Source organism: Caulobacter sp. DWP3-1-3b2, assembly GCF_049896325.1.
GTDB lineage: Bacteria > Pseudomonadota > Alphaproteobacteria > Caulobacterales > Caulobacteraceae > Caulobacter.
Window position 1 is genome coordinate 1 of sequence record NZ_JAFCUB010000009.1, and the last position, 113872, is coordinate 113872.

A 113872-nucleotide genomic window follows, 5' to 3' on the forward strand; every position below is an offset into this window, starting at 1 on the left:
TCGCCAAACCGCCCCAGCAGCAGATCCATCGCCATCTCCCGTCAGATGAACCCAATGAATCAGAGCTCGTCCACTCGCTCAATCGAGATGTGTGAACCTGCTAGCCCACAGGGGGAGGCTTTTGGTCTCCGCTGTGCTACACGCACCCGCAATGACTGAAAACACCCCCCAAAACACCCGCGCCGGTTTTGCCGCCATCATCGGCGCCCCGAACGCCGGCAAGTCCACCCTGGTCAACCGCATGGTCGGCGCCAAGGTCTCGATCGTCACCCAGAAGGTCCAGACGACGCGCTTTCCCGTGCGCGGCGTGGCCATGACTGGCCAGACCCAGATCGTGCTGGTCGACACCCCCGGCATCTTCACCCCGCGCCGCCGGCTGGACCGCGCCATGGTCCGTTCCGCCTGGAGCGGCGCCGAGGACAGCGAAGTCGTCGTCCACCTGGTCGACGTCCAGGCCGAGCTGGCCTCGCGCGAGCGCCGCGCCTCGGCCGGCGAGCACCGCTCGGTGCAGGACGTCCAGACCATTATCGAGGGCTTGAAGGCCAGCAACCGCCAGGTGATCCTGGCGCTGAACAAGATCGACGGCGTCAAGCGCGAGACCCTGCTGGCCGTCGCCCACGATCTGTTCGAGACCGGCGTCTATTCCGAGGTCTTCATGATCAGCGCCGGCACGGGCGCGGGCGTCGATGACCTGATGGCCAAGCTGGCCTCGATGATGCCGGAGGGCCCGTGGCTGTATCCGGAAGACCAGACCGCCGACCTGCCCGCCCGCCTGCTGGCCGCCGAGATCACCCGCGAGAAGATCTATCTGCGCGTTCACGAGGAGCTGCCCTACGCCGCCTCGGTGGAAACCACCGCCTTCGAGGAACGCCCGGACGGCAGCGCCCGCATCGAGCAGACCATCTACGTCGAACGCGACGGCCAGCGCGCCATCGTGCTGGGCAAGGGCGGCGAGGTGATCAAGTGGATCGGCAAGAGCTCGCGCGAGGAGCTGGAAGACATCCTGGACCGCAAGATCCACCTGTTCCTGCACGTCAAGGTCAAGGAAAACTGGGCCGAGGAACGCGGGCTGTTCAACGACATGGGGTTGGATTTCGACGTTTAAGGGGTGCTGAGTTCCCTCTCGCTTCCACTCATGATGAGTGGAGGTTGGGGGGCTCTGACCGCCCTACCCGCACCCCCTACCCCCGCGTCCGGTCCACCGTCTCCACCGTCGGACACGTTCGCAAGGCGGCCGAGATGTTGGTCAGGTGCTTGGCGTCGCGCACCTCGACGTCGATATCCACGTCGAAGAAGTCGCTTTGCCGGTGGTGCATGCGCAAGTTGACGATATTGCCGCCCGCCTCGCCAATGATCGTGCAGACCTGGCCCAGCACACCAGGAGCGTTGCCGATCGTGGCGTGCAGGCGGGTCAGGGACACCGTCTCGCGCTCGGCCTCGGGGGTCCAGTTCAGGTCGCGCCAGAGATCCTCGCGGTCCTCGTACTCCGCCAGTTTTGGGCAATCGATGGTGTGGACGTCGAGCGCCGCCCCGTCCTCGCGCAGGATGCCGACGATGCGGTCGCCCGGCACCGGGCTGCAGCAGTGGGCGAAATGCAGCGACACGCCCGGCGTCAGGCCGCCGCCGCGCACATAGAGTCGGGCTTCCACGCCACCCTCGATCTTACGGCGGGCGGTGGCCTCGGCGACGTCGGAGCCCTTCATGCCAGGGAAGGCGGTCTCCAGCACCTGGCTGGGCGACACCCGGCCACGGCCGACCGCGTCGAACAGGGCCTCCTCGGTGTCCAGCGCGTAACGCTCGAGGATCGGCCGCAGCGACACGTCCTTCAGCTTCTTGCCGGTCCGTTCAAACACCTGGTCCACCGAGGCCCGGCCCAGGCGCAGGAACTCTTCCTTCTCGGTTTGGCGGATATGGCGGCGGATGGCCGAGCGCGCGCGGCCGGTGACGGTGAGCGACCGCCAGTCCGGCGGGACCACGGGCTTAGAGCCGCGAATGACCTCAACCACATCGCCGTTGTTGAGGCCGGTGCGCAGAGGCTTGAGCTCGCCATTGATCTTCACGCCGATACAGGTGTCGCCGACGCTGGTGTGGACGGCATAGGCGAAGTCCAACGGCATGGCGCCCCTGGGCAGGCTGACCAGCTTGCCCTTGGGCGTAAAGACGAAGACCTGGTCGAGGAACATCTCCAGCTTGGCGTGCTCGACCAGCTCCTCGGCGTCGCCGCCATGTTCCAGCACCTGGACAAGCTGGCGCAGGTTGGCCAGGGGATCGCGGCTACCGGCTGCCTCCATGCCTTCCAAGTCCAGGCCGTAGGACGCATCCTTGTAGCGGAAGTGGGCCGCCACGCCCTCTTCGTTGACCCGGTCCATGGCCTCGGTGCGGATCTGCATCTCGATGCGCATGCCGCGCGGCCCCACCACGGTGGTGTGCAGCGAGCGGTAGTTGTTGCGCTTGGGCGTCGAGATGAAGTCCTTGAAGCGATCAGGCACGCTGGACCAGGCGCGGTGCACCACGCCCAGAGCGCGGTAGCAGTCTTCCTCGGAGTCGACGATGACCCGGAAGGCATAGATGTCGGACATCTGCGAGAAGCCGATCGATTTCCGCTGCAGCTTGCGCCAGATCGAATAGGGCGACTTCTCGCGGCCGAACACCCGAGCGGGAATGCCGTCGCCGTCCAGCCGCGCGGCGATCTCCTGGCTGACCAGCTCCACCGCCCCGCCCTGCTGGGCCCGCAGAGTATCGAGCCGGCGGATGATCGCCGTGCGCGCCACGGGATTGGTGTGCTCGAAGCTGAGTTCCTCCAGCTCGGTGCAGATCCGGTGACAACCGATGTTGCGGGCCAGGGGCGCATAGATGTCGCGCGTCTCGCGGGCGATGCGCTCGCGCTTGGCCTGGTTCTTGATGAAGTGCAGCGTCCGCATGTTGTGCAGACGGTCGGCCAGCTTGACCAGCAGGACGCGAACGTCCTTGGAGATGGCCAGGATGAACTTGCGCAGGTTCTCGGCCTGGCGCGAATGCTCGGCCTGCAGCTCCAGCTTGGACAGCTTGGTGACGCCGTCGACCAGCTCGGCGATCTCCTCGCCAAACAGCCTGGAGATCTCTTCCTTGGTGACCGGGGTGTCCTCGATCACGTCGTGCAGCAGGGCTGTGACGATGGTCGCGGTATCGAGCCGGTATTCAGTGAGAATGCCGGCCACCTCGATCGGGTGGGCGTAGTAGGGGTCGCCGCTAGCCCTCGTCTGCGAACCGTGCATGCGCATGGCGTAGACATAGGCGCGGTTCAGCAAGGCCTCGTCGGCGGTCGGGTCGTAGGCGTGGACGCGCTCGATCAGTTCATACTGGCGGAGGATTTTCTGGCGAGGCTTGGGAGCGGGCGTCGGCGCCGGGACGGGCTCGGCGGCGTTCACAGACGAAGACGCGCCCGCCTCCGTCCCAGGAGAGGGAGCGGCTTCGGGCGCGCGTTCGGAAGGAGCGGCGGCGGGCGCCGCTTCGAGGATAAGAGGGTCTGCGCCGTCGGGGCTCAGTACCGCTCCTCCTGACCGCCATCGCGGTCGCTCTGCAGGGCGCGAACGAGCTCGAGCTCGCTCATCTGCATGTGGGTGGGATCAGCCAGGAGGGCGAGGGTTTCGGCCTCTTCCTCGGCTTCGGTGTGCTCATCGACGCGTTGCAGTGTGCTGATCAGCTGTTCTTTGAGGCCTTCGTGATCGACCACGTCATCGGCGATCTCGCGCAGGGCGACGACAGGGTTCTTGTCGTTGTCGCGTTCGACCAGCAGCGAGGCGCCGGCCGATATGCCGCGCGCCCGATGGGCGGACAGCAGGACCAGGGCAAAGCGGTTGGGAACCTTCTCGACGCAATCTTCGACGGTGACGCGGGCCATGAATTCCTCGGGCTGAGAGCCGTAGTGATCACGAAATAGGGTGTCCAGCAACGTTGTACAACGCCGCCTGGGTAGAGTCCCAGCTTTCGCGAGGGGGCGCTTATGCCGCGTTCGCGGGGAGAAGTCCAGCGCGCGGCGATCGAGAAACCGGTCTCTAGCACTTGGTCTGCGGATAAACGGTCTCGCCGCGCTTGAGCATGCCATGAAGGTTTCGATCTTCTTGCGACGGGCTCCATCTTCATGGAGTGGGTGCGGAAGCTCGGGCGAAACGGGTTGGGCGGACTCTTGAGCCGGCGGCAGCGCGCCGGAAACTAAGTTTTGGCAATGTCGGGCGCGGCGTCGCTTCCGACGGTCGCCGCCGCCGCCAGGTCCGCCGCCGTCCGACCGCTGACCGGATGACGCCACTCCGGCGAGATTTCCGCCAGCGGCCCCATCACGAACAGGCGCTCGTGGGCGCGCGGATGGGGCAGGACGAGGCCGACCTCGGTCACCGTTCGACCCTGGGCGATCAGGTCGAGGTCCAGGGTGCGCGGCGCGTTGGAGTCTATCCGGACGCGGCCGAAATGAGTCTCGATCCGGTGTAGCCGCGCCAGGATTTCGCTCGCAGGTAGCGGCGTCTCGACCAGGACGACGCCGTTGCGATAGGCTGGCGCCGTAGGGTCAGGCCACGCCGCCGACGCCCACCAGGAGGAGCGGCCCACGACTTTCAGATCCCCGGCCTCGATGGCCCCTATCGCGGCGTCCAGCAAGGCTTCCCGACTCGGATAGGAACCGGGCAGGCTGCAGCCCAACGCCACCACCGCAACCTCATCCAGCCATTTTTGATCAAACTGATTTTTCAAGGATTTCCTACTCAGTGACCTTTTACCCGACCGAGCGCCTGGCGCTGTTCATCGACGGGGCCAACTTCTTCTCCGCCGCCAAGGCCCTCAGCCTCGACATCGACTACCGCAAGCTGTTGGACGAGTTCCGCAAGCGCGGCATCCTGGTGCGGGCCTATTATTACACCGCCATCGCCGAGAACGAGGAATATTCCCCGATCCGGCCGTTGGTCGACTGGCTCGACTACAACGGCTTTACCCTGGTGACCAAGCCGGCCCGCGAATATACCGACAGTACGGGCCGCAAGCGCTGGCGCGGCGACATGGACGTCGAGATCGCCGTCGACATGCTGGAAATGGCCGCCACGGTCGATCACCTGGTGCTGTTTTCGGGCGACGGTGACTTCCGCGCCGTGGTCGAGGCCGTGCAGCGCAGGGGCCGCCGCGTCACCGTGGTCTCGACGATGAAGAGCCAGCCGCCGATGACCAGCGACGACCTGCGCCGCCAGGCCGACAACTTCGTGGACCTGGCCGACCTGGGGAACATCATCGGCCGGCCACAACGCGGCAATCCCCTGCCCCGCTTCGTCACAGAGCCGGCTCGCGGCGGGGCCCCAAGCCAAGACGACCGAGCCCTCGACGATGAGGACTGACCCGCCAATGGGGCAGCGCTCCAACATCGTCGGCGAGGTCGTGCCCTCGCCTGCAGAGCCGCCACGCGACTGCCCGCTGTGTCCGCGCCTTGTGGCCTATCGCCGCGAGAACCAGGCGCTCTATCCCGACTGGTTCAACGGGCCAGCCCCGTCGTTCGGCGACCATGAGGCTCAGCTGCTCGTCGTGGGCCTGGCCCCCGGTCGCAAGGGGGCCAACCGCACGGGTCGCCCGTTCACCGGCGATTTCGCCGGGGCCCTGCTCTACGAGACCATGATCAAGTACGGCTTCGCCACCGGCAAGTTCGAGGCGCGGCCTGACGACTCGCTGCGGCTGATCGGCAGCGCGGTGACCAACGCCGTCCGCTGCGCCCCGCCGGGCAACAAGCCCGAGACGTCGGAGGAGAACAACTGCCGGCCGTTCCTGGCGGCGCGGCTGGAGAAGTTTCCCCAACTGAAGGCCATCGTCACCCTGGGCGACGTCTCGCGGCGCAATCTGCTGAAGGCGCTTGGGCTGAAGGCGTCGGCGGGCATCCCGGGCCACGGCTCGGAGTTCCAGGCCGGACCCTACCGGGTGTTCAACAGCTACCACTGCTCGCGGCTGAACACGAACACCGGGCGGCTGACGACGCCGATGTTCGAAGAGTTGTTCAGGCGGGTGAAGGCGTATCTGGACGCCAATCCGTAGCGTCGCGCCAGCGGATGGGGACAGGCGCATGCGCCTGTCCCTAATCACAGCCTAGGATCGCACCCTGGGCAGCGCATCAAGCCACCGCGCATAGGCTTCTTCCCGCGCATTGACGCTCAGCGCCGGCTGCAGCAGCTCCGCCTCCGGCCGCGCCTTCACCGCCTCCTCTACAGAGCTGTAGACCCCCGAGCCGACCCCGGCGAACAAAGCCGCGCCCAGAGCCGTGGTCTCCTGGTAATTGGCCCGGTGCACGGGAATGCCGGTCAGGTCAGCCAGGCGCTGGCTGAACCAGGCGCTGCGCGCCATGCCGCCGTCGATGCGCAGCTCGGCGCCGTCGAAGGCCGAGGGGGCGTCGGCCCGCATGGCCTCGATCAGGTCGCGGCCCTGGAAGACGCAGGAATCGTAGGTCGCGGCGGCGATCTCGGCGAGGCCCGCGTCGCGGGTCAGGCCGAAGATCGCGCCCCGCGCCTCGGCGTCCCACCAGGGCGCGCCCAGGCCCGTGAAGGCCGGCACCACGACCACTGCATGATCCTGACGGGCGGTGCGCGCCAGGGCCTCAGCCCCGCGCGGGCCGTTGCGAATCCCTAGCCCTTCGTTCAGCCACTGGATCGCCGCCCCGGCCACGAAGATCGAGCCCTCCAGGGCGTAGGTCGTGCGTCCGCCTACCCGCGCGGCCACCGTGGTCAGCAGACGCGAGCCGGAGCGCGGGCGCTCCTCGCCCGTATTGACCAGCATGAAGCCGCCAGTGCCGTAGGTGACCTTCATTTCGCCGGGCCGGATGCAGCCCTGGCCCATCAGCGCCGCCTGCTGGTCGCCGGCCACGCCGCGGATGGGGATGGCTCGGCCCAGGATATCGGGCGTTACTTCGCCAAAGTCGGCCGCGCAGTCGAGCACCGTCGGCAGCATGGCGCGCGGCACCTCGAACAGGGCCAGCATCGCGTCCGACCACGCCTGTTTCTCGATGTCGAACAGCAGGGTGCGCGAGGCGTTGGTGGCGTCGGTGACGTGGGACGCCTTGCCCGTCAGCCGCCAGACGACCCAGCAATCGATCGTGCCGCACAGCAGCTCGCCCGCCTCGGCCCGCCGCCGCGCGCCAGCCACGTTGTCGAGGATCCAGGCGATCTTGGTTCCCGAGAAATAGGGATCGAGCAGCAGGCCCGTTGTCGCGGTCACCGCTGGTTCGTGGCCGGCTTCCAGCAGGCGGTCGCAGACGGCGGACGTACGCCGGTCCTGCCAGACGATGGCCGGATGGATCGGCCGGCCCGTGGCCTTGTCCCAGACCACCACCGTCTCGCGCTGGTTGGTGATGCCCAGGGCGGCGATATCGACGCTGTCACGGTCGCATTTTTCGACGGTGTCGCGCAGCACGCCCACGCAGGCGGCGTAGATCTCGTCGGCGTCGTGCTCGACCCAGCCATCGCGCGGATAGGACTGCCGCAGCGGCCGGCTGGCGTCGCAGACCGGCTTGCCGTCGGTGGTGAACAGGATGGCCCGGGTGCTGGTCGTGCCCTGATCGAGCGCGAGGATCAGAGGTTGGCCCATGCGTACTGGTCTCCCTTGGATTACCATTCCTGCGGCATCGCGCCGCTATTCTTGTCGTTCCGTGGCTTCGCCTGTTTAAGCATGTTTTCATTCGCAGCCGCCAAGGTCGTCTTGGTCAAGCTTTGAAATCGAGGATGCTGGTTGGTCCAGTCCGCCCAGACCGCACAACTCCTGTCCCTGGCCCGCAGCCGCGAGCCGGCTGATCGCGAACGCCTGCTCGCCGGCATCATCGACCTGTGCGACTCCAGTCAGGCCCAGGGAAGGCCGGCCGCGCCCGACGTCCAGGTCCTGCTTGACTCCATCTTCATGACATTGGTGGTCGAGGCAGAGCGCGACATCCGCCAGCGCCTGGCCGAACGCCTGGCAGACGCCACCTGGGCGCCCTCCGCCCTGATCAACATCTTGGCCCTGGACGAGATCGAGATCGCTCGTCCGATCATCGCTCGCAGCCCGATTCTGCAGGACCGCGACCTGATCCGCCTTTTGGTCCAGGCCACCCTGGAACACCAGCTCGAGATCGCCCGACGGCCGGCCCTGTCGCCCGCCGTGGTCGAAGCGATCCTGGCCCGCGACGAATCGGCCGTGCTGACGGCGCTCGCCAACAACACTAACGCCCAGATCTCGCCCGACGGCGTCCGCCGCCTCGTCGAGCGGGCGCGCGAGGTTGTCGCCCTGCGCTCGCCCCTGGCGCGCCACCCCGGCCTGTCCAGCGATCTGGCCGAACAGTTGTATCTTTGGGTCGGCCGCGCCCTGCGCGAGGCCTTGACCACCCGATTCCAGCTTGATCCCGACAAGATGGCCCAGGCCGTCGAAACCGCGTTGCGCGCCGCCCACGCCGGGGACCAGATCGAAGACGCGCCCAGCCTGGAACAGGCCGAGGATCGCGAGGCGATGGAGGCCGCCCTCATCGAAAAGCTCGACGCCGCTGGTCAGCTGCGCCCGGGCTATCTGCTGCGGGTACTGCGCGAGCGGCGCCTGCCGCTATTCCTATTCGCCCTGGCTCGTCTGGGTCAGTTCGACATTCGCCAGGTGCGGCGCGCCGTTGACAGCGACCGTCCCGAACTGCTGGCCCTGGCCTGCTCAGCCGTCGGCATCGATCGCAGCGTCTTCCCGACCATCCTCGACCACGTGCGCCAACTGAATGGCGGTCGGCCCGGCGGTGGGGCGGAAGCCGCCCGCAAGGCCAGCGGCGCCTTTGGCCCCTTCGCGCCCGACATCGCGGCCATGGCGTTCCGGCAGGCCGTCAGCGCGGCCTGAGTCGGCATCAAACCCAGGTTTGACAACACCTCGGCGATCTAGCCACTTGGCGCGATGTTCCAGCCCCTGCCCTTCGTGACTCGCCTAACCTTCAAAGGCAGTGATCGCCCCGAGGCCCAGGAAGCCATTGAGCGGCTGCGCGCCCGGTATGGCGACGTCGGGGACGACAGCGCCCAGGTGATCGTCGCCCTGGGCGGCGACGGCTTCATGCTGGAGACCCTGCACGACACCATGAAGGGCCAGACCCCGATCTACGGCATGAACCGCGGCTCGGTCGGCTTCCTGATGAACGAATACAGCGAGGACGCCTTGCTGGAACGGATCAACGCGGCCGAGCGGGCCGTGATCCATCCGCTGGCCATGGTCGCCATCGACTCCAATCGCAAACAGCACCGGGCCTTGGCCATCAACGAGGTGTCGCTGCTGCGCCAGACCCGCCAGACCGCCAAGCTGCGCATCAGTATCGACGGCAAGGTGCGGATGGGCGAGTTGGTCTGCGACGGCGTGCTGCTGGCCACACCCGCGGGCTCGACGGCCTACAACCTTTCCGCCCACGGTCCGATCATCCCGATCGGCGCCCAGGTGCTGGCCCTGACCCCGATCAGCGCATTCCGCCCCCGCCGCTGGCGTGGCGCGCTTTTGCCGCAGACGGCGCGGGTGACGTTCGAAGTGCTGGAATGCGATAAGCGGCCGGTAAGCGCCGTGGCCGACAATTTTGAGGTTCGCGACGTGGTCGAGGTCCATATCACCGAGGACAGCAGCGCCAGCCTTTCCATGCTCTTCGACGCCGGTCGAAGCCTCGAGGAAAGGGTCCTGACGGAGCAGTTCTCGGCCTAGTCCGGAGAGAACCGTTGGTCAGGGCGATTTGCGAGACTGGCTCGAATTGGCCAGGGCGAAATGGGCGTCTCATCTAATGTTAACGCCTGCGATGGTAGCTTTGCCATCTACGCTATTGGGGAGGCGCCCGTGACGAACAAGCCCGCCGCAGAAGTAATTCAAGTGCCAAACATGCTCAAGCTGAAGGTGGGTGGACGCGGTGGTATCGACGTGGCGGCGATCGCCAAGGCCGAGGCGGCGCTGAAGAGCCTGTCAGGCAACTTTGCCCAATGGCTGAACGACGAGATCGTCAAGCTGGAGGCCGCGCGCCAGGATGTGCGCGCCAAGGGCCTGACCGCCGAGACCGTCGAGACCCTCTATCTTCGCGCCCATGACCTGAAGGGCCTGGGAGCCACCTACGACTTCCCGCTGATCACGCGATTGGCCGCTTCGCTGTGCAAATTGATCGACGAACCCGCCACCCGCCTTACGGCGCCGCTATTTTTGGTGGACGGCCACATCGACGCAATCAAGGCCTGCGTCCGCGGCGACATCAAGGTCGACACCCACCCAGTGGGCAAGGTCTTGGCTACGGAACTGGAAGGCCGCGTGGCCGAATACCTGGCGATCTAAAGCCATCCAGGCGTACGACCTGAAAGCCTCGGCCCATAGCCGGGGCTTTTTTCTTTTCGGGCTCGGCTCTCGATGTTCTGCGCGCCCTCGCGCCCAAGGGCGTCATGTCGAAGGTGATCGCAGGGCCGCGAAGAGTTTTCAAAGGCTCGAATGCGATGCCATGGTCAAGGTTCTCTAGAGGTCAAACAGGCCCTTCAGGTACGGATTGAGCATCCGCATCTCGGGGTCCAGCGCGGCGCGCAGCTTCAGGAAATCCTTCCAGCGGGGATACAGTCCGGCCAATTGATCGCCCGACACGCTGTGCAACTTTCCCCAATGCGGCCGTCCACCATAGCGACGGAAGATCGGCTCGATCAGGGTGTAGAGGAAGGCGAATTCGTCCTTGTAGTAGGCGTGGACTGCGATTGAGCCTCGGGCCTCGCCCTGAAAGGGCGACAGCCAGGCGTCATCGGGGGCGATCCGCCGCGCCTCGATCGGGAAGAAGACGTCGGGCCGATGTTTCTCGATCGTCGCCACCACCTCAGCCAGAGCCTTGATTTGAACCTCGGCCGGCAGGTGGAACTCCATCTCGTTGAAGCGCACGGGGCGATCGGTCGACAGCAGCTTCCAACCCTCGTCGATCGCCGCCTCCGGCTTGACGCCCGCCAGCAGCGCGCGGGCGGCGGCCTTGCGCAACGGGGTGGAGAAGCCAAGCAGATTACGCAGGCCCTTGAGGGCGTCAAGAAAGGCGGTGTCCTGGTCGGGTCCGCGCGCCAGGGCGGGTTTGTCCGTCTCGTCATGGCTGATATTGGCGGCCAACCCCGTGAAGGGTACGGCGTAGAACTCGAAGTTGCGGTGCGTGGCCCAGCGTTCCTCGGCCTTGGCCAGGGCCTCCTCCAACGGCTCCAGCCAGACATGGCGCTCGATGCGGCGGTTGGCGATAGTCCGGATGCGCGCCTGGGTGATCACGCCCAGGCAGCCGAGCGAGACCTTGGCGGCTTGGAAGACCTCGGGGCGATGGGTCGCGTCGCAATCGATCACCTTGCCGTTCGGCGTGATGAGCCGCAGGGCCGTGACGTCGCCGTGCAGGGCCTTCAGGCGCATCCCCGTGCCATGGGTGCCGGTGGCCAGGGCGCCGGCCAGGGACTGCTTGTTGATGTCGGGCAGGTTGGCCATCGCCCGACCGTTCTTGGCCAAAGCCGAGCCCAGGGCGCCCAGGCGCGTGCCGGCCGCGACGGTCGCCTCGTCGCCCTCCCAGGCCAGGATCCCCGACAGGGCGTCCAGCGACAGCAGTGTCCCGTCCGTCGGGGCCAGGGCGCTAAAGGAGTGACCCGCCCCCACCGGCCGGATTGGCGCCGTGGCGGTCTTCAGGGCCGCAGCGACCTCGGCCTCGCTCTGGGGCGCGACGCGGGCCGACGGATAGGCGTGCTGCACGCCTGACCAATTGCGCCAGAGCAGGCGGCCTTGGGCGTCAGCGGTGGCCGGAGCGGCCGGCTCAGGTTTTTCGTGCGTGGCGACCGCGTGGCCGCCGCCGACCGCCGCCGCGCCCAGGCCAAAACCCCCGGCCAGCAGCGCCCCCCGTCTTGATACCTTCATGTCGCCCGCCCCCTAGAGCATTTCCCGACCTGACTGCGTCAGGCCGCGAGCTCTAATCTTCTGTTTTGACGCATTTTTCTTCACGCGAAGCGGAACCACTTCGCTCGAAAAAATGCTCTAGCGCGCGGAGTCTTCGCGCCCCGCCATGAAGCGTATGAGAGCGTTGAAATCATTCGCGTTGCAAGCCGCGCATTGTCCTCCGGCCGGCATCGCCTGGAAACCCTGGACGGCATGATCCAGCAGCACGGCCTGTCCCTGCTTCCACCGCGGATCCCAGGCCTTGCGATCATGAACCAGCGGCGCGCCCGTACCCGGCACGGCGTGGCAGGTCTTGCAGCACTGCTCATAGAGACCCGCCAAGCGCGGATCAGTCGGCCTCAGGCGTAACGTCTGTTCGGCGGTGGGCGCTTGCGGGGTCGGCCCGGAACAGGCGGCTAGGTTCGCAGCCAGGACCAGAACGACCGCGAGCCGCACTATTCCGCGATCCCATTGATCCGCTTGGCCGCGCTGACGGTGTTGGCCAGCAGCATGGCGATGGTCATCGGTCCCACCCCGCCCGGCACCGGGGTGATGGCGCCGGCCACGCCCTTGGCTTCCTCGAAGGCCACGTCGCCCACCAGCCGGGTTTTGCCGGCGGCTGCGGCGACAGGGTCGCGCGACGGGAAGCGGCTGATCCCGACATCGATCACCGTGGCCCCGGGCTTGATCCAGTCACCTCGGACCATCTCGGCCCGGCCCACGGCTGCGACCAGAATGTCGGCCTCGCGGCAGATGGTCGGCAGATCCAGAGAGCGCGAGTGGGCGATGGTCACCGTGCAGTCGGCCGCTAGCAGCAGTTGAGCCATCGGCTTGCCCATCAGGTTGGAGCGGCCGATCACCACCGCCCGCTTGCCAGTCAAGTCGCCTAGCACGTCCTTGAGCAGCGCCATGCAGCCGGCCGGGGTGCAGGAGGTCAAGGCTGGCAGGCCACTCGCCAGGCGCCCAGCATTGGTGACGGTTAGGCCGTCGACGTCCTTGTCGGGAGAGATCGCCGCGACGATCGTGGCCTGGCTCAGATGGTCCGGCACCGGGAACTGCACCAGAACGCCGTGGATCGCCGGGTCGTCATTCAGGCGCTCGACCAGCGACAGTAGCTCGCTCTGACTGGTGTCGGCCGGCAGGCGGTGGGTTTCGGAATGCATGCCAGCGGCCAGGGTCTGTTCGCCCTTGCTGCGCACATAGACCTGGCTGGCGGGATCCTCGCCGACCAGCACCACGGCCAAGCCAGGGGTCAATCCGTGCTCGGCCTTCAGCACGGCGACCTCGGCCGCGATCGTCTCGCGCAGCTTCGCCGCGAAGGCCTTGCCGTCGATGATTTTGGCTTGCGACATCGCTGTCTCCCGTTTGGCCGTCCCTAGCCTCTCGTCCGACCTGGCGCAATATGCGCGAACCGTCGCAGGAAGTCGCTTGCCCGTCCGCCAATCATGCTAGAGCCCAGCCATGGAGTCCGCGTCCGCTTCGCAGCGCGCCGACGTCGTCCTGGTGGGCGGCGGCTTGGCCAACAGCCTGATCGCCCTGCGGCTGAAAAGCCTGCGGCCCAGGCTACGCGTAGTGATGCTGGAGCAAGGCCAGACGATCGGCGGCGAGCACACCTGGTGCCACTTCGCAACCGACGTCGACGCCGCGATCGCCGGTTGGCTGCGGCCGCTGATCGTCCATCGCTGGTCGGGCTATGAGGTGCGGTTTCCTGACCATCGGCGTGACCTGACGACCCCCTACCTGGCCATCACCTCGCAGCGTCTGCACCAGGTGGTCACCGCCGCGATGGACGGCGACGCCTGGCTGGGCGCGACGGTGACCGACGTAAACGCCCATCAGGTGACCCTGGCGGACGGCCGGAGGATCGCCGCCACCGCGGTGATCGACGGCAGAGGCCCGCGCAAGAGCCGCAGTTTGGCCCTGGGCTTCCAGAAGTTCGTCGGACAAGGGGTGTTGCTCACCAAGCCCCACGGACTGACCCGGCCCATCATCATGGACGCCACCGTTTCGCAGGAGGACGGCTACCGCTTCGTCTATGTCCTGCCGCTGGACGAAACGCGCCTGCTGATCGAGGACACCCGCTACAGCGACGGCCCGGCTCTGGATCGCGCCTCCCTGCGCCGCGCCATCGGGACCTACGCCAAGAGCCAGGGCTGGACGATCGCCAAGGTCGAGCGCGAGGAGGACGGCGTCCTCCCGATCGCCCTGGGGGGAAATATCGACGCCTATTGGAAGGAAGCCCGCTCGCAGGTGGCGGAGGTGGGCATGCGCGCAGCCCTCTTCCAGCCGACCACCGGCTACTCCCTGCCCGACGCCGCGCGCATGGCCGACGCCATCGCCGGCTTGCCGCGCATCACCAGCGCGACGGTGCGCGATTGCGTCGAGACCCAGTCTAAAACGACCTGGCGGCGGCGGCGCTTCCTGCGGCTTCTGAACCGCATGTTGTTCAGGGCCTGCGCGCCCGAGGAACGCTACAAGGTGCTGGAGCGGTTCTATCGCCTGGCGCCGGACCTAATCCAACGCTTCTATGCCGCCCGCCTGACCCGCTGGGACAAGGCGCGGATCCTGATCGGCAAGCCGCCCGTGCCGATCTCGGCGGCAATTAAGTGCATCGGCGAGAATTCCGTATTCGGAGGACAAGACGCATGACCACCACCGTGACCAGACCCCCCAGCAAGCCTAAAGCCGCCGTGATCGGCGCCGGGTTCGGCGGCCTGGCCCTAGCCATCCGCCTGCAGTCGTCGGGCTTCGACGTCACCGTCTTCGAGGGCCGCGAAAAGCCGGGCGGCCGCGCCTATGTCTGGCACGATGAGGGCTTCACCTTCGACGCCGGCCCGACGGTGATCACCGATCCCGACTGTCTGAAGGCGCTGTTCGAACTCAGTGGCCGCCGGATCGAGGACTATGTCGAGCTGCTGCCGGTCGATCCGTTCTATCGGCTGGTCTGGGAGGACGGCGACGTCTTTGACTATGTCAACGACCAGGCGCAACTCGACGCTCAGATCGCCGCCCGCAATCCGGCCGACGTCGAGGGCTACCGCCGGTTCCACGCCTATTCCGAGGCGCTCTACCAGAAGGGCTATCTTGATCTCGGCGCCGTGCCGTTCCTCGACTTCTCCAGCATGATCGCCAACGCCCCCGCCCTGATGAAGCTGCAAGCCTGGCGCAGTGTCTATGACAAGGTCGCGTCCTTCGTGAAGGACGAGCACATCCGCCAGGCGCTGTCGTTCCACAGCCTTCTGGTCGGCGGCAGCCCGTTCGCCACGTCGTCGATCTATGCCCTGATCCACGCCCTGGAGCGGCGCGGCGGCGTGTGGTTCCCGCGCGGCGGCACCCACGCCCTGATCCGGGCGCTGGTCAAGCTGCTGCAGGACCTAGGCGGCACGCTTCACCTAGCCGCGCCGATCCAGAAGATCACCACCAAGGCCGGCCGCGTCACCGGCGTGATCCGCGCCGATGGCCAGTTCGAGGCCTTCGACACCGTAGCCTCCAACGCCGACGTCATGCACACCTATCGCCACCTGCTGGCCGACGATCCGCGCGGCAAGAAAGTTGGCAAGGCGCTGGAAGCCAAGCGCTGGAGCCCGTCGCTGTTCGTGGTCTATTTCGGGCTGAAGACCGCACATCCCGAGATTCGTCATCACACCATCTGCTTCGGCAATCGCTATCGCGAGCTGATCGGCGAAATCTACGGCAAGGACGGCCTGGCCGACGACTTCTCGCTGTACCTGCACCACCCCACTGCCAGCGACCCCGGCATGGCCCCGGAGGGCTGCTCCAGCTTCTACGCCCTGTCGCCGGTGCCTAACCTGAAGACCGCCAACATCGACTGGTCGGTCGAGGGGCCGAAATACCGCGACAAGATCCTGGCCTATCTGGAGAAGCACTACATTCCTGGCCTGACCGCCGACATGGTCACCTGTCGCTTCATCACCCCTGACGACTTCGTCACCGACCTCAACGCCTGGAAGGGCGCGGCCTTCTCGCTTGAGCCGCTGCTGACTCAGAGCGCCTTCTTCCGCACCCACAACCGCGACGACGTGATCCCCAACCTCTATTTCGTCGGGGCCGGCACTCATCCAGGCGCGGGCATCCCAGGTGTGGTCGGCTCGGCCAAGGCGACGGCGGGCCTGATGATCGACGACTACCTCGTCGCGGGCGAGACCGCCGACGCATGAGCGCACTGGAAGCCCAGAGCCGCGAGGCGATCCAGAAGGGCAGCAAGAGCTTCGCCGCGGCGGCCGCGCTTTTCAAAGCGGAAACCCGGGCCGACGCCGAGATGCTCTACGCCTGGTGCCGCCACTGCGACGACGTAATCGACGGCCAGACCCTGGGCCACGGCATGAGCCCGGTGGCCGACGGCCCGGCGCGGCTGGAAGCCCTCTACGCCCAGACCCGCGCGGCCATGGCCGGTGAAACGCCCACCGACCCGGTGTTCGCCGCCTTCCAGACCGTGGCCCTACGGCGCGGCATCCCCGAGCGCTACGCCCTGGACATGGTCGACGGCTTCGCCATGGACGTAGCCGGGCGGCGCTACGCGACGCTCGACGAACTGCTGGACTATTGCTGGGGCGTGGCCGGCGTCGTGGGCACGATGATGGCCCTGGTGATGGGCGTCAAACCCGACGACCTGCCCACCCTCCGCCGCGCTCAGGATCTGGGCCTGGGTTTTCAGCTGACCAACATCGCCCGCGACATCGTCGAGGATGCGCGCAACGACCGGGTCTATGTTCCTGGCGACTGGCTGGCCGCGCTGGGCGTGCCGGAAACCGCAGTCGCCGACCGGGCTCATCGCGCGGCCGTGGCGGTGCTGGCGCAACGCCTGGTCGAGGCTGCGGAGCCCTACTACGCTTCCGCTCGCTGGGGCCTGCGCGACCTGCCCGTCCGCTCGGCCTGGGCGATCGCCGCAGCGCGCGGGGTCTATCGGCAGATCGGGCTGGACGTCGTCAAGGCCGGCGACAAGGCCTGGGACGAGCGCGTGGTGGTCAGTGGGCGGATGAAGGCTTGGCGGGCGCTGGAAGGGGGCGCGATGGCGCTAAGGTCGGCGACGCTGGATCGCTGGGGCAAGGCGCCGGCACGGCCGGGGATGTGGTCGAAGATCTAAAGTCCTCCCCCGGTGGGGGAGGCGATCGCGAAGTGATCGGTGGGGGGAGTTTTAGGATCGCCGGTCCGGTCTGTGGACACGCCCAATCACTCCCCCCTCCGTCGGCTTCGCCGACACCTCCCCCAAAGGGGGAGGAATTTAAACCCCTACACCCCTATCCCGCAGCCGCGCCTTCAGCTCCCTGACCGGTCGCGCCAGCAGGAAGCCAAACGAGACCGCCCCGTCCTTGGTGTGAACAGCGTGGTGGATCCGGTGCGCCTGGATCAACTGCTTCCAATATCGCGACTTGCCGAGCGGCACCTTGAACCGCTGGTGGACCATGCCGTCGTGAAACACGAAATAGATCACCCCATAGGCGGTGATCCCCAGGCCGATCGGCAGCAGCCACGGTACGCCGTGCACGCCGAAATAGATCCCCACGATGGCCGGGGCCGCGAAGACCACCGCGAATAGGTCGTTGAGCTCGAAGGCGCCGGTGCGTGGCTCGTGGTGGGATCTGTGCCAAGCCCAGCCGACGCCGTGCATCACGTAGCGATGGGTGACCCAGGCGAAGCCTTCCATGAAAGCCAGCGCGCCAAGGAAAAGCGCCAGATAGAGACCTAGAATTTCCATCGTCGTCCAGATTACCGCCGCAACCGGCTTGCCATCACCTGGGACAGGCCCAGGCCGGCCAAACCGGCCGCGACGAGCACGCCCCAGGCCTTATACACCGCCTCGATCCCGGCGTCCCGCCAGAGGATGGCCTGATAGGCCTCGATGACCCAGGCGTGCGGCGTGAACCACCCCACCTGCTGCAGCCAGGGCGGCATCAGGAAGCGTGGCACCATGCTACCGCCGATCGCCGCGAGCACCAGGATCACGAAGGTCGAAAGCATCTGCGCCTGGTCGCGCGTGCGGCACAGCGAGACGAGACCCAGGGCCACCCCCGCCGCGCAGGCCGAGGCCGCCAGGGTCGTGGGCAACCAGAGCATGGCGTGCTGGACCACCGCCACGCCATAGACGAGCTGAGCTGTGGCGAAGATCGTCAGCGCTTGCACTAGGCCTTGAGCGACGAGGAACAGGAACTTGCCGGTCACCACCGGCCCCATGCCCGCCACCCCGGCCAGCAGCCGGTCGGCGACACCCGTGCGCCGCTCCTCCATCAAGCCCAGCGCGCCCTGCATGGCCGAAAACAGGGCGAACAGGATCATCACCGCCCCGGCGTAGTAGGCGATCACCCCGCCGCCGGTCTTGACGTCCTTGACGTCCTCGCGGTCGAAATAGCCGACGTCGTCGGGCTTGGGCGTGTCGCGCAGCAGGATCGCGGCGGTGTCGGCGTTCTCGGCCTGATCATCGCTGAGCCCGCCGAGGGCCGGGGTCAGCTGCACCACTGTGCGGCGCAAGGCGACATCAGGCAGGGCCTCGGACAGGGTCTGCTGCACGCGGGCCTGGGTCAGCGGGGCGGCGACGGCGCGGCTCGGATCGGCGATGATCACGAAGGGCTTGCCGATGGATGCCGGGTCGGCGCGGATCACGAGGCCGGCGTCGGCCTGGCCCGACTTGACCCGTCGCCGGACTTCGTTGTCGGTCGCCGGCGACACCAACTCGGCGCGAATGTCAGCCGACTTGACCAGCGCCGCCGTCAGGCGCGTCGAGTCTGTTGTCCTGACCAGATCGGCTACCGCCAGCTTCAACTGGATATTGTCACCGGTCGTGCCGGCGAACACCGACGAAAAGATCAGGAACACCAACGGCGGCAGCAGGAAGGTCATGATCAAAGCGCCGCGATCACGCCATAGCTCCAACGCCATCACCCGCACCATGGCGGCGATCATCCAGACGCGCCCGATCCCAGAACCGGCCATCACGCCGCCAGCTTCCGCTCAGCAACCAGGGTGAAGAGGTTGGCCAAGGAGGGCTCGCGCACCCGGATCTCGCGGGGCGTCAGACCCACCTTGCGCAAGCGCTTGTCCAGCCGGCCGGCGGCTGCGTAGCCGTCGGCGTCGAGACGCGTCCAGATATGAGCCCGCCGGGTGCGCTCCAGCCCCTCGCCGGCCAGGCGGATTTCGCCGGCGGTGTCGACCTCCTCGGCCAGGTGGACCATGATCTCCATCTGATTGCCGAACGCCTGGGCGACGAGGGTTCTGGGCTCGCCCTCGAGCACCATCTGGCCTTCACGCAGGAAGCCGACGCGGTCGGCCAGGGTTCCAGCCTGGTCCAGGTCGTGGGTGGTCATCAAGACCGCCACACCCAGGTCGCGCAGGCCCCGGATCACAGCGTCCACGGCCTCTCGGGCGTCGATGTCCACCCCCACCGTGGGCTCGTCGAGGATCAGCAAGGACGGCTCATGGACGATGGCGGCGGCGATGTTGGCCCGGCGCTGGTAGCCGCCTGACAGATGCTTGACCGGCACATGGGCTCGGTCGACGGTGCGGGTCAGCTCCAGAGCCCGGCGCACGGCGGCGGCCATGGCGGCGCGCGGCGTACCGGCCAAGGCAGCGAAGGTTTCGATGTTCTCGGCCACCGTCAAATTCTGATAGAGGGCGATTTCCTGTGGGACCAGCCCCAGGCCCGCGCGCGCTGAGGGGACCCGAGCCGGATCGTGGCCATTCAGCGACACCTCGCCACCGTCGGGGCGGATCCGGCCGCAGATGGCGCGGATCAACGTGGTCTTGCCCGCACCATTGGGGCCCAGCAGGGCGTAGATCTCGCCCGGACGCAGCGTCAGGTCGACGCCGCGCAGCACCGGCTTGCCGCCATAGGCGTGCACAGCGGCGCCGACCGTCAGGATCGGCGCCTTAGAAGGAGGCTCGGGGGTCACGCCGCGACCTTGCGCCCAGCGAACAGCCCACCGACATAGGCGTTCAGCAGATGACCGCAGCCGGCCGAGGCCAGGGCGGCGGAGGCTTTGGCCAGATGGCCCTCCATGGCCAGTCGCGCGCCAATGACGCCTAGGGCCGAGACCACGGTGGTCATGGCCGCGTCCTTGCCGACATCCTTGCCGGCCGCCTCGGGGGACGCCTGGGCGTCTATGATGTCGTCGCGGATCTGGAAGGCCAGACCGACATGGCGCGCCCACTGGCCCACTCCCTCGACTGCCGCCGACGAGGCGCCAGCGATGGCCGCCCCCCCCTGGGCCGCAGCGATGATCAGCACGCCGGTCTTCTCGTGATTGAGCCGCTCCAGAACCGCCGGATCGCGTAGCTTCTCACGATCGAAGAGGTCGCGGGCCTGGCCGGCGATCAGGCCCGAAAAACCGACGGCCTCGGCGGCGCGCGCCGTCAGGTCGGCGCGGAGCGGGCCGGGCAAGGCGTGGTCGGCGGCGATCACGGCATAGGCCTGATTCAGCAGACCCACACCCGCCAGGATCGCCGTAGCCTCGTCATAGGTGCGATGGATAGTCGGCAGGCCGCGCCGCAGGCCAGCGTCGTCCATGGCCGGCAGGTCGTCGAGGATCAGGGACGCCGTATGGATCATCTCAAAGGCACAGGCCGCGTCCAGCGCCGCGCCGTCAGGCGCCCCGAATTCGGCCGCGGCGAGCAGGGTCACCATGGGGCGAAAGCGCTTGCCGGGCGCCAGCAGGGCATAGCGCACGGCCTCGACCAGCCGGTTGGGCGCGACGCCCACGGCCGGCGCCAGTTCGGCCAAGCGTCGATCGACCCCAGTGCGAAGGGCCTCGAATCTTTGCAAGAAGGCGGCTTGGTCGTCCATCTCGCGAGTCGCGACCGTATTGACCTGCCCCGACGCGGGCCAGTTCATTTGACGGCGCCCTCGGCGGGCGTCAACTCAAAGAAGCTCTCCCCCTGGACGAGGTCACGCCCCAGCTCCCAGCCCGGCTCGGCAAGCAGGCCTTCGTTCCTGTGGCGACCGGACCATCCTGCCGCGACCTTCCGGCCTGCCAGCGCAGGCGCTCAGCAGCAGCGCGGCGACCATGATACGGAAGCGGCGCTTGAAAGGTCATAGCGGGATGTTGTCGTGCTTCTTCCAGGGGTTGGTAAGTTGTTTCCCCTTAAGGCTCTTGAGCGCCCGGACGATCCGCTTGCGGGTGCCATGAGGCATGATGACGTCGTCGATATAGCCACGCGAGGCGGCGACGAACGGGTTGGCGAAGGCGGCCTTGTATTCGGCCTCGCGGGCTGCCAGCGCGACCGGGTCGCCCGCCTCGGCGCGGAAGATGATCTCTACGGCCCCCTTGGCGCCCATCACCGCGATCTCGGCGGTGGGCCAGGCATAGTTGAAGTCGCCGCGCAGGTGCTTGGAGCTCATGACGTCATAGGCCCCGCCATAGGCCTTGCGGGTAATCAGGGTGATCTTGGGAACCGTCGCCTCGGCATAGGCGAACAGCAGCTTGGCGCCGTGCTTAATCAGGCCGCCGTACTCCTGCTTGGTGCCCGGCATGAAGCCCGGCACGTCGACCAGGGTGATGATCGGGATGTTGAAGGCGTCGCAGAAGCGCACGAAGCGGGCGGCCTTGCGGCTGCTGTCGATGTCCAGCACCCCGGCCAGCACCTGGGGCTGGTTGGCGACGATGCCGACGCTGGTCCCGTCCATGCGGGCAAAGCCGCAGACGATGTTCTTGGCCCATTCGGAGCTGATCTCGAAGAAGTCGGCCTCATCGACGATCTTCAGGATCAACTCCTTCATGTCGTAGGGCTTGCCCGCGTCGCTTGGGATCAGGCTGTCGAGACTGGCCTCCTCGCGATAGGCCTCGTCGAAGCTGTCGCGCTCCGGCGCGGCTTCGCGGTTGGACGAGGGCAGGAAGTCGATCAAACGGCGCACCTGGGTCAGGGCTTCCAGGTCGTTCTCGAACGCCCCCTCGGCCACGCCCGACTTGGAGGCGTGCACGCGAGCTCCCCCCAGCTCCTCGGCTGTGACAATCTCGTTGGTGACGGTCTTGACCACATCGGGGCCGGTGACGAACATGTAGCTGGTATCCTTCACCATGAAGATGAAGTCGGTCATGGCCGGCGAATAGACGTCGCCGCCGGCGCAGGGGCCCATGATCACGCTGATCTGCGGGATGACACCGCTGGCCATGACGTTCTCGAGGAAGATGTCGGCATAGCCGGCCAGGCTGTCGACGCCTTCCTGAATGCGGGCCCCGCCGGCGTCGAACAGGCCGATGATCGGCGCGCCGACCTTCATGGCCTGGCGCTGGACCTTGACGATCTTGGCCGCGTGGGCGCCCGACAGCGAGCCGCCGAACACCGTGAAATCCTTGGAAAAAACGTAGACGACCTTGCCGTTGATCGTGCCCCAGCCGGTGACCACCCCATCGCCGGGCACCTTCTGGTCCGCCATGCCGAACTCGGTGCCGCGGTGCTCGACGAACATGTCGAACTCCTCGAAGGAGCCTTCGTCCAGCAGCAGGTCGATCCGCTCGCGCGCGGTCAGCTTGCCCTTGGCGTGCTGGGCCGCAACGCGCTTCTCGCCGCCGCCGGCCCGGGCCTGGTCGCGACGACGATCGAGTTCCTCGAGAATGGACTGCACGCGCACGCTCCCCTGCTCTTCAGACTGGTAGATTTCCCACCTTTATGGACCGACGCCTAATGGCGCGAGCCTTCCGTGGCAAGGCATCCGTTGCGGCAGTGCAGCAAAGGCGGCCGCCGGTCTAGGCGGCGCGCGGCGCCCACAGAATGATCCCGGCGCCGACCAGGCAGACCGTGGCTCCCGTCAGGTCCCAACGATCCGGCCGCAGACCTTCGACCACCCGCATCCAGATCAGTGACGCGGCGATGTAGAGCCCCCCATAGGCCGCGAAGGTACGCCCCGCCGCCAGGCGTCCACCCGGGTCAGCAGCCCGGCGAACACGACTAGGGCCACGACTCCCAGCACCGCCCACAGCATCGACTGACCCTGCTTCAGCCACCGTCAAAAGGCATAGCAGCCGCCGATCTCGCAAACGGCCGCCAGGCCGTAAAGCAGGATGGTTCTCACCGACGCAGCGCGGCGAACCAGCGCTCCAGAACCTTGGCCTCGACCGCAAGGGCTTGGGCGCGCGCGATGGCCTCGGCGTCGCGGCCCCAAATCTCGGCCTGGAAGGCCTCTTCCAGGTGCGACAGGTCCAGCGCCCGCTGGCCGGTCACCGCCCCGGCGCGCAGCGCCAGGGACAGCACGGTCGAACCCAGCAGGCCAGCGCCATAGGCGACGCCAGCCAGGGTGAAGTCGTCCATGGTCAGGGCCAGCGCTTCCACCGAAGCCAAGGCAGCCGGGGATTGCGCGGTATGGATGACGCCGCTGACGGGCTGCAGGTTCAAGCCCAGCTCGGCCCGCGCCCAGTCCAGCATGCCGCCCCAGTCGCGCTTCTGACGCTCGACCAGCGGCGTGGGGTGCTCCGCCCAATAGCAGAGCAGGTCCGAGCCGGCATAGGCCGCCACCTCGGCGGCCACCTCGGCGCGGGTCTCGCGGATGCGGTCGATGGCGGTAAAGGCCAGGCGGGTGGCGGGCATGACGGTGGTGTCGATGATCTCGACCTGGGCTTCCCACTCGTCGGCCACCAACTGCGCCAGGGCCAGGGTCGGCAAGACTAGGGGCGACTTGGCCGGCGACTTGGGCGTGCGACCATCCAGCAGCACGGCATATCCGCCTTCGTGCGGCGCGGCGGTCGCCGCCTTGTAGAACCGGCGGGGGCGTTGCAGCAGGTCGGGCTTGTCGGCCAAGGCGGTCTTCTTTTCAGTTCGGACATCAAAACGTCGGGTCCAGCGCGTTGAATGGGCAAACAACGCGCCCAAGGCAAGAGCGGGCGACGCGAGGGAGAGACACGGCTTGAGCCTGCCCCAAAAGAGATGATGGCCGCGATCGCCGCCACCCGCTTTGGCCTGGGCGCTCGCCCCGGCGAGATCGCGGCGGCGCAATCGGACCCGCGCGGTTTCCTGATCGACCAGATCCGCGCGGAGGGCGCGCACCAGCCGCAGGCCAATCCCGAAAGCTCCGCCCAGCGCCTGGATGAGTATCGCGACTACCCGATGAACAAGCGCGAGGCCAAGGCGGACGGTGAACCCAAGTCCGATCCGGTCAAGGACGCCCGAAAAATGCTGCGCGACCAGACCGAGGGCGACTTCCTCGCCCGCGCCCAACTGGGCGCGGCCACCGACGCGGCGTTCCGCGAGCGCTGGACGCTGTTCTGGGCCAACCACTTCACGGTCTCGGCCACCAAGCAGATCACCGCCGCCGTGGTAGGGCCGTTCGAGCAGGAGGCCATCCGCCCGCACGTGTTTGGGCGTTTCGAGGACCTGCTGGTCGCCTCCTCCACCCATCCAGCCATGCTGCTCTATCTGGATCAGGCCCTGTCGATGGGTCCCGGCAGCCGGGCTGCGCTCTTGTTGGCGCCACCGCCCCGCTGATCCTGCACGGAAAGGTCCAGGCCGCCAGCTGGTCGCCGGGCGCGGGCGTCGATGAGACCGCCCGCCTGCCGAGCTTGCTGCAGGACCTGTACAAGGCCGACCCCTTGATGGGGCCAGCCTTCGCGCGTGGCCAGGAGACCGAGGCCATGGCCCAAGCGGCGGTGACCCGGCTCAATCCCGCGCCGACCCCGATCTCGACCGACGCCCGCGCCCCGAACATGATGTCGCCGGCCGTCATGACCCCGCCACCGCCGGCCATTGCCAACCAGCAGCAGGGCCGCGACGCCGCCCGCAAGCTCGGCTCCACCTTGGCCGGCTTCATGAAGCAGGAGAGGGGCCGCGCATCGCCGCTCTCTCGCTGAACGGCTGGGACACCCACGCCGGCCAGGTCGGACAACTTAACACCCGCCTCTCCTATCTGGACGCGGTACTGGATGGCCTGAACATTGGCCTCGGCGCGGAATGGAGCAACACCGTTGTCGTCGTGGCCACCGAGTTTGGCCGCACCGCTCGGATCAACGGCACCGGCGGCACCGACCACGGCACCGGCTCCACCGCCCTGGTGCTGGGCGGCCGGCTGAAGCCCGGCGGCATCATCGGCAACTGGCCCACCTTGAAACAGACGGCGCTGTTCGAGAACCGCGACGTGGCGCCCAGCCTCGACCTGCGCGGCCTGTTCAAGGGCGTGCTGGGCGAACACATGGGCGTTGATCGGGGGGCGCTGGAGACGACGGTGTTTCCCGACAGCGCCACAGCGAAGATGGTGACGGGGCTGGTCTGAGTTACCGCCGCTTTACCTGACGCCGCGCGAACGGATCGTATTCGGCCTCGTCCTCCGAGAACCCGAACTTGGCGAACCCGGCCTTCATCTCGGGGCTAAGCGGGGCCTGGATGGCCAGGGTGCCGACCGTGGGGTGCGGCAGCAGGATCGAACGCGCGTGAAGTTGTAGCTTCAGGCCTTCCGAAAGCTGCAGGGCCTTGTCGTCGCTGTACTTGGGGTCGCCCAGGATGGGGTGGCCGATGGCCTTCATGTGGGCGCGCAACTGGTGCGTTCGGCCAGTGTGCGGGCGCAGGGCCATCCACGTAACGCGCGGACCGGCGCGGCTGATCGAGACGAATTCAGTCTCGGCCGGCTGGGCGTCTGGATCCTTCGGCTCGGCGGGCACCACCAGTTCGCGGTCGCCAACCCCACGCTTGGCCAGATGCAGCTCGATGACGCCCTCGACCGGGTGCGGATTGCCGGCGACGATGGCCCAATAGGTCTTCTGGGCGCGGCGGCGCGCGAACGATCCCGACAGCTTGGCGGCGGCGGCCGGGGTCTTGCCCAGCAGCAGCACGCCGGAGGTGTCACGGTCCAGTCGGTGCACCAGGCGCGGACGGTTGACGCCCTCGCCCCAGGCGCTGAGCAGCTTGTCGATGTGGTGGGTGGTCTTGGTCCCGCCCTGCACGGCCAAGCCGGCGGGCTTGTTCAGCGCCAGGACTTCCTCGTCCTCATACAGCACCAGCGACTTGGCAAAGGCGATGTCGCGCTTGGACAGGGCCTGCTTCTCGTCCGGATCGGGCGCGTCGGGCAGTGGCGGCACGCGCACCTGAGCGCCGGCCGTCAGCTTGGTGTCGCCCTTGACCCGCGAGCCATCGACCCGAACCTGGCCCGAGCGGAACAGCTTGTTGAGCGCGATGTGGTTCAGGTGCGGCCAGCGGCGCTTGAACCAGCGGTCCACGCGGACGCCGTCTTCGCCAGCGTCCACATAAAGCGTGCGAACTTCTTTCATACCGAAAAGATCCTGCGGGAGATCAAGAGCCCCGCGAAAATGGCCGCCACGGACAGAAGCACGCTGGCGGTCGTATAGGTAAAGGCCTGGGCGTAGGCGCGCTTCTCGATCATCAGCGCGGTCTCCAGCGAAAAGGCCGAAAAGGTGGTGAAGCCGCCCATCACCCCGACACCGAGCAAGACTCGCCAGTGTTCTTGTTGCGCGCCGCCCCGAAGGGCGAGAAAGGCGGCCAGAAGGCCCATCAGCAGTCCGCCCGTCAGATTGACGATGAAGGTGCCGTAGGGCCAGTTCGACCCGAACAGGCGCAGGGCCTGAACACCGACCAGATAGCGGGCGACGGAGCCCAAGGCGCCTCCGACGGCTACGAGGAAAAGTTTGGTCATCGGGCTCCTTATGCGCCGAGCGCGCCCGAACGCCAAGTCGGGTGGCGCCCCGCTCTGCGCGAGTACGCCGCACAGGTGATCGGCCAACGTCCTTTCATCCCCCGCCGTCCGCCGTTAAGCTGTTTTGGAAACTGTGTTCTTGCACTGCCCGTTAAGCGTGTGGAAGGTATCTTGGGGGCTCCTCCCGCTCCAAGGCGAACATGCCCTTCGATTCGAGCCCAATGGACGACCGAAACGAGCATCTCGCGCTAAGCGCCCCCGTGCTCCAAAGACTGGCGGGTTCGGACCTGATCGCACGCGGTTCGGTCAACATCATCAGCGTCAAGGCGATCCGCCGCTGGGCCGGCGACTGGTGGGACAAGAAGCGCGTCGACGTCTGGACCTATGTCGAGCGCAAGCTGGCCGAACATCTTGACCGCGCCGACCTGCGCGCGCGGATCGGCGAGGACGATTTCCTGATCGCCATGCAGAACGACCAAGGCTTGGCCGCTCAGGCAACCAGCGTGCGAATCCTTGAGGACGTGTTGACCCACCTGCTGGGCGCGGCCGAGGTGTCGGACCTGGGCGTGCGCGCGGTGATCGGGGTAGAAGCCGGTGGCGTTGTTTGCCGTCCAGTCGACGCGGCCGTCGTGCTGGCCGCACGGGCCCGTCGTGACAGCGCCCTCTCTCCGGTGCGTTTCGAAGTCGACCCGCTGGAGGAGACCCGTCGCACGCCGGTGGCCTTCACCACCGGCAGCGGAGCGGCCTTGCGTGTCGATTTCACCCTCGAGCACATGATCAGCGTGCGCCGCAACGTGGCGACCGCCGTTCGCATAGAGCCGGTGGTCACGCACCTGGGCTCGGGCAAGCAGATCAGCGCTCGCGCAGTCTCGCGCCTGCCCGACCGCGACGCCGCCTTCATCGACGAGGCGGCCCTGAAATACGCCGCCGTCTTCGCCCGCGCCACCCAGGGTCATGACCGTCCCGACCTGATCATACCGGCCTCGTTCCGCACCCTGGGAACCCAGCGCGGCCGCGACATGCTGACCGGCACCAGTGGGCTCTCGCTCGCCCTGCTGCGTGGCGGCGTGATGATGGAGTTGGTGGACGTCACCCGCGGCACGCCCGCCGGGCGTCTGCTGGAGGTTGTGGGCCTGCTCAAGGCCCTGACGCGCGGCGTCGTCGCTCGTGTGCCGCCCGAGAAGGAAGCGCTGAGGTCGCTGCGTGACGCGCGCCTGTATGGCTTAACCTTGGACGCCAGCGACCTGGTCGGCCCCGCCGAAAAGATCGCCGCCGAGATCATGGCCTTCGGTCGCGACGCCAAGGGCCTGGCGCCGATGCTCGCCCTGCAGGGCCTACCGGCCGAGGGCTATTTCGCCGCCGCCGAGACGGCTGGCCTGACCCACGCCTCGCTGCGGGCTTCCCATCCGATTTCCGCGAGCAGCGCCGCCAGGAAGATCACGGGATAGGCGTTAAGCAGCCGCCCGCCCCTGCCCGACGGTCCGCACGATGTCGCGGGCGTCATAGGTGTCGGCGTCGCGCGGGCGCTGGCCCTTGCCAAACACCACTTCCATCGAGCTGCTGACCGCCGGCCCAGGGCCGAGGTTGAAGCTCGTACCCAGGCCGACGCCAACGCCGCTCCTGCGCCCGTAGCTACCCGAGCCGCCGCCGATCGAGATCGCCGAATTGCCGCCCGAGCCGGTTTGCTGCGTCATGCGGTCGGCGACCCGGAACCAGTCATAGCCGTCGCGCAGGGCCAGTTCGGCAGCGCGCAGCAGGGCGTAATCCGAGACCTGGTTGACCGGCGCGCCGGGATTGCCCTTGAAGGTAACGCGGTAGCGGCCGGCCTCGAGCCGGTATTCGGAATAGCCCGCCGCCTGCGGCGCGGTCTGCGGCCCGTACAGCGTGGGCGACGAGGCGCACCCTGTAAGGACTGCGGCGGAAAAGGCGAGCGCGATCAGGCGTTTCATGGCGAATGTCTCCTGGCAGGCTTAACGAGCGTCCGGCCGTCCCTGTTCCAGGCCGGCGCGTTCCGGAACCGCGAGGCCCAGCCTATCCAGAACCGCGCGCATGTCGTCAGGGATCGGCGCTGAAATCCGCCGCTCACCCCCCTCGGGATGTGGGAAGACCAGGCTGACCGCGTGCAGCATCAGCCGCGGCACGGGCGCACCGCCCAGCATCAGCGCCCCGCCATAGCGGCTGTCGCCCGCGATCGGCCGACCGATCGAGGCCATATGGACCCGCAGTTGGTGCATTCGGCCGGTGTCGGGAGACAGCTCGACCAAGGCCGCGCCTGTTGTGGCCGCCAGGGTCTTGTAGCGACTGCGGGCGGTCTCGGCGTCGGGATGGCCTTCATCGCAGACGCGCATATAGGCCTCGCGACCGATCGACTCGCGGCGCAGGGGCGCGTCGATCTGCCCGCCGCGCGGCTCGGGCGCGGCGGGCGTGACGATGGCCAGGTAGGTCTTGCGGAACCGCTTACCCATCAGGGCCTTGCCCAGAAAGCTCGCGGCCGGCTTGGTGCGGGCGGTGAGGATCACGCCCGAGGTGTCGCGGTCCAGCCGGTGGACCAGCCGAGGCCGAGCCCGGTCGCGCCGCGCCAGGGCCCACAGCAGGTCGTCCAGCGTATGGGCCTGGATGCGTCCGCCTTGGCTGGAGAGACCGGCCGGCTTGTTGAGCACGAAGACGCTGTCGTCCTCGTGGATGACCAAGGACTTTGTGTACTCGATCTCGGCGGGCGTCAGAACGACGGGGGTGTCGGAGGCCTTGGGCTTGGGGGCCAAGGGCGGGCGACGCGACGGACGGTTCATGCCGCCTCCTCCTTCGGGGCGATCCACAGCGCGCGCGCGTTCAGGAACAGCCACAGCAGTATCAGACCCGCCGGGACCAGCGCCCAGCCGCCGCGCGAGCCGAAGCTGCTCAGCAGGAATATCGCGAAGGCGAGCGGCAGGGCGTAGACGAGGTTAGCCACCGTGGCCTGCCAGTGCGGCGGCCGGCTGAGCACCAGCAAGGGCCCCCGTGCCCTGCGCCGCACGAAAATCGGCGTCATGATCAGGACCAGCGTCATCAAGGCGATCGGGATCATCGCCACCACCGCGCCCGCCAGCGGAATGGCGATGGCGTCGGACCATTCCGGCAGTTGCTCGCGATACATCCGGTGCAGCGGATCGGCCGCCAGGCCCGCCAGGGTCGCGACCAGGGCCAGCAAGGTCACGCCGATGACGATGAAGACGTTGCGCTGGGTGACTAGCAGCCGGCCGCCGAACCGCGCCGCCAGGGCCGCGACGATGGCGGTCAAGGCCCCGACCGTGACGCAGGCATAGGCCAAGTCGGCATAGAGCCATTTGTGCGTCGCGTACTTGGCCTGCAGCCTGTCGAACTGGATCGTCGCCCGCTTGAAGGCCTCGGGCGCGGGGTCGCCGAAATAGAACGTGCCGCGCAGGGCTTGAAGCTCGGCGAAATAGGCGTTGGAATTGCTGTGCCACGGCGTGACGAGCGCCAGCCACAGCAAGACGCCGCCCGCCAGCAGCAGAACCACAGACAGCAGAGCGATCACCTGGACCGCAGGCGTGAGCTTCACTTGCCGTCTCTCCGCAGGCGGTTCCAGGCGTCCAGCCGCTCCTTGACCTTGGCCTCGGCGCCGACAGGCTTGGGCTCGTAGAGGGTCGGCCGCGCCATGCCGTCCGGAAAGTAGTTCTGACCCGACACCCCGCCCTCGACGTCGTGGTCATAGGCGTAGCCGTCGCCATAGCCCAGGGTCTTCATCAGCTTGGTCGGGGCGTTGAGGATGTGGGCGGGCGGCGGCAGGCTGCCGGTCTCCTTGGCCGCGCGGCGGGCGGCCTTGTAGGCCATGTAGACGGCGTTGGACTTGGGCGCGCTGGCCATGTGGACCACGGCCTGGGCCAGGGCCAATTCGCCCTCGGGACTGCCGAGGAAGTCATAGGCGTCCTTGGCCGCCGTGGTCAGCAGCAGGCTCAGAGGATCGGCCGCGCCGATGTCCTCAGACGCCATGCGCACCAGGCGGCGGGCGATGAACAGCGGGTCCTCGCCGCCCTCCAGCATCCGCGCCAGCCAGTAGAGCGCCGCGTCCGGATCGCTGCCGCGCACCGACTTATGGAGCGCGGAGACCAGATTGTAGTGCTCCTCGCGGTTCTTGTCATAGGCCGGCCGGCGCTTCTGCAGGAACTGGCCCAGTTGAGTGGGGTTCAGCGGCGTGTCCGTGCCGACCGCTAGCAGGGTCTCGGTCAGGGTCAGCAGGTAACGCCCGTCGCCGTCGGCCATGGCCACAAGCGTGGCGCGGGCGTCGTCGTTCAGGGGCAGCTTGCGGCCCTCAGCATGCTCGGCCTTGACCAGCAGCGCCTCCAGCGCCTCCTCGTCCAGCCGCTTGAGCACAAAGACCTGGCAGCGCGACAGCAGAGCGCCGTTCAGCTCGAACGACGGGTTCTCGGTGGTGGCGCCCACCAGGGTAACGATCCCTTCTTCCACGAACGGCAGGAAACCGTCCTGCTGGGCGCGGTTGAAGCGGTGGATTTCATCGACGAACAGCAGGGTGCTCTGGCCGGCATGGCGACGCACGCGAGCCTGCTCGAAAGCCTTCTTCAGGTCGGCGACGCCGGAAAATACCGCCGAGATCTGCTGGAACTCGTAGCCGCCGGCCTTGGCCAGCAGGCGGGCGATTGTGGTCTTGCCCGTGCCGGGCGGGCCCCACAGGATCATCGAGGCCAGGCGGTGGGCCGCGGCCATCCGGCCGATCGGGCCATCGGGACCCAGCAGGTGTTCCTGCCCCACCACCTCGTCGAGAGTCTGGGGACGCAAGCGGTCGGCCAGCGGGCTAGGCGCGTGAGGCGTCAGGCCGGCGGCTTGGAAAAGATCGGACATTCTCTCTTCTAGCAGGGTGAACGGAACGGGGACACACACTCACAACACGGCCTGTACGATCTTGGCGAAAGATCTTGCCCTAAGTGGGTGTCCCCAGATCGCGCTCTACGCCCTCAGCCGCGCCGTGATCCGCTGGCCACCGCGTTCGATCGTCACCGCCCACACCGAGGCCCCTGCCTTGTTGACGGCGTCAAGCTCGGCGGTGGTGTTGATGGCCTTGCCGTTGACCTCACGGATGAAGTCGCCGGGACGCAGGCCGGCGTTCAGGGCAAAGCCCTGGCCGATCTTGGTGACCAGAACCCCGCGTCCAGCGAAGGGATCGACGCTCAGTTCCTGGGCCACGGCGGGCGACAGGTTGACGACGGTGGCGCCGTCGAACGGGCTGCGGCCCTTCAGCACGCGCTCGTCGCGGGCCGGAGTTTCCGGCGCGGCCTCGGCGCGAAGGGTCAGGGTCTGTTCCTTGCCGCCGCGGTTGATTATCACCGAGACCCGGTCGCCGACCTTGTGGGTGCCGATGGCGAAGGCGCCGCCGCCCTCGTCGTTCACGGCTTGGCCGTCGATGGAGAGGATCACGTCACCCTCGCGCAGACCCGCCCGCTGGGCCGAGCCGCCGGGATAGACGTCGGACAGCACAACGCCGCGCGGCGTGGCCAGGCCCAGGCTCTTGGCGATCTCGCCGGTCACGGGCTGGCCCTTCACGCCTAGCCAGGGCCGGACCACGCTGTGGCCGCCGCCCAGGGCTGTGCTCACCACCTGGCGCACCACGGCGGCCGGAATGGCGAAGCCGACGCCGCTGGACGAGCCCGAGCGCGAGATGATGAAGGTGTTCACGCCGATCAGGTCGCCGTCCATATCGACCAACGGCCCCCCGGAATTGCCGGGATTGATCGCGGCGTCGGTCTGGATGTAGCTCCCGAACTCGGCCGCGCCCACATCGGTGCGGGCCAGGGCCGAGACGATGCCGTTGGTCACGGTCTGGCCGACGCCGAACGGATTGCCCAGGGCCAGGACCAGGTCGCCGACCTCCAGCTGTTCCTGGTCGTCGATAGCGATCACCGGCAGGCGCTCGCCCTTGGTGTCGATCTTCAGAACGGCGAGGTCGGCGCGCGGGTCGTCCAGCAGCACCGTGGCTGAAAACTCTCGGCGGTCGGCGAGTTGGACGGTGACGTCGCTCATACCCTCGATATTGTGGTGATTGGTGATGATCACCCCGTCGGCGCGGACGATGGCGCCCGAGCCGAGCGAGCCCTGCACCTGTTCGCGCGGCGCACCGCCGCCGCCGCCCATGAAGAAGTCCCAGAACGGATCGGCCTGTTGACGCACGACGCGCCGGCTGGCGACATTGACGATGGCCGGGGCGGTCTTCTTCACCACAGGCGAGAACGAAGCCTTCATCGACATCGGGTCGGTGGGAACCCGACGGGTGGGCTGGGCCAAGTCGGGGATCGACTGGGCCTTCGACGCCCCCTGTGGCGAGCAGGCGGCCAGCACGGCCAGGGCGGGAAGCAGGACGCGATAGGATCGCATGGGGGTTTGGCGACTCCGTGAAACTCAGCCTGCCAAATCAGCTGAGCTTTCGGGCGCATTGATGGCCGCCAGCGGTCGCGCATAGCGATAGGCCAGAACAACCGCCCCCAGCATCAGGGCCGCGGCGATCAGCACCGGCAGGCCGGGCATGTGCAAGGTGGCGTCATGGCGCACCGCCCAGGCGAACGGGAACAGGTAGAGCGACGGCCCCACGATGGCCGTGATGCCCATCATGGCGGAGTTCGCCCCCTGCAGTTGGCCCTGCTCCCACGGCTCGACACGGCGGGTCATCAGGCCCTGAAGCCCCGGTTGGATCAAGCCGCTGAAGGCGAAGATCGGCAGGCCGCAGAGATAGAGCCAACCCGTCGGCGCCAGGCCGTAGATCATGAAGCCCACCGCGCCCAAGAACAGGCCCATCAGCAGCGCGCCGCGCTCTCCGACCGCCTTGACGACGGGGCCAACCACGACGGTCTGCATGAAGATGCCGGCGATGCCGCTGCCCATCAGGGTCAGGCCGATGACATTGACCGGCCAATGATAGCGATAGCCCATATAGAGCACAAAGACGCTGGGCAGCACGTTGTGCGACAGCTGGAACAGGAAGCCGACACCGGCCAGGCCCAGCAGGTTGGGCTTGCTCCTCAAGAGGTTCAGCGAGCCGATTGGGTTGGCCTTCTTCCAGTCAAACCGCTTGACCCGCTTCTCGACCGGCAGAGACTCCGGCAGCACGAAGAAGCCGTACAGCCAGTTGCACAGGGCCAGGGCCGCGCAGACCAGGAACGGAAGGCGATGGTCGAAATGCCATAGCCAGCCGCCCAGGGCCGGGCCGAAGGTGAAGCCCACCCCGAACGCCGCCCCCATCAGGCCAAAGCCCTTGGCCCGATCCTCGGGCTTGGTGACGTCGGCGACATAGGCGCCTGCGGTCGAGAAGCTGGCGGCGGTCATGCCGTTGAACACCCGGCCGACGAACAGCCACCAGATGGTCGGGGCAAAGGCCATGAACAGGAAGTCGACCCCCAGGCCGAAGATCGAGGTCAGGATCACCGGCCGGCGGCCGAAACGGTCGGACATCAAGCCCAGGATCGGCGCGCAGAAGAACTGCATCACGCCCCAGGTCGTGGCGAACAGCACGATCCATAGCGCGGTCGAGGCGGTGTCGCCGCCGTTGAAGCGCTTCATCAGCTCGGGCAGCACCGGGATCATCACCCCCAGCGACAGCACGTCGAGGCTGGCGGTGACGAAAATGAAGCCCAGCGCCGCCTGACGGTGGGTCTTGCTGATGGTCTTGGTCATGCGTCGCCCTCCCCCGGCGTCTTCCTTTGAACCCATAGCAGCGCGAATGGCCAGACCTGTCAGCAGCGCCTGCCACCACTCGCCGTGCCGGCGCAGGAACACGCCGTCGGGGAAGCGGCGCGCGCCACGTGCTCGATCGGCACAGTGTCCAAGCCGCGATGCTCGACGGTCACGCGGGTTTCCTCCGCCAGCCCCACCTGGCGAAGGGCGCGCAGATGGCGGATGATGGCCGGCGCGGTCAGGCTGGCGGCCTGGGCCAGTTCGCCTGCTCGACGCGGGCCCTGGATGTGCGCGCTCTCGATCGCCCCGCGTAAGGTGAGGGCCAAACGGCGGAAATCGCCGGGCGTCATGGTCGCGGTCACACCCAGCCTTGGATGACTTTCAGTCCCGAGTCCGCCTCGGCCTCCTGCTGGGTGACGGTCCTGACCGGCGCGCCCACGGCCCAGAAATGGGCCTCCGGGTCGGGGCAACGATAGGTGCGGTCGCCATAGAACTGATCGGCCGGCTCCATCAGGATCTCGGGCCCCGCAGCCCGCGCCCGTTCGCAATGGGCGTCGATACCGCCTGCCTCGACTGATCGACCGCGCGCTGAAGGGCGAGGAGGTCATCATCCCACGGCGCGGTAAGCCTGTCGCCGAGCTGCGGGCGATCGCGGCGCGTGCTCCTGGGACCCCGCAGGCGACCTATGCCTGGCTGCGTGCCCGCCGTCAGGCGCGAAAGCCAGCCGGGATCAGCTCCGCTGATCTGCTCAACGAGCTTTACGAGCTTTACGAGAACCCCGAGGCTTGAGCGTCTATTTGGACGCCGGCGTCATCGTACCCACCCACGATCGAAGAGGTCAGCAGCGCGCTTCACGCCGCCACGTGCCGCCGGGAAGACCTTTTGCGTAACCCTGGACAATCGCCTGGCGCTGGCGGCGGCGGAATTGGGCGTTCGGGTCCAGCTTCTCGATTAGGGCAAGCCGCAGGAGCGGACGGTCGCGGCTTGCTCTAGGCCCGCTCATCACTCAAACCTCCATGCTGTGGACGCAGCGGGTGATTGAGCAAAAGACGCAGAGATTCGCCGCCCTTGACGGCCTGCGCGCCGTGGCGGCGGCGGGGGTGCTCCTCTACCACGTCACCGACTGGTCGGGACGCAAGGGCGTGGTGGCCCACGGCTATCTGTCGGTGGATTTCTTCTTCTGCCTCAGCGGCTTCGTGCTGGCCCACGCGTTCCAACGGCGCGACATCGGCTGGCTGTCTTATCTCTAGACCCGCGTCGTGCGGATCTGGCCAATGCTGGTGCTGGCGACCTTCATGGGCGCGATCCTTACTGCCCGGCACAGCCCGCCGTTCTGGCTGAACCTGACACGCGGCCTGTTGCTGATCCCGCGCCTGGACCCCACGCCCTACGGGACCTTTCCCAGCCTGTTCCCGTTCAATCCGCCGGCCTGGTCGCTATTTTTCGAGGTGCTGATCAGCGCCCTGTGGTTCCCGGTCCGGCGCATGCCGAGCGCCGGGCTGGCGACCATCCTGATCGTCTGTTTCGCGGTCATGCTGTGGGGCGCCCTGGGCATGCATGGGATCGAGACCGGCTGGGATCGCGCGACCTTCTGGATCGGACTGGCGCGGTCGACCTTCAGCTTCACCCTGGGCTGGCTGGCCTGGCGCTATCGCCATAGGGCCCCAGGGTCGGGTCTTGTGATCCCGGTGGTTTTGCTCGCCGCCGCCCTGTTCGCGCCGCTCACGCCGCGCAACGAGTTCTACGACCTAGCCTGCGTGGCGCTGCTGTTCCCGGTGCTGGTGTGCATGGGCGCCCACGACCCCAACGGCCGGCTCGGCGCATTGTGTCGTGGCGCGGGTGATCTCTCCTATCCGCTCTACGCCCTGCACTGGGCGGCTTGGGCGATGATGATGCGGGTCTATGCGCAAGGCGAACCGGCGTGGTTCCCCCTGTGGTTCTGCGGCGCGGCGCTGGTCTTCATTCCGCTGATCGCCTGGATCGCCTCGCGGTTCTACGACGCGCCCCTGCGGAGGTGGCTGAGCGGATTGGGGCGCTAGAGCATTTCCCGACCTGACTGCGTCAGGCCGTGAGCTCTAATCTTTTGTTTTGACGCATTTTTCTTCACGCGAACCGGAACCACTTCGCTCGAAAACTTCTCTAGCCGCAGCCGCGCTTGCCCGCCCAGGGTTGGCCGCCGTTAAGCCAATCGACCAGGGCAACGACATAGTCGCCCTGAGCGTCGAGGATCGAGGTATGGCTCGACCAGGCGTCGACCACCACCGAACGGCAGGCGCGATCGGCGATCGCCACCTGGGCGGCTCTCCAGTCGCGATCCAGCGGCGCGGTCGGACGACGGCTCGCGACGATCACCGCCACCGGGATGGTCAGACGCAGCGGCGGCAAGGTGTCCACTGCCTTGAGACCCGCGACGATAGCCTGCACCTCTTCGGAAGCCGCGTGAGTGCTGGAGCGGCGGGTCCAGGTCAGCTCACGGCGCGCTGCGGCCTCGGCCGGCGGATGGATCTCGCTCAGCCAAGGGCCCAGGCGCGACAGGCCCGTCGCGCGGGCGAACGGCGCCAGGCCGGTGAGCTGTCGCTCCTTTTCAAGGTCAGCCAAGGCCAGTGGATGGTTCTGTACGTCGGTTCCGACCGCATCGACCAGCAGCAGGCCAGCCGTTCGTTGGGGCCACAGCCGGGCGAAGGCCTCGACATAGAGTCCGCCGTTGGAGTGACCCGCCAGGATTACCGGCCTGTCGCCTTCCTCCTGGGAGACCAAGGCCTCCAGACGCCGGGCGATCGCCACCGGCGAGCGGTCGATGGCTTCGACCTCCAGCGGCGCGAGGCCAAGGCCAACGCGGTCATAGGCGCAAACCCGGCCGCGCTTTGCGAGGTCGCGCTCGACCAAGGTCCAGTCGGCGACGCCGCCGAACGCTCCGGCTTCAAGGATCACCGTCGGCCGCGCGGTGCGCTGGCCTTGGCACTCCAGCACGGCGGCCCTCTCACGCGCCAGCTCCTGTCGGGCCGCCGTGGCGCACCCGGAAAGCGCCGCGGCCAATGCCACGGGCAGGAAAATGCGAAGCCTGTGAATCACACGTCCTCCCGGACGAGGATCAAACGCCCCATCGCGATGCAGGGCAAATGCCGCGCGCCTCAAGAGGCGTTCTTGCGCGCCGGAGCCTTTTTGGTGGGCGCCTTGGCGGCGGGCTCCTTCTTGGCCGCCAGCTTGACCGCCGCCATGCCGGGCTTCTGGCCCAGGCTCTTGCGCAGGGCCTCCATCAGATCGACGACATTGGTGTTGTCTGGCTCCTCGACCGTGACCTTGGACTTGCCGCCCTTTTCCTTCTGCGCGATCAGGGCGCGCAGGGCGTCCTCGTAGCGGTCCTTGAATTGGCTGGGGTCGAAGGGACCTTCCTGCTGTTCGATGATCTTCTCGGCGATGGCCACCATCTGGGGATCGGCCTTGCGGTCAGGGATGTCGTCGAACAGTTCGCGGGAGTCGCGCACCTCGTCATGGCTGCGCAGGGTGTAGGCGATGAGACCGTTATCGCGCGGCTCGATGGCCATCAGGCGCTCGCGAGTGTGCATCACCACCCGGCCCAGGGCGATCTTGCCCGCGCCGGCCATGGCGTCACGGATCACCGTGTAGGCGTCCAGCGCCAGCTTGCCGTCTGGCACCAGGAAATAGGGATTGTCCCAATAGAGCCGGTCGATGTCGCCGGCGTCGACGAAGCGCTCGATGTCGATGACGCGCGTGCTTTCCAGGCGGACGCTCTCGATCTCCTCGGGCGTCAGGATCACATAGTGGTCCTTCTCGTATTCGTAGCCCTTGACAAGGTCGGCGCGATCAACCGGGCCCAACTCGGGGTCGGTGGCGATCATCTTGATCCGGTTGTGGGTCTTGGGATTCAGCAGATTGAAGCGCACCTCGCCGCCGGGGCTGGTCGCCGTGTACATCGCTACCGGGCAGGTGACCAATGAGAGGCGCAGATGGCCTTGCCAAGTGGGTCTCGCGGCCATGTCATGCTCTCCCTCCGGCCCGGACAGCCAGGGCTGGTGTTTCGTTGGCGGCCTTGGGCAAGGCGGCCTCCCTTGTCGTCATGTGGGGCGGCTCGCGCAGCGCCGAGACGAAGTCGTCGCGCCAGGCGGTGACGTCGTGGCGGGTGACATTGTCGATCAACGCTTCCCAGCGGCGCTTGCGGTCGGCCAGATCCATGCTCAGAGCTCGGCTCAAGGCGTCGGATATCTCTTCGGGGCTGTTGGGGTTTATGATCAACGCCTCCTTCAGCTGCCGGGCCGCGCCGGCGAAGCGCGAGAGGATCAGCACGCCCGGATCGTCAGCGTTTTGCGAGGCGACATATTCCTTGGCCACCAGATTCATGCCGTCACGCAGGGGGGTAACCAGGGCAGCCTTGGCGGCGCGATAGACCCCGGCCAGCTCGTCGCGGCGATAGCTGCGATTGAGGTAGCGGATCGGATTGAAGTCCATGTCGGCATAGGCGCCGTTGATCCGCCCGATCAGCCCGTCTAGCCGCCCGCGCAGGTCCTGGTAGGCCCCGACCTCGTCGCGCGAGATCGGGGCGATCTGCAGCAGCATGACCTCGCGACGGGCCTCGTCATTGTCGTGCAGGAACCGCTCGAAACCGATCAACCGTTCTTCCAGTCCCTTGGAATAATCTAGGCGATCAACGCCAACGATCATCTTGCGAAACACGCTGTGGGCCATGAGCCGGTCATAGACCCGGTTGGCGCGGTAGCTGTCCTTGATGCGGTCGAAGTCGGCCGCGTCGATGCCAATCGGGAAGGCGCCAGCCTGGGTGGTCTGGCCGAAGGCCGTCAGCCGCCCATCATCGGTGCGCTCGCCGCCCACCTCGTTGAACACATAGCCCTCGAAGGCCTGGACGCTCTCCTCGGTCTGGAAGCCGATCAGGTCGTAATGGAACATCGCCTCGACCAGCGGCCTATGGCGCGGAAGGGTCACCACCAGCTGGTGAGCGGGCCACGGGATGTGCAGGAAAAAGCCGATCCGGTTGGTCACGCCAAGCCGGCGCAGCTCCCGCGCCATCGGGATCAGGTGGTAGTCGTGCACCCAGATGATGTCGTCGGGCTCGATCAGCGGCAGCAAGGTCTCGGCGAAGCGCTTGTTGACCCGGTCATAGCCCTCGCCGAACGAGCGGTCATAAGCGGTCAGATCGACGCGATAGTGGAACAGCGGCCACAGGGTCTTGTTGGCATAGCCGTTGTAATATTCCTGGTAGTCGTTCTCCTCGAGATCCACGGTGGCCACCGTCACCCCGTCAGCCTTCTGCATGTTCAGCTGGCCGGTGAACGTCTCGGTGGTCTTGCCGCTCCAGCCAAACCAGATGCCGGAATATTCGCGCAAGGCCGCGCCTAGGGCCATGGCTAGGCCGCCGACGCTTTCGTCGCCCTTGCCGGTGGGCGGATTGACGCGGTTGGAGACGACGATCAGGCGGCTCATGCGACGCTCCTCCCGCCCCCAGCGCCCCCGGCTCCAAGGGCGACGCTCAGCCAGTCGAGCACGGCTCCGCAGTCTTCCAGACGATAGACTGCCTGGGTCGGACGCTCCGGCCCGACTAGCACGCCATAGCCGCCTAGGCGGGCGGCGGCGGCGAAGCCGTCCTCGTCGGTCAGATCGTCGCCCACGAAGACCGGGCAGGCCCCGTCGAACGGCGCCTCGCGCAGGAAAGCCGACACCGACTTGCCCTTGTCCTGGCCGGGGGTTCGCAGCTCGGCGACCATGTCACCCAGTTGCAGGACCAGTTCGGAGGACTGGGCCAAGCGTTCGGCGGCCTCGATCACGGCCTCGGCGGCGGAGGGCGCATTACGATAGTGCAGGCCTACGCTGAGACCCTTGTCTTCGAACAACAGGCCCTTATCGCCGCGGGCCAGATCGCGCAGCACGCCGCGCGCATAGTCGAGGTCGGCGTGCGGTTTAGCGCACTCCACGCCGTGGGCGCCCCGGCGGACAAGGCCGTGGACGGCGGCGATGGCCGGAACGCGGCCTTCCAGAATGCGATCAAGGTCCTTCAGCGCGCGGCCGCTGACCACCGCCACGCGGCCGTCCAAGGCGCGGGTCAGGTCGTCGAGCAGCGCCGCGCGGCGCGCGTCAGGGCCAACCTGTTCAGGCCGGGGCATGATCGGGGCTAGCGTGCCATCAAGGTCGAGAAAAAGGGCCGCGTGGGGCGGCAAGGCGACAGGGGGTGGTGGCAAATCATCCGACGCATGCCGAACGGCTGACCCAAACGCGGTCATGGCGATAAGGCCCTCTCCGAAGACTACAGGCCTGAGAAACGCACTGGACAGCCGTTTCGATCCGTTGCGCTGCGGCGAAGCTCGGTCACGATGCGCTCACGTCGCTGTGCGAGACCGAAGGTGCGACAGCTCTCGAAATCGCAAAGACTACGGCCGCATGGTCGTCATCGCCGCCGTTTTGCGCAGCTGTCACTTCCATGACCCAGAGCGCCCGCGCCCCACCCCCTACTCCAGCCGCTTGATCGCCGCCTTCAGCGGTTTGGCGGCGTCAAAATAGTCCTCCCAGGCCGTGCTCTTGGCGAGCAAGCCGGGAACGCTGCGGATCGTGTACTTCGTGGGATCGAGGCCCGCCTTCACCTGAGTCCAGTTGAGAGGCATCGACACTGTCCCGCCCGGCCTGGCTCTCGCCGAAAGCGGTGCGACGGCGGTGCTGGTGCGGTCGTTACGCAGGTAGTCGAGGAAGATCCGCCCCTCCCGCGCTTTCTTGCTCATGGCAATCAGGTACTTGTCCGGCGCATCGGCGGCCATGCGAGCGCAGACCTCGCGGGCGAAGGTCTTGGCCAAGTCCCACGGCACCTTGTCGGATAGGGGCGTGACGATGTGCAGGCCCTTGCCGCCGGTGGTCTTGCAGAAGCTGACCAGCCCCACCTCCTCCAGCCGGTCGCGGACCTCGCGGGCTCCGTCGATGACATCCTGGAAGGTGACGCCCGGCGCGGGGTCGAGGTCGAAGACCAGCCGGCCGGCCACTTCGGGGTCGCCCGGCTGGCAATTCCAGGGATGGATCTCGACGGCGGCGATCTGGGCGGCGGCGATCAGGGCCTCGAGCCGGTCGAACTGGATGTAGGGCTGCTTGTCGCCCTTCACGGTGGTCAGCTCGATCAGCGAGGACATCCCGCGCATGGCATGGCGCTGGAAGAAGGCCTCGCCGCCGATGCCGTCGGGCACGCGGATGATCGAGGCCGGCCGGCCCTTGAGGTGCGGCAACATCCAGGGCCCGACCGCTTCCATATAGCGGGCAAGGTCGATCTTGGTCCCCGGCGTTCCATCGACATCGGGCCAGAGGGCCTTGTCGGGCTTGGAGATGGTCACGCCCATCACGATGCTGTCGGTCTTGGTGGTCGAGATCGTGGTCGGAGCGGTCTTGCTTGTGGCCTGGGGCACGGCCTTGGGGACCGGCGTCGCCAGCTCGGCGGTCTCGGCGGAGGCCGGGACCTCGGCCTCGACTTCGGCGGCCGGCTTGTCCTCGCGCAGACCCTTGAACGAGGCCTGGCGGATCGAACCATCGCCAGTGAAGCCGGCATATTCGATCTCGGCCACCAGTTCGGGCTTCACCCAATGGACGTTGTCGGCCTTGCGCGGCGCGCCCTTGCCTTCGAACGGCGACTTGTCAGTCTCCAGCGCCTTCAGGCGCGGCAGCAGCTTGCCGACCTTGTCGCGGCGAAAGCCAGTGCCGATCCGGCCCACATGGGCCAGCTTGCCCTCGCGATAGACGCCGGCGATCAGCGACCGGAAGGCGCTGCCGGTGGTGGTGTAGCCGCCGATCACCACCTCATGGCCCGCGCGGCACTTGGCCTTCATCCAGCTGTCGCTGCGGCCGGAGCGATAGGGTGCGTCCAGCCGCTTGGAAATGATGCCCTCCAAGTCGAGCTTGCAGGCCGACAGCAGCACCGCGTCGCCGGCCGTCTCAAAGTGATCGACGAAGCGCAGGCGTGGCTCGTCCGGCTCCATCATCGCTTTCAGTCGCGCCTTGCGCTCGCGTAGCGGCAGGTCGCGAAGGTCCCCGCCTTTGTCGGTCAGCAGGTCGAAGGCGAAGAAGATCAGGTCACTGGTATTCCCGTCCGACAGCGCCGCCTGCAGGCCAGCGAAGTCAGGCTGGCCAGCGGCGTCCAAGGCCACCACCTCGCCATCGAGGATGCTATCGGGCAGATCCGCGGCGGCCTTGGCGATGGAGGTAAACTTGGCGGTCCAGTCCAGGCCCTTGCGCGTGCGCAGGGTGGCCCGGCCGCCCTCGACGCGCAGTTGGACGCGGTAGCCGTCGAACTTGATCTCATGCGCCCAGCCGGGGCCGGCCGGCGGGCGGTCCAGGGCCTTGCAGAGCTGCGGCTCGATGAAGTCGGGCAGGATCTGGAGCTTGGCCTTTGGTTTGCTGACCTTGGATTTGGCCTTGGGCTCGGATTTGGGTTCAACGGGTTTGGCGAACGTCGGCGTCTCTTCCGCATCGGCCTGCAGGGTCTCCCGCTCGGCCTTGGTCCGCGAGGTCCACACCGCGTCCTTCGTGCCCTTGGACTTCAGGATGAACGGCTTGGGCCCCTTGCCCTTACCGGCGGCGATGTCGGCCATGGTCCGGCCCGAGGCGATCGAGGCGTCGTCCTCCAGTAGGGCCCCGCCCTTCCCCGGCTGGGCGGCGTCGTCCTTATGCTTGATCAGCAGCCAGTTGGGCCGCTTGCTCTTGCCGTCCTTGGCGTTGCGGTCCCGGTTCATCCGCACGAGCACCCAGGAGCCGTGCAGCCGCTCGCCCTCGAGCACGAACTTCAGCTCGCCCTTCTTCAGCGCCTTGCCGATGTCTTCGAAACCCGCCTCGGGCGTCCAGTAGCCTCGGTCCCACAGCTGCACCGTTCCTCCGCCATACTGGCCCTGCGGAATGGTGCCTTCGAAGTCCCCGTAGTCGAGCGGATGGTCCTCAACCTCGACCGCCAGCCGCCTGTCGGCGGGGTCCAGAGACGGGCCACGAGTCACGGCCCAGGATTTCAGCACCCCGTCGATCTCCAGCCGGAAATCATAGTGTAGACGCGTGGCCTCGTGCTTCTGGATCACGAACCGGGCATGGGGCGCGGCGGCCACCGCCTGCTCGCCGCTGGGCTCCGCAGTCTTCTGGAAGTCACGTTTGCGGCGATACTCTGCGAGTTGGCCCTCGGCCATGGCGACGCTCCTTGTCTGCGAGGAGAAATCGCCGCCCGGTCCGCCGGTTCCGGAGCGCGCGACCTCGATCCGCTTGACTAGCGCCTTGGGCGCCTGAATGCGCCAGGCGCGGGCCAGCAAATCCGCCAATTCATCCTCGTCCACCCTGTCGAGCTGCACCAGCACAGCGGGAAAGCCGCGATAGTGGTCATCGTCGAAGAACCGGTCGGGCGCGACCTCGATCAGCATCTCCTTCTCGGGGAGCGGACAGCGCACCGCGATCACGCCGACGACCAGCTCGCGCCGGGCCTTGGGAGCGGCGCGAGCGAAATAGGACCAAGCGATGCTCTTGCCGTGGACCTCGAACGCCCGGCGCTGGCGCTCGCGGCTCGCCACGACTTCGGGCAGCGCGAGCGCCAGGCGGCGGAGGGTGACGTGATCAACCATGGAGGCATGGCAACCCCGGCAAAAGGAGCCTGACAATCCACTGCCACCGGTGTCGCTTGCCCGATTGTCAATGACACCGGTTTCCATTATGCAGTTTCTAAGCCCGTTAAACGGGACAGTAGAGTAGTGCGAGGGAGGATTCGCGGCGTGACCGTTTCCGAGGCCGAGAGCGAAGTGTTCGCGCCGGCGTCCATCGCTCAACAATTCGTGGAGGCGCGCCTGAAGGGCGTGTCGGTCCCCGGCTATCCGGGCGGCGTGCTTCCCCGGACCATGGCCGACGGCTATGCCGTGCAGGACATCGCGATCGATTCCTGGCCCGATGAACTCGTCGGCTGGAAGGTAGGCCTGGTGCCGCCGCAGCACCGCGAACGCCTGGGCGCCGAACGCCTGGCCGGCTGCATCTTCAAGAAGAACGTCTGGGACGCCACGTCGGCTCCCACCCCGTTCCGCGCTATCGCCGGTGGCTTCACCGCCGTAGAGGCCGAATTCATCGTCCGGCTAGGCAAGGACGCACCAGTCGACAAGACCGAGTGGACCGCCGATGAAGCCGCGGAATACGTCGGTGACCTGCTGGTCGGCGTCGAGATCGCCGGCAGCCCGCTGGCTACCATCAATCAACTCGGCCCGCCCATCGTCGCCTCGGATTTCGGCAATAATGACGGCCAGATCCTCAGCACGGTCATAGAAAACTGGCGCGAGATCGCCTGGGAAGACATGCCGTCCGAGACCTTCATCAATGGCGTGTCGGTCGGCAAGGGCGGCGCGTTCTCGATCCCCGGCTCGCCGCTAGCCGCTCTGGCCTTCCTGCTGGGACACGTCGCCTCGCGCGGCAGACCCCTCAAGAAGGGCATGCTGGTGACCACAGGCGCCAGCACCGGCATTCATGACGTTGCGGCAGGCGACCAGGCGCGCGTAGACTTCGTTCCATTCGGGACTGTCGCCTGCGTCGCCATCCCGGCCTAAAAAACCGACGGGGGCGTCGGAAAAACAACAAGACCGAGGGTAAGGAAGTCCATGGACGCTCCAACGATGCCCGCTCCATCCGCGAGGATCGGGCGGTACAGATGGGTGATTGTCGGCCTGCTATTCCTGGCGATGGTGATCAACTATGTCGATCGCCAAACCATTGGCTTGCTGAAGGCTGACCTGAGCAAGGAATTTGGTTGGGACGAGACCCACTACGCTGACCTCGTCTTCTACTTCCAACTTGCCTATGCCGTGGCCTACCTGGCCTGGGGCAAGATCATGGACAGGATCGGGGCGCGCTGGGGCTTCGGTATTGCGTTCTTCATCTGGCAGGTCGCCCATATCGGCCACGCCCTGGCGCGTGGGTTCGGGGGCTTCGCTATCGCCCGCATGGGCCTGGGCATAGGTGAGGCCGGCGGCTTTCCCGGCGGCATCAAGGCCGTGGCCGAGTGGTTCCCCAAGAACGAGCGCGCCCTGGCCACCGGCATCTTCAACGCCGGCACCAATATCGGCGCCATCGTCACCCCGCTGGTGGTGCCGGGCATCGTTCTGGCCTTTGGCTGGCAGATGGCTTTCATCGTCACCGGGATCGCCGGCCTGGTCTGGCTGCCGCTGTGGCTGATCGTCTATCGCCGGCCGCGTGAGCAGAAGCGCCTGTCGGCCGCCGAACTGGCCCACATCGAGCAGGACCCAGCCGACCCCGTCGAGAAGATCGGCTGGGCCAAGCTGCTCACCAAGCGCGAAACCTGGGCCTTCGCCCTGGGCAAGTTCCTGATCGACCCGATCTGGTGGATGTTTCTGTTCTGGCTGCCCGACTTTTTGGGCAAGCGCTACGGCCTGGATCTGAAGACCTTCGGCCCACCGCTGATCGCCATCTATCTGCTCAGCGACGTTGGCAGCGTCGGCGGCGGCTGGCTTTCGTCCCGCCTAATGAAAGCCGGATGGAGTATCAACAAGGCGCGCAAGACGACCATGCTGGTCTGCGCCCTGCTGGCCACGCCCGTGGTTTTCGCCGCCAATGTGGACAGTCTTTGGGTCGCCGTGCTGATCATCGGTGTCGCCACCGCTGCTCACCAGGGCTTCTCGGCCAATCTCTACACCCTGCCGTCGGACGTCTTTCCGCGCGGCGCCGTGGGCTCGGTCGTCGGCATCGGCGGTATGCTGGGCGCGGTGGGGGGCATGGTGTTCTCCAAGTACATCGGCCGCGTACTGGACCAGATCGGCACCTACACCCCAATCTTCATCGTCGCCGGCAGCGCCTATCTGGTGGCCCTGCTGGTCATCCATCTGCTGACCCCGAAGATGGAGCCGGTGAAGGTCTAGGCCTTCATCAGCATCCGAAGAACGAGCCCCTGACCGTAAGGTCGGGGGCTTTTTCTTGCGCCCTATCCCGCAGAGGATTGGGTATAAGACGCCATGTCCTCACGCCTCCCCTTCAAGGTCGCCCTGGTCGGCTACGGCTTCGTCAGCAAGATCTTCCACGCGCCACTGATCGCCGTCACGCCGGGCCTTGCCCTGCACACCGTGGTTTCCAGCGACCCGGTCAAGGTCTTGGCCGACCATCCGGCCGTGAAGGTCGCGCCCGACCTGGACGCCGCCTTGCGCGACCCCACCATCGACCTGGTGGTGATCGCCACCCCCGACCCGCTGCACGCCCGGCAGGCCCATGCGGCGCTGGACGCCGGCAAGGCCGTGATCATCGACAAGCCGTTCGCCGTGACGCTTGAGGACGCCCGCGCCGTCGCCGACCACGCCCGTCGCGCCGGCAAGCTGTTGAGCATCTTCCACAACCGTCGCTGGGACAGCGACTTCCTCACGTTGAAGGCCCTGATCGCCGACGGGTCACTCGGCGAAGTCGTCCAATACGAGAGCCATTTCGACCGTTTCCGTCCGATCGTCCGTGACCGCTGGCGCGAGGCGCCCGGCGCTGGCGTGCTGCTCGACCTCGGCCCGCATCTGATTGACCAGGCCCTGCAGCTGTTCGGCTCGCCCCGGGCGGTGTTCGCCGACATCGCCGCGCAGAAGGACGGCGGCCAGGCCGGCGATTATTTCCACCTGCTACTACGCTACCCGCGCCTGCGGGTTCTGCTGCACGCCAGCCAGATGACCATCGCCTCGGACCTGCGAATGGCCGTGCATGGCACGAAAGGCAGCTTCATCAAGCAGGGCCTGGACGCGCAGGAAGACGCCTTGAAGGCTGGGGTCGCCCCGGGCTCCGCAGGCTGGGGCGCCGATCCGCGTCCCGGGACCCTGGTTGTTCCCGATGGCGAGAGGACGGTCAGCCGCTCCGTTTCGGGCGAACCGGGGAACTATCCGGCGTATTACACCGCGATCCGCGACGCCCTGCTAGGCGTGGGACCCAACCCCGCGCCGCCTGAGGAGGGTTTAGCGGTCATGGAACTGATCGACCTGGCCCAGCGCAGCGCGGCCGAGGGCCGGGAACTGTCGCTGTGACCGACACCGATCTGCTGGCCGCCGTCGCCGCCCAGGAAAAGACTCTGGTGTTCGAGCGCTTCACCCTTGAGACCGTCTGGACGCTGGGAACCGCCCTGCGCGACCTCGCCCTGGCCCGGTCCGCCCCGGTGGCCATCGACATCAGTCTGCGCGACCGCCCGCTGTTCCACGCCGCCCTGCCCGGCGCGGGTCCCGACAACGCCGACTGGATCCGCCGCAAACGCAATACCGTCCTGACCCTGGGGACCAGCACCCTGGCCGTCGGCCTGAAGCTGAAGGCCTCCGGCGAGACGCTGGAGAGCCGATACGGCTTGCCGCTCCGAGACCACGCCGCCCACGGCGGCGGGTTTCCGCTGCTCCTGGCGGGCCTGGGCTGCATCGGCGCGATCACCATCTCGGGTCTGCCGCAGGTCGAGGATCACGGGCTGGTGGTCGAGGGGCTGGAAAGACATCTAGGTCTATAAAAATACCGTTCATCCCGGCAAATGCCGGGATAAGCGGTTGAAAGGTTGGATTTAGCCCTCCTCCGGCACCACCACCGCCGGCCCCGCGTCCCCTTCCCCCTCATCGGTCATCGGCGCGTCGGGCAGCGGCATCGGGCGTTCGATCCGCGCTCGGATCTCCGGGTCCTTCAGCAGCGCCACGCGCATTACCTCCCGAGCCCGCGGCGCGGCGGCGCTCGATCCGAACTGACCGCCGTGCTCGATGATCACCGACATGGCGTAGCGGGGATTGTCATACGGCGCGAAGGCGATGAATAGGTTGTGGTCCTTGAGCTTCCAGGCGACGCCTTGGTTGCTGCGCGAGGCCCCCGCCGCATATTGGCGCACCTGGGCGGTGCCGGTCTTGCCGGCCATCTTGACGTCACCCAAACCGAGCTGACTCTGCTTGAAGGCCCCGCCGGTTGGGTCATTGGCCACCGCAGCCATGCCCGCGCGCACGATGTCGAGGTGTTCCTGGCTGAACGGCAGGTCGGCCACCGCGTCGCCGTGCGGCTGCTCAACCCCGCCCACCGACTTCACCAGGCGCGGGTTCAACGCCTTTTTCCCGTTGGCCAGCCGCGCCGTCATCACCGCCAACTGCAGGGCGTTGACGTTGATATAGCCTTGGCCAATCCCGTAAGGCACGCTGTCGCCGGGATGCCAGGTCGGGTCGAGCTTGAAGGTCTTCCTCTTCCACTCGCGCGTCCCCACCAGCCCCTTGCGCTGGCCGGGGATGCCGATGTCGAAGGTACTGCCGTAGCCGAAGGCCTTGGCCGTGGCGCTGATCGGGTCCGGCCCGATGCGCAGGGCCATCTGGTAGAAATAAACGTCGCAGCTGTTCTTGATGGCGTCGTGCATGTTCTGCGAGCCGTGACCGCCCTTCTTGTGGCAGTGCCAGACCCGGCCGCCGAACGACCAACCGCCGGTGCAAGTCACCCGCTCGGACGGATCCACACCCGCCGTCAGGGCCGCCATGGCCACAGTGGGCTTGAACGTCGAGCCAGGCGGATAGGTGCCGGTCATCACCTTGTCGAGCAGGGGTTTGCGCTCATACTCGGCCAGCGCCCGGTACTCCGGCCCCGACAGCCCCTTCACGAAGCGGTTGGCGTCGAAGCTGGGGGTCGAGACCATGGCCAGCAGGTCGCCGCTCTGGCAGTCCATCAGCACGATGGCGCCGCTCTCCTCGCCCATCACCTCAAGCGCCCGGTTCTGGATGTCGGCGTCCAGGGTCAGGCGGATATCGGCGCCGGCCCCCGGTGCGATGTCGCCCTCGGGATCGAGGCGCACGGTGCGGCCTTGGGCGTCGACCTCGGCCTTGGTGGCCCCGGCATGGCCGCGCAGAGCGGTGTCAAAAGCCTTCTCCACCCCCAGCTTGCCGATCCGGAAGCCGGGATGGTGCAGCAGCTCCTGGTCCTGGCTCGTATCGGTCTTGGCCTTGTCGAGGTCTCGGTCCGAGACCTTGGCCACATAGCCGATCACATGGGCGAAGGCGCCGCCGAACGGATAGACTCGCACCTCCCCCATGTCGGCGGTCACGCCGGGCAGCTCGGGCGCGCGGATGTTGACCCGGGAGAACTCCTCCCAGGTCATGTCTTCCATCACCGCCACCGGCGTCTTCTTGGGCGATCGCGCAAGGTCCTTGAGGATGCGAGCCCGGCGGTCCGCGTCGATGGGGACCAGCAGGGCCAGCTCGTCCAGGGTGGTTTCGGCGTCGAAGCCGGTGTCCTTGGTGACCAGCAGTCGGAAATTGGGCCGGTTGGAGGCCAGCGAAATGCCGTTGCGGTCGTGGATCGTGCCGCGCGGCGGCGACACCAGTCGGTAGTTGAACTGGTTGCCGGCCGACAGCTTCTGGTAGCGCCGGGCCTCCACCAGCTGCAGCTGGGCCAGACGTCCGCCCAGGGCCAGCAACCCGCCGCCGGCCAGGCCCCCCATCAGGAAGGCGCGCCGATGAAACACGCCCTGCCGTTCGTTGACCTCGGAGAAGAAGATTGTCGGTTCGCTCACGAAAGCGCCTCGGGCCGAGGCGTCCGGGAGGGTTCAAGCGGCGACGCTCGACAGCGCGCGATCCGCGCGGCGGCCAGGGAAATCATGGTGTGAGGAGGGCCGCGTGTTAGAGTTGATTTCTCCGCAGAGTGGACCTGCGCCGTGGCTCGTCAATGGGCGCGGCGGGTTGGCTGAAAATATTTTCCTAAGGGAGTTCAGTCGCTCCGGCGTGGCCCTCGAGCCAGCCGCCGCTCTCGAGGTCTTTGGAACTCCGCACACGCGATAGTTTGCCGGACGAAGGGTTGAATGATCGACCTTGATCGCGCCAAGGTCCACCGCCTATGCATGCGTTTTCGGCTTGGTTCATCATGAGTCCTTCTCGTCCCCCGATCCGCCCAGAGGCAGAGCGCAATATAGCCTCCTATGCGGTGGACCTGGCTGCTGCGCTCGGCGCGCGCGCGGCGTTCACCCTGACGGGCGGCATGGCGATGTACCTCAACCGGGCCGTCTCGACCCATCCAGGCGTAACGGCGGTCTACAATCAGCACGAACAGGCCTGTGTCGCCGCCGCTGAAGGCTACGCCAAGGCCACGAATTACCGCAGTGCGGGTCTGGCGGTGGTCACGGCCGGGCCAGGGGTCACCAACACGATCACGAGCCTGTGCTCGGCCTATGGCGACAGCGCGCCGGTCATCGTTCTGGCGGGACAAGTCAAGACCGCCGACATCGACGCCTTCGGCACACGCACCCACGGGAACCAGGAGGTGCGGTCGCGCGCGTTGATTACCCCCTGCGTCAAACGCTTCACCCGGCTCACAGCGGCGGGTTTTCGCGAGGAACTGAGCGAGACCTTCTCCGAGGCCTTCGCCGGCCGCCCGGGGCCCGTGTTTGTGGAAATCCCGCTGGACGTCCAGAACGTGGCGGTCGACTACGCACCGGAGGACATCGAGGCGGCTACGCACGCAATCCGGGCCCGATCAGCGTCGGGGGTCGGGCCCGCGGACGTCTCATCCCTGACGCAGGCCCTGGGCTGGTTGCTCGGTGGCGAGCGTCCGCTTGTCTATATCGGTAATGGCTGCCGGCTGGCCCAGGTGGAGGCCGCGGCGCGCGGTTTCATCGAGACGCACGGCCTGCCGGCGGTGCTGTCCTGGGTGTCGATCGACCAACTGCCGGCTGAGCATCCGCTGAACTTCGGCGCGCCAGGGGGGCTGGCGCCGCTGTCGGCCAACCAAATCCTCTACCAAGCTGACCGAGTGCTATTCCTGGGCGCGAGGCTGGACCTGGGCACCACGGCCTTTCAACGGCATGACTTCGGGGCCCAGGCCGAGCGAATCATGATCGACATCGACCCCAGCGAACTGGCCAAGTTCGATGGCATGCCCAATACGCGCGCCGTGCGCGCCGACCTGACCGCCCTGCCCGCCGCCGTCGCGGCGACGCGGGATCAGCCCGGGGCCATGGCGGCGGGCTGGCTGACCTGGTGCCAAACGCGCCGGACAGAATATCAGGCCGACGAGCGCCGCCGCCTGACGGTCGACAGCCTGAACATCTACGGTATCGCCCAACGTTTGTCGGCTTGGTCATCGGGCAAGGTGTTCGCCCCTACCAGTTCAGGCTGGGCGATCGAGGCCTTCTTCCGCTTTTTCGCGCCGCGCCAGGGGAGCCGCATCTTCTTCGGAGCCTCGCTGGGCGCCATGGGTCTGGGCCTGCCCCAGGCCATTGGGGCCAGCTTCGGCTCTGACAAGCAGGTGATCTGCGTCGAGGCCGACGGCGGCTTGATGCTGAACCTACAAGAGCTTGCGACCCTGGCCCACTATGCCCCCAAGGGCTTCGTGTTGCTGGTGCTCAACAACGACGGCTACGGCTCGATCCAAGCTTCTCAGGTGCGCCATTTTGGCGCCGAGGGCGGGGCGAGCAAGGCCTCCGGCGTATTCATTCCGGACTACGGCCAGGTCGCGCCCGCCTTCGGCCTGCGTTATCTGCGCATCGACAGCCTGGCCGACCTGGACGCCTTGCTGCCGACCCTGGACGCGAACGCCCCGCCGGTGTTCGTCGATCTGATGATCGACGCCACGGAGTCGCGCGGTCCGGCGGTCAAGACGATGATCACGCCGGATGGCAAGCTGTCGTCTACCCCGCTGTCGGAGATCCAGTGGTAGGCGCGCTCCCTTTAAGCGAGCGCATCGCCAGCCGCTGCATCTGCTGTAACGGCGACCAGCTTCGCAAGTCACCCGCGATCCTGATGCCCTTCGTCGCCAAGCGAGTGTTCGATTGGGAACCGGTGGAGATCACCGAGGCCTGGGGCATGAAGACCCTGCGCCTGGGGATGGCCTATTCGCTATGCAACTCGCTGCAGTGCCGCGCGTGCGGGGCGCTGTTCCTGGACATCCGATTCAGCGACGCAGAGATGGCGCGGCTCTACAGCGGTTATCGCGACGCTGACTACACGGCCCTGCGCGAACGCTTCGAGCCGGGCTATACGACCTTCAATGACGCTCTTGCCGAGCGCGCGACTTACTTGCCCCAGATCGAGGCGATGATTGGCCTTCATCTGGGGGGGCCGCCGCATGTGCTGGACTGGGGCGGCGACAAAGGCCTCAACACTCCCTTCCGCGACAACGCCGCCAGCCTATCCGTGCACGACATCTCTGGCCTGACCCTCGCCGACGGGGTCGCCGCGGTCGACCGCAAGGGCATGGCCGAGGCGCGTTACGACTTGGTGGTTTGCAGCAACGTGTTGGAGCACGTCCCGGCGCCGGCCATTTTGCTGGACGACATTGTCGCGGTGATGTCGTCCGAAACGCTGCTCTACCTGGAAGTACCGCGCGAATCCTACATGATCCAGAACGACGGCGTCGAGAACCTGGCTGTCGGCAAGAAGTATTGGCACGAGCATATCAACTTCTTCACCGAGATGTCGATACGGATCCTGACCAACCGCCAAGGACTTGTGATCGTTCATTTCGAGATTCTTGAGACCGAAATATACGGTCGAACCGGGCAGCTATTCTGCGTAATTTGCCGAAAAGCCTAAATGTAACGAATCTCACTGCGCGGATAGGCCTCGCGGAAAAAGGTGTCCAGCTTCGAGAACTGCGACACCGTGCAGACGATTAACGCGCCGTCGATCCGCACGACCTCGGTGGGTTCCACGAAGGCGAAGCGGGCCAGACCGTCGGTCGCCAAAACGGCGGCGTTACGGTCGATGACCGCGATGATATTGTCTTCCAGGCAGTGTAGCGGACCGCCCGGCGTCAGGCTGCGATGGAAGTTGTCGCCAAAGCCGTAGACGAAGAATTTCCGATCGCGCAACTCGGCCTGAACCGCCGTCCAACGCGGCGCTTCGTCCCGTAGGTAGCCCTCGATCGCGGCAGGCACAGCCCGCTCGCCCTGGCGGTTTCGCAGGACGACATATTGCGCCGGATAGAACGCTCCCAGCGCGTAGGGCATGGCGTAGGTCCCGCCGGCCACGACGTCAAAGCCTTGCGGCGCGATCCTCAGGATTGCGCGCTGCGAGAAGTGATTGATGTGCAGCCGATCGACGTAATAGCCGAAATGCGGTTGCGGGAAGGTCGCATAAAGCTTCGGATCGGGCGTCTCGATGTGCACGAGGCCCCCTTCACCCACGAGGCCGAACAGTCCCTGGATCTGGCCGATATCGGCCATGTGCTCGACGACGTGGCTCAGGATCAGCAAGTCGTGGTCACCTGGCGGAAATTGGTCGCTGAACCGCAGGTTTGGCAGATCCGAGGGGAAGTTGGCGTTGACGTCGAAGCCCAGGAAATCGACCTGCGGGAAGCGCCCGGCCAGGACGTGGAGCAGGCCGCCGCCGCCGCAGCCGAAGTCCAGTACAGATTGAACCTGCCGCGAGCCGATCAGATCCGCGAGGATCTCGGCCTGGGGAAGATTGCGGTACTGGCCATGCCTCTGGGCAGCGTCGTTGGCGACCGCCGCGTAGTAGTCGCGGTAGCCGGGCGGATCCCGTGGCCAGGTAAAGGCGAAATCGCAGTCGGCGCAGCCGTGCAGAGCGACCTCGCTGGGCAAGTGCGGCTTCTCGCCAAAGCGAATCTGGGCGATGGGCGCACTGGCCTTGAGACCGCAGATCGGACAGGTCGGGGTCAGGACCATCGGTTCAGGGCTTTGTCGACCGCGAGAACATTTCCGAGGCGTTCAGGGCCTTTTGACGGGCCTCAGCCAGGGCTTGGGTCGCCTCGGTCTTGCGATTGGCCAGTTGCGCGAGCGTGTTGCTGTAGGTGCAAAGCTCGGCGAACTGTTGAAGGCGGTCCGGACGGCAATGAGCCAAGGTGGCTTCCAGGCTGCGACGGTGGCCCATTGTCAGGTGGTAGCCCGAATAGAGAGCCCGCAGCAGATTCTCGAAGATCGTGTCGACTAGGGTGACTTCCGGCGGGCCGTAGGACTGCACCTGCCGGTGACCATTCGCCCGCTCGAACAGGTCGAACGGAGCGCCGACCTTGGCGGCGACGTCCGCCAGCAGGCGCGGCAGATCGCCAGCGTAGTCGAAGAAGTTTCCGCCGTTGTAGTCGATGGTCTGGGAGTTGCCGACCCGGTGCACCAAGTGGTTGGCCCTGCTGTAATAAGCCGGGGCGTGGGCGTGCTTTTCCAAGAAGGCGGCCACGTGCGGGTGGCGGGTGTCCGAGCGCAGATAGGGCTCGGGATCCAGCGCCCGAGCGGCCTGCGTGCTCTCGATCTGGGCGCTGATGAAGGCCAACTGGTTTAGCCCGAAAGCGCAGAACAGGTCGATGAAGCTATCGAAGCGCTTGTCCGGCACGGTGTTCAACAACGGATAAAGCACCTCGGTCAGGTCGGCGTTGGCCGCGCGTTTGTTTAGCGTCAGGAAGCTGGGCGCCTCGCGTTCGAGGATCGAGACCACGCTGGCCACGCCGCCCTCCAGCAGGACGTCGTCCGAGCCGAAGGTCCAGGTGTAGCGCCCGCGCGCCCGCCAGGGGGCAGCGAACAGGTTGAAGAAGCCGCCTTCGTCACGGGCGTTGACCATGTAGCTCAGGCGCGGATAGCGGTCGGCCAGAGCCTGGATCATGCCGTTGGTGTCGGGACCCGAAGCGTTGTCGCTGATCAGGATTTCGACCTTTTCCTCAAGTCCCTCCTTCAATTGGTCAGCGATGCTCTGCACCGTAAGCTGCAGCTCAGCCGGGCGCTCATAGGTCGGAATAACGATGCTGAGCACCGGCTCCTGCGCAAACGGTCTGATCACGCTGTCGGCGAGGGCGCATTCGAGTTTTGACATGGGCTGTCCCGCTTAGGCTCGCGTGGTTGGAGAGCGAGCGGCGGCGCGCTCACGGCAGAAGCTGTGGATATTGTCCAGCATGTAGTCGATGTGGTCGGCTCCAAGGCCGGGATAGACTCCGATCCAGAAGGTGCGCTCCATGATCGCATCGGCGTGGATCAGTTCGCCAATAACCCGGAAGTCTCGGCCGGCCATGTAGGGCTGGCGCACCAGATTGCCCCCGAACAGCAGGCGGGTGCCGATCCGGGCGTCTTCCAGATGTCGGGTCAGTTCGTTGCGTGTGAAGGGGGCGTCCGGCTTGACGGTGATCGGGAAGCCGAACCAGGCGGGGTCGCTTCCTGGGGTCGCCTCGGGCAGAACCAAATAGGTCTGCAGGTCGGTCAGGCCAGCCTTCAGGGCCGCGAAGTTGCGTTTGCGTGCCGCGATGAAGCCATCCAGGTGATCCATCTGCGCCAGGCCCACCGAGGCCTGCATGTCGGTCATCTTGAGATTATATCCCAGGTGACCGTAGATGTATTTGTGATCGTAGCCGCGCGGCAGGTCGCCCATCTTCCAGCCGAACCGCTTGCCGCAGGTGTTGTCCATGCCAGGGGCGCAGAAGCAGTCACGCCCCCAGTCACGAAACGATTCGGCCAGCCGCCGCAGGAAGGCGTCATTGGTGAACACCGCGCCGCCCTCGCCGGTCGTGATGTGATGGGCGGGATAGAAGCTGAGGGTGGCGATGTCCCCGAACGTGCCCACCTGCCGGCCGTCATAGGTCGAGCCCAGAGCGTCGCAGCAGTCCTCGACCAGCCACAGGCCGTGGTCGTCACAGAGCTTGCGGATCGCCGCCAGATCGAAGGGGTTACCCAAGGTGTGCGCGGCCATGATGGCCTTGGTCTTTGGCCCGATGGCGGCGGCCACCTTGTCCGGATCGAAGTTATAGGTGGTTGGCAACATATCGACGAACACCGGGACCAGGCCCGCGCCCAGCAGCGGATTGACCGTGGTCGGAAAACCCGTCGCGGCGGTGATCACTTCGTCGCCCGGCTTGAGCTGGCGAGCTTTCAGCTTGGGAGACGTCAGAGCCGACAGCGCCACGAGGTTGGCCGACGAACCGGAATTGACGGTCATGGCGAACTCTACGCCGAGCCGCTGCGCCAGGCGGACCTCGAAGGCGTCGTTGAACCGGCCGGTGGTCAGCCAGAAATCAAGCGCCGAGTCCACCAGGCTTCGCATGTCGGCGGCGGCGTAGACGCGGCCCGAAACGGGCACGGGCGACGCGCCCGGCTCGAAGGCTTTCGGCGCGTGAGCCAGCGCGTGGTATTCCTCGACCAAGGCGAGAATCTTGCCACGGAGCGCCGCGGTCTCCTGCGAGGGTTCTTGAAACGAGATGACGCGCTCCCGGTGCGGCCATAGACAACCTTGTTGCTCCGCCTGGGCGGAGACCATGATTATCTCCGATTCGGCGTGTCGTCGGCGCGCCAAACTGCCGCGTTAGAGTGGCCAAGCATTTCGGTCAGTATTGGGCGCGCCATGACCATCGGCATCGACGATAATTTCTGGCGGGGTCGGCGAGTGCTGCTGACCGGCCATACGGGCTTCAAGGGGGGCTGGATGGCCCTGTGGCTGGAGCGGCTGGGCGCGACCGTGCGCGGCGTGGCGTTACCGCCCGACACCGAGCCGAATCTGTTTGACGCGGCGCGGATCGGCGAAGGCCTGGACAGCGTGATCACGGACGTGCGCGACCCGGACGGCCTCGACGCGGCCGTGCTCGACTTCACACCATCGGTGGTGATCCACATGGCCGCTCAACCGCTGGTTCGCCGCGCCTACGCCGAGCCACGCGAGACCTTCGCCACCAATCTGATGGGCACGGTCAACCTGCTCGACGTCGTCCGCCGCCTCCCCCGGCCGGTGACGACGCTGATCGTGACGACCGACAAGGTCTACGAGAACCTCGAAGACGGCCAACCCTGCCGCGAAGGCGACCGTCTGGGCGGGCGCGACCCCTACAGCGCCAGCAAGGCCTGCGCTGAGTTGGCGGTCAGGGCCTATTTCGCCGCCTATATGGGGCCAGCTGGCATGGCGGTCGGCGTTGCCCGGGCCGGCAACGTGATCGGCGGCGGCGACTGGTCGCGCGATCGGCTGCTACCGGACATCCTGTCGGCCTTCGCACGCGGCGAACCCGCGATCCTGCGCAATCCAAGCGCCGTGCGTCCCTGGCAACACGTGCTGGAACCGCTGCACGGTTACCTGCTGGCGGTCGAGGCTCTGGCCAGATCGCCGGGCCGAGATCTGCGCGCCTGGAACTTCGGCCCCGACCCCGACGGCGCGCGGTCGGTCAGGGCGGTCGCCCGGCTAGCGGCGGAAGCCTGGGACGACAGCGCGTGCATCGTTGAACGTGTCGATCCGAACGCGCCGCACGAGGCGGGCCTGCTCACCCTGAACTCGGACTTGGCGAAAGTTGAGTTGGGCTGGAGCCCGCGCCTTGACGTGGAACAGGCCATTTCGCTGACGACGCTCTGGTGGCGCGACGCCTTGGCCGGGCGCGATCTGCGCGCCACAACCCTAGAACAGATCGATCGCTATGCGTCGTCCGGCGCGTCGGCCAATGGTTCAATAGCATCGAGATAAGCGATGGTGTCGGCGACAATCTTGGCCAGCGGTATTGGGTGCTCACCGCGTTGGAACAGAGCGCTTTGATAGCGGCGTCCGTCGCCGATATACCAATCGCCGACCAAACCCCTCGGCTCTGGGCGGTCGATCACCGGATCGGTTAGACCCAGAGCCTCGCCCACCGCCAGGGCCAGCGCTCCGAGTTCGACGACCTCCGCGCCGCCGACATCGAAGGGCTGCGCCGACTGCGTCTCGTCCACTGCCATGTCGAGGACGACGCGCGCCATTTCCGAGACGTGGACGAAGCTCCTGAACACCGCGTCGGCGGCGGCGATCGTGACCCGGCCCCGCCGCGACAAGCCAAGAACGAAGTCGCCCAAGGCATAGGCTTCGGCGTGGTTGATGAAGGGGCCACCGAGGTTGAACACCCGCGGAAGCAGTACTGCCGTGCCGGTTTTCTGTCCCCACTCGGCGACGGTCGTTTCTTGATCGCGCTTCATTGTCGCGTACGCCGCGCGGGCCGGCGAGCCTTCGCCTGGGCGGTGCGCCGCACCGGACGAGAAGGCGACCAGCCGTCGCGTCGCGCCGGTCTCCGCCAGGGCCAGCACTTGGCCCAGCAAGATGTCGTTGGCGCGCAGCAGGGGCGCCGGACCGTCACCGGCCAGGCGGTCGGCGCCGACGATGCCCGCATGCAGCACCAGCCAGTCACCTTCGCCAAGGCGCGCCCCCGCCAGAGACTCGGTCGTCAGGTCGCGACCGCGCAGATTCAGGACGCGAGGGCGTGAGCCGAATAGTCGCAGGCGGTTGGGAGCGATATCGCTGTCGGTGGCCAGGATTTGGTCCACAAGCGCCATCCCAACCCATCCGGATGCGCCCACCACCGCAACGCGACGATTGGAGTGCGCTAACCATGCGGCGAACTTGCACCTAGGCATTGCCGCCGACTCCATTCTAGACATGGGCTACGCACGTCGCGGCGCGAACTCAATTGACCGCGCCTAGATATACTAGCCCGCGCCGTAGCCAAGCGCCCGCGCGGCGGCCGCGCAACAGGACCCCGACCATGCAGACCCTCGACGCGCTGACCACCAAGGCTCTTTCCGTGGAAAACATGGCCACCGAACGCCTGGCCGCTATCCCTTGGCCGCTAGCTGACAGACCGTTCGTGATCGCTGAGATCGGCATCAATCACAATGGCGACCTCGATATCTCCAGGCAACTGATCCGCGCCGCCAGCGAGGCCGGCTGCGACGCGGTGAAGTTCCAGAAGCGGACGATTGACATCGTCTACACGGCCGAAGTGCTGGCTCAGGCGCGGCAGAGCCCCTGGGGCGAGACCCAGCGCGCCCAGAAGGAAGGCCTCGAGTTCGGCGAGGCCGAGTACGACGCCATTGACGCCTACTGCCGCGAGTTGGGCTTGGCGTGGTTCGCCTCGGCCTGGGACGTACCCAGCCAGACCTTCCTGGCCAAGTACGACCTACCTTACAACAAAATCGCCTCGGCGATGCTGACGCATCGGCCCCTGGTCGAGGCCGTGGCCGCCGAGGGCAAGCTGGTCTTCGCCTCCACCGGCATGTGTACTTTCGAGCAGATCGACACGGCGGTAGAGATCTTGCGCGCGGCCGCCTGTCCGTTCGTGCTGATGCACACGGTGTCGACCTATCCGACTCCGCCGGCGGACCTCAACCTAATGACCATCGACACCCTGCGTCGCCGCTACGGCGCACCAGTCGGCTACAGCGGGCATGAAAGCTTGGTGGAGCCCAGCCTGGTGGCCGCCATGCTGGGAGCCGTGGCCATCGAGCGCCACATCACCCTGGACCGCGCGATGTACGGCTCGGACCAGTCCGCCTCGCTGGAGCCGGGCGAATTGAAGGTCCTGGTTTCGCGCCTGCGCGATTTGCGCGAATGGCTGGGCGATGGCGAGAAGCGGATCACACCCGGCGAGGCTTCGGTCGCCGAGAAGCTGCGCTACTGGCCGGGCGGCGCCACCTAGGCCGTACGTCTACCAGTTCTTCCAAGGCGCGCCCTTCGCCCACAGGTCTTCGAGATACAGTTTCTCGCGCAGCGTATCCATCGGCTGCCAGAAGCCGTCGTGCCGGTATGCCCGCAGCTCGCCGGCCTTGGCCAAACGCTCCAGCGGCGCTTGTTCAAGCACCGTGTTGTCGCCGTCGATCAGGTCCAGCACCTTTGGTGACAACACGAAGAAACCGCCGTTGATCCGCCCGCTTTCGGACGAGGGTTTCTCGATGAACCGCTCGACGGTGTCGCCCTTGATCTTCAAGGCGCCGAAGCGCGCGAGGGGGGTCACCGCGGTGATGGTCGCCTGGGCGCCGTGGGCTTCGTGGAAGCGAACCAGCGCGCCAATGTCAACGTCTGACAGGCCGTCGCCGTAGGTCAGACAGAAATACGGATCATTTTGGATATAGCGCCCCACCCGCTTGATCCGGCCGCCGGTCATGGTGTCGTCGCCTGTATCGACCAAGGTGATGGTCCAGGGCTCGGAATGACTCTGGTGGACCTCGACCTGGCCGCTCGGCAGAATCGTCAGGTCGGCGTTCTGATAGGCGTAGTTCAGGAAATACTCTCGGACCTTGTCGCCGAGGTAACCGCAGCAAATGATGAAATTGTTCAGGCCATGGGCGCTGTAGGATTTCATGATGTGCCAGATGATCGGGCGACCGCCGATTTCGACCATGGGCTTGGGGCGCACCTGAGTTTCCTCGGCGATCCGCGTGCCCTTACCGCCAGCCAGGATCACGACTTTAGGGCTGTTGTTCTGCGTCATTTTTCGACTGTTTCCGCGCCGCGAATCCCAAGTTGACACTAGCGAAATCGCCCGTGGCAAACACCACCACAGAGGAGAATGCCAAGCCTTTGAACCTCCGACATCCGGTTCAAACAGTGCGGCCAAGTTTCTCCACACCCTAACGCGTTGGATGACAACCGACGTAGACTGATTGATCCATTGCGGTCGCGGGGGTTGCGAAGAATAAGCGCCCTGGTGCCGCGACGCGACACACAGCAAAAGGCCCCCGGCCTCGCAGCCGGGGGCTCTGCTAAAATGCGGTGGACGAAGACTAGAGCATTTTTCGAGCGAAGTTGTTCCGGTTCGCGTGAAGAACAATGCGTCAAAACAAAAGATTAGAGCTCACGGTCTGACGCAGTCAGGTCGGGAAATGCTCTAGCGGATAACCCGCGCGCCCTTGCCCTTCATCACGGCCTCGACCTCCGCTTGGCGCACCATCGAGGTGTCGCCAGGCGTGGTCATGGCCAGGGCGCCGTGAGCCGCACCGTACTCGACGGCGGCCTGGGGGCCCTTGCCTTCCATGAAGCCGAACGCGAGACCCGAGGCGAAGCCGTCGCCGCCGCCAACGCGGTCATAGATCTCGAGGTTCTCGCGCATCATCGACGCATAGAACTCGCCGCCGGCATAGAGGATCGCCGACCAGTCGTTGACCGAGGCGGTCTTGGCGTTGCGCAAGGTGGTGGCGGCGACCTTGAAGTTGGGGAACTGCTTGACGGCGGTCTCGATCATCTTCTTGAAGTTGGCCGGGTCGATCGACGAGATGTGCTCGTCCAGGCCTTCGACCTCAAAGCCCAGGCAGGCGGTGAAGTCTTCTTCGTTGCCGATCATCACGTCCACATATTGGGCGATGTGGCGGTTGACCTTCTGGGCCCCCTCCTTGCCGCCCTGCGACTTCCACAACGAGGCGCGGTAGTTCAGGTCATAGGAGATGACGGTGCCATACTTGCGGGCCACTTCGACCGCTTCGATCACGGCTTCGGCGGTGTTGCTGGCCAGGGCCGCGAAGATGCCGCCGGTGTGGAACCACCGAACGCCCTCTTCGCCGAACAGCTTTTCCCAGTTCACTTCGCCGGGACGGATCTGCGAGGCGGCGGTGTGGCCGCGGTCGCTGCAGCCCAGGGCCGGCCGAACGCCGAAGCCCTTTTCGGTGAAGTTCAGGCCCACGCGGGTGTTGCGGCCCAGACCGTCGAAGTCGCGCCAGATGATGTGGGAGGTGTCGACCCCGCCCTGCATCATCAGGTCCTCGACCAGCCACCCCAGGTCGTTCACCGGCAAGGCGGTAACGGCCGTCGAGCGCTTGCCCCAGCACTTCTTGAAAGCACGGGCGACGTTATATTCGCCGCCGCCTTCCCAGACGTTGAACTGACGGGCGTTGCGAACCCGGCCGAAACCGGGATCGAAGCGCAGCATCACCTCGCCGAAGCTGGCGCAGTCCCACTTGGTTTCAGAGGCGGGGCGGATATCGAGGATATTGTCGGTCATTTAGGCCTTCCCACGAACCTTTTTGATAAGGTCCACCGTGTCGCGGACCTTCTTGGTGATACCGGCGTAATCGCCCGCATCGAGCAACTCTTGGGTGATCAGCTTGGAGCCCATGCCGGCGGCGACGATGCCCGCGCCGAACCACTTGGTCACCGAGGCCTCGTCAGGATCGACGCCGCCAGTCGGCATGATGCGGGTCCAGGGCATCGGGCCCAACACCGCCTTGATGAAGTCCGGGCCGCCGACCGACGAGCCGGGGAACACCTTGACGATCTCGCAACCCAGTTCCTCGGCGTAGGAGATTTCCGAGGCCGAACCGCAGCCGGGCGAATAGGGGATCTTGCGGCGGTTGCAGACCTTGGCGACATCGGCGTTGAGGATCGGGCCGACCACGAACTTGGCGCCGTTGGCGATGTAGATGCCGGCGGTCGGCGCATCGACGATCGAGCCGACGCCCATGATGACGCTGGGATCGGCCGAGGCGAAGTAACGGGTCACTTCGTAGAAGACGTGGCTGGCGAAGTCGCCGCGGTTGGTGAACTCGATGCAAGGTGCGCCGCCATCGGCGCAGGCCTGGATCACCTTCTTACAGACCTCGACATCGGGGTGATAGAACACCGGGATCACGCCCTGGCCCATCAGCGCCGTCAGTACGGCCATGCGGTCTTTCACCATCAGTAATGCTCCTAAAAGGATCGATCTTGCGTCCGGCCCAGCTGTGTGGCCTTGGCGTGGAAGATTTCGCCGCGTTCGGCGCTGGGCGACCGTTTAGACCGGGTCGCGGTCGGACGCCACATCGGAGGCTCCCGCAACGTCAATTCCATGGCTCTGGTCGATCGTCCTTTGTTTCCACCCTGCCCCGCCGCCGCCCCGATTGCCTCGGATCGCGGCGCAGGGCGTGTCGTAAATAAAGGGCGTGAGGCCGAAGCTCGACGCCCGAGTTTGCGCAGGAGCGAACTCAGGAAGAGCCGCGAACGTCTGGAATTGGGCAGACCAAGCCAAAACGTCATGATACCAGAAGCGGAAGTGGACAGGCCACTTTGCCACCGGTGTCAGTTGGGAATTTACCCCGAAGCGCCGCCTTGCGCAAGCCCGTTGAAAACGGTGTTTTATGTTTTGACGGAAGGGATGAAAATCAGCAGCAGTAGGGTCGGGTAAATGCCCTTAGGCGTGTCCCCAATGAAGCCCTGCCCTGTCTGGGGACACGCCCAAGGGCACGTCCCCGTCAGCACCACTGCCCTCATCCCGTGTTGCGCAGGCCCGCCGCGATGCCGGCCACGGTCAGCTGGATGGCCAGACGCACGTTCTCGTCCTGATCGCCGGCCCGGCGCCGGGTCAGCAGCTCAAGCTGCAGGTGGTTCAGCGGATCGACCGACAGGCCGGCCAAGGCGACGGACTCGGCCAGCTCCGGCTGGTTGTCGAGCAGGGCGCTTCCGCCCCGGATCGCCAGGGCGATCTTCGAGGCGCTGTCGTGCTCGGCCTGGATGGTGTCAAAAATCCGCTGAGCGTCGGTCGTGTCGGGCGACAGGGCCATGTATCGCGCGGCGATGCCCATGTGGCTCTGGGCCAGGGCCAGCTCCATGTTGGAGAGCAAGGCCCCGAAGAAGTCGAAGCCGCCGGCCAGGTCCTGCAGTTGCCCCGTCGAGAGCCCAGCCCGTTCGACACCAGCGGCGAAGCCGTACCAGCCGGGCAGCATGAAACGGGCCTGCGACCAGGAAAACACCCAGGGGATGGCCCGAAGGTCTTCGATCTTGCGGCTGGCGGTACGCGAGGCGGGCCGGCTGCCAATGTTGAGGCCGACGATCTCGCCGATCGGCGTGGCGGACCAGAAGAAGTCTTCGAAGGCCGGGTCGTCGTACACCAGGGCCCGGAAGCCATGGAAGGAGGCCTCGGCCAGAGCGGTCATCGCCGCGTCGACCTTGGGGTCGGGGCGTTGAACCGGGCGCTCGCTGGCCATCAGGGCCGCAGCGGCAAGTCCGTCGAGGTTGCGGCGGGCGGTGGGCTGGTCGCCGAACCGTCGGGCGATCATCTCGCCCTGCTCGGTCATGCGGATTCGGCCCTGGACGGTGCCTGCCGGCTGGGCCATCACCGCTTCGGCGGCCGGTCCCCCGCCCCGCCCGACCGAGCCGCCGCGGCCATGGAACAGCTGCAGCCCAACGCCCATGCGCTCGGCCTCGAAGGCCAGGGCGGAAGCGCCGCGCGCCACGCCGCGCCGCGAGGCCACATAGCCGCCGTCCTTGTTGCTGTCCGAATAGCCGAGCATGATTTCCTGCACCGGCCGGTCGCCCAGGATGGTGCGGCTAAGCGGCAGTTCCAGCCATTGGCGCAGCACGCGGGGACCGTTCTCCAGATCCTCGATGGTCTCGAACAGCGGGCTGATCTTCACAGAGGCGCGCGGCGCCGCCCCGCCCCAGACCAGGCCGACCTGCTTGAGCAGAACCAGTGGCTCGAGGATGTCCGACAGGGTCGCCGACTTGGAGATCACATAGGCGCCGAGGCAGCCGTGGCCGTAGTCGCGCACCATCTGGGCGGCGGCCTCCATGGTCGCCAGCTCCTTGGTCGTTTCCTCGCCATAGGCGGTGAACGGCGAGACCAGCGGCCGCTGATGCGACAACTCGTTGATCAGCAGCTTGGAGCGGGCTTCCTCGTCGAGGTCCAGGTACTTCACGCCGGTGCCGGCCCGCTGGAACAGTTCGTGCAGGGTGCGCTCGTGGACGTCGGCGTTCTGGCGTAGATCCAGGCTCATCAGGTGAAAGCCGCAGGCCTGGGCCACCTCGACCAGGGTCCGCAGGGCTGTGCCGACCAGGCGCTCGCCGCCGTTGCGTTCGAGGCTGTCGATGATGATCTTCAGGTCTGCCACGAAGGCCTCGGGATGAGCATAGGGCTCGACCTCCGTGCGACCGTTGGCGAAGGCCACCCACTGGTTGGTCAGCTTCTGCGACACCGCCGAGAGACGATCGAAGATCAGCTCCAGGGCCAGGCGATAGGGCTCGTCCATGCGATGAACGGACGGGTCCTGCGTCTGGGCCGCCAAGGTCCTCACCTCGTCCGAGACCGGCGCATAGGCGGTGGAGACCGCCAGGTTGGACCACAGCTTGCGCACCTCGGCGGCGTACCAGTCGAGGATGACCCGAGCCTGGGAGGCCAGGGCCAGCTTGAGCGTGTCGCCATTGACGCCGGGGTGACCGTCGCGGTCGCCGCCCAGCCACGAGCCCATCTTCAGCAGCGGGGCCATCTGGCCATGCTCGCCGATCTGGGCCGACCAGTCGCCATAGAGGTCGACGATCGCCGGCAGGATTGAGGTGCGGACGATCGACAGGGCGTTGCGGATCTCGTCCTTCACGGTGATCCGTTCGGGACGATAAAGCCGGGTGCGCCACATCAGGGCGATCTCGCGGAAAAGGCGCTCGCGGATGTCGGCCTCGAGATCGGCCGGCAGGTGGTGGCGGCGCAGAGCCATCAAGCGCGAGATCTCGGTCTCGCGGTCGACCATGCTGCGGCGGCGCACCTCGGTGGGGTGGGCGGTCAGCACCGGCACCACATTCATTGCGGCCAGCACCTTGGTCAGCTCGGCTGGGGTCTTGCCCTGGGCGACCAGCGCCTTGACGGCGTCGACCAGGGTGCGGGGGCGATCATCGCCCGGCTGGGCATCGGCCTCGGCGTGGCGACGGCGACCGGCGACGTCCTCGCCGATATTGGCTAGCATCGAGTGGCTGGCCAGGGCGCGGGCCAGGAAGATCGCCTGGTCGCTGGACAGGTCGGCGAACAGATGGTCCAGCCGCGCGGCCTCGCCGTCCGGCCTATCCTGCGAGGCGGCCTTGCGGGCGGTGGCCACCAGCTTGGCGGCCTCGTCGCCATCGAGATAGGCGATGGCCTCGTTCAGCAGGTCGCTCAGCAGGTGGGCGTTCTGCCGGACGTTGCGGCTGGTGGGGCGATCCCCCTCGGACGACAAGAAGACCGACAGGGGATTGCGCATGCGCGGAGCTCCGAGGCCGCCGCGAAACGGCGACGGCTCATCAGGGTAGAAATGAACGAGACGACAGCCGGACGCCGGGCCCAGTCTGACGTAGCGGCGCCCTTACCGCGCTTTGATCACCGGGAAAAGGCGGCAGGCGTAATGGTTACGGTACCAATCGCAGGCTTGCGCAGAAATCAGCCTCTAGCGCGCCAACCAACCGCCATCCACGGGCAAGGTAATCCCCTGAACATAGTCCGAGGCCGAGGAGGCGAGGAACACCGCCGCCCCGCCCAAGTCGCCTGGTTGACCCCAACGGCCGGCCGGAACGCGAGCCAGGATCGAGGCGTTGCGGTCGGCGTCGTTGCGCAGGGCCTCGGTATTGTTGGTGTCGAAATAGCCTGGCGCGATGGCGTTGACATTGATGCCCTTGGCCGCCCATTCGTTGGCCAGGATCTTGGTCAAGCCCGCCAGGCCGCTCTTGCTGGCGGTGTAGGATGGGACGCGGATGCCGCCTTGGAACGACAGCAGGCTGGCGATGTTGATGATCTTGCCGATCGAGCCTTCTCCGCCCTGCTTTAGAATCTGCTTGGCGAAGGCCTGGGTCAGGAAGAAGACGACCTTCAGATTGGTGTCCATCACCGCGTCCCAGTCGGCTTCGGAGAAGTCGATGCTGTCGGCGCGACGGATGATGCCGGCGTTGTTGACCAGGATATCGACCTTGCCGAAGGCGCTGACGGTCTCGTCGATCACGCGCTGCACGGGCTCGATCGCGCCGAAATCGGCCTGAATCGACAGGAACTTGCGGCCCGTGGCTTCCACCAGGGCTTGCGTCTCGGTCGGGGTGCTGCGGCCGGCGACGGCGACGTCCGCGCCGGCTTGCGCCATGGCCACGGCCACCGCCTGGCCGAGACCGGTGTTGGCGCCGGTGACGAGGGCGACCTTACCTTCGAGGCTGAACGGATGGGCCATGATGCTGTCTTCCTGATCTAAATCTTGTCATCCCAGACGGCCTGAAAGGCCGATCCGGGACCGCCGCAAACGCAGGCGCTTGCGGCGGTCCCGGGTTTTCGCTTGGCTGCGGCCGGGATGACAGCCGCAGGGAAGTGGAGCGATCCCCGCCCCTACTTCAACTGGCAGATGTCCAGCACGTTCATGTCGGTATAGTCGAGGTTCTCGCCGCCCATCGCCCAGATGAAGGTGTAGTTCGAGGTGCCCGAACCCATGTGGATCGACCACGGCGGGCTCATCACGGCTTCCTGGTTGGCGATCACGATGTGACGCATCTCGTCCGGCTCGCCCATGTAGTGGAAGACCCGGTCGTTGTCGCCCAGGCCGAAGTAGAAATAGGCTTCCGAACGGCGGTCGTGCAGGTGAGGCGGCATGGTGTTCCAGACGCTGCCCGGCTTCAGCACGGTCATGCCCAGCAGCAGTTGGGCCGACTTGCAGGTGGTCGGCACGATGTACTGGTAGATGGTGCGTTCGTTGGAGGTCTCCAGCGCGCCGCGCTCCAGCGGGACGGCGTTGGCGAACTCGAGCTTCTTGGTCTCGAAGGCGGTGTGAGCCGGCAGGCTGGTGATGTAAAAGCGGGCGGGGTTGGCGGCGTCGGCGCTCTCGAACGTCACGTCCTTGGAGCCCATGGTCACATAGATGCCGTCGCGCGGCTCGATGTCGTAGGCGAGGCCGTCCACGGTCACCTTGCCGACGCCACCGCCGACATTGATGGCGCCCAGCTCGCGGCGTTCCAGGAACGGATGACCGGCGGCCGAGGCGGGCTCGGTCTGGTCGGGCAGCTTGACGGCGGTCGAGACCGGGGCCGCACCACCGATCACGAAGCGTTCGGCGTGATTGTACTGCAGCACAATTTCGTCGGCCGCGAACAGACCCTGCATCAGGTAACGATCGCGCAGGTCGTCATTGCTGACCGCGTACATCATGTCGGGGTGGGTGGCGTGGTAGGTCTTGGCGAACATCTTGGAGCTCCGGGAAATCTATTCGGCGGCGTATTGTGTGGCGGGCGTCGGTTGAACGGTCCGCGGTTGGTCGAGTTTGTAGGCCTTCTTAGGCAGGTTGTACGTCAGGTCGACGATCAGCTCGGCGGCCTCGACCTCGTCCATGCGGTGCTCGGCGACCATGCGGGCCAGGAAGCTGCTGTCCAGGCGGCGGGCCACGTCGTGGCGGGCCGGGATCGACAGGAAGGCGCGGGTGTCGTCGTTGAAGCCGACGGTGTTGTAGAATCCCGCCGTCTCGGTGACCTGCTCGCGGAACCGCATCATACCCTCTGGGCTGTCGTGGAACCACCAGGACGGACCCAGCTTCAGCACCGGATAGTGGCCGGCCAGAGGGGCCAATTCGCGGCTGTAGACCGTCTCGTCCAGCGTGAAGAGGATGATCGACAGGCGCGGGTCATTGCCGAACTTGCTGAGCAACGGCTTGAGGGCGCTGACATATTCAGTCTGCATCGGGATGTCGGCGCCCTTGTCGCGACCGTGGCTGTCCAGCAGGCCGGTGTTGTGGTTGCGGTGCGAGCCGGGGTGGATCTGCATGACCAGACCGTCGTCCAGGCTCATCTTGGCCATCTCGGTCAGCATCTGGGCGCGGAACAGCTCGGCCTTGGCGGGCGTCACCTCGCCCTTTAGCAGGCTCTGGAACAGCGCCTCGGCCTCGACGTCGCTGAGGTCGGCGGTGGCCGCGGTCGGATGGCCGTGATCGCTGGAGGTGGCGCCTGCGTCGATGAAGGCGGCGCGGCGGATGCGGTGGCCTTCGAGATAACCGCGCCAACTGGTGACGTCCTGGCCTGACACTTCAGCGAAGCGGTCGAACGACCAGCCGAAACGCTCGTCCTCGAAATCGATGACGGCGTCGGGACGATAGGCCGTGATCACGTGGCCGCCCCAACCGCTCTCACGGATGGCGTGGTGATGCTTGAGACTATCGTGAGGACCCTCGGTGGTGGCGAGGGTCTCGATGTTGAAGCGGTCGAACAGGGCGCGGGGTCGGAAGGCCTCCGTGGCCAGCGCTTCGTTGATCCGGTCGAAATAGAGATCGGCGGTGTCGGCGCCCAAGAAGACCTCGAACCCAAACACCTTGCTGAAAACGTGGTTCAGCCAGATCCAGGACGGCGTACCGCGGAACAGGTGGAAGTTCTCGGCTAGCAGCCGCCAGGCGCCGCGTGGGTCGGTCGCCGGCACGCCGGCCTTGGAGCGGACCTTCAGCGAGTCGAGGCTGATCCCCTGGCTGTAGAGCATGCGGAACAGGTAGTGGTCGGGCGCCAGCAGCAGGTCGGTGGCGTCCTCGAAAGGAGCATTGGTCGCGAACCAGGACGGGTCGGTGTGACCATGCGGGCTGATGATCGGCAGATCCTTGACCTGGCCATACAGCGTACGGGCGATGCCCCGCGTGCGCTCGTCTGCCGGGAACAGGCGGTCATCGTGAAATATCAGAGGCCGAGCCATTGGCGTCTCCTACTCCCTAATCCGCCGACGGCGTTGACCGGCCGTTTCGACGCGCTTGGTAACCGGTGTCATGACGCTATGCAAGCCACGTCGGCGCGGCCGACCCTACACCGAGGATGGTGGGGCCGACGACTCCCGAACGACCAGATAGGGGATCGGGCTGTTCGGATCACGCTTCTCACGAACTGCGGCGTTAATCAGTTTCTCGGCGGCGATCCGGCCCACTTCGCGGGTCGGAATATGGATCGTCGTCAAGGGCGGCCAGACGGCCTGGGCGATCTGGAAGTCGTCGAACCCGACCACCGTCAGGTCGGCGGGAACCTGCAGGCCCGCCCGTCGCGCCGCCTGCAGAACGCCCGCGGCCATCTCATCGTTACCGGCGAAAATCGCCGTTGGACGCGGGTCCATCGCCAGCAGGGTCTCGCCGCAGGCCAGGCCCGACTCGAAGGTGTAGGCGCCTTGGACCACGTAGTCGTCTTCGAGCTTCAGGCCGGCCTTGTTCAGGGCGTCCTCCAAACCCCCTCGCCGCTCGTGCGACGAACGGAAGCTTGGCAAGCCGCTGATGAAGCCGATCCGCCGATGGCCCAATTCGACCAGGTGGGCGCCCATGGCCTCGCCGCCCAATCGGTCGTGACCGACGATCATATGCTCGGGCTTGTCCAGCTCGACCGAGGCGATGCGGATATATTCGCAGCCGATCTCGCGTAGTAGCTTGGCCACTCGTTCGTCTTCCGAGACCGACGGCGGCAGCACCACTCCAAACAGCTTCTGGCGCTCGACGAAGGTGCGTACATCCTGCAGGAAGGTCGGGCTGGAACGATCGCAAGGATGCACCACCAGCTCAAACCCAGAGCCCCGGATACCATCCAGCAAGCCCAGTTGCATGTTGACGACATATTGCGGGTTAGGATTGTCGTAGATCATGCCGATCAGGAACGAGCGGCGGAACGCCAGGCCCCGCGCCTGGGGATCGGGCGCGTAGCCCCACTCGGCGATCACCGCCTCGATACGCTCGCGGGTCTCGTCGCGCACGAAGGGCGACTGGTTGATGACGCGCGAGACGGTCTTCTTCGACACCCCCGCCAGGCGGGCGATGTCGTTGATGGTGGCGCGCTTGCGACCACCTTCGAGGCCGGACTCGGGTTCCGGGCCATCGTTGTCCGTCAGGGGGGTGTTGGACGAGGTCAAAGCGTTTCCATGCAGCGATCGTTGGTTTGTTTTGTCATACTCTACGCGCGAAGGCGTCGCTACAGATGCGCGGACAGGCGTAATTGGCCTATGCTGACACCGGTTTCCCCACCTCGTTGACGGGGATGGCAACACGAAATGTCCCAATGACCAACAGTTTGATGAGTGACCCGCCCTCCGCCGCCACCGAATCGATCCACGGCGTCGATCCACGCGACCACGTCGCCACGGCGCTTCGCGACCTCGTGGAGGGCGAGACGCTCGACCTGCATGGTCAGTCGATCATCGCTCGCTCCGACATTCCCAAGGGCCACAAGATCGCTCAGCGAGCCGCGGCCAAAGGCGAGGACGTCTTGAAATACGGTTGGCCGATTGGCCGGGCCACGGTGGACATCGCCGTCGGCGATCACGTCCATGTCCATAATGTCGAAACCCGGCTGTCGGGCGTCGAGGACTTCACCTACGCCGTTGCGACACCGGATGACCACCTCGCTTCGCCGCCAGGAAGCTTCCTGGGCTATCGCCGCAAGAATGGTCGGGTCGGGACCCGCAACGAGATCTGGGTGCTATGCACGGTTGGCTGCGTGGCCAACACCGCCCGGCGGATCGCCGAGAAGGCCAATGATCGCTTCGCCGGCCGGGTGGATGGGGTGTTTGCCTTCCCTCACCCGTTCGGCTGCTCGCAGTTGGGAGACGATCTGATCCACACCCGCAAGCTGATCGCCGGCTTGGCGGCCCATCCAAACGCCGGCGGCGTGCTGATCCTGGGTCTGGGCTGCGAAAACAATCAGCTGAAGGCGCTGCTGGAGTCCGCGCCGGGCCTGGATCCCGAACGCCTGCGCTCGTTCACCACCCAGATGGTCGATGACGAACAGGAAGACGGCCTGGCCGCCATCGAGGCCCTGGTCGCGATCGCCGAGCGCGACCACCGTGAACCCGCGCCGCTGTCCGACCTCGTTGTCGGCCTCAAGTGCGGCGGTTCTGATGGCTTTTCCGGCGTCACCGCCAATCCGCTGGTCGGCCGCATCGCAGACAAGGTCTCCGACGCTGGCGGCACGCCGGTCTTGACCGAAATTCCAGAGGTATTCGGCGCCGAGCAGGTGCTGCTGTCGCGCTCGGCCAGCCAGGCCGTGTTCGACGGCGCGGTGCGGGTGATCGACGACTTCAAGCGCTACTTCATCGATAACCACCAGCCAATCTACGAGAACCCCTCGCCCGGCAACATCGCCGGCGGCATCACCACCCTCGAGGAGAAGTCCCTCGGCGCGGTGCAGAAGGGCGGCCGCTCATCGCTGGTCGAGGTGCTGCGCTATGGCGATCAGGTCGGGCCGCACGGCCTGACCCTGCTAGAGGCGCCCGGCAATGACGCCGTGTCGTCCACCGCCCTGACCGCGGCGGGTGCGACGGTGATCCTGTTCACCACCGGTCGCGGCACGCCACTCGGCTTTCCCGCCCCGACCCTGAAGATCGCGTCCAACAGCGCTCTGGCCGCGAGAAAGCCGGGCTGGATCGACTTCGACGCTGGGGTCGTGCTGGCGGGCGTGACCATGGACGCGGCGGCCGACTCCCTGATGGACCTGGTGGTGGCCACGGCCTCGGGCCAGCAGACCAAGACTGAACTCAACGGCGAGCGCGAAATTGCCATCTGGAAACAAGGCGTGACCCTTTGACCGACACCGTCTCTCGCCCGCTGCGCCTCAACGCCGTCAGCTATCCCGCCACCATTCCGAGCGTCGCGCAGCCGGCCTATGATCGCGACAAGGTGACCGTCGGCGTCGTGCACTTCGGGCCAGGCGCGTTTCACCGAGCCCACCAGGCCTGCTATTTCGACCAGCTTCTGAACAGCGACCCGCGCTGGGGGATCTGCGCCGTCTCGCTGAAGAGCCCGGGCGTCCGCGACGCGTTGGAGCCGCAAGACGGTCTCTACACCTTGGCCCAGTTGGACGCCGAAACCACCTTCCGCATCGTAGGCTCGATCCTGGAAGTGCTGGTCGCGCCCGAGGATCCGCCCGCCGTCTTCGCCCGCCTGGCCGCGCCGATGACCCGGATGGTCACGCTGACGGTGACCGAAAAGGGCTATTGCCTAACCGGCGACGGCAAGCTGGACACCGCCCATCCCGACATTGTCCATGACCTGGCCCATCCGCGCGAGCCGGTCAGCGCCGTGGGTTATCTCGTCGAGGGCCTGCGCCGTCGCCATCTGGGCGGGCTGCCGCCCTATGCCGTGGTGGCCTGCGACAACCTCGCAGACAACGGCTGGCGGCTGAAGGCGGCGACCGTCGCCTTCGCAGAGGCGATTGATCCGGAACTCGCCGCCTGGATCGAGACCGAGGGCCGCTTCCCGCGCACCATGGTCGACAGCATTACCCCGGCCACCGACGACGCCCTGCGCGAGCGGGTCGAGAAGGCTACCGGCCTGTCCGACGCCTGGCCGATCCAGCGCGAAGCCTTCACCCAGTGGGTTGTCGAGGACGTGCTCGGAGACGACGCGCCCGACCTGGCGTCGGTCGGCGTCACCCTGACCGACGACGTTCGCGGCTTCGAACGCGCCAAGCTGCGGCTGCTGAACGGCGTGCACTCGACCATCGCCTATGCCGGCCTGCTGAAAGGTCATGAAACGGTGTTCGAGGCCATCAGCGATCCGGATCTGGCCCAGATCGCCGAGGACCTGATGGTCCAGGACATCATCCCCACCTTGACCGCCCCGCGCGGCCTGGACCTGGCCGCCTACGCCCAGGCCATCCTAGCCCGGTTCCTCAATCCCGAAATCCGCCACCTGCTGAGCCAGATCGCCTGGGACGGCTCTCAAAAGCTGCCGTTCCGTATCCTGGGCACGGTGGTCGATGCGCTGGAGGCCGGCCGCTCGGTCGACCGCCTGGCCCTGCCCTTGGCCGCCTGGATGCACGTCATCCGCCGCCGCGCCGCCGAGGGCGTGAAGATCGTCGATCCCTTGGCTGAGCGTTTGGTCGAGACGGCGGCCGCCTGCACCGGCGACGCTTCGACCGATGTGGCGTCGTTCCTGAAGTTGGAGGCGGTGTTCAGCCGGGAGTTGGCGAGCAACGCGGCGTTCGTGGCGGCGTTGGAGAAGGCCTACGCAGCGCTATCCTGACAAGTCCTCCCCCTGTGGGGGGAGGTGTCGGCGAAGCCGACGGAGGGGGGAGTGATCGGCAGGTAGGCACGGACAAGATCGAGCGTCGTAAATCTCCCCCACCGGTCGCTGCGCGACCACCTCCCCCACGGGGGGAGGACTGCATCCCTATCGCGTTACACCCATGCCCGTCATGACGGGCAGCACGGTGGCGAGCAAAATCCGCAGGTCGAACCAGAACCCCTGGCGCCGCAAATATTCGGCGTCCAAAGCCACCTTCGCCGTTATGGCGATCTCGTCGCGGCCGTTGATCTGGGCCCAGCCGGTGACGCCGGGCCGCAGCGTCTCGACGCCGGCGGCCGTCCGCAGCGCCACGAGGTCATCCTGATTGAACAGCGCTGGCCGGGGCCCGACCAGGCTCATGTCGCCGACCAGCACGCTCCATAGCTGCGGCAATTCGTCGAGGCTTGTCTTGCGCAGGAGGCCGCCCAAGGGGGTGAGCCAGCGATCGGGGCTTTCCAGCAGATGGGTGGCGACCTCCGGCGTGTCAATCCTCATGGTACGGAACTTGGGCATCGCGAACAGCGCGTTACCGCGCCCTACTCGTTGCGACCAATAGAGCGCCGGCCCCTTCGAGGTCAGGCGCGCCACCCCCGCCAGCACCAGAAGCGGGACAGCCAGCACCAGCAGCGCTCCGCCGGAGGCCGCCACGTCGAACAGACGCTTCACGGCCTAGGCCAGATCGCCGGAAGCCGCGTCTAGCAGCAGGTAGGCGCGTCCAGCGTCAGAGGACAAGAGGGCGGCCACCAGGAAGCCTTCGCGGTCCTGATCAGCCGCCTCGTCCATCATGCCTGAATAGCGGCGCAGGAAGCGGTCGGCGTCGGCACGCAATGCCGCGTCGGAGAACAGTCGGCGCACCAGGCGGCGAATGGCGGCTGGAGCCAGTTTCTTGACCACCTCACGGGCGCCCTCACTGTCGTGGGTCTGGATGGTGGCGGCGATCTCGTCGATGCGACCGCGCGGCAGCAGGGCCGTCGGGTCTATGCCCATGGCCAGGATCTCGGCGGCCATCTTCTCGCCCAGGGCGGCGTCGCCCGGCGCGGCGCTTTCCAGGCCCGACAGCATATTGCGCCACGACCAGCCGCCCGGTGGTTCGGCCTGCTCGGTGGGCTGGGCGGGCGGCGGCGCGGCGTTGCGGCCACCGGCGGCGTCGAAGATCGAGCGGAACTCGTCATCTGAGGCGGTCGGGGTCAGGCGAAGGCGGGGGCGCAGGCCGATCTCGTCGGCGCTCGGCTCATTGACCGGCTGGACCACGGGCGGCGCCAGCGGGGCGGCGGCTTGAGGCGGACGCACTAGCCCCGCGGCTCCCCGCGATGCGGGCGGCGGCTGAGGCGCGCCCGCCACGCCCATCCGGCTGACCGCTTCGCTGAGCATGTCATAGTTGCGACGAACCCGCTCCTGGAACGCCTGGTCGATCGCGGCGGTCTCCTCGGCGGTCTGGCGAGCGGCCAGACGCAAGGACTCGATGCCGTGGTTGATCTGGGCGCGGACCTCGTTGGCGCGGGCCAGGGCTTCGGCCGGCAGGTCGGCGGTGCGACGACCGACGTCCTCCAGCATCGACTCCATCTCGGCGATGGTGGCCCGGGCCGTCTCGACACTCTCGGCCAATTTCAGGGCCGTACGGGCGCCAGCCTGCTCGACCACCTGGGCCGATTGCTCGATCAGATCGCGGGCCTCGTCCATGCGCGACTCAAACACCGTGTCGGCCTTCTGGCCCGCAGCGAAGGCGATCTCATTGAGCTGGTCGACACGACCCCGCGCTGTCTCGACCCGTTGTTCCACGCCTTCGCTGGCCTTGCGGGCGGCGGCGGCCATGGCATCCAGCGCGTCGTTGAGCGCGCTCTCTAAATCGCTGCGCTGCCCGCCGGCCGCGCTAGCCAGGGCGGTGATCGCGCTGGAGGTTTCGGCGGCCAGGGCCTCACGCTCGGCGCGGGCGGTCTCGGCCACTTCGCGCAATTGGTCGGCCGCCGCGCCGATCAGGCCGCGCAGCACCTCGGCCCCCATGGCCGCCATGTCGCCCATCTCGGTGGCGCCGGCGCGGGTGTGGCCGATGAATTCGGTGAGCTGGGCGGTTCGGGTCTCGGCCTCGCCGGCGAAGTCTTCCTGGTCGGCGCGCAGCGACTGACTGGCCGCGACCAGCACGGCGCGCTGCTGGGCCAGGTTGCGCTCAACAGCGGCCATCTGGTCGCCCACGCCCTGACCGGCGGTCTCCAGCCGAGCGATTTGCCGCGAGAGGTCCTCTGCCCCAACCCGCGCGGCGTCGGACGCCTCGGAGGCGGCGGCGGCAAGGTCGGCGGCTCGGGCGGCGAGCGCGGCTTCGGCTTCGCGAAGCTGGGTCTCGGCCAGGTCGGAAGCCTCGGCGACCATCCGCGCCTGGCTGCCGATGGCGTCGACCACGGCGGTGGACTGGGCGTCCAGCGTCGTCGATAGGGCGTGCATGGCCTGGCGTTCGTGCCCCAGTCCGTCGGACAGCTGCTTGACCATCCGCGCCGACTCGCTGGTGGTCTGGGCCAAGGCGAGGGTCTCTTCGGCCAAGGCCTCACGCAGGGCCTGGACGCGCGCGCGCGCGTCCTCGGCGGCGGCTGTGGCGGCGTCGATCTCGGCGCGAATGCCTTCGACGGCGCTGGTCACGCCGGCCGAGGCCAGGGCCGCAGGGGTCACCAGGCGGTCGGTCATCACGCGATTGCGCTTCAGCTCCGTCGAGACGGCCAAGGCCTGGCGTAGCATGTAGGCGCCCAGCAGGGTCAGGAGAGCGGGACCGATCGCCAGGGCGGCGAACACCGCCAAGGCGAACTGATCGACCTTCAGCGCGGGAACACCAGCGCCATAGCCCAGGGCAAAGGCGATCGGCGCCAGCGCCCATAGCGCAGCGGCGGCGACGGCGAGGCTCCAATAGAGCGGGGCCGGCATCGGCTTCTTGTCATCGTAGGGGGCGGACAAGGGTGTGATGGTGGGCTCGGTCCGCGGCGCTGGCGGGGTTTGGCGCGGCTTCGCGACGGCGGCTTCCGACCGTTTCGCCGGCGCCTCCGGCTCCACGACCGGGGCCGGCGACTGGACAGCCGAGGCGGTCAAGAAGGAGGGCAGCGGCGCGAACGGCTCGGCCTCGACCTGGGCGTTCCGCTTGGGGCGCTGTGGCGTATAGGCCGCAAAGGCGGGAATCGGATCGACGACCTTGAAGTCAAGCTCCGGCTCGGGTGTGACACGATCTTCGGCCCCGAGATCGGTCGAGTGGGGCGCTACGGGCAATGGCCTTTCGACTTCGGCCTTGGACGCGGCCTCGGCTGGACGCTCCTTTGGCGTCGATGCAAAGAAACCCCGACGGGCGGCGGTCCTTGGCGTCTCCACGATCGGCGTGGGTTCGGGGTTCAGCGGGCCACGATCAAGCGTCGGCGGCGGCGAGGCTTCTGGCACAGCGGCGATGTCCAGATCCAGGTCGGGTTCGCTGACCGGCGCATCGGCCTGGGGCTCGACTTGACGGCCGACGTCCTCGACCGGCGGTTCCATCGCGATGCCGGAGAAATCAAGCGGTTGGCGCTTCTTAGGCTTCATACGCAGCCATGGTCCCAGAGCGAACGGCGTAGGGCCGGATGAACACCGCCGCGCGGGCGCCCCACCCTCGCGCAACGCTCAAACCTAACGGCGAAAAGCCCGCGCGCATAGCGGGTTCCGGCGGTTTTCCCGTCAGAGGTGAACTTGCCGCGAAGCCTGCTCGTGAAAGGCCTAGGCGCGAACCGCGGCAAGCTGGCGATGAGCGCAACTCATGGTGCTTTGCACGGCCTGCTGGCGCGGCGACCGCGCAACGGTGCGCTCGGCCTTGGACGGGGCCTTGACCTGATGCTCAACGACCACGCCGAACTGGCACAGGGCCATGGCCGATAGCCAGAGCATGATCGCAGCGATGAATTCAGCCAGGGATGACATCGGTGAGCCCACAATCCGATACCGGCGTTATGCGACAGTTTGCGCCCAAGCTCGAATGAACTTTTGGTCATGAAAGGCAGCGACCGTGGTCGCGCCTCCCATCGAAGCTCACAGCGTCTGCAGTTTTCTCCGCCTTGCCCCGCTGTTCCGCCGCACCTAGGTGCAGTCCCAGGATCACCGGTCGGCGCCGCGCCCATGGCATGGCGGCGGCGCTTTACCATTTGCGGACATGCGTTTTGCCCCCTAGCCCAGTCGCCTCCTTGTCGCACGACGCCTTTGCGGACACGTCCATGAGTGCGCTGACTTCGGCTCGCGTGACTCCCGAGCGCCTGACGCATCTTCAGCGGCTGGAGGCCGAGAGCATCCACATCCTGCGCGAGGTCGCCGCAGAGTGCGAACGGCCTGTGATGCTCTATTCGGTCGGCAAGGACAGCGCCGTCATGCTGCACTTGGCCGCCAAGGCCTTCTATCCGTCCAAGCCGCCCTTCCCGCTGCTTCACGTCGACACAACCTGGAAGTTCCGGGCGATGTACGACCTGCGCGACACCATCGCCAACCAGTTGGGCTTTGAACTCCTGGTGCACAAGAATCCCGAGGCCGAGGCGCGCGGCATCAATCCGTTCGACCACGGCAGCGCCCTCCACACCGACCTCTGGAAGACCGAGGGCCTCAAGCAGGCGCTGGCCAAGCATGGCTTCGACGCGGCCTTCGGCGGCGCCCGCCGCGACGAGGAGAAGAGCCGCGCCAAGGAACGCGTCTTTAGCTTCCGCACCTCTGAGCAGCGCTGGGACCCCAAGGACCAGCGGCCCGAACTGTGGAAGCTCTACAATACCCGCAAGCACCCCGGAGAAAGCTTGCGAGTCTTCCCGATTTCCAACTGGACCGAGTTGGATGTCTGGCAATACATCCACCTGGAGAACATCCCGATCGTCCCGCTCTACTTCGCGGCCGAGCGGCCAGTGGTCGAACGCGACGGAAGCCTGATCATGGTCGATGACGATCGCTTCCGGCTGCGTCCGGGCGAAGTCCCCCGGATGAAGAGCGTGCGGTTCCGTACCCTCGGCTGCTATCCGCTGACCGGGGCCGTCGAGAGCACGGCCTCGACCCTGCCCGAGGTGATCCAGGAAATGCTGCTGACCACCACCAGCGAGCGCCAAGGCCGGGCCATCGACCACGACCAGTCGGCCTCGATGGAAAAGAAGAAGCAGGAAGGGTATTTCTAGATGGCCCCCGCTTCCGTGAACACGGTCTACAAGCCCTCCGACCTGATCGCCGAGGACATCGACGCCTATCTGCTGGCCCACCAGCACAAGTCGCTGCTGCGCTTCATTACCTGCGGCAGCGTGGATGACGGCAAGTCGACGCTGATCGGCCGCCTGCTGTACGACAGCAAGATGATCTTCGAGGATCAGATGGCCGCCCTCGAGGCTGACTCCAAGCGGGTCGGGACCCAGGGTGGAGCGATCGATTTCGCTCTGCTGGTCGATGGTCTGGCCGCCGAGCGCGAGCAGGGCATCACCATCGACGTCGCCTACCGGTTCTTCTCCACTGACAAGCGCAAGTTCATCGTCGCCGACACCCCCGGTCACGAGCAATATACCCGCAACATGGTCACCGGCGCCTCGACCGCCGATGCGGCCGTGGTCCTGATCGACGCCCGCAAGGGGGTGCTGACCCAGACCCGCCGTCACTCCTATCTCGTCCAGCTGCTGGGCATCCGCCACGTGGTGCTGGCTGTGAACAAGATGGACCTGGTCGGATGGGACCAGGCGCGGTTCGACGAGATCGTCGCCGACTACCGGGCCTTCGCCGACCAGATCGGCCTGCAGGTCTTCACCCCGATCCCAATCTCGGGCCTGACCGGCGCCAACATGGCCGGCCGGGGCGAGGAGTCGCCGTGGTTCGACGGGCCGATCTTGATGGACTGGCTGGAGGGCGTGGAGGTCGAGGACGATCTGCGAAGCCAGGCGTTCCGCATGCCGGTGCAGTGGGTCAACCGCCCCAACCTCGACTTCCGGGGCTTCTCCGGCCAGATCGCCGCCGGCACGGTCAAGCCGGGCGACAAGGTCAAGTCGCTGCCCTCGGGCCGCGAGAGCACCGTCGCCCGCATCGTCACCCTGCCCGACGACCTGCCCCAGGCCTTCGCCGGCCAGTCGGTGACGATCACCCTGGCCGACGAGATCGACGTCAGCCGTGGCGACATCCTTGTGGCCGCAGACGACCCCGTCGCCGTGGCCGGCCAGTTCGAGGCCACCGTCGTCTGGATGGACGACGAGCCCCTGCCCCCGGGCCGTTCGTACCTGCTGAAGATCGGCACGCGGATGGTCGGGGCCAGCGTCACCGAGATCAAGCATCGGGTGAACGTCAACACGCTGGAGCACCTGGCCGCCAAGAAGCTGGAGCTGAACGAGATCGGCCTCGTGAACCTGTCGCTCGACCAGGCCATCCCGTTCGAGCCCTACAGCGTCAATCGCGATCTGGGCGGCTTCATTCTCATAGATCGGATCAGCAACCGCACCGTCGGTGCGGGCATGCTGAACTTCGCTCTGCGCCGGGCCGACAATATTCACTGGCAGCACACCGACGTCAGCAAGGCCTCGCGCGCCTCCCTGAAGGGCCAGCGCGGCCGGGTCGTCTGGCTCACCGGCCTGTCGGGCGCCGGCAAGTCGACGATCGCCAACCTGGTCGAGAAGCGGCTGCACGCCCTGGGCCGCCACACCTACCTGCTGGACGGCGACAATGTCCGCCACGGCCTCAACAAGAACCTCGGCTTCACCGAGGAGGACCGGGTCGAGAACATCCGCCGGGTCGCCGAGGTGGCCAAGCTTATGGTCGATGCCGGCCTGATCGTGCTGACCGCCTTCATCTCGCCGTTCCGGGCCGAGCGCCGCCTGGCGCGCGAGATCCTGCAGGATGGCGAGTTCGTCGAGGTGTTCGTCGATACGCCTTTGGCGGTGGCCGAGGAACGCGACGTCAAGGGTCTGTACAAGAAAGCCCGAGCCGGCGACCTGAAGAACTTCACCGGCATCGACAGCCCCTACGAAGCGCCGGAAGCGCCGGAGTTGCGGATCGACACCACGAAAATGGACCCCGTCGCGGCCGCTGAACTGATCGTCGCCTGGCTTGAGGGCGAGCTGGATTACGAGATCTAGACCGCGGTCGCGAATGGGGACACGCACAAGTGCATGTCCCCGGCCGGGTCTCTGACGGGGACATGCACTTGTGCGTGGTCCCCAACCCGACTTAGCGACCCGCCAGCCCCGTCAGCCTCAACGCCCCGATCAGCCCCAGCGCGCCCATCACCGCCATCACCAGATACCCCCTCACCCCGAAGACGTCGAACAGCGGGCCAGACGCCAGGGTAGCCACCCCGAGCATGAAACCAGCCGACAGGGCCGAGTTGATCGCTTGGGCGGCCGAGGCGCTCTGCGGCGGGGCCAAGCGCTCGATCAGGCGCAGCGAGGCCATGAAGCTGGCCGCGAAGGTCAGGGCGTGCAGGGCCTGCAGCGGAAACAGCAGCCATAGCGGCGGGGCGAACGCCAGGGCCGTCCAGCGGATCACCGCGGCCGCCCCGCCCAGCACCAGCAGTCGTTCGGGCCCGACCTTGCGCCGCCAGGGCTCGGCGAACCACATGAAGCCGACCTCGACCGCCACGCCGACGCCCCAGAGCACGCCGATCATCGGTTCGGAAATTCCCTCGCGCCGCCAGAGCAGGGTCGAGAAGCCATAGTAGAAAGCGTGGGTTCCCTGGATCAGGCCGGCGGTCACCACGGCGAGCAGGAAGGTCTTGTCGCGGAGCAGCGTGCCGAGCCCCTTCCAGCGCATCGACTTGTCCGGCGCCACCTGAGTTTCGTGCACCCGGTCGGGCGGCAGGATCGTCAGGGCGACCAGGCCGCAGCCCAGCACGGCCACGGCGATCCAGATCGGGATGATGCTCGGCGCCGCCACCGCCAGCAATGCGCCCATGGCCAGGTTGCCGACGATGAAGGCCGCCGAGCCCGCGCCGCGCGGCACGCCGTAGTTGAAGCCCTCCAGCCTCGAGCGCCGCAGGGTGATGACGTCGATCAACGGGGTCAGGGTGGTCAGGCAGGTCATGGCGACCAGCCAGCAAAGCAGCAGAGCCGGGAACCCCGGGGCGGCCAGCAGGGCGAGATAGCCGGCCCCCGCCCCTAAAGCCAGCCACGCCAGGGGGGTGCGCCGCAGGGCGAAGCCATCGGCCCACACCGCTAGGGCCGGACCGGTGAACGGCCGGATCAGCATCGGCAGGGCCAGGGTCAACCCGATCTGGGCGCCCGTCAGGCCGCGCGAATGGAAATAGGTGGCGATGAACGGCAGGCTGACGCCGGTGCCAAGATAGGAGACGACGTAGAACAGGCCCAGGCGGGTTTGGGACGCCGCCTTCAAATCCCTTCTCCCCTTGCGGGAGAAGGTGTCAGCAAAGCTGACAGATGAGGGGGCGCGCCGCCCTGCCCGCTCGCGGCGGACCCGTCCGTCAGCTCCTCATCCGACCTCGCTCCGCGAGACCACCTTCTCCCGAAAGGGGAGAAGGACGACATTACTCCGCCCCGCCGAACCGCTCGGTCCATTCAGCGATCTGGTCGTCCTCGATCTTCTTGAAGAGCACCTCCGGCGCCCGCACCGACAGGCCGACGGGCAGGATCGACAGCTCGGCCGCCGCGTCGGTGGTCGGCCACTCGGGCGGCCACGGTATCGCGAACGCCTCGGCGATCTTCTCGGCCGCGAACGGGATGAACGGCGCCGAGATCCGGGCATACAGCGCCGCCAGGTTCAGGGCGGTGCGGACGATCACGGCGGCGCGATCGCGGTCGGTCTTGATCGCCGTCCAAGGCGCGGCTTCCTGCAGATATTCGTTGCCGACCACCCAGAGCGCGCGCAGGGCCTGGGCGCTCTTGCGCACCTCGATGGCGTCCATCTGCTCGGTCAAGTCAGCCAGGCGGGCGGAGACGTCGGCATACAGCTTCTCCTCCAGCGGCCCAGGCGCGCCGCCGTCGGGGATCACGCCGTCAAACTTGCCTTCGGTGAATTTCAGGATGCGGTTGACGAAATTGCCCAGCACGTCGGCCAGGTCGCGGTTGATGGCGCTGGCGAACTGCTCCCAGGTGAAGGCGGTGTCGCTGCTCTCCGGCGCATTGGAGGTCAGGTACCAGCGCCAGAAGTCGGGCGGCAGGATCTCCAGGGCCGCGTCCATGAACACGCCGCGCTTGTTCGAGGTCGAGAACTTGCCGCCGTACCAGTTCAGCCAGTTGAAGGCCTTGAGCATGTCGACGCTTTTCCAGGGCTCCTCCGAGCCGAGGATGGTCGCGGGAAAGCTGACCGTGTGGAAGGCGACATTGTCCTTGCCCATGAACTGAACGTAGCGAACGTCGTCAGCGCCCGCATCGGTGCGCCACCACGACTTCCAGTCGCGGCCCGCGCCCTGGTCGGCCCATTCCTGGGTGGCGGCGATATATTCGATCGGGGCGTCGAACCAGACATAGAAGACCTTGTCCTCGAAGCCCGGACGCGGGAACTCGCCCTTGGTCACCGGGATGCCCCAGGCCAGGTCGCGGGTGATGCCCCGGTCGATCAGGCCCTCGTCAAGGTGCTTGTAGGCGATGGACTTGGCCAGCAGCTGCCAGTCCCGGCGGGTGTCGATCCAGGCCCGGATCCGGTCGGCCACCTTCGTCTGAAGAAGGTAGAGGTGGCGGGTGTCGCGCACCTCCAGGTTTCGCGAGCCGGAGATCACCGAATAGGGATCCTTCAGGTCGGTGGGGTCCAGCAGGTTGCCGCAGTTGTCGCATTGGTCGCCGCGAGCCTTTTCGAAGCCGCAGTGCGGGCAGGTGCCCTCGATGTAGCGGTCGGGCAGGAAGCGCGCGTCGTCGATGGAATAGACCATCTGGTCGACCCGCTCCTCGATCAGGCCGCGCGCTTCCAGCACCTCGCAGAAGTGCTGGGTCAGGCGATGGTTTTGCGGCGAGGACGAGCGGCCGAAATGGTCCCAGGACAGGCCGAAGGCCCGGCCGATGTCGTGCTGGATCACGTGCTGCTCGGCGCAATATTCGGCCACGTCCTGGCCAGCGGCGGCGGCGGCCAGCTCGGCCGGGGTGCCGTGTTCGTCGGTGGCGCAGATGTAGAGGGTGTCGTTACCCCGGGCCCGCTGGAACCGCGCATAGACGTCGGCCGGCAACATCGATCCCGCCAGATTGCCCAGGTGCTTGATGCCGTTGATGTACGGCAGGGCGGAGGTGATCAGGATGCGCGACATGGGTCTTCCGGGGGAGTCGAGGAGCGGTTGCATATAGAAGGTGAGCGGCGGAAACGAAAGCGCTGGCTAAGTCCTCCCCACGGGGGGAGGTCGTCGCGCAGCGACCGGTGGGGGGAGTGTCGGGGTCGGCAATCATAGGTATGGCCGACATCCGATCCCTCCCCCCCACCGTCGGCTTCGCCGACATCTCCGCCACGGGGGGAGGACTTCACGCGGACGGCCGCTGAAGAGGTGGAAAGGGTCGCGGAGCGCCGGACATCGTCCGGAGTGTTGTCTAGTGTGTACCGTTTCGACGAAGCCGATCGCTCCGCGCCATCGTTATCCGTCCGCGTCCGGTGGGCGGCCCTGTTAAGGCCTAGCCGGATCCGGACCCCGTCGTTTCCGACGGTTTCCGGTGACGGGGGCGCGGATCATCAAGACACGCACGCTGGTTCCCCGTCGACGCCGACGGCGGGCGGGCTCCCCCAACGATGGAAGTCCCCGGACACGCGTGAGTAACCCCCTCACGCCCAGCCCCGCTCGATCGCCCCCCGCCGCCGCATCGGTCGCTGGCCATGCGCCCTTTCCATGCGACGAGGTGAGATGAGGATACGGGCGCCGGGAGTGACTGCTGGGGATAAAGATTTAGCTCAGCAAGATCAGCAGCCTAGCCCAAAACAGCGTGCGAAGTTGGGGACAGACAGTCATCCCACGACCGTTGTGATCTTGGCGCAAGGCGAGGCATGAGTGTGTGTCCCCAGCCGATCCACGGCTAAGACTGGTCGTGCTTGTCCTTGCGGCGCTTGCCCAGCAGCAGCCGCAACTCCAGCCGCCCGCGCAGGGCCGCGTAATAGGCGGCCAGGAAGTCGCCGTCCGACTCTTCGGGGGCGACCTTCCAGCCGATCTTCAGGCGGATGCGGGCGGCCACCAGGGCGATGGTCTTGGTCTCGTAGCGGCGCAGCACATCCTCGAGCACGTGCAGTTCCTTGACCCCATAGGCGTCGAGCTGCGCCTGAGTGAAGGCGAAGCGTCCGGGCGACGGGCGCGAAGTCCGCGCCAGGTCCGGGACAAGCTTGCGGCGCGGGGCCTTGACCACCCAGGTTCCAGCCACCAGGTCGCCCACGCGCAAGCGATCGCGGTTGAACAGCGGGAACAGCAGGAAAACCCCGCACCAGAGCAGGCCCGCCAGGCTGATCCAGGCGCCGACCTGGCTGTTGTTGACGATCAGGAAGCTCAGCGGCAGATACAGCTCGATCTCGCGCATGGCGTTACGGGCGAAGATCGCGTCGGCCGTCAGGCGTCCGCCGTTGCGCGCCGCCACCCGCAGGCCCATCGCCCGCTTGCCCGGCGTCGCGGCCCCCGGCGTCAGCTCGAAGATGACGAAATAGAGGTTCCGCAGCACGAAGAACACCAGCATCCAAACCGTGGCTATGACGTCGCCGCCCTTGCCCTTCGCTCCAAAGAAGGCGAGCAGGGTCACCAGGCTGAAGGCGATCAACACGCCCACGATGATCGCCAGGTCGATCAGCAGGGCCGCGGCCCGTTCGCCGGCGTCGCCCAGTCGCAGGTGCAGGTCCACGCCCTCCGGCGTCACCAGCGACCTGGACCGCCGCGCGTCGTGCGCCGACAGGTCGCCTGGCGACGCGACTACGGTGGTGGGGGCCTTTTTCGCGCGCTTGAGCTTCACGACCCGGCCTTTCTGCGGCGAGGCAGGTAGAGATAGGCCGGCCAAAGGATCAGGGTCGCCAGGGCTATGCCATAGCGGGCAAAGTCGTTCTGGATCACCTGCCGCCCCACGCCTTCCAATATGCCGGCGCAGAACAGCATCACCACCACCCCGGCCATCAAGGTGGCCGATTGGCGGCCCGCCTGCGCCATCGCAGCGGGTCGGCTCTGGTCGCCGGGGAAGGCCAGGGTCCAGCCGATCCGCAGGCCAGCAGCCCCGGCCAGGATGACCGCCGAGATCTCGGTCACGCCATGGATGGCCAACCAGCCGCCGGCCTCGAAGCCCAAGCCGCGCATCATGAAGGCGGCCAGGAAGGCGCCGAGCATGGCGCCGTTATAGGTCATCAGCATGGCGGTCGGCAGGCAGAAGGCGAACCCCAGCGCGAAGGCGAAGATCGCCACGCCGGAATTGTGGGTGAACAGGAAGGCGGCGAATACCGACAGGCCTGAATGGTCGCCGCCCTTGTCATAGAGGGTGGCCCGCATCGCCTCGGTCGTGGCCGCCGGACCGCGCCCGCCGGCCAGGCTCTCGGGCACGAAGGCGTGGAACCACTCGGTGTCGTGCATGGTCAGATAATAGGCCGCTGCAACGCCGATCAGGGTCAGGGCGAAACTGAACAGGGTCTCGCGCCACAGGGCCTTGGCGGCCGCCGGCCACTCGCGCGCAAAAAAGCCGCTGAGCCGCTCCACCAAGCTGGAGCGCGTGCCGTAGACGAAGAAATAGGCCCGGGTGCTGAGGCTTTCCAGATAGTCGACCAGGCTCTGGTCCAGCGAGGTGGCGCGGGCCACCGACAGCGACGACAGAGCCTGGCGATAGAGCACCGGCATGGCCAGAAGTTCCTCGTCGCTCAGCGCCCGGGCCGAACCCTTGCCGACCTTGGCCAGCAGCTTTTCCAGCCGCCGCCAGTCGTCCTCGCGCTCGGCGCGGAAGCGGGAGCTTTTCAGCTGCAGCTGTTCCATCACAGTAGATCCCGACGCTTGAGGTCCAGATAGCTGGCCAACAGGGCCGGGCCGACCTGGTCGGCGGGGGCCTCGACGATCTCGACGCCCATGCGGCGCAGGCGGCCGACCACCAACTCGCGCTCGCGCATCAGCGACGCGGCGACGACGGCGCTGGACACGTCGTCGGGGCTCTCTGGCGGCTTGCGCTCGATGGCCTCCAGCTCCTCGTCGCGCATCATCACGAACAGCACCAGATGCTGGCGCAACAGGCGGCCGACATTTTCCAGCATCAGCTCCGCGCTGGTGGAATCGGCGATGTCGGTGAACACCACGATCAGCGAGCGGCGGCTGAGCTGGCCCGCCAGCTGGGTCAGGCCCAGGGTGTAGTTGGTCTCCTCGGCCGAATAGTCGATCGCCGAGGCCAGGCGTTGCAGGGCCGGAAAGGCGTTGGGGCCGGAGGTCACGCCGCTGATTACATTGGGCCGGGCGTCGAAGCCGAAGAGTCCGACCTTGTCGCCCATCTTCAGGCCCACATAGGCCAGCAGCAGGGTGGCGTTGAGCGCGTGGTCCAGGCGCGGCCGCCCCAGCAAGGGCTGGCTCATCAGCCGGCCGGTGTCGATGGCGGCGACGATGTGGTGGTTACGCTCGACGTGGAATTCCTTGGCCAGCAAGGCCCCGTGCCGGGCCGACTGCTTCCAGTCGATCGCCCGGCGGTTCATGCCGGGCCGAAAATCGGTCAGGGCGTGGAAGTCGCTGCCGCCGCCCAGGTCCAGTTGCAGGCGATGGCCGATCGAGGCCTCGCGGGAGAACAGGCGCAGGGCCTCTTCCTTGATCCCCGCGATGTCGAGGGTGACCGGGATCACCCGCTCCAGCCGGTCGTCGCGCTGCTTCCACATCAGGCCCAACGGGCCGCGCCAACGGGCCGAGAGGCGATGGACGATCCCCTCCCCGCGCCGGGTCGCCGTCAGGTCGAAGCGCAGGCCGGCCTGGCGATCGCGCACCCGAGCCCGCCCGTGGGCCGGCGAGGCTTCCAGCCGGTCATTCAGATCGACGGCGAACTCCACGCTGAACGGCGCCACGCCGCGCGGAAACACCGCCTGGAACAGAGCCTGCTGGGTCGCGCCGCTGGCCAGCGACGCGGGCGCGGTCAGGGTCAGCTGCATCTTCCGGCGGCCGGGGGCCAGCAGGGCGTCGATGAACAGCAGCGCCGCGACCAACGCGATCCAGGCGGGCCCCAGCAACCATAGCCGCGCCGAGACGAGCGCCAGCATCAGGGCCAGGGGCGCGCCCAGGACCATCAGCAGGATCGCTCTGGCGGTGGGGTAGGTCCGCAAGGCCTGGTCCTATTCCACCCGGCTCACCGCGGGGCCTCGACCTGGTCGACCAGGCCGCGCACCACGTCATCGACCTTGCGGCCCTCGATCTCGGCGGCCGGGGACAGGATCACCCGGTGGCGCAGGGCCGGCAGGGCCAGGGCCTTGACGTCGTCGGGGATCACATAGTCGCGGCCTTCCAGCGCCGCGCGGGCCCGGGAGGCCACCGCCAGCATGGCGGCGCAGCGTGGCGAGGCGCCGCCCGACAGCTCGCCAGTGTCGCGGGTCGCCCGCACCACCCCGACGATGTAGCGGACGATGTCGTCGGTCAGGCGCACGGTCGCCACCGCCGCGACGGCTTCGGCGATCGTCGCGCTGTCACCAGCTGGATTAACGCCGAACCCCTCGGGCGACGGCTGGCCGGTGCGGCTGCCATGGGTGGAGACGATGGCCGTCTCCTCGGCCAGGCTGGGATAGGCCAGGACGTGCTTGAACAGAAAGCGGTCCAGCTGGGCCTCGGGTAGCGGATAGGTGCCCTGCTGCTCCAGCGGGTTTTGGGTGGCCACCACCATGAAGCGGTCGCTCAGCGGGTGTCGGACGCCGTCCAGGGTGACGTTGCGCTCCTGCATGGCTTCCAGCAGCGCCGCCTGGGTCTTGGGCGGGGTGCGGTTGATTTCGTCGGCCAACAGCAGCTCGCAGAAGATCGGCCCCTTGACCAAGGTGAAGGCGCTGGTCTGGAAGTTGAACAGATTGGCGCCCAGAATGTCGCCCGGCATCAGGTCGGGCGTGAACTGGATACGCCCGAACTGCAGGTTCACCGCCTGGGCGAAGCACTGGGCCAGGAAGGTCTTGGCCGTGCCGGGCGGACCTTCCAGCAGCACGTGACCGCCGGCGAACAGGGCCGTCAGCATCAGGTCGATGGTGTCGTTCTGGCCGACCACGGCCTTGGCCGTCTCGGCTCGGATCTTGCCGGCGAGCGCCTGCACCTCAGCGACGTTCACGGGTCATCTCCAGTCTCCACTGATACCATTTGGCGGCGACCTTCATCAGGTCGCTGGGGGAACGGACCGCCCGGGTCTCGTTATCCAGGCTCGAGACGCTGTCGGTCGCGGCGAAGCGCGACCCCTGGCGGTCCAGAAAGTCGGTGAGGGCCTGGCCGCTCAGGCGCGAGCCGCCCATGGCGCGAACGGCGGCGGCCCGCTGCAGCTCGGCATAGCGCGGGGCCATGGCCGGCTCACGCTTGGCCATCCGGATCAGGCCTGCGGAATTGTCGATGAGGGCGCCCTTGCCCAGGGCCAGGGCGCGCTCGCCGCGCCGGACGGCGCGGAACCGGGCGGCGGCGTGCAGCCCCATCAACAGGGCGGCGGCCACCAGGCACAGGGTCGCGCCGACCAGCGGCGGCTCGAACGCCAGCTTGAGCGCGGTGCGCGAGCGGGTGAAGCCGTTCAGCGTTACGTCGAAGGCCATCGAGCCCTGAGGTTTGCGCAGGGTGTCCAGGATCGCCACGCCGCTGCGAGCGGTGCGGATATCCTTCATGCCCATGGTGTTGAGCAGGTCCGGATCGGCCAGAAAATAGGTGTCGGTCGGCAGACGCCGGGCCAAGATGGCGCGGCCCTGGGCGTCGACGATCACGGGCTGAAGGCCGGGACCAGAGACGGCGCGGAGATCCCGGATCGGCCCTGTCTCCAGCACAAGGCCCTCCGCCACCGTGCCCGCCACCCCGACCAGCCGGGCGTTAGCGAGCCCTTTTCGCGCCGCGAGCGCGGCCTTGGGAATGCCGACCACCTTCAGCGCGTCGGCCATGATGGCGTCCGGCGCCAGGTCCAAGGCGCCCACCCAGCCCGGATGACGGGGATCCGGCGGCGCGCCCCACTTGGGCAAGACGACCAGGGTGCGGGACGACAGCTGGGCCTTCTGATAGGCGTCGCGCGAAGCGCCCATATTGGGCGTGAACACGACCAGGGACGGCTCCTCGCCGCTCAGATTCCGGCGGCTGACAATCACCGGATCCCCCCGCGCGCGCAGCAGCTGGACCAAGCCGGCATAGCCTACCGCCGATTTTGACAGCGCATGGCCCTGGCCGTTGTCACCCGACTGCAGATCCGGCGCATAGGTCGACAGCACCACGAAGGCCGAGAAGGCGAACACCCCGGCCAGGATCATGCCCAGCACCACCTTGGGCGAGAATAGCACGCCACCGTCCGCCGCGATGGGCCCCTCCAGGCTCGCGTCGCTCATCGCCAGGCCTCCGCGAAGGCAAAGCCCTCATAGGCCTTGCGGCAGGCCGCGAACCCGTCGGCCCCGACCGGCCGACCGCCAAAGAAGCTCTGTTCGACCACGCGGGCGATCTGGCTGAAGGTGCGGCGCACCGCTTGGGGCACGCCGTCCAATCCGGCGATGTCGCGACTGGTCAAGGCGGGCCGGATCAGGTCCGGGCGCTTGGCCTCGATGTCCTCGATGCTGCGAAACAGGATCAGGTGGACGGCCTCGGCGAAGCGGCCGGCGGCGGCCAGGCGATCGGCGTCCTCCAGCAGGGTGCGGGCCTTGGCGATGCTGGGCCTCCAGTCCTCGGCGCCGAGGACTGGCCCCTTGCCGGGCTTGAGCGACGGCCAGCGGGTGGCGATTAGCTCCCGCGCCAGGAAGAACAGGATTACAGCCGCCCCGACGATCAGCAGGCCCCAGAAAACATAGACCAGAGCGGGCGCGACCGCCGCCAGGAACTCGCCGACGGCGGCCATCCATTCGGGCACGTGCGGCGGCTTCACGAGGGTCGGAGAAAACTGCAGGTCTCTGTTGTGCAGCAACGCGGCGTGGGCGCGCGCGAAGTCGTCGGGCGCATGCTGCGAGACAGGCGCGGATACGCCCTGCGAAACCCCTGCCCCCGCCGCCAAACGCCTACTCCCGACTGCCCCACAGCTAGTGCTAGACCATTCAACTTTCGGTGTCGCCACGAACTGCGCTGTACGGAGATTTTCGCACGTTTTGCCGGCAACGCGATTCGGAGCTCCGACCTGCGTCGCACAAACCTTCAACGGGCCTGACGCTCGGAAACAATCAGGAGGCGGCGCGCCGGCCAGGCCGCCGTCGCCCGCGAGCGCTCCGCCCAGGCGGTGACTTTAGCCAATCATTTCAAGCAGATTTTGGTAGGCCGGGTGGGGTTCGAACCCACGACCATTCGATTAAAAGTCGAATGCTCTACCACTGAGCTACCGGCCCGCATCGACGCGGCGGGAGGCCGGTGGAAGCGGCGCGGAACATAGTCGGCGCCCGCCTGAGCCGCAAGCGCGCTTTGATAGATAAGAGACGGATGACGAACGCGCCCGCCGCGCGCTAGGGTCAGCCCATGCGCAGACTGTTGCTTATCGCCGCCACCCTTCCGATCCTGGCCGCCTGCGCGAGCCGAAGCGAGCCGCCGCCGGCGGCGCCAACGAAGATCCAGACCACCTCCGACGCCAACAAGGCCGGCTTCGAGGGGGCGGCCAGTGCGCCGCTGCGCGACATGAACCTGCTGCGCACCAAGATCCCGCCGGTGTTGCTGGAGGCCATGGCCGACGCCTATGCCCGGCCGCCCGGCGCGAAGATCACCTGCGACACCCTGATCGCCATGGTCGCGCCGCTGGACCTGGCGCTCGGCGAAGACCTGGACCGCAAGCCGGCCGACGGCAACGAGGATCTGATGGATCGCGGCAAGCGCATGGCGGGTTCGGCGGCCCTGGGCGCCATGGCCAGCGCCGCCCAGGACCTGATCCCGATGCGCGGCTGGGTCCGCAAGTTGAGCGGCGCGGAAAAGCACGACCAATTGGTGCAGTCCGCTATCGCGTCAGGCGCGGTGCGCCGGGCCTATCTGAAGGGCCTGGGTGAATCTCGCGGCTGCAATCCGCCGGCCACGCCCCAGCACCTGGCCAAGCCCGCCGCGCCCATCGAGGAAAAGCGCTTCCCGTGGATGAAGGACGCCCCTGTGATCGACGCCCCCGCGGCGGAGCCCAAGGACGCCGAGGCGCCGCTGGTCGACGCACCGCAGGCGCCGCCTGAGCCGCCGGCCAAGAAGAAGAAAAGGCCGATCTACAAGATCTGGTAGATTGACGGAGGCTCTGGAACGTCCGGTTTCTGTAACGGAGCCAAGGTCCAGCTGTGTTTAGGTTTCTTGGACGCCCGCCAAGCGCGGCGACGGGGCTGACCCCAAGGGCGGGTGTCTGAGAAAGCTAAACATTCTCGGACGCCTGACGATTCCGCTTAGCGGTCGCCCAGATGCCGCGCCTTGAAATCTCGCCGAAACGCCTCGAACCGCCCCTGTGCGATCGCCTCGCGCATGGCGGCCGTGAGGGCCTGGAAGAAGGCGATGTTGTGCCAGGACAGCAGCACCTGACCCAGGATTTCCTCGGCCTTGAACAGGTGGCGCAGATAGGCCTTGGAATAGTCGCGGCTGGCCGGGCAGTCGCTGTTGGCGTCCAGCGGGGTGTCGTCCTCGGCGAAGCGCGCGTTCTTGAGGTTGATCGGCCCCTCCCAGGTCCAGGCCTGGCCGTGGCGGCCCGAGCGGGTGGGCAGCACGCAGTCGAACATGTCGACGCCGCGATAGACCGCCTCGACCAAGTCGATCGGCTTGCCGACCCCCATCAGATAGCGCGGCTTGTCGGCGGGCAGCATGGCCGGCGCATAGTCGAGCACCTCGCACATGGCCTCATGACCCTCCCCGACCGCCAGCCCGCCCAAGGCGTAGCCGTCGAAGCCAATCTCCTGCAGACGTTGCGATGACTCCTGGCGCAGGTTGCGGAAGGTCGAACCCTGCTGGATGCCAAACAGCACCTGGCTGTCGCGGGTCCCGAACGCCGCCTTGGAGCGTGCGCCCCAGCGAGCCGACAGCTCCATGCCCTCGCGGGCCCGCTTCTCCTCGGCCGGCCAGGCGACGCATTCGTCCAGTTGCATGACAATATCGCTGCCCAGCAGGTCGGCCTGGATTTCCATCGACCGCTCGGGGCTCAACACGTGCTTGGAGCCGTCGATATGGCTGGAGAAGGTGACGGCCTCCTCGGTGACCTTGCTGATCCCCGACAGGCTCATCACCTGGAAGCCGCCGCTGTCGGTGAGGATCGGCTTGTCCCAGCGCATGAACCTGTGCAAGCCGCCCAGGCGCTGGATGCGCTCGGCGGTGGGCCGCAGCATCAGGTGGTAGGTGTTGCCCAGGATGATGTCGGCGCCGGTGTCCTTCACCTGATCGACGGTCATGGCCTTGACCGTGGCGGCGGTGCCCACCGGCATGAAGGCCGGGGTGCGGATGTCGCCGCGCGGGGTCTTCAGGACCCCAGTGCGGGCCGCGCCATCGGTGGCGGAAATCTCGAAGGGAAAGGCGGCCATCAGCTTTGCTCGGGCCCATTCTTGTGTGTTGTAGCGCGGAACAGCAGGCTTCCGTCGCCATAGGAATAGAAGCGATAGCCGGTGGCGATCGCGTGCTCATAGGCCGCCTTCATCCTCGCCTGGCCCGCGAAGGCGCTGACCAGCATGAACAGAGTCGATTTGGGCAGGTGGAAGTTGGTCATCAACACGTCGGCGGCGCGGAAACGATAGCCGGGGGTAATGAAGATCGCGGTCTCGGCGGCGAACGGCCGCACGACGCCGTCCTCGCTCGTGGCGCTTTCCAACAGGCGAAGGCTGGTCGTGCCCACGCAGACGATCCGTCCGCCGGCGGCGCGGACGGCGTTCAAGGCCGCAGCGACGGCGGCAGGAACCTCGCCATATTCGGCGTGCATCTTGTGCTCAGCCACCACGTCGGTCTTGACCGGCAGGAAGGTGCCGGCCCCGACGTGCAGGGTGACGAAGTGCAGGCCAACGCCCCTGGCCTTCAGGCGCTCCAGCAGGTCGGAGGTGAAGTGCAGGCCGGCGGTCGGGGCGGCCACCGAGCCGTCCTCACGGGCATAGACCGTTTGATAGTCGGCCCGGTCGCGGTCGTCCTCGGCCCGCTTGGCGGCGATATAGGGCGGCAGCGGCATCTCGCCGTGGGCGGCGATGGCCAGGTCCAGATCGACGCCAGCGAAGTCGAAGGCCAGCTCGATCTCGCCGCCGTCGTGCTTGGCGACCACGGTGGCGTCCAGCATGCCGGCCTGGCAAGCACGGTCATGGTCGTGGCCGAAGGCGATCCGGTCGCCTGCCTTCAGCCGCTTGCCGGGTCGCATGAAGGCGGTCCAGCGATCGGGCGCCGCGCGGCGGTGCAGCGTCGCCTCGACCGCCACCGGAGATCCGTCGCCGCCGCCGGTGCCGCGCCCGGCCCGCAGGCCCATCAGCCGGGCCGGGATCACCCGCGTGTCGTTGAACACCAGGGCGTCGCCGGGGCGCAGGAAGTCGGGTAATTCGCGAACGATCCGGTTCTCAAGGCTCTCGCCCGGCCTGACCACGAGCAAGCGCGCGGAATCCCGCGGTTCGGCCGGCCGCAGGGCGATCGCTGCATCGGGCAGGTGAAAGTCGAAGTCGGACAGGCGCATGGGGCGGCTTCAAGGCCACGACAGGGGCGTCAGGTCAAGCGCGCAGACACTCCGGCCTGGGCCAGGCTTTATTGGACAAAGCCCGCGCCAAGCCGCCATCCTGAGCGTTCGACACCATCTCGGGGAAAACATGACCGTCACCTTGCGCCACCTTTGCGTCCTGAGCGCCTGCCTGGCGCTGGCCGCCTGCAAACCGGCCACCGAGAGCAAGCGGGTTGAAACCGCAGCCGCTCCGACCGCCGCCCCGGCCAAGACGATCCCGGAACCCGTGACCTTCGCCCACGATCCAGCGCTTGACGTTTTTGGCTACTATTTCACCGACACCGTCGTTCAATCCGGAAACTTGAAACTGAGCTCGCTGAACATCGGCCAGGCCAGCGACTTCGCCGAGTGGGAGTCTGGACATCGCCCGGCCACCTACGCGCCGATCTTCCTGGAATTCGAGGATGTCGCCAGTCCGACGGCCGTCAACGAGATGGGGCAGGCCTATCACACAGTCTCGCTGCGCGTGATGCCGACGGCCTACCGGGTGGATGGACAGGCCGTCAGATTCCACGGCGCCGATCCGAAGTTGGGCCAGGTGATGTTCTCGGGCGCGCTCGACCTGGGCGCGCTGAAGGCCGCCAAGGGGGCGGACCCTGGCGAGCCTCGGATCGTCCTGAAGGGCGACCTGCAGGTGGGCGACCAACAATTCCGCAATGTCAGCTTGATGTACTTCGGCGGCGACTAAGCGGCGGCGCGTGTCACAAGGCCATGCTAAGGCGCGATCATGCGCTTGATCCTCGACCTCGCCAGCCTGTTCATCCGCGGCACCACCCTAATGTTCGGCCTAGTCGGCGCGGTCATTGGCCTGGCCTGCATGGGCGGCATGTTCAGCGACCGGTTGGACGCCTTGACCCATTTCGCGCCTTTGTGGCTGCTCTGCGGCCTGGCGACGCTGGCCCTGGCGACGGCCTTCTCCCGCGACGCCGAGCGCAAGGTTTTCCTGGGCCTGGCGGCCGTCGCAATCGTCTGCAACAGCGCGCTGATCATCCCCGAACTGTTAAGCGCAGGGCGGCCGATGGCCCCGGCCAAGGCCGGTGCGACCGTGAAGATCATACAGTTCAACGCCTGGGCGTCGAACGAAGACCCCCAGACGACCCTCGCCTGGCTCCTGGCCCAGAAGGCCGATGTGGTGGTGCTTGAAGAGGGCGGCGGCGGGGCCTGGCCCGTGGTGTCCGGTCTGCGCAAAGCCTATCCGGCCTCTACGAAATGCCCCTCCAAGCACGGCTGCGACACGTGGATTTTCAGCCGCTGGCCAATCGCCGCCTCAGGGCAGTACGCACAGTCGGGGTTCGGCCTTCCCGGCGCCTGGGCCACGCTCAGCCATCCGGGCGGCGGTTTCACGGTGGCGGGCGCGCACTTCGTGTGGCCCTATCCCGCCGGTCGGCAACAAGCTCAGACGGATACTCTGGTGAAGGCGTTGGCCCGGTTTCCGCATGACACTCTGATCGTGACCGGCGACTTCAATTCCACGCCTTGGTCTTTCACCCTGCGCCGCCGGGACAAGGCCTTGGGTCTCGATCGGCGGACGCGGGCGCTGGCCAGTTGGCCCAGCGGGGCGTTCTCGCGAGTGGCCACCGCGCCCTTCCCCGTCTTTCCCATCGATCACGTCTATGCCGGGAAGGCCTGGAAGACCGTAAGTGTCGAACGTGGACCAACCCTAGGCTCGGATCACCGTCCTGTGGTCGCCACTCTCACGCGCTAGGGGCCAACCAGGAAAAAGGGCCCCAGTTTACCCGGGCCCTTGTTGTCCTAGAGCAAGCCGCGCGATATAGGAATCGCACGGATTGCTCTAGGCTTTTGTTTTCGCATCGCTTTTGCGGAAAACCGGTGGCCACTTTTCCGCGCGATGCTCTAGGCGTCGGAGCCGATCTTGGCGCTGAGGATCTTGCCGGGGGTGCGCGGTGGCTCGCCGGTCGGCAGGGCGTCGACATTTTCCATGCCTTCGACCACCTGGCCCCAGACGGTGTACTGGTTGTCGAGGAAGGAGGCGTCGTCGAGGCAGATGAAGAACTGGCTGTTGGCCGAGTTCGGATCGGGGGTGCGGGCCATCGAGCAGATCCCGCGCACGTGGGCTTCCTTGGAGAATTCGGCCTTGATGTCCGGCTTGGCCGAACCGCCGCGGCCGCTGCCGGTCGGGTCGCCGCCCTGGGCCATGAAGCCGGGGATCACGCGGTGGAACACCACGCCGTCATAGAAGCCCTCGCGCACCAGTTCCTTGATGCGATCGACGTGGCCAGGAGCCAGGTCGGGACGCAGCTTGATCGTGACGGGCCCGGTCTCGAGCGTCAGTAGCAGAGTGTTTTCGAGGTCGGCCGACATGGTCATCCCTTGAGGCTTGAAAGAAGGGTTGGAGAATCGAAAGAGCTTCTAGCCCGTGCGATGTAAACAAGAAACCGCCGGGATGCGATCCACGGACGCCTCGTCCTATTTCACCTCGGCCGGCAGGTCGATGTCGCAGACCGAGAAGTCCGCGCCCCGGCTGGCCCGCTTGCGGGCCACCTCGCCCTTGAACCAGGCGCTGGCGGTGTCGACCACGCGCACGGTGGGCCGCTCGGCCACCGGGATGTCCGACAGCAGCCGCACCTTCAGCATGGCGTCCTGCGGCTTGGCGACCGGTTCTCCGGTCTTGATAGCCAGCACCACCTCCAGGCCCGACAGCACCCGGCCAAAGGCGGTGTAGCGCTTGTCGAGCGACGGGTAGGGCTGGCGCATCAGGAAGAACTGGCTGTTGGCCGAATCCGGCGCCTCGTCGCGCGCTTCGCCAACCACGCCGGGGCAATAGGTCCCCCAGGCCGAGACCTTCTTGTCGGGCGTGGCGTCGGACCAGGTCGCGGCCTGGCTGACCACGGGCAGCGACCTGAGCAGCCCCACCTCCGTGCCGGCCGGCGCGGCCACCACGGCGAAGGGCGTCTTGGCGTCGCGGCGGAAGGTGAACTCGGCCTTGAGGTTGGGCTTTTTCGTGCTGCCCTCTCCCGTATCGTCCGGATCGCCAGTCTGGGCCATGAACCGGTCGATGACCCGGAAGAAGGTGCGGCCGTCATAGACCCCTTCGCGGGTCAGCTCCTGGAAGCGCGCCACGTGGGCGGGGGCGACCTCGGGGATCAGTTCGAGGACGATCCGGCCCCTGGTGGTGTCGATCACCACCACGGTGTCGGCGGCCGGCGTGCGCCAGTCGGAGGCTTTCGGAGCCGCGACCTTGGGCGCGGCCCCCTTCGGCGCGGCTTGGGCCGCACCGAAGGCCAGCAGAACCGCGAGGGCGGCGATCGGCGCGCGCATCATTTTACCTGCACCGGAATAGTCACGTCGCAGGGGGTAAAGGCCCCGCCCAGTTCGACACGGCGCTTATCGACAAGGGCCTTGAAGGCCGGGCCGGCGGTGTCCATCACCTGGACGTTAGGCCGCTGGGCGGCGGGGATGTCGGACAGCACGCGCACGGTGGTCATGCTGTCCTGCGGGGCGGCCACCGGCTCGCCCACCTTGATGGCGCGGATGGCCTCGAGCCCGTTCAGGGCGCGGCCGAAGGCGGTATAGGTCTTGTCCAGCGAGGCGTTGGTCTGTCGCATGAAGAAGAACTGGCTGTTAGCGCTGTCGGGATCGCCGGCCCGGGCCATGCCCAGCACGCCGGGACAGAAGGCGCCCCAGGCGGCCACCTTGCCGTCGGCGGTCATGGCCGCCAGGGCGCTGTTCTGGCTCCAGACCGGCAAGGGCCCGACGAAGCCGATCTCGGCCGGCCCGGCCTTGCCCTGCGGCGCGTAACCGGCGCCGCGCCGGAAGGTGAACTCGGCCGTCAGGTTCGGCTGGTCCGAGCCACCGGTGCCGTCGTTCTTGGGATCGCCCGTCTGGTCCATGAAGCTGTCGATGACCCGGAAGAAGGTCAGGCCGTCGTAGAAATGCGCCTTGGCAAGCCCCCGCACCCGGGCCACGTGGGCGGGGGCGGCCTCCGGGACCAGCTCGACGACGATCCGGCCCTTGTTGGTGTCGACCACCAGCACATTGTCCGGATCGGGCGTCCGCCAGTCGGAAGCCGCTTGGGCGCTGGCGGCGGAAGCCGCAGTAAGCGCCATGACGGCGGCGAGGGACGCTAGCTTCATGGATATCCCCGAAAGACTGGTGCTGACGGCGTAGAACGCCGCGACGCGAACGACAAGTAGCAGCGGGTTAGAGCCGAAGATTCCGGCGAGTTTCCGGCGCACGGCGTCGCCGTCTCACGCGGACGGCCGCTGAAGGGGTGAGGAGGCGCGGAGCGGCCGGGCCAAGCCCGGATGACCGTGGGTTTAGAGTTTGCGTTTCGGCGTGGACCGACCGCTCCGCGAAACCGTTTGTCTCGAGGGACGGCGATTGAGGGCTTGTTTCATCCCGATCGACGTTCCCCCTCGGACGGGCAGGATCAAAGTCACCCGGAAGGGGCCGTCAGCGACTCCGACAGATCCTGGAACAGACCGGTTTGACTCCCGGCCCCGTCGACCCGCGCAGATCCCGGCGAGGTTTCGTTGGGTCCCGGATTTCTCCAGACCCATGCCTGCCTCGCGCGTGGCCCTGCACGGCCCCGCTCGGTTCCATCTCCATCGCCGCTTCGGGTCGGTACCAAGCGCCCTCCTCCGCGACGGAGACGGGGTTAGTATGAGGCGGTTGTGGGCGCGCCAGCGGTCGTGACGCTGATTATTTTATAGGGCGTTGAATTTGTTGGGGTTTGGGGTGAGTGATTATGGGGATGGAGGGCGCTCTATCCCCGTGAGCCCGCTTTTCCAACCCACCTTTCAACCGTCATCCCGGGCACAAGGCCCGGGATGACGGTTCTGAAATGGAAGAAGTTCGGGCCCCTTACCCAACCGCCCGCAACGGCGAGGCCGCGCCTTGAAACCTTGATGGCGAGCTTGCTCTGGCGTCTGACGATGTCAAGGACGGCGCGTCGCGCCGCCGCGACGCGGCCGCCAGAGGCGGTCCTTGACATCGTCAGACGCCAGAGCGCCGATCCACCAAGGCTTTAAGGCGTGGCCGCATCCGGGGCGGATGCGGGCGTTCGCCAGGAAGCAGACATTCCGAAAGTCAGAGAAGGGTGGAGGTCGGTCGTCCTGAACCCCTCTCTCTTTGAGAGAGGGAGGGGCCCGCCGCGAAGCGGTGGGAGGGTGAGAGGTTTCACCGCATCCGGAAATCCCGATTTCTCTCGTTGAACTCGCCCAACGCCTCCGCTCAAGCTGTCGTCATGGATGCGACCGCCACCGTCCGTCGTCTTCGCCAAAACCAGACCTTGGCCGAAAAGGTCATGTGGAAACTTGTCCGAAACCGCCGGCTGGGTGGGTTCAAGTTTCTGCGACAGGTCTCGATCGACCGCTATTTCGCGGACTTTGTTTGCGAGTCCGCCAAGCTCATCATCGAGTTGGACGGCGCCGCCCACGCGGGACGCGAGGGTTACGACTCCCGTCGCACCCAGACGCTTGAGCTGTTCGGATACCTGGTTCTGAGATTCAACAACGAGCGTGTCCTGGCTGATCCCGGCGGCACGGCGGACGACATCCTGGCCGTGCTCCGATCAGACAGGGTGTAACCTCTCACCCTCCCACCGCTGCGCGGCGGGCCCCGCCCTCTCTCGAAGAGAGAGGGATTCCTTTGGTCCGCTCAGGGGTCGAAAACAGACTCCGCCTACGCCCAGTAACCGGACCTCGGCCCCGCCGCCCTATTTCGCCAGCTTCGCCAACAGTTGCTCGGCCACGCCCGGCGGGACGAACTTGTGCACGTCGCCGCCCAGGGCCGCGATCTCTTTGACCAGGCGCGAGGCGATGGCCTGATGGCGCGGGTCGGCCATCAGGAACACGGTCTCGATCTCGCGATCGAGCTGCTGGTTCATCGCCGTCATCTGGAATTCGTATTCGAAGTCGGCCACGGCCCGCAGGCCCCGCACGATCATCTGGGCCCCGACCTCACGGGCGAAATACATCAGCAGGGTGTCGAACGGCCGAACCTCGATCTGCGCGATACGCGTCAGGTGCGCGGTTTCGCGCTCCAGCGTGGCGACCCGTTCTTCGAGGGAAAACAGCGGCCCCTTGCCGATGTTCACCGCCACGCCGATCACCAGCTTGTCGACCAGCTTGACCGCCCGACCAATGATGTCGAGATGGCCGTTGGTGACCGGGTCGAAGGTGCCCGGATAGAGTCCGATCCGCATACTTTCCCCTAACCTTCTGGGCCTTTGGCCCCTGCCCTCGGGACCATCGGCCCGCCTCTGCGCGCTACGAGATCTGGTCCGTCGCGTTTTCGTCGCCCGTCACATCGTCGTCGCCGGTTTCGGCCAGGCGCTCGACGCTGACGACGTGCTCATCCTTCGCCGTGCGGAAGATGGTTACGCCTTGAGTATTCCGCGCCGCAACCCGAATTTGCGAAACCTTCACGCGGATCAGCTGGCCGGCGTCGGTGACCAACAGGACCTGGTCGGTCTCGTCAACCGGGAACGAGCCCACCAGCTTGCCGCCGCGCTTGGACAGGTCCTGGGCCGTCAGGCCCTGGCCGCCGCGACCGGTTCGGCGATAGTCATAGGCGCTGGTGCGCTTGCCGAAGCCTTCGCTGGAGATGGTCAGCAGGATTTCCTCGGCCGCGCCCAGTTCGGCGATGCGTTCGGGGGTCAGGCTGGCCTCGCCGACGTCTTCCTCGCTCTCTTCAGCCGCCGCCGGGGCGTCTTCGCCCTCCTCGCCCATGGCCCGGGCCATGGCGCGCTGATGCTTGAGATAGGCGGCGCGCTCGGCCGGGGTGGCGTCGACATTGCGCAGCACGCTCATCGAGATGACGCTGTCGTCCTTGGCCAGGCGCACGCCGCGCACGCCCGTGGAGTCGCGGCTGGCGAACACCCGCACCTCGTCGGTCGAGAAGCGGATGCAGCGACCGGCGGCGGTGTTCAGCAGGATGTCCTTGCTGCTGTCGCAGACGGCCACGCCAATGATGCCGTCGCCTTCATCGAGCTTCATGGCGATCTTGCCGTTGCGGCGAACGTCGACGAAGTCGCTGAGCTTGTTGCGACGCACGCTGCCCGAGCGGGTGGCGAACATCACGTCCAGGCCGTCCCAGGTGGCCTCGTCCTCGGGCAGGGTCAGGATCGAGGTGATGGTCTCGCCTGGCTCGATCGGCAGCAGGTTGACGAAGGCCTTGCCCCGGCTGTTGGCGACGCCCTGCGGCAGGCGCCAGACCTTCATCTTGTAGACCTTGCCGCCCGAGGTGAAGAACAGCAGCGGCGAATGGGTCGAGGCCGAGAACACGCGGGTGACCGCGTCCTCGGTCTTGGTGGCCATGCCCGACTTGCCCTTGCCGCCGCGATGCTGGGTGCGATAGGCGGCCAGCGGGGTGCGCTTGACGTAGCCGCCCAGGGTGACGGTGATGACCATGTCCTCGCGGACGATCAGGTCTTCGTCCTCCACGTCGGCGTCGCCGTCGACGATCACGCAACGGCGCGGGATGGCGAACTTTTCGCGCACCTCGACCAGTTCCTCGCGGACCACGGCCATGATGTTGGCTCGGTCCGACAGCAGGTCCAGGTAGTCCCGAATGGCTTCGGACAGGGTGGCGGCCTCGGCGCCGATCTCGTCACGACCGAGGCCCGTCAGGCGAGACAGGGTCAGGGCCAGGATGGCGCGGGCCTGCTCGTCGGTCAGGCGGATCAGGCCGCCCTCGTCCTGCAGGGTGCGCGGGTCGGCGATCAACTCGACCAGCGGCAGCATGTCTCCGGCTGGCCAGGCCTTGGCCACCAGGCGCTCGCGCGCCTCGGTCGGATCCTTGGACGAGCGGATGATGTGGATGAACTCGTCGATATTGGCGACGGCGATGGTCAGGCCCACCAACACGTGGCCGCGATCGCGCGCCTTGCCCAGCTCGAACTTGGTGCGGCGAACCACGACCTCTTCGCGGAAATTGACGAAGATCTCGATCAGTTCGCGCAAGCCCATCTGCGAGGGCCGCCCCCTGTTCAGGGCCAGCATGTTGACGCCGAACGAGCTTTGCAGCGCCGTGAAGCGGTAGAGCTGGTTGAGGATCACCTCGCCCGAGGCATCGCGCTTCAGCTCGACGACGATGCGCATGCCGTCGCGATTGGACTCGTCACGGATGTCCGACACGCCCTCGATGCGCTTGTCGCGCACCATTTCGGCGATGTACTCGACCAGATTGGCCTTGTTCACCTGGTAGGGGATGGCGGTGATGATGATGGCTTCACGGCCGGCGCGGATCTCTTCCACGGTGGCCAGGCCGCGCATGATCACCGAGCCGCGGCCGGTCAGCAGCGCCTGGCGCGGACCGGCCCGGCCGATGATCTCACCGCCGGTCGGGAAATCGGGGCCGGGAACGATGTCGAGCAGTTGGTCGGTGGTGACGTTGGGATCGTCGACCATCAGCAGGCAGGCGTCGATGATCTCGCCCAGATTATGGGGCGGGATATTGGTGGCCATGCCGACGGCGATGCCGCCCGCGCCGTTGACCAGCAGGTTGGGGATCCGCGACGGCAGGACGACGGGTTCCTGCTCCTTGCCGTCGTAATTGTCCTGGAAGTCGACCGTGTTCTTGTCGAGGTCGGCCAGCAGCGACATGGCCGGCGGCGCCATGCGGCACTCGGTGTAGCGCATGGCCGCTGGCATATCGCCATCGACCGAACCGAAGTTGCCCTGGCCGTCGATCAGCACCAGGCCCATCGAGAACGACTGAGTCATGCGGACGAGGGTGAAGTAGATCGAGGCGTCGCCGTGCGGGTGATACTTGCCCATCACGTCGCCGACCACCCGGGCCGATTTCACGTACGAACGCTCGGGCGTCTGGCCCTGCTCGTGCATCGAGAACAGAACGCGGCGGTGAACCGGCTTGAGGCCATCGCGCGCGTCCGGCAACGCTCGGCTGACGATCACGCTCATCGCATAGTCGAGATACGAACGGCGCAGTTCGTCCTCGATATTGATGGGAATTACGTCCCCACGGGCAGCCGGAGAAGCCGGTGCGCCGGGGATAGTGTTTTGATCATCGCTCAAGGGGATTTTTCGCCGTCAGAATCGAACACGGAACCGTCAGAAACAGTTAGCATTCCCATCATCAAGACGCCACCTTCGCGGCCCCAGCCCCCATGTCCCTTGGGTCCTTTCCAGGAGTTTCCCATGCGTTTGACCGCCCTCGCCCTGTCGTTCGGCCTGATCGCCGCCGCGACTGCGGCCCATGCTTCCATCGCTCAGGCCGCCACCGCCGAGCTGAAGGGCGCCGACGGCAAGACGCTCGGAACCGCCACCCTGACCGAGGCCCCGCACGGCGTGCTGCTGCGCATCGAGGCCAAGGGCCTGACGCCGGGCTGGCACGGCCTGCACTTCCACGAGAAGGGCGACTGCGGAGCGCCGGACTTCAAGTCGGCCGGCGCCCATGTCCATACGACCACCGCCGTGGTTCACGGCCTGCTGAACCCCGCCGGCAACGACAACGGCGACCTGCCCAACCTGTTCGCCGCCGCCGACGGTTCGGCGACCGCCGAGCTGTTCTCGCCGCTGGTGTCGCTGAACGGCGCCGGCGGCCGCCCGGCCCTGCTCGACGCCGACGGCTCGTCCATCGTCGTCCATGCCAGCCCCGACGACTACAAGACCCAGCCGATCGGCGGGGCCGGGGCGCGGGTGGCGTGCGGGGTGGTGAAGTAGGGCTAACGGGATCGGGGACGCGCGCAGGCGCGCGTCCCCGTCCGCTTCCACGGCGCTGCTAGGTCGCCTCGCCCTCGGCCGGGACCACCTTCTTCGCTGTCAGGGCCACCAGCGCCACGCCGGCCATGGTCGCGGCGGCCCCGATCACCAACTGAGCCGTCAGCCTGTCGCCCATGAACGCCACGCCGATGGTGCACGACACCAAGGGCGTCAGCAGGAAATAGGGCGTCACCCGCCCGGCCTCGCGGCGCTGGACCAGCCAGAACAGCAGGGCGCTGGCCCCGATGGTCGAGACGACCCCGGCGAAGGCCACGCAGGCCCAGGCGATGGGCGTCGCGGCTTGGACGCGCTCCACCACATGGGGCTCGAAGCCGAACGACAGCGCCAGCAGCACCGGCGCGGCGATGGCGGCGGTCAGGGCCTGGACCTTCAGCGGCGGCGCGCCGGGAGTCTGGCGCACCAGCACGGTGGCCAGGGCCCAGCAGGCGCTGGTGATAATGGACAGGCCGATGGCCGGCAGGTCGGCCGCGCCATGCGGGTCCAGGCTCATCCAGGCCACCCCGCCAAAGGCCACGACGAGGCCGGCGATCGCCAACGGCCTCATGCTCTCGCCCAGCATCCTCCAGGCGAACAGCGCCGTGAATGGGATCCACAGTTGGGTGGCCACCACCAGTGGGCTCAGCGACTTGGCCATGCCGAAGGCGATGTAGATCAGGCCGAAATGGATTGGTCCCGACAGCAGGCAGATCGCCACCAATCGCCGGGACCACGGGAACGGCGGCTTGAGGAACGGAAACAGGAAGGCCAGAGCCAGGCCAAACCGCAGCGCGCCGACCATCATCGGCGGAAGCTCCGCCGTCGCCACCTTGGCGGCGCAGTTGTTCAGGCCCCAGACCAGGATGATGGCCAGGATCGCCAGGCGCTCGAGGCCGCTAAGAGGTCCGCTCTGGGGGCTGGTGGAGGACATGGCGCCGCTTGGATCAGACCCCGCCGCTTCCTTCAACCCCGCCGGCGCCCACGACCTTGCGGATTGCTGCGGTGAGGAGCGCCAGGTCGGCATCGGGCGTTGTGAAGGCCGGGGTCAGATAGATGACCTTTCCCATCGGCCGGATCCAGGCGCCCTCGGCGGCGAAGGCCTCGCACAGGGCGCCGACCGCCACCGGCTGGTCGAACTCCACCACGCCGATCGCGCCCAGCACCCGAACGTCGACCACGCCCGGCGCGGTGCGGCAGGGCTCCAGTCCCTCGGCCAGGGCCGCAGAGACCCGCGCGACGTCGGCCCGCCAGGCGCCGTCCTCGAACAGGTCGAGCGAGGCGTTGGCGGCGGCGCAGGCCAGGGCGTTGCCCATATAGGTCGGCCCGTGCATCAGGGCGGCGCCGGGGTCGTCGGACCAGAAGGCCTTGAACACCTTGGTCGAAGCGATAGCCACCGACAGCGGCAGGGTCCCGCCGGTCAAGGCCTTGGACAGGGTGACGATGTCCGGCTCGATCCCCGCTGCCTGCATGGCGAAGAGCTCTCCCGTGCGGCCAAAGCCAGTGAAGATCTCGTCGAAGATCAGCAGCACGCCATGCTTGTCGGCCAGGCGGCGCAGGCGGCGCAGCACTTCGGGGTCGTGGAACAGCATGCCGCCCGCGCCCTGGACCAGCGGCTCAGTCAGGATCGCGGCGATCTCCCCGCTCCGCTGGGCCAGCAGGGCGTCGAGGACGGCTTCGGAGGCGGCGTCCACCGGCAAATCGGCGATCACCTGACTAGGCATGACACCCGCGAACAGGCTGTGCATGCCCTCCTCGGGATCGCAGACTGTCATGGTCGCCAGGGTGTCGCCATGATAGCCGCCCCGGAACGACAGGAACCGCGTGCGGCCACCGACGCCGCGATTGATATGGAACTGCAACGCCATCTTCATGGCGATCTCGACCGCCACCGAGCCGGACTCCGCGAAGAAGGCGTGGTTCAGATCGCCAGGGAGCAGATCGGCCAACCGCTTGGCCAAGCGATAGGCCGGCTCATGCGCCAGGCCGCCGAACATTATGTGCGGCATGCGCTCCAGTTGGTCGCGGACGGCGGCGGCGATGTGCGGGTGGTTGTAGCCGTGGCAGGCCGTCCACCACGAGGCCAGGCCATCGACCAGCTCGCGCCCATCGTCGAGGATCAACCGCGAACCCCGCGTCGCCACCACCGGCAGCGGCGGCGGCGCGGTCTTCATCTGACAATAGGGCCGCCAGACATGGGGCGCGCCATTCTCAAGCCAAGATGGGACCAGCCAGGCTGGGCTTTCGAGGGTCATGGCGCGATCCTGTTGCTTAGGCGGGGCGCACTGCCTATGCCCTCCGGCGTCGCGTCGCAATTGGAACCCTGATGCACAGCCTCGACACCTATGCCGGCGACAAGCTGGACCGCTTGGAAGCCGCCAGCCTGCTGCGCCGCCCGAGGCCTACCCAGCGTCTGACCGGGGCCTATGTAGAGCGCGACGGCTGTCGGCTGCTGTCGTTTTCCTGCAACGATTATCTGGGTTTGGCGCACCATCCTCAAGTCAAGGCCGCCGCTCGAGCCGCGATCGAGACCCATGGCGCGGGGGCTGGCGCTTCGCGCCTGGTGACCGGCGACCATCCGCTGCTGTCCCAGCTCGAAACGCGATTGGCCCGACTCAAGGGAACCGAGGCCTGCGTGGTGTTCGGCTCCGGCTATCTTGCCAATGCCGGGCTGATCCCCACCTTCGCCGGCCCGGGCGACCTCATATTAATCGACGAACTGGCCCACGCCTGTCTCTGGGCCGGGGCCCAGTTGTCGGGCGCGCGGATCATCCCCTTCGCCCACAACGACACCGACCACCTGGCCGCCCTGCTGGCGCAGCACCGGGCCAGCGCCCGACACGCCATCGTCGCCACCGACGGGGTGTTCTCGATGGACGGCGACCTCGCCCCGCTCGACTGGCTGTCGGCGGTTTGCGAGGCCAATGACGCCTGGCTTCTGTCGGACGACGCCCATGGCGTGGGCGTGTTGGCCCAGGGTCGCGGCTCGGCCGCCCTGTTCCCCGACGCCCAAATCCCGTTCCAGATGGGCACGCTTTCAAAGGCCCTGGGCTCTTACGGCGGCTATGTCTGTGGGTCCCAGGCCGTGGTCGACCTGATCAAGACTCGCGCTCGCACCCTGATCTACACCACTGGCCTGCCGCCCGCCGCCGCCGCCGCCGCCCTGGCGGCGCTGGACATCATCGAGGCCGAGCCGGCCCTGACCGCCCTGCCCCTGGCCAAGGCCCGCGCCTTCACCGCCGCTGTGGGCCTGCCCTTGGCCGCCAGCCCCATCGTGCCGGTGATCCTTGGCGAGGCCGAGGCCGCGCTGGACGCCTCACAGGCGCTGGAGGCCGAGGGTTTCCTGGTGGTGGCCATTCGCCCGCCCACCGTGCCGGACGGGCAGGCCCGCCTGCGCATCGCCTTCAGCGCCGACCACCCCGACGCCGAGATCGCGCGCCTGGCCGACCTGGTGCGCCACTATGTGAAGGCGCGCTGATGCCCGCCTTGTTCGTCACTGGAACCGGCACCGACATCGGCAAGACCTATGTGAGTTGCGCGCTGATCCGCGCCCTGAAGGCCCGAGGCGCGGGCGTCGACGCGTTCAAGCCCGTGGTCAGCGGCTTCGATCCCAGGGACGCGGCCGGCAGCGACCCGGCTCGGTTGGCGGCGGCGTTGGGCGCGCCCGGTGAGGTGTTCCGCATAGCCCCACGCCGCTACCTTGCGCCGCTGTCGCCCAACATCGCCGCCCGGTTGGAGGGCCAGACCCTGATCCTGGACGACATGGTCATCGACGCGCTGGCCCGCGCCGCCGAGGTCCGCGACGGCCTGTTGCTGGTGGAAGGCGCCGGAGGGGTAATGTCGCCCCTGACCGACCACGAGACCAATCTCGACATGATCAGCGCGCTCGGCGCGCCGGTGCTGCTGGTCGCCGGCTCCTATCTAGGCACGATCAGCCACGTCTTGACCGCCCTGGTCGCCCTGGGCGGCGCCGGAGCGCGCGTGGCCGCCGTGGTGATGAGCGAAAGCCCGGACGCGCCGGACCTGAGCCAGACGGCTCGGGCCCTGACGCCGTTCCTGGGCGACACGCCCTTGTTCCTCGCGCCGCGCGCGGAATCCTGGGACGCTGGCGCCCTCGCCGACCACCTGCTCACGGACGCCTACCAGCCATGACCCTGCGCATCGCCATGATCGGCCTGGGCGACATCGCCAAGAAGGCCTACCTGCCCGTGCTGGGGCCTCGCGCCGACGTCGCCCTGACCTTTGTCACGCGCGACGCCGCGACCCTGGCGGAGTTGGGTGCGGCCTGGCGCGTGGATCGCTTGCATACAGACCTCGACGCTGCCCTTGCCGACGGCCTGGACGCGGCCTTCGTCCACGCCGCCACCGCCGCCCATCCAGGCATCGTCCGCCGCCTTCTGGAGGTCGGCGTGCCCACGATGATCGACAAGCCCCTGGCCGACAATGCGGCCGATAGCGAGGCGCTCGTCGACTTGGCCGAGACGCGCGGCGTGTCGCTGATGGTCGGTTTCAACCGCCGCCATGCGCCCGCCTATCGCGACGCCGCCGCTCTCGGCCTGCCGCTGGTGGTGATGCAGAAGAACCGCGCCGGCCCACTGGACGAAGTGCGCCGGGCGGTGTTCGACGACTATATTCACGTCGTCGACACCCTGCGGTTCCTTGCCCCCGGCGCCGACCAGGCCTCGGTGCGCGGCCAGGTCAACGACGGCCGGCTCAAGCACGTGATGCTGTCGCTATCAGGCGGCGGCCGCGACGCGATCGGGATCATGAACCGGGCCAGCGGGGCCAGCGAGGAGACGCTCGAAGTCTCTGGTAGCGGTTTGAAGCGCCGGATCATCGACATTGACCAGGTCGTCGAACTGGGCGCGGCCGAGGCCCTGAACCGACGCGGAAACTGGACCTCGGTCGGCCGCCAGCGCGGGTTCGAGGACCTGTGCGACACCTTCCTCGGCGCGGTGCGCGACGGCCGACGGTTGTCGGCGCTGGACGCGCTGGAGACCCACCGGCTGTGCGAGACGGTGGTCGACGCGCTGACCGCCTAGGTCGCCGGCCTGAACGATGCCGGGTGACCAGGAGCCCAACCAGCAGGACAGGATCGAGGGTCTTGACCGGTGGCGCGGCCCGGCTTCTTCGACAACGCCACCCTGACCATCAAGCCGTGCACCTACAATCTTGACCGTGATCGCGACCCGGAGCAGGACAATGCAGTCTGGACGCTGGGCGGGTCGGTTAGGTTAAGATCCGCCGAATGTACGATGTCGTCCGGGTCGCGGCGACGGTCTGCAGCGTTGACCTAAGCACCAACCCATCGGAGCGACCCATGCCATCCCTGAAATCGACCTATCCCCTGTACCTGGCGAACGAGGCCAAGACTCCGAACCAGGATCTGGAGGTCACCGATAAATATTCGGGCCAGGTGGCGACCCGGGTCGCGCTGGCCGACGCGGCGACCATCGACAAGGCGATTACAGCGGCGGTCGAGGCGACCCGGCCCATGGCCGAGATGGCCGCCTATGAACGTCAGGCGGTGCTGGCCCATTGCGTATCTCGCTTCCAGGAACGGTTCGACGAACTGGCCTATGCCCTGTGCATGGAAGCGGGCAAGCCGATCAACGATTCCCGGGGCGAGGTGACCCGGCTCATCGACACCTTCCGCATCGCCGCCGAAGAGTCGGTGCGGATGACCGGCGAGGTCCAGCCGCTGGACATCTCGCCGCGCGCCAAGGGCTATCAGGGCATGTGGAAGCGCGTGCCGATCGGGCCGTGCTCGTTCATCTCGCCGTTCAATTTTCCGCTCAATCTGGCGGCTCACAAGATCGCGCCCGCCCTGGCGGTGGGATGTCCGTTCGTGATGAAGCCGGCCTCGCGCACACCCCTGGGCGCGCTGATCATTGGCGAGGTGCTGGCCGAGACCGACCTGCCCAAGGGCGCGTTCTCGATCCTGCCCGCCACCCGCGACGGGGCCGACCTGTTCACCACCGACGAGCGCTTGAAGTTGCTGTCCTTCACCGGCTCGCCCGAGGTGGGCTGGGCGCTCAAGGCCAAGGCCGGCAAGAAGAAGGTGGTGCTGGAACTGGGCGGCAACGCGGCGGTGATCGTCGACCGCGACACCGACCTGCGGGACGCCGCCGACCGGATCATCTTCGGCGCCTTCTACCAGTCAGGCCAGTCCTGCATCGGCGTGCAGCGCATCCTGATCCACGACGACATCTACGACGCCCTGCGCGACCTCCTCGTCGAGAAGACCCGCGTGCTCGTCGCTGGCGATCCGCAGGACCCGAAGGTCTTCATCGGCCCGATGATCGACGAGAAGGAAGCGCGCCGCCTCGAAGGCTGGATCAATGAAGCCCGCGACGCGGGGGCCACTCTGCTCTGCGGCGGCGGTCGTGAAGGCGCGATGCTGCAGGCGACCCTGCTGGAGGGAGTCCGGCCCGGCTTGAAGGTCCGGGACGAGGAGGCGTTCGGCCCTGTCGCGGTGCTATCCCGCTTCAGCGATTTTGAAGACGCGCTGCGCGAGGTCAATGACAGCCGTTATGGCCTCCAGGCAGGCGTGTTCAGCCGAGACATCCACAAGGTGATGCGCGCCTGGGACGTGCTGGAAGTCGGCGGGATCCTGGTCGGCGACGTACCCAGCTACCGGGTCGACAACATGCCGTACGGCGGAGTCAAGGACTCGGGGCTGGGCCGCGAAGGAGTCAAGTTCGCCATGGAGGACATGACTGAAATCCGCAATCTGGTGATCCGGCGAAGGCCCGTGAACCCCGCCGGATGACGCGGGCGCCTTGAAGCCTCCAGCCGCGAGATCGGGGTTTTGACCGATGGTCACCCAGGACAGAGCCGGACATCCTCTCGCGTCGCCCGGCGGGCGACGACAGCTGCCACACCTGGGCTCGGCTAGCGACGTTCATCGCCGGCCGAGCCAGCGCAAGCTCGCCTAGGCCCGGGGCCGAGAACGACCGGAGTCGCTCGCACCCCCTTTGTGGCACGAACACGCAAATGGTCGTTGAGCCCTTTCATTTACACTCGACCGTGGTGGGTTTTACCCACGCTAAGTCGACTTATTACAAATTGGCAGATGCAATAAAAAAGTGGCCGATTCCAATGGGAAGCGGCCACTTATTACAACGTGATTCTAGAGGAAAATTAGAAGGGAATTTCGTCGTCCAAGTCGGCCGAGAAGCTCTCGCGCGGGCCGCTGGGCTGGCTGCGCGGCGCGCCGCCGCTCGAACCACCGCCGCCGCCGCCGTAGCCGCTGTCATAGCCCGGGTCACCGCCACCCGAGGCGCCGGCGCCGTCGGCCTTGCCACCGAGCATGGTCAGTTCGCCGCGGAACTTCTGCAACACGATCTCGGTGGAATATTTCTCGACGCCCGAAGCGTCGGCCCACTTACGCGTCTGGATCGCGCCCTCGATATAGATCGTCGAGCCCTTGCGCAGATAGCTCTCGGCGACCTTCACGAGATTATCGTTGAAGATCACCACGCGGTGCCATTCGGTCTTCTCCTTGCGCTCGCCCGAGGTGCGGTCGCGCCAGCTTTCCGAGGTGGCCAAACGCAGGTTAGCGACGCGGTCGCCTGAACTGAGCGTGCGGATTTCGGGGTCGGCCCCGAGATTTCCCACCAGGATGACCTTGTTGACGCTGCCTGCCATGGACGCAGTTCCCGTTTTTCGCCCGGCGACCCTATGCGCCGAAATCTGGGGAGAACGTTAACGAGTTCCTGAAAGCAAAATCAAGCTTTGTTCTGCAAACGTTCCTGTGGAGCGAGGCGGGTTATCCACCGCCTCGCCGCGTCAGCCCGCATTATTGGACTTCGCGAATGGCGCCCGGCACGGCCAAACGGCCATCGCCCGTGCGGACCAGCGACATGAACCGCGAGCCCTCATAGGTGTCGCCCAGATAGATGCCTTCCTTCTGGACGAAGATGAACTTGCCCTGATAGGCGCCCGTCAGCTCGCGGTTCTGGCTGCCCAGGCGCAGGAAGCGCAGGCGCATGCCCTCGAGGTCGGCGGCGCACTGCTCCATGCTGGGAACGTTGCTGGCCACCGGATTGTACTTCAGCGTGCCGTCCTTCTGCTCGGCGACGTGGAAACAGACCCCGGCCTCGAACGGCGCGGAGGTGCGCTTGTCGCAACCGGACAGCAGCGTGGCGGCGGCGAGCAGGGAGACAGCGGCGACGGGAAGCAAGCGCATGGTCTTTAAATCTCTCTACGCGGACGGGATGGAGCAGCCTGGCCCCTGTTCGATGATCGGATGGAAGCTGCGGTTGTCGGACGACGACTCCACGTGGCCCGGCACCAGGCGAAGTGTCTCGTCGCCCCAACGGCCATAGGTGGCGCCGCCGGGCCTTTCGCACTTGCCGCTGTAGAGCTGCTGGGCGCAGGCGTTGAGCGTGATCTCGCCCGGCTGCTTGCGCCATTCGCTGCCTTGATAGCGCCAGCAGACCGCCAGCGGCGCGCCGGACGCGGCGGCGGGGATCGGGATGACGGGGGTCGCCGACGGAGCCGGTAGGGTCGGGGCCTCGGCGGGCGGCGGCAGTGGGGTCAGGACCATGCCGGCCTGGTCGGCGGCCGCCAGGGCGCCGGTCTCGTCGACGCCGACGTCGAGAGCGCCGGTGGCCACGCCGTTCTTCTTGGCGCATTCGGCCAGGGTGGTCTCGCCGACGAACTGACCGCCGACAAAGCAACGCAGCGGGCGGGTCGCGTCCAGTCTGGTCTCATCGGCGCGACCGGTCTCGACGACCAGGCCACTGCGGGCGGCGGGGGGATCGTCGGTCGAGGACTTGCTGCCATGCATCACGCCAAAGGCGATGGCGAGGCCCAGCACCAGAGCCACGGCGGCGCCGCCGAACAACACGCGTCGGTCTTTGAGAACTTCCATGATCCCTGGCTACGACGCGAGGATGACGCTTTCAAGTCCGGCGGGGCACCAAGGCGAATGGAAGCGGCCCGGAACCGGTCAAGAGCCAGTTCGGATCCGGTGAATTCGCGCTAGCCGCCGCCGGTCAGGCGGTTCAAGGCGGCCTGATAGTTGGCGACCTGGGCGGTCAGATAGGCCGGGACCTTACCGGTCGTCGCGCCCGATGAGGCGGTCGCGTCGGCGCGCTTCACCCCGTTGGCGGTGTCAGCCATTTCGCGATAGGCGGTGCGCACGGCCGACAGGGCCTTGGTCATAGCCGCGGACGCGGCTTTGCGACCGTTGTCGTCGCTGAGGTCCAGGGTGGTGTCCAGCGACAGGCCGTAGATCGGGCCCTTGCCGTCGGCCGAGATGGTTTGGCCGTGGTCGGACTTGGTGTTGCGCACGATGCCCGGCTTGAGGCCCAGCGCCTCCAGCACGTCCGTGCCGCCCTTGCCGGGCAGGACTTCGACCGTCGAAGTGGTCTGAGACGGGCTGATCCGCAGGCTACGGCTGTTGCCGGAACTGACGGACTCGACCTTGGCGGCGAAGCCCGAGGCCTTGCGGATCTTGTCGGCCAGGGTGTCGAGGGTGTCGTTGGCGTCGATCTTGATCGTCGTCAGCGCGCCGCGCGCCCGGGTGCGGATCTGGAAGGTGTCGCCTGCCCGCGCCGAGGTCGATGAGACGATCTTGTCCGACTGGGTGAAGTCCATCACGCCGCGCGGCAGGCCGAAGGCGTCCAGGCTGCTGGCGCCGGACGCGTCGACCGCGATCGAGGTGGGGGTGGCGTAGCCGTCCTTGCCGGTCAGGCGCTGCTGCCAGGAGACCGTTCCCGCCGCCACGTCCAACTGGGCGACATAGCCGTCCTTGTCGCCGACCGTCGCCTGGCCGCCGAGGTCCTTGCCGGCCGCGCCGACCAGCCAGACCTGGCCGTTCGACACGGCCATGCCGGTGACGGTGTCGTCGCCCGCGCCACCGTAATAGGCCAGGGCGTCCTGGGCGGTGCTGGTCAGGTCCAGCGAAACGCGCGCGGCGAAGCCGTCCGAGCCGCCGGACGCGGCAGCGGTCTTGTTGTTGATCGTCAGGGCGCCGTTGGTGGTCGAGCCGCCGATATAGAGCTGG

96 protein-coding genes, 1 tRNA gene and 5 pseudogenes (1 of these 102 cut by a window edge) are annotated in these 113872 nt (G+C 67.0%); 35 read left to right on the top strand and 67 right to left on the bottom strand.

The window, feature by feature from the left end:
* Positions 1-151 precede the first annotated feature (151 nt).
* Positions 152-1105 carry a GTPase Era gene (gene era, locus ACP7AG_RS08625; RefSeq protein ID WP_426011944.1) on the top strand — a complete coding sequence of 318 codons (954 nt, stop codon included), beginning with the start codon at positions 152-154 and terminating at the stop codon, positions 1103-1105.
* Between the two features lie 76 nt (positions 1106-1181).
* Here the strand turns inward: era and ACP7AG_RS08630 are convergent, their stop codons facing one another.
* From ACP7AG_RS08630 to folK, 3 genes are all read right to left on the bottom strand, one after another.
* On the bottom strand, positions 1182-3407 hold the full coding sequence (locus tag ACP7AG_RS08630) for a RelA/SpoT family protein (protein ID WP_426030545.1): 2226 nt from the start codon (positions 3405-3407) through the stop codon (positions 1182-1184).
* Between the two features lie 113 nt (positions 3408-3520).
* On the bottom strand, positions 3521-3880 hold the full coding sequence (gene rpoZ / locus ACP7AG_RS08635) for a DNA-directed RNA polymerase subunit omega (RefSeq protein WP_426011947.1): 360 nt from the start codon (positions 3878-3880) through the stop codon (positions 3521-3523).
* Between the two features lie 311 nt (positions 3881-4191).
* The gene (gene folK, locus ACP7AG_RS08640) at positions 4192-4722 is read right to left on the bottom strand and encodes a 2-amino-4-hydroxy-6-hydroxymethyldihydropteridine diphosphokinase (RefSeq protein ID WP_426030546.1); all 531 of its coding nucleotides are present in this window, start codon (positions 4720-4722) and stop codon (positions 4192-4194) included.
* Between the two features lie 14 nt (positions 4723-4736).
* Here folK and ACP7AG_RS08645 point away from each other — a divergent pair, with 14 nt between their 5' ends.
* Both ACP7AG_RS08645 and ACP7AG_RS08650 read left to right on the top strand, forming a co-directional pair.
* Positions 4737-5354 carry an NYN domain-containing protein gene (locus ACP7AG_RS08645; RefSeq protein WP_426011949.1) on the top strand — a complete coding sequence of 206 codons (618 nt, stop codon included), beginning with the start codon at positions 4737-4739 and terminating at the stop codon, positions 5352-5354.
* A 7-nt stretch (positions 5355-5361) separates the two neighbouring features.
* On the top strand, positions 5362-6039 hold the full coding sequence (locus ACP7AG_RS08650) for a uracil-DNA glycosylase (protein WP_426011951.1): 678 nt from the start codon (positions 5362-5364) through the stop codon (positions 6037-6039).
* Positions 6040-6090: 51 nt separating this feature from the next.
* Here the strand turns inward: ACP7AG_RS08650 and glpK are convergent, their stop codons facing one another.
* Positions 6091-7581, bottom strand: a complete 1491-nt coding sequence (gene glpK / locus ACP7AG_RS08655) for a glycerol kinase GlpK (RefSeq protein WP_426011953.1) — start codon at positions 7579-7581, stop codon at positions 6091-6093.
* 171 nt (positions 7582-7752) lie between these two features.
* On the opposite strand from glpK, the gene ACP7AG_RS08660 reads away from it, so the two are divergent.
* From ACP7AG_RS08660 to ACP7AG_RS08670, 3 genes are all read left to right on the top strand, one after another.
* Entirely contained in the window at positions 7753-8838 is a 1086-nt protein-coding gene (locus tag ACP7AG_RS08660) for a DUF2336 domain-containing protein (RefSeq protein WP_426012553.1), read from the top strand.
* Positions 8839-8892: 54 nt separating this feature from the next.
* A complete protein-coding gene (locus tag ACP7AG_RS08665; RefSeq protein ID WP_426011954.1) occupies positions 8893-9675 on the top strand; it encodes an NAD kinase in 783 nt (260 codons plus the stop codon).
* 129 nt (positions 9676-9804) lie between these two features.
* On the top strand, positions 9805-10287 hold the full coding sequence (locus ACP7AG_RS08670; protein ID WP_426030547.1) for an Hpt domain-containing protein: 483 nt from the start codon (positions 9805-9807) through the stop codon (positions 10285-10287).
* Between the two features lie 174 nt (positions 10288-10461).
* Here the strand turns inward: ACP7AG_RS08670 and ACP7AG_RS08675 are convergent, their stop codons facing one another.
* The 3 genes from ACP7AG_RS08675 to folD form a co-directional block, all read right to left on the bottom strand.
* Positions 10462-11862 carry a D-arabinono-1,4-lactone oxidase gene (locus tag ACP7AG_RS08675; RefSeq protein WP_426030548.1) on the bottom strand — a complete coding sequence of 467 codons (1401 nt, stop codon included), beginning with the start codon at positions 11860-11862 and terminating at the stop codon, positions 10462-10464.
* 117 nt (positions 11863-11979) lie between these two features.
* Positions 11980-12336 carry a c-type cytochrome gene (locus tag ACP7AG_RS08680; RefSeq protein WP_426030549.1) on the bottom strand — a complete coding sequence of 119 codons (357 nt, stop codon included), beginning with the start codon at positions 12334-12336 and terminating at the stop codon, positions 11980-11982.
* A complete protein-coding gene (folD, locus tag ACP7AG_RS08685) occupies positions 12336-13232 on the bottom strand; it encodes a bifunctional methylenetetrahydrofolate dehydrogenase/methenyltetrahydrofolate cyclohydrolase FolD (protein WP_426030550.1) in 897 nt (298 codons plus the stop codon). Before folD ends, ACP7AG_RS08680 begins: the two co-directional genes overlap by 1 nt.
* Before the next feature lie 109 nt (positions 13233-13341).
* Between folD and crtY the strand changes: the two genes are divergently transcribed.
* From crtY to ACP7AG_RS08700, 3 genes are read left to right on the top strand one after another with little or no spacing between them, the layout of a single operon-like run.
* The gene (gene crtY / locus ACP7AG_RS08690; RefSeq protein ID WP_426030551.1) at positions 13342-14529 is read left to right on the top strand and encodes a lycopene beta-cyclase CrtY; all 1188 of its coding nucleotides are present in this window, start codon (positions 13342-13344) and stop codon (positions 14527-14529) included.
* Positions 14526-16058, top strand: coding sequence for a phytoene desaturase (locus ACP7AG_RS08695; protein WP_426011961.1), 1533 nt, complete (start codon positions 14526-14528; stop codon positions 16056-16058). Before crtY ends, ACP7AG_RS08695 begins: the two co-directional genes overlap by 4 nt.
* Positions 16055-16984 carry a phytoene/squalene synthase family protein gene (locus tag ACP7AG_RS08700; protein ID WP_426030552.1) on the top strand — a complete coding sequence of 310 codons (930 nt, stop codon included), beginning with the start codon at positions 16055-16057 and terminating at the stop codon, positions 16982-16984. The genes ACP7AG_RS08695 and ACP7AG_RS08700 overlap by 4 nt, the downstream gene beginning before the upstream one ends.
* A 138-nt stretch (positions 16985-17122) precedes the next feature.
* On the opposite strand, the gene ACP7AG_RS08705 is transcribed toward ACP7AG_RS08700, so the two are convergent.
* From ACP7AG_RS08705 to ACP7AG_RS08735, 7 genes and pseudogenes are all read right to left on the bottom strand, one after another.
* Positions 17123-17596, bottom strand: coding sequence for a sterol desaturase family protein (locus tag ACP7AG_RS08705; RefSeq protein WP_426011964.1), 474 nt, complete (start codon positions 17594-17596; stop codon positions 17123-17125).
* A gap of 11 nt (positions 17597-17607) precedes the next feature.
* Positions 17608-18828, bottom strand: coding sequence for an ABC transporter permease (locus ACP7AG_RS08710; RefSeq protein WP_426030601.1), 1221 nt, complete (start codon positions 18826-18828; stop codon positions 17608-17610).
* Positions 18828-19784: an ABC transporter ATP-binding protein gene (locus ACP7AG_RS08715; protein WP_426030553.1), complete on the bottom strand. Its 957-nt coding sequence runs from the start codon at positions 19782-19784 to the stop codon at positions 18828-18830. The genes ACP7AG_RS08710 and ACP7AG_RS08715 overlap by 1 nt, the downstream gene beginning before the upstream one ends.
* Positions 19781-20722, bottom strand: coding sequence for a polyprenyl synthetase family protein (locus ACP7AG_RS08720; RefSeq protein ID WP_426030554.1), 942 nt, complete (start codon positions 20720-20722; stop codon positions 19781-19783). Before ACP7AG_RS08720 ends, ACP7AG_RS08715 begins: the two co-directional genes overlap by 4 nt.
* 198 nt (positions 20723-20920) lie before the next feature.
* On the bottom strand, positions 20921-22453 hold the full coding sequence (locus ACP7AG_RS08725; RefSeq protein WP_426030555.1) for an acyl-CoA carboxylase subunit beta: 1533 nt from the start codon (positions 22451-22453) through the stop codon (positions 20921-20923).
* Between the two features lie 121 nt (positions 22454-22574).
* Positions 22575-22900: pseudogene (locus ACP7AG_RS08730) on the bottom strand (YnfA family protein).
* Positions 22897-23622, bottom strand: a complete 726-nt coding sequence (locus ACP7AG_RS08735) for an ATP12 family chaperone protein (RefSeq protein WP_426011971.1) — start codon at positions 23620-23622, stop codon at positions 22897-22899. The pseudogene ACP7AG_RS08730 and the gene ACP7AG_RS08735 overlap by 4 nt, the downstream one beginning before the upstream one ends.
* Positions 23623-23748: 126 nt before the next feature.
* Here ACP7AG_RS08735 and ACP7AG_RS08740 point away from each other — a divergent pair.
* From ACP7AG_RS08740 to ACP7AG_RS08750, 3 pseudogenes are all read left to right on the top strand, one after another.
* Positions 23749-24291, top strand: a pseudogene (locus ACP7AG_RS08740) (DUF1800 family protein); the annotation flags it as partial.
* A pseudogene (locus ACP7AG_RS08745) lies at positions 24285-24468 on the top strand (DUF1501 domain-containing protein); the annotation flags it as partial. The pseudogenes ACP7AG_RS08740 and ACP7AG_RS08745, both read left to right, overlap by 7 nt.
* 154 nt (positions 24469-24622) lie before the next feature.
* A pseudogene (locus ACP7AG_RS08750) lies at positions 24623-25087 on the top strand (DUF1501 domain-containing protein); the annotation flags it as partial.
* A 1-nt stretch (position 25088) separates the two neighbouring features.
* Here ACP7AG_RS08750 and ACP7AG_RS08755 read toward each other — a convergent pair.
* Together ACP7AG_RS08755 and crcB are read right to left on the bottom strand one after the other, a co-directional pair.
* A complete protein-coding gene (locus ACP7AG_RS08755; protein ID WP_426011975.1) occupies positions 25089-26078 on the bottom strand; it encodes an RluA family pseudouridine synthase in 990 nt (329 codons plus the stop codon).
* Positions 26075-26461 carry a fluoride efflux transporter CrcB gene (crcB, locus tag ACP7AG_RS08760; protein WP_426030556.1) on the bottom strand — a complete coding sequence of 129 codons (387 nt, stop codon included), beginning with the start codon at positions 26459-26461 and terminating at the stop codon, positions 26075-26077. The genes ACP7AG_RS08755 and crcB overlap by 4 nt, the downstream gene beginning before the upstream one ends.
* A 200-nt stretch (positions 26462-26661) precedes the next feature.
* Here crcB and ACP7AG_RS08765 point away from each other — a divergent pair, with 200 nt between their 5' ends.
* Complete coding sequence (locus tag ACP7AG_RS08765) at positions 26662-27909, top strand: hypothetical protein (protein ID WP_426011979.1); 1248 nt, start codon at positions 26662-26664, stop codon at positions 27907-27909.
* A gap of 3 nt (positions 27910-27912) precedes the next feature.
* Here ACP7AG_RS08765 and ACP7AG_RS08770 read toward each other — a convergent pair whose 3' ends face one another.
* The 8 genes from ACP7AG_RS08770 to ACP7AG_RS08805 form a co-directional block, all read right to left on the bottom strand.
* Entirely contained in the window at positions 27913-28410 is a 498-nt protein-coding gene (locus tag ACP7AG_RS08770; protein ID WP_426011980.1) for a CC0125/CC1285 family lipoprotein, read from the bottom strand.
* A gap of 21 nt (positions 28411-28431) precedes the next feature.
* Entirely contained in the window at positions 28432-29250 is an 819-nt protein-coding gene (locus ACP7AG_RS08775; RefSeq protein ID WP_426011982.1) for an RluA family pseudouridine synthase, read from the bottom strand.
* On the bottom strand, positions 29247-30020 hold the full coding sequence (locus ACP7AG_RS08780) for a hypothetical protein (RefSeq protein ID WP_426030557.1): 774 nt from the start codon (positions 30018-30020) through the stop codon (positions 29247-29249). Before ACP7AG_RS08780 ends, ACP7AG_RS08775 begins: the two co-directional genes overlap by 4 nt.
* Complete coding sequence (locus ACP7AG_RS08785; RefSeq protein WP_426030558.1) at positions 30017-31318, bottom strand: replication-associated recombination protein A; 1302 nt, start codon at positions 31316-31318, stop codon at positions 30017-30019. Before ACP7AG_RS08785 ends, ACP7AG_RS08780 begins: the two co-directional genes overlap by 4 nt.
* Before the next feature lie 105 nt (positions 31319-31423).
* Complete coding sequence (locus ACP7AG_RS08790; protein ID WP_426011987.1) at positions 31424-32845, bottom strand: Do family serine endopeptidase; 1422 nt, start codon at positions 32843-32845, stop codon at positions 31424-31426.
* A gap of 24 nt (positions 32846-32869) precedes the next feature.
* Entirely contained in the window at positions 32870-34138 is a 1269-nt protein-coding gene (locus tag ACP7AG_RS08795) for a TCR/Tet family MFS transporter (protein WP_426030559.1), read from the bottom strand.
* A 59-nt stretch (positions 34139-34197) separates the two neighbouring features.
* Positions 34198-34500, bottom strand: coding sequence for an ArsR family transcriptional regulator (locus ACP7AG_RS08800; protein WP_426030560.1), 303 nt, complete (start codon positions 34498-34500; stop codon positions 34198-34200).
* Complete coding sequence (locus ACP7AG_RS08805; protein ID WP_426030561.1) at positions 34497-34649, bottom strand: hypothetical protein; 153 nt, start codon at positions 34647-34649, stop codon at positions 34497-34499. Before ACP7AG_RS08805 ends, ACP7AG_RS08800 begins: the two co-directional genes overlap by 4 nt.
* Before the next feature lie 505 nt (positions 34650-35154).
* Between ACP7AG_RS08805 and ACP7AG_RS08810 the strand changes: the two are divergent.
* Positions 35155-36177: pseudogene (locus ACP7AG_RS08810) on the top strand (acyltransferase family protein).
* A gap of 100 nt (positions 36178-36277) precedes the next feature.
* On the opposite strand, the gene ACP7AG_RS08815 reads toward ACP7AG_RS08810, so the two are convergent.
* From ACP7AG_RS08815 to ligD, 5 genes are all read right to left on the bottom strand, one after another.
* Complete coding sequence (locus ACP7AG_RS08815; protein WP_426030562.1) at positions 36278-37108, bottom strand: alpha/beta fold hydrolase; 831 nt, start codon at positions 37106-37108, stop codon at positions 36278-36280.
* Between the two features lie 161 nt (positions 37109-37269).
* A complete protein-coding gene (locus ACP7AG_RS08820) occupies positions 37270-38136 on the bottom strand; it encodes a Ku protein (RefSeq protein WP_426030563.1) in 867 nt (288 codons plus the stop codon).
* A 1-nt stretch (position 38137) separates the two neighbouring features.
* Entirely contained in the window at positions 38138-39595 is a 1458-nt protein-coding gene (locus tag ACP7AG_RS08825) for an alpha,alpha-trehalose-phosphate synthase (UDP-forming) (RefSeq protein WP_426030564.1), read from the bottom strand.
* On the bottom strand, positions 39592-40389 hold the full coding sequence (otsB, locus tag ACP7AG_RS08830; protein ID WP_426030565.1) for a trehalose-phosphatase: 798 nt from the start codon (positions 40387-40389) through the stop codon (positions 39592-39594). The genes ACP7AG_RS08825 and otsB overlap by 4 nt, the downstream gene beginning before the upstream one ends.
* A 225-nt stretch (positions 40390-40614) precedes the next feature.
* On the bottom strand, positions 40615-43308 hold the full coding sequence (gene ligD / locus ACP7AG_RS08835; protein ID WP_426030602.1) for a DNA ligase D: 2694 nt from the start codon (positions 43306-43308) through the stop codon (positions 40615-40617).
* Positions 43309-43881: 573 nt separating this feature from the next.
* Here ligD and ACP7AG_RS08840 point away from each other — a divergent pair.
* From ACP7AG_RS08840 to ACP7AG_RS08855, 4 genes are all read left to right on the top strand, one after another.
* Positions 43882-44697: a 2-keto-4-pentenoate hydratase gene (locus ACP7AG_RS08840; RefSeq protein ID WP_426012000.1), complete on the top strand. Its 816-nt coding sequence runs from the start codon at positions 43882-43884 to the stop codon at positions 44695-44697.
* Positions 44698-44748: 51 nt separating this feature from the next.
* Positions 44749-46023 (top strand): MFS transporter, encoded by a 1275-nt coding sequence (locus tag ACP7AG_RS08845; protein WP_426012002.1) that lies wholly within the window; start codon positions 44749-44751, stop codon positions 46021-46023.
* A 93-nt stretch (positions 46024-46116) separates the two neighbouring features.
* On the top strand, positions 46117-47154 hold the full coding sequence (locus tag ACP7AG_RS08850) for an oxidoreductase (protein WP_426030566.1): 1038 nt from the start codon (positions 46117-46119) through the stop codon (positions 47152-47154).
* Positions 47151-47618, top strand: a complete 468-nt coding sequence (locus tag ACP7AG_RS08855) for a heme-degrading domain-containing protein (RefSeq protein WP_426030567.1) — start codon at positions 47151-47153, stop codon at positions 47616-47618. Before ACP7AG_RS08850 ends, ACP7AG_RS08855 begins: the two co-directional genes overlap by 4 nt.
* Before the next feature lie 51 nt (positions 47619-47669).
* Here the strand turns inward: ACP7AG_RS08855 and mrdA are convergent, their stop codons facing one another.
* Entirely contained in the window at positions 47670-49640 is a 1971-nt protein-coding gene (gene mrdA / locus ACP7AG_RS08860; protein ID WP_426030568.1) for a penicillin-binding protein 2, read from the bottom strand.
* Between the two features lie 347 nt (positions 49641-49987).
* Here mrdA and ACP7AG_RS08865 point away from each other — a divergent pair, with 347 nt between their 5' ends.
* Positions 49988-51778: a thiamine pyrophosphate-binding protein gene (locus tag ACP7AG_RS08865; RefSeq protein WP_426030569.1), complete on the top strand. Its 1791-nt coding sequence runs from the start codon at positions 49988-49990 to the stop codon at positions 51776-51778.
* Positions 51772-52653: a class I SAM-dependent methyltransferase gene (locus tag ACP7AG_RS08870; RefSeq protein WP_426012010.1), complete on the top strand. Its 882-nt coding sequence runs from the start codon at positions 51772-51774 to the stop codon at positions 52651-52653. Before ACP7AG_RS08865 ends, ACP7AG_RS08870 begins: the two co-directional genes overlap by 7 nt.
* Here ACP7AG_RS08870 and ACP7AG_RS08875 read toward each other — a convergent pair.
* Genes ACP7AG_RS08875 through rfbH form a run of 3 tightly spaced genes read right to left on the bottom strand, consistent with a single transcriptional unit; the run spans position 52650 to position 56313 of the window.
* Positions 52650-53747, bottom strand: a complete 1098-nt coding sequence (locus ACP7AG_RS08875) for a class I SAM-dependent methyltransferase (protein WP_426030570.1) — start codon at positions 53745-53747, stop codon at positions 52650-52652. The genes ACP7AG_RS08870 and ACP7AG_RS08875 overlap by 4 nt on opposite strands.
* Before the next feature lie 4 nt (positions 53748-53751).
* A complete protein-coding gene (locus ACP7AG_RS08880; protein WP_426030571.1) occupies positions 53752-54882 on the bottom strand; it encodes a glycosyltransferase family 2 protein in 1131 nt (376 codons plus the stop codon).
* A 12-nt stretch (positions 54883-54894) separates the two neighbouring features.
* On the bottom strand, positions 54895-56313 hold the full coding sequence (gene rfbH / locus ACP7AG_RS08885; protein WP_426030572.1) for a lipopolysaccharide biosynthesis protein RfbH: 1419 nt from the start codon (positions 56311-56313) through the stop codon (positions 54895-54897).
* A gap of 84 nt (positions 56314-56397) precedes the next feature.
* Here rfbH and rfbG point away from each other — a divergent pair, with 84 nt between their 5' ends.
* Positions 56398-57498, top strand: a complete 1101-nt coding sequence (gene rfbG / locus ACP7AG_RS08890) for a CDP-glucose 4,6-dehydratase (protein ID WP_426030573.1) — start codon at positions 56398-56400, stop codon at positions 57496-57498.
* Here the strand turns inward: rfbG and ACP7AG_RS08895 are convergent.
* Positions 57450-58439, bottom strand: a complete 990-nt coding sequence (locus ACP7AG_RS08895) for an NAD-dependent epimerase/dehydratase family protein (RefSeq protein WP_426030574.1) — start codon at positions 58437-58439, stop codon at positions 57450-57452. The two genes, rfbG and ACP7AG_RS08895, sit on opposite strands and share 49 nt — an antisense overlap.
* Positions 58440-58543: 104 nt before the next feature.
* On the opposite strand from ACP7AG_RS08895, the gene ACP7AG_RS08900 reads away from it, so the two are divergent.
* On the top strand, positions 58544-59476 hold the full coding sequence (locus tag ACP7AG_RS08900; RefSeq protein ID WP_426012020.1) for an N-acetylneuraminate synthase family protein: 933 nt from the start codon (positions 58544-58546) through the stop codon (positions 59474-59476).
* 9 nt (positions 59477-59485) lie between these two features.
* On the opposite strand, the gene rfbF is transcribed toward ACP7AG_RS08900, so the two are convergent.
* From rfbF to ACP7AG_RS08940, 8 genes are all read right to left on the bottom strand, one after another.
* Positions 59486-60394: a glucose-1-phosphate cytidylyltransferase gene (rfbF, locus tag ACP7AG_RS08905; RefSeq protein ID WP_426012022.1), complete on the bottom strand. Its 909-nt coding sequence runs from the start codon at positions 60392-60394 to the stop codon at positions 59486-59488.
* 270 nt (positions 60395-60664) lie between these two features.
* A complete protein-coding gene (locus ACP7AG_RS08910; RefSeq protein WP_426012024.1) occupies positions 60665-61771 on the bottom strand; it encodes a PfkB family carbohydrate kinase in 1107 nt (368 codons plus the stop codon).
* Positions 61772-62446 (bottom strand): bifunctional 4-hydroxy-2-oxoglutarate aldolase/2-dehydro-3-deoxy-phosphogluconate aldolase, encoded by a 675-nt coding sequence (locus tag ACP7AG_RS08915; RefSeq protein ID WP_426012026.1) that lies wholly within the window; start codon positions 62444-62446, stop codon positions 61772-61774.
* A gap of 565 nt (positions 62447-63011) precedes the next feature.
* Entirely contained in the window at positions 63012-65747 is a 2736-nt protein-coding gene (gene ppc / locus ACP7AG_RS08920; protein ID WP_426030575.1) for a phosphoenolpyruvate carboxylase, read from the bottom strand.
* 183 nt (positions 65748-65930) lie between these two features.
* On the bottom strand, positions 65931-66698 hold the full coding sequence (gene kduD / locus ACP7AG_RS08925) for a 2-dehydro-3-deoxy-D-gluconate 5-dehydrogenase KduD (RefSeq protein ID WP_426030576.1): 768 nt from the start codon (positions 66696-66698) through the stop codon (positions 65931-65933).
* A gap of 152 nt (positions 66699-66850) precedes the next feature.
* The gene (gene kduI, locus ACP7AG_RS08930) at positions 66851-67699 is read right to left on the bottom strand and encodes a 5-dehydro-4-deoxy-D-glucuronate isomerase (RefSeq protein ID WP_426012030.1); all 849 of its coding nucleotides are present in this window, start codon (positions 67697-67699) and stop codon (positions 66851-66853) included.
* An 18-nt stretch (positions 67700-67717) separates the two neighbouring features.
* The gene (uxaC, locus tag ACP7AG_RS08935; RefSeq protein ID WP_426030577.1) at positions 67718-69181 is read right to left on the bottom strand and encodes a glucuronate isomerase; all 1464 of its coding nucleotides are present in this window, start codon (positions 69179-69181) and stop codon (positions 67718-67720) included.
* A gap of 105 nt (positions 69182-69286) precedes the next feature.
* Complete coding sequence (locus ACP7AG_RS08940) at positions 69287-70369, bottom strand: LacI family DNA-binding transcriptional regulator (protein WP_426012034.1); 1083 nt, start codon at positions 70367-70369, stop codon at positions 69287-69289.
* 161 nt (positions 70370-70530) lie between these two features.
* Between ACP7AG_RS08940 and ACP7AG_RS08945 the strand changes: the two genes are divergently transcribed.
* Positions 70531-72039: a UxaA family hydrolase gene (locus ACP7AG_RS08945; RefSeq protein ID WP_426030603.1), complete on the top strand. Its 1509-nt coding sequence runs from the start codon at positions 70531-70533 to the stop codon at positions 72037-72039.
* Complete coding sequence (locus ACP7AG_RS08950; RefSeq protein WP_426030578.1) at positions 72036-73478, top strand: mannitol dehydrogenase family protein; 1443 nt, start codon at positions 72036-72038, stop codon at positions 73476-73478. The genes ACP7AG_RS08945 and ACP7AG_RS08950 overlap by 4 nt, the downstream gene beginning before the upstream one ends.
* A 147-nt stretch (positions 73479-73625) precedes the next feature.
* Here ACP7AG_RS08950 and ACP7AG_RS08955 read toward each other — a convergent pair whose 3' ends face one another.
* From ACP7AG_RS08955 to ACP7AG_RS08965, 3 genes are all read right to left on the bottom strand, one after another.
* The gene (locus ACP7AG_RS08955; protein WP_426030579.1) at positions 73626-74186 is read right to left on the bottom strand and encodes a sugar transferase; all 561 of its coding nucleotides are present in this window, start codon (positions 74184-74186) and stop codon (positions 73626-73628) included.
* Positions 74187-74189: 3 nt separating this feature from the next.
* Positions 74190-77066, bottom strand: a complete 2877-nt coding sequence (locus ACP7AG_RS08960; RefSeq protein ID WP_426030580.1) for a polar localization protein TipN — start codon at positions 77064-77066, stop codon at positions 74190-74192.
* A gap of 171 nt (positions 77067-77237) precedes the next feature.
* Positions 77238-77438 (bottom strand): hypothetical protein, encoded by a 201-nt coding sequence (locus tag ACP7AG_RS08965; protein ID WP_426030581.1) that lies wholly within the window; start codon positions 77436-77438, stop codon positions 77238-77240.
* Positions 77439-77728: 290 nt separating this feature from the next.
* Between ACP7AG_RS08965 and cysD the strand changes: the two genes are divergently transcribed.
* Both cysD and cysN read left to right on the top strand, forming a co-directional pair.
* Complete coding sequence (cysD, locus tag ACP7AG_RS08970; protein ID WP_426012044.1) at positions 77729-78661, top strand: sulfate adenylyltransferase subunit CysD; 933 nt, start codon at positions 77729-77731, stop codon at positions 78659-78661.
* A complete protein-coding gene (gene cysN / locus ACP7AG_RS08975; protein ID WP_426012046.1) occupies positions 78662-80590 on the top strand; it encodes a sulfate adenylyltransferase subunit CysN in 1929 nt (642 codons plus the stop codon).
* Between the two features lie 91 nt (positions 80591-80681).
* On the opposite strand, the gene ACP7AG_RS08980 is transcribed toward cysN, so the two are convergent.
* The 9 genes from ACP7AG_RS08980 to ACP7AG_RS09020 form a co-directional block, all read right to left on the bottom strand.
* On the bottom strand, positions 80682-81842 hold the full coding sequence (locus tag ACP7AG_RS08980) for an MFS transporter (RefSeq protein ID WP_426012047.1): 1161 nt from the start codon (positions 81840-81842) through the stop codon (positions 80682-80684).
* A 151-nt stretch (positions 81843-81993) separates the two neighbouring features.
* A complete protein-coding gene (gene metG, locus ACP7AG_RS08985) occupies positions 81994-83703 on the bottom strand; it encodes a methionine--tRNA ligase (RefSeq protein WP_426030582.1) in 1710 nt (569 codons plus the stop codon).
* Positions 83704-84454: 751 nt separating this feature from the next.
* Entirely contained in the window at positions 84455-85369 is a 915-nt protein-coding gene (locus ACP7AG_RS08990) for an RDD family protein (RefSeq protein WP_426012051.1), read from the bottom strand.
* Positions 85366-86367 carry a stage II sporulation protein M gene (locus ACP7AG_RS08995; protein ID WP_426012052.1) on the bottom strand — a complete coding sequence of 334 codons (1002 nt, stop codon included), beginning with the start codon at positions 86365-86367 and terminating at the stop codon, positions 85366-85368. The genes ACP7AG_RS08990 and ACP7AG_RS08995 overlap by 4 nt, the downstream gene beginning before the upstream one ends.
* The gene (locus tag ACP7AG_RS09000; RefSeq protein ID WP_426012054.1) at positions 86367-87683 is read right to left on the bottom strand and encodes a DUF58 domain-containing protein; all 1317 of its coding nucleotides are present in this window, start codon (positions 87681-87683) and stop codon (positions 86367-86369) included. Before ACP7AG_RS09000 ends, ACP7AG_RS08995 begins: the two co-directional genes overlap by 1 nt.
* Before the next feature lie 23 nt (positions 87684-87706).
* Positions 87707-88663 carry an AAA family ATPase gene (locus tag ACP7AG_RS09005; protein ID WP_426012056.1) on the bottom strand — a complete coding sequence of 319 codons (957 nt, stop codon included), beginning with the start codon at positions 88661-88663 and terminating at the stop codon, positions 87707-87709.
* Complete coding sequence (locus ACP7AG_RS09010; RefSeq protein ID WP_426030583.1) at positions 88650-89900, bottom strand: hypothetical protein; 1251 nt, start codon at positions 89898-89900, stop codon at positions 88650-88652. Before ACP7AG_RS09010 ends, ACP7AG_RS09005 begins: the two co-directional genes overlap by 14 nt.
* A complete protein-coding gene (locus tag ACP7AG_RS09015; protein WP_426030584.1) occupies positions 89897-90553 on the bottom strand; it encodes a hypothetical protein in 657 nt (218 codons plus the stop codon). The genes ACP7AG_RS09010 and ACP7AG_RS09015 overlap by 4 nt, the downstream gene beginning before the upstream one ends.
* Before the next feature lie 250 nt (positions 90554-90803).
* Positions 90804-90878, bottom strand: a tRNA-Lys gene (locus ACP7AG_RS09020).
* 127 nt (positions 90879-91005) lie between these two features.
* Here ACP7AG_RS09020 and ACP7AG_RS09025 point away from each other — a divergent pair.
* Positions 91006-91740 carry a hypothetical protein gene (locus ACP7AG_RS09025; protein WP_426012062.1) on the top strand — a complete coding sequence of 245 codons (735 nt, stop codon included), beginning with the start codon at positions 91006-91008 and terminating at the stop codon, positions 91738-91740.
* A 155-nt stretch (positions 91741-91895) separates the two neighbouring features.
* Here the strand turns inward: ACP7AG_RS09025 and tgt are convergent, their stop codons facing one another.
* Together tgt and queA are read right to left on the bottom strand one after the other, a co-directional pair.
* Positions 91896-93014 (bottom strand): tRNA guanosine(34) transglycosylase Tgt, encoded by a 1119-nt coding sequence (gene tgt / locus ACP7AG_RS09030; RefSeq protein ID WP_426012063.1) that lies wholly within the window; start codon positions 93012-93014, stop codon positions 91896-91898.
* Complete coding sequence (gene queA / locus ACP7AG_RS09035; RefSeq protein ID WP_426030585.1) at positions 93014-94135, bottom strand: tRNA preQ1(34) S-adenosylmethionine ribosyltransferase-isomerase QueA; 1122 nt, start codon at positions 94133-94135, stop codon at positions 93014-93016. Before queA ends, tgt begins: the two co-directional genes overlap by 1 nt.
* A gap of 130 nt (positions 94136-94265) precedes the next feature.
* Here queA and ACP7AG_RS09040 point away from each other — a divergent pair, with 130 nt between their 5' ends.
* On the top strand, positions 94266-94865 hold the full coding sequence (locus ACP7AG_RS09040; protein ID WP_426030586.1) for a hypothetical protein: 600 nt from the start codon (positions 94266-94268) through the stop codon (positions 94863-94865).
* A gap of 39 nt (positions 94866-94904) precedes the next feature.
* Positions 94905-95882: an endonuclease/exonuclease/phosphatase family protein gene (locus ACP7AG_RS09045; RefSeq protein WP_426030587.1), complete on the top strand. Its 978-nt coding sequence runs from the start codon at positions 94905-94907 to the stop codon at positions 95880-95882.
* 149 nt (positions 95883-96031) lie between these two features.
* Here ACP7AG_RS09045 and ACP7AG_RS09050 read toward each other — a convergent pair whose 3' ends face one another.
* The 3 genes from ACP7AG_RS09050 to ACP7AG_RS09060 form a co-directional block, all read right to left on the bottom strand.
* Positions 96032-96499 carry a peptidylprolyl isomerase gene (locus ACP7AG_RS09050; RefSeq protein WP_426012070.1) on the bottom strand — a complete coding sequence of 156 codons (468 nt, stop codon included), beginning with the start codon at positions 96497-96499 and terminating at the stop codon, positions 96032-96034.
* 105 nt (positions 96500-96604) lie between these two features.
* The gene (locus ACP7AG_RS09055) at positions 96605-97459 is read right to left on the bottom strand and encodes a peptidylprolyl isomerase (RefSeq protein ID WP_426030588.1); all 855 of its coding nucleotides are present in this window, start codon (positions 97457-97459) and stop codon (positions 96605-96607) included.
* Positions 97456-98271 carry a peptidylprolyl isomerase gene (locus ACP7AG_RS09060; RefSeq protein ID WP_426030589.1) on the bottom strand — a complete coding sequence of 272 codons (816 nt, stop codon included), beginning with the start codon at positions 98269-98271 and terminating at the stop codon, positions 97456-97458. The genes ACP7AG_RS09055 and ACP7AG_RS09060 overlap by 4 nt, the downstream gene beginning before the upstream one ends.
* Positions 98272-99383: 1112 nt before the next feature.
* On the opposite strand from ACP7AG_RS09060, the gene ACP7AG_RS09065 reads away from it, so the two are divergent.
* Positions 99384-99725, top strand: coding sequence for an endonuclease domain-containing protein (locus tag ACP7AG_RS09065; protein WP_426010410.1), 342 nt, complete (start codon positions 99384-99386; stop codon positions 99723-99725).
* Between the two features lie 129 nt (positions 99726-99854).
* On the opposite strand, the gene coaD is transcribed toward ACP7AG_RS09065, so the two are convergent.
* Both coaD and gyrA read right to left on the bottom strand, forming a co-directional pair.
* The gene (coaD, locus tag ACP7AG_RS09070) at positions 99855-100343 is read right to left on the bottom strand and encodes a pantetheine-phosphate adenylyltransferase (protein ID WP_426012077.1); all 489 of its coding nucleotides are present in this window, start codon (positions 100341-100343) and stop codon (positions 99855-99857) included.
* Between the two features lie 64 nt (positions 100344-100407).
* Entirely contained in the window at positions 100408-103176 is a 2769-nt protein-coding gene (gene gyrA / locus ACP7AG_RS09075; RefSeq protein WP_426030590.1) for a DNA gyrase subunit A, read from the bottom strand.
* A gap of 123 nt (positions 103177-103299) precedes the next feature.
* Between gyrA and sodC the strand changes: the two genes are divergently transcribed.
* Positions 103300-103824, top strand: coding sequence for a superoxide dismutase[Cu-Zn] (gene sodC / locus ACP7AG_RS09080; protein WP_426030591.1), 525 nt, complete (start codon positions 103300-103302; stop codon positions 103822-103824).
* Positions 103825-103882: 58 nt separating this feature from the next.
* On the opposite strand, the gene ACP7AG_RS09085 is transcribed toward sodC, so the two are convergent.
* Positions 103883-104791 (bottom strand): DMT family transporter, encoded by a 909-nt coding sequence (locus ACP7AG_RS09085; protein ID WP_426030592.1) that lies wholly within the window; start codon positions 104789-104791, stop codon positions 103883-103885.
* Between the two features lie 13 nt (positions 104792-104804).
* On the bottom strand, positions 104805-106112 hold the full coding sequence (locus tag ACP7AG_RS09090; protein WP_426030593.1) for an adenosylmethionine--8-amino-7-oxononanoate transaminase: 1308 nt from the start codon (positions 106110-106112) through the stop codon (positions 104805-104807).
* Between the two features lie 71 nt (positions 106113-106183).
* Between ACP7AG_RS09090 and bioF the strand changes: the two genes are divergently transcribed.
* The 4 genes from bioF (at position 106184) to ACP7AG_RS09110 (ending at position 110629) form a co-directional block, all read left to right on the top strand.
* Positions 106184-107335, top strand: coding sequence for an 8-amino-7-oxononanoate synthase (gene bioF, locus ACP7AG_RS09095; protein WP_426030594.1), 1152 nt, complete (start codon positions 106184-106186; stop codon positions 107333-107335).
* On the top strand, positions 107335-108009 hold the full coding sequence (bioD, locus tag ACP7AG_RS09100) for a dethiobiotin synthase (RefSeq protein ID WP_426030595.1): 675 nt from the start codon (positions 107335-107337) through the stop codon (positions 108007-108009). The genes bioF and bioD overlap by 1 nt, the downstream gene beginning before the upstream one ends.
* Positions 108006-108899: a Gfo/Idh/MocA family protein gene (locus tag ACP7AG_RS09105; protein ID WP_426030596.1), complete on the top strand. Its 894-nt coding sequence runs from the start codon at positions 108006-108008 to the stop codon at positions 108897-108899. The genes bioD and ACP7AG_RS09105 overlap by 4 nt, the downstream gene beginning before the upstream one ends.
* 278 nt (positions 108900-109177) lie before the next feature.
* On the top strand, positions 109178-110629 hold the full coding sequence (locus ACP7AG_RS09110; protein WP_426030597.1) for an aldehyde dehydrogenase family protein: 1452 nt from the start codon (positions 109178-109180) through the stop codon (positions 110627-110629).
* Between the two features lie 371 nt (positions 110630-111000).
* Here the strand turns inward: ACP7AG_RS09110 and ssb are convergent, their stop codons facing one another.
* From ssb to ACP7AG_RS09130, 4 genes are all read right to left on the bottom strand, one after another.
* Entirely contained in the window at positions 111001-111507 is a 507-nt protein-coding gene (gene ssb, locus ACP7AG_RS09115; protein WP_426012096.1) for a single-stranded DNA-binding protein, read from the bottom strand.
* Between the two features lie 151 nt (positions 111508-111658).
* Positions 111659-112048 carry a hypothetical protein gene (locus ACP7AG_RS09120; protein ID WP_426012097.1) on the bottom strand — a complete coding sequence of 130 codons (390 nt, stop codon included), beginning with the start codon at positions 112046-112048 and terminating at the stop codon, positions 111659-111661.
* A gap of 15 nt (positions 112049-112063) precedes the next feature.
* Entirely contained in the window at positions 112064-112735 is a 672-nt protein-coding gene (locus ACP7AG_RS09125) for a hypothetical protein (protein WP_426030598.1), read from the bottom strand.
* 110 nt (positions 112736-112845) lie between these two features.
* Positions 112846-113872, bottom strand: partial view of a hypothetical protein gene (locus tag ACP7AG_RS09130; protein ID WP_426030599.1) — the 3' portion only. 1820 nt of this gene lie beyond the right edge of the window; 1027 of the gene's 2847 nt are visible here — the last part of the coding sequence; its start codon lies off the right edge, out of view — the gene reads right to left on this strand; the stop codon is at positions 112846-112848.

What these genes read in the sequence shown, in the direction of transcription:
- tgt (WP_426012063.1), bottom strand. Translation starts at nt 93,014, where the DNA reads ATGGCCGCCTTTCCCTTCGAGATTTCCGCCACCGATGGCGCGGCCCGC.
- sodC (WP_426030591.1), top strand. Translation starts at nt 103,300, where the DNA reads ATGCGTTTGACCGCCCTCGCCCTGTCGTTCGGCCTGATCGCCGCCGCG.
- ACP7AG_RS08765 (WP_426011979.1), top strand. Translation starts at nt 26,662, where the DNA reads ATGCCCTTCGATTCGAGCCCAATGGACGACCGAAACGAGCATCTCGCG.
- ACP7AG_RS08710 (WP_426030601.1), bottom strand. Translation starts at nt 18,828, where the DNA reads ATGGCCGGTTCTGGGATCGGGCGCGTCTGGATGATCGCCGCCATGGTG.
- cysN (WP_426012046.1), top strand. Translation starts at nt 78,662, where the DNA reads ATGGCCCCCGCTTCCGTGAACACGGTCTACAAGCCCTCCGACCTGATC.
- otsB (WP_426030565.1), bottom strand. Translation starts at nt 40,389, where the DNA reads ATGACCGCGTTTGGGTCAGCCGTTCGGCATGCGTCGGATGATTTGCCA.
- ACP7AG_RS09040 (WP_426030586.1), top strand. Translation starts at nt 94,266, where the DNA reads ATGACCGTCACCTTGCGCCACCTTTGCGTCCTGAGCGCCTGCCTGGCG.
- ACP7AG_RS08915 (WP_426012026.1), bottom strand. Translation starts at nt 62,446, where the DNA reads ATGGTGAAAGACCGCATGGCCGTACTGACGGCGCTGATGGGCCAGGGC.
- ACP7AG_RS08895 (WP_426030574.1), bottom strand. Translation starts at nt 58,439, where the DNA reads ATGTCTAGAATGGAGTCGGCGGCAATGCCTAGGTGCAAGTTCGCCGCA.
- ACP7AG_RS09055 (WP_426030588.1), bottom strand. Translation starts at nt 97,459, where the DNA reads ATGATGCGCGCGCCGATCGCCGCCCTCGCGGTTCTGCTGGCCTTCGGT.
- metG (WP_426030582.1), bottom strand. Translation starts at nt 83,703, where the DNA reads ATGTCGCGCATCCTGATCACCTCCGCCCTGCCGTACATCAACGGCATC.
- ACP7AG_RS08910 (WP_426012024.1), bottom strand. Translation starts at nt 61,771, where the DNA reads ATGACCGACAATATCCTCGATATCCGCCCCGCCTCTGAAACCAAGTGG.
- folD (WP_426030550.1), bottom strand. Translation starts at nt 13,232, where the DNA reads ATGTCGCAAGCCAAAATCATCGACGGCAAGGCCTTCGCGGCGAAGCTG.
- ACP7AG_RS08945 (WP_426030603.1), top strand. Translation starts at nt 70,531, where the DNA reads ATGAGTGACCCGCCCTCCGCCGCCACCGAATCGATCCACGGCGTCGAT.
- bioF (WP_426030594.1), top strand. Translation starts at nt 106,184, where the DNA reads ATGCACAGCCTCGACACCTATGCCGGCGACAAGCTGGACCGCTTGGAA.
- ACP7AG_RS09090 (WP_426030593.1), bottom strand. Translation starts at nt 106,112, where the DNA reads ATGACCCTCGAAAGCCCAGCCTGGCTGGTCCCATCTTGGCTTGAGAAT.
- ACP7AG_RS08775 (WP_426011982.1), bottom strand. Translation starts at nt 29,250, where the DNA reads ATGAACCGTCCGTCGCGTCGCCCGCCCTTGGCCCCCAAGCCCAAGGCC.
- era (WP_426011944.1), top strand. Translation starts at nt 152, where the DNA reads ATGACTGAAAACACCCCCCAAAACACCCGCGCCGGTTTTGCCGCCATC.
- ACP7AG_RS08960 (WP_426030580.1), bottom strand. Translation starts at nt 77,066, where the DNA reads ATGAAGCCTAAGAAGCGCCAACCGCTTGATTTCTCCGGCATCGCGATG.
- uxaC (WP_426030577.1), bottom strand. Translation starts at nt 69,181, where the DNA reads ATGGCTCGGCCTCTGATATTTCACGATGACCGCCTGTTCCCGGCAGAC.
- ACP7AG_RS09025 (WP_426012062.1), top strand. Translation starts at nt 91,006, where the DNA reads ATGCGCAGACTGTTGCTTATCGCCGCCACCCTTCCGATCCTGGCCGCC.
- ACP7AG_RS08845 (WP_426012002.1), top strand. Translation starts at nt 44,749, where the DNA reads ATGGACGCTCCAACGATGCCCGCTCCATCCGCGAGGATCGGGCGGTAC.
- ACP7AG_RS08790 (WP_426011987.1), bottom strand. Translation starts at nt 32,845, where the DNA reads ATGCGATCCTATCGCGTCCTGCTTCCCGCCCTGGCCGTGCTGGCCGCC.
- ACP7AG_RS08825 (WP_426030564.1), bottom strand. Translation starts at nt 39,595, where the DNA reads ATGAGCCGCCTGATCGTCGTCTCCAACCGCGTCAATCCGCCCACCGGC.
- ACP7AG_RS08700 (WP_426030552.1), top strand. Translation starts at nt 16,055, where the DNA reads ATGAGCGCACTGGAAGCCCAGAGCCGCGAGGCGATCCAGAAGGGCAGC.
- ACP7AG_RS09045 (WP_426030587.1), top strand. Translation starts at nt 94,905, where the DNA reads ATGCGCTTGATCCTCGACCTCGCCAGCCTGTTCATCCGCGGCACCACC.
- cysD (WP_426012044.1), top strand. Translation starts at nt 77,729, where the DNA reads ATGAGTGCGCTGACTTCGGCTCGCGTGACTCCCGAGCGCCTGACGCAT.
- ACP7AG_RS08705 (WP_426011964.1), bottom strand. Translation starts at nt 17,596, where the DNA reads ATGGAAATTCTAGGTCTCTATCTGGCGCTTTTCCTTGGCGCGCTGGCT.
- ACP7AG_RS09110 (WP_426030597.1), top strand. Translation starts at nt 109,178, where the DNA reads ATGCCATCCCTGAAATCGACCTATCCCCTGTACCTGGCGAACGAGGCC.
- ACP7AG_RS08820 (WP_426030563.1), bottom strand. Translation starts at nt 38,136, where the DNA reads ATGGCCGCGAGACCCACTTGGCAAGGCCATCTGCGCCTCTCATTGGTC.
- ACP7AG_RS09050 (WP_426012070.1), bottom strand. Translation starts at nt 96,499, where the DNA reads ATGTCGGCCGACCTCGAAAACACTCTGCTACTGACGCTCGAGACCGGG.
- ACP7AG_RS08900 (WP_426012020.1), top strand. Translation starts at nt 58,544, where the DNA reads ATGCAGACCCTCGACGCGCTGACCACCAAGGCTCTTTCCGTGGAAAAC.
- kduI (WP_426012030.1), bottom strand. Translation starts at nt 67,699, where the DNA reads ATGTTCGCCAAGACCTACCACGCCACCCACCCCGACATGATGTACGCG.
- crcB (WP_426030556.1), bottom strand. Translation starts at nt 26,461, where the DNA reads ATGACCAAACTTTTCCTCGTAGCCGTCGGAGGCGCCTTGGGCTCCGTC.
- rpoZ (WP_426011947.1), bottom strand. Translation starts at nt 3,880, where the DNA reads ATGGCCCGCGTCACCGTCGAAGATTGCGTCGAGAAGGTTCCCAACCGC.
- ACP7AG_RS08880 (WP_426030571.1), bottom strand. Translation starts at nt 54,882, where the DNA reads ATGTCAAAACTCGAATGCGCCCTCGCCGACAGCGTGATCAGACCGTTT.
- rfbH (WP_426030572.1), bottom strand. Translation starts at nt 56,313, where the DNA reads ATGGTCTCCGCCCAGGCGGAGCAACAAGGTTGTCTATGGCCGCACCGG.
- ACP7AG_RS09125 (WP_426030598.1), bottom strand. Translation starts at nt 112,735, where the DNA reads ATGGAAGTTCTCAAAGACCGACGCGTGTTGTTCGGCGGCGCCGCCGTG.
- ACP7AG_RS08995 (WP_426012052.1), bottom strand. Translation starts at nt 86,367, where the DNA reads ATGGAACAGCTGCAGCTGAAAAGCTCCCGCTTCCGCGCCGAGCGCGAG.
- ACP7AG_RS08755 (WP_426011975.1), bottom strand. Translation starts at nt 26,078, where the DNA reads ATGAAAGAAGTTCGCACGCTTTATGTGGACGCTGGCGAAGACGGCGTC.
- ACP7AG_RS08785 (WP_426030558.1), bottom strand. Translation starts at nt 31,318, where the DNA reads ATGTCCGATCTTTTCCAAGCCGCCGGCCTGACGCCTCACGCGCCTAGC.
- ACP7AG_RS09060 (WP_426030589.1), bottom strand. Translation starts at nt 98,271, where the DNA reads ATGAAGCTAGCGTCCCTCGCCGCCGTCATGGCGCTTACTGCGGCTTCC.
- ACP7AG_RS09010 (WP_426030583.1), bottom strand. Translation starts at nt 89,900, where the DNA reads ATGAGCGACGCGAGCCTGGAGGGGCCCATCGCGGCGGACGGTGGCGTG.
- crtY (WP_426030551.1), top strand. Translation starts at nt 13,342, where the DNA reads ATGGAGTCCGCGTCCGCTTCGCAGCGCGCCGACGTCGTCCTGGTGGGC.
- ppc (WP_426030575.1), bottom strand. Translation starts at nt 65,747, where the DNA reads ATGCGCAATCCCCTGTCGGTCTTCTTGTCGTCCGAGGGGGATCGCCCC.
- ACP7AG_RS09085 (WP_426030592.1), bottom strand. Translation starts at nt 104,791, where the DNA reads ATGTCCTCCACCAGCCCCCAGAGCGGACCTCTTAGCGGCCTCGAGCGC.
- ACP7AG_RS08675 (WP_426030548.1), bottom strand. Translation starts at nt 11,862, where the DNA reads ATGAAGGTATCAAGACGGGGGGCGCTGCTGGCCGGGGGTTTTGGCCTG.
- ACP7AG_RS08875 (WP_426030570.1), bottom strand. Translation starts at nt 53,747, where the DNA reads ATGGTCCTGACCCCGACCTGTCCGATCTGCGGTCTCAAGGCCAGTGCG.
- ACP7AG_RS08965 (WP_426030581.1), bottom strand. Translation starts at nt 77,438, where the DNA reads ATGTCATCCCTGGCTGAATTCATCGCTGCGATCATGCTCTGGCTATCG.
- ACP7AG_RS08850 (WP_426030566.1), top strand. Translation starts at nt 46,117, where the DNA reads ATGTCCTCACGCCTCCCCTTCAAGGTCGCCCTGGTCGGCTACGGCTTC.
- ACP7AG_RS08805 (WP_426030561.1), bottom strand. Translation starts at nt 34,649, where the DNA reads ATGGAGCCGGCCGATCAGTTCTATGGCGACCGCACCTATCGTTGCCCC.
- ACP7AG_RS08650 (WP_426011951.1), top strand. Translation starts at nt 5,362, where the DNA reads ATGGGGCAGCGCTCCAACATCGTCGGCGAGGTCGTGCCCTCGCCTGCA.
- ACP7AG_RS09105 (WP_426030596.1), top strand. Translation starts at nt 108,006, where the DNA reads ATGACCCTGCGCATCGCCATGATCGGCCTGGGCGACATCGCCAAGAAG.
- ACP7AG_RS08665 (WP_426011954.1), top strand. Translation starts at nt 8,893, where the DNA reads ATGTTCCAGCCCCTGCCCTTCGTGACTCGCCTAACCTTCAAAGGCAGT.
- glpK (WP_426011953.1), bottom strand. Translation starts at nt 7,581, where the DNA reads ATGGGCCAACCTCTGATCCTCGCGCTCGATCAGGGCACGACCAGCACC.
- kduD (WP_426030576.1), bottom strand. Translation starts at nt 66,698, where the DNA reads ATGGCCCATCCGTTCAGCCTCGAAGGTAAGGTCGCCCTCGTCACCGGC.
- ACP7AG_RS08795 (WP_426030559.1), bottom strand. Translation starts at nt 34,138, where the DNA reads ATGACCAAGACCATCAGCAAGACCCACCGTCAGGCGGCGCTGGGCTTC.
- bioD (WP_426030595.1), top strand. Translation starts at nt 107,335, where the DNA reads ATGCCCGCCTTGTTCGTCACTGGAACCGGCACCGACATCGGCAAGACC.
- ACP7AG_RS09120 (WP_426012097.1), bottom strand. Translation starts at nt 112,048, where the DNA reads ATGCGCTTGCTTCCCGTCGCCGCTGTCTCCCTGCTCGCCGCCGCCACG.
- coaD (WP_426012077.1), bottom strand. Translation starts at nt 100,343, where the DNA reads ATGCGGATCGGACTCTATCCGGGCACCTTCGACCCGGTCACCAACGGC.
- ACP7AG_RS08720 (WP_426030554.1), bottom strand. Translation starts at nt 20,722, where the DNA reads ATGAACTGGCCCGCGTCGGGGCAGGTCAATACGGTCGCGACTCGCGAG.
- ssb (WP_426012096.1), bottom strand. Translation starts at nt 111,507, where the DNA reads ATGGCAGGCAGCGTCAACAAGGTCATCCTGGTGGGAAATCTCGGGGCC.
- ACP7AG_RS08865 (WP_426030569.1), top strand. Translation starts at nt 49,988, where the DNA reads ATGAGTCCTTCTCGTCCCCCGATCCGCCCAGAGGCAGAGCGCAATATA.
- rfbG (WP_426030573.1), top strand. Translation starts at nt 56,398, where the DNA reads ATGACCATCGGCATCGACGATAATTTCTGGCGGGGTCGGCGAGTGCTG.
- queA (WP_426030585.1), bottom strand. Translation starts at nt 94,135, where the DNA reads ATGCGCCTGTCCGACTTCGACTTTCACCTGCCCGATGCAGCGATCGCC.
- ACP7AG_RS08770 (WP_426011980.1), bottom strand. Translation starts at nt 28,410, where the DNA reads ATGAAACGCCTGATCGCGCTCGCCTTTTCCGCCGCAGTCCTTACAGGG.
- ACP7AG_RS09065 (WP_426010410.1), top strand. Translation starts at nt 99,384, where the DNA reads ATGGATGCGACCGCCACCGTCCGTCGTCTTCGCCAAAACCAGACCTTG.
- ligD (WP_426030602.1), bottom strand. Translation starts at nt 43,308, where the DNA reads ATGGCCGAGGGCCAACTCGCAGAGTATCGCCGCAAACGTGACTTCCAG.
- ACP7AG_RS08695 (WP_426011961.1), top strand. Translation starts at nt 14,526, where the DNA reads ATGACCACCACCGTGACCAGACCCCCCAGCAAGCCTAAAGCCGCCGTG.